General features: G+C 58.4%; 110 protein-coding genes and 2 tRNA genes (1 of these 112 only partly in view). 58 read left to right on the top strand and 54 right to left on the bottom strand.

Annotation, left to right across the window (positions count from 1 at the left end; genetic code table 11):
• From JSY17_RS18695 to JSY17_RS18675, 6 genes are all read right to left on the bottom strand, one after another.
• Positions 1 to 112 carry the 5' end (the start) of an aKG-HExxH-type peptide beta-hydroxylase gene (locus JSY17_RS18695; protein ID WP_206402677.1) on the bottom strand. Its footprint begins 713 nt before the window's first position, so only the first 112 of its 825 coding nucleotides appear in the window; the start codon lies at positions 110 to 112; its stop codon lies off the left edge, out of view.
• On the bottom strand, positions 109 to 690 hold the full coding sequence (yhhC, locus tag JSY17_RS18690) for a cyclophane-containing peptide 2OG-Fe(II) oxygenase YhhC (RefSeq protein ID WP_206402678.1): 582 nt from the start codon (positions 688 to 690) through the stop codon (positions 109 to 111). The genes JSY17_RS18695 and yhhC overlap by 4 nt, the downstream gene beginning before the upstream one ends.
• Positions 687 to 1808, bottom strand: coding sequence for a cyclophane-forming radical SAM/SPASM peptide maturase YhhB (yhhB, locus tag JSY17_RS18685; RefSeq protein ID WP_200979536.1), 1122 nt, complete (start codon positions 1806 to 1808; stop codon positions 687 to 689). The genes yhhC and yhhB overlap by 4 nt, the downstream gene beginning before the upstream one ends.
• Before the next feature lie 16 nt (positions 1809 to 1824).
• Entirely contained in the window at positions 1825 to 2010 is a 186-nt protein-coding gene (gene yhhA, locus JSY17_RS26115) for a YhhA family cyclophane-containing RiPP (protein ID WP_408636102.1), read from the bottom strand.
• Positions 2011 to 2418: 408 nt separating this feature from the next.
• Positions 2419 to 2676, bottom strand: a complete 258-nt coding sequence (locus JSY17_RS18680) for a DUF6124 family protein (RefSeq protein ID WP_206402679.1) — start codon at positions 2674 to 2676, stop codon at positions 2419 to 2421.
• Between the two features lie 419 nt (positions 2677 to 3095).
• A tRNA-Thr gene (locus tag JSY17_RS18675) sits at positions 3096 to 3171 on the bottom strand.
• A gap of 661 nt (positions 3172 to 3832) precedes the next feature.
• Here JSY17_RS18675 and JSY17_RS18670 point away from each other — a divergent pair.
• Positions 3833 to 4843 (top strand): J domain-containing protein, encoded by a 1011-nt coding sequence (locus tag JSY17_RS18670; RefSeq protein ID WP_206402680.1) that lies wholly within the window; start codon positions 3833 to 3835, stop codon positions 4841 to 4843.
• A 15-nt stretch (positions 4844 to 4858) separates the two neighbouring features.
• On the opposite strand, the gene JSY17_RS18665 is transcribed toward JSY17_RS18670, so the two are convergent.
• From JSY17_RS18665 to JSY17_RS18655, 3 genes are all read right to left on the bottom strand, one after another.
• On the bottom strand, positions 4859 to 5662 hold the full coding sequence (locus tag JSY17_RS18665; RefSeq protein ID WP_122370619.1) for a 2OG-Fe(II) oxygenase: 804 nt from the start codon (positions 5660 to 5662) through the stop codon (positions 4859 to 4861).
• A gap of 25 nt (positions 5663 to 5687) precedes the next feature.
• Positions 5688 to 6521 (bottom strand): glycosyltransferase, encoded by an 834-nt coding sequence (locus JSY17_RS18660; RefSeq protein WP_206402681.1) that lies wholly within the window; start codon positions 6519 to 6521, stop codon positions 5688 to 5690.
• Positions 6522 to 6725: 204 nt separating this feature from the next.
• Positions 6726 to 7637 carry a LysR substrate-binding domain-containing protein gene (locus JSY17_RS18655; protein ID WP_122370618.1) on the bottom strand — a complete coding sequence of 304 codons (912 nt, stop codon included), beginning with the start codon at positions 7635 to 7637 and terminating at the stop codon, positions 6726 to 6728.
• Positions 7638 to 7743: 106 nt separating this feature from the next.
• On the opposite strand from JSY17_RS18655, the gene JSY17_RS18650 reads away from it, so the two are divergent.
• The 3 genes from JSY17_RS18650 to JSY17_RS18640 all read left to right on the top strand — a co-directional run bounded on the left by JSY17_RS18650 (position 7744) and on the right by JSY17_RS18640 (position 10875).
• Positions 7744 to 9090 carry an MFS transporter gene (locus JSY17_RS18650; RefSeq protein ID WP_122370625.1) on the top strand — a complete coding sequence of 449 codons (1347 nt, stop codon included), beginning with the start codon at positions 7744 to 7746 and terminating at the stop codon, positions 9088 to 9090.
• Between the two features lie 21 nt (positions 9091 to 9111).
• Positions 9112 to 10386 (top strand): glucarate dehydratase family protein, encoded by a 1275-nt coding sequence (locus JSY17_RS18645; RefSeq protein ID WP_206402682.1) that lies wholly within the window; start codon positions 9112 to 9114, stop codon positions 10384 to 10386.
• Positions 10387 to 10545: 159 nt separating this feature from the next.
• Positions 10546 to 10875 carry a hypothetical protein gene (locus tag JSY17_RS18640; protein ID WP_117167443.1) on the top strand — a complete coding sequence of 110 codons (330 nt, stop codon included), beginning with the start codon at positions 10546 to 10548 and terminating at the stop codon, positions 10873 to 10875.
• Between the two features lie 291 nt (positions 10876 to 11166).
• Here the strand turns inward: JSY17_RS18640 and JSY17_RS18635 are convergent, their stop codons facing one another.
• The 5 genes from JSY17_RS18635 to JSY17_RS18615 all read right to left on the bottom strand — a co-directional run bounded on the left by JSY17_RS18635 (position 11167) and on the right by JSY17_RS18615 (position 15434).
• Positions 11167 to 12384 carry a methyltransferase gene (locus JSY17_RS18635; protein WP_206402683.1) on the bottom strand — a complete coding sequence of 406 codons (1218 nt, stop codon included), beginning with the start codon at positions 12382 to 12384 and terminating at the stop codon, positions 11167 to 11169.
• Positions 12385 to 12434: 50 nt separating this feature from the next.
• On the bottom strand, positions 12435 to 13124 hold the full coding sequence (locus tag JSY17_RS18630) for an ABC transporter permease (protein WP_117167445.1): 690 nt from the start codon (positions 13122 to 13124) through the stop codon (positions 12435 to 12437).
• Positions 13121 to 13816 carry an ABC transporter permease gene (locus tag JSY17_RS18625; RefSeq protein WP_200979520.1) on the bottom strand — a complete coding sequence of 232 codons (696 nt, stop codon included), beginning with the start codon at positions 13814 to 13816 and terminating at the stop codon, positions 13121 to 13123. The genes JSY17_RS18630 and JSY17_RS18625 overlap by 4 nt, the downstream gene beginning before the upstream one ends.
• A gap of 66 nt (positions 13817 to 13882) precedes the next feature.
• Entirely contained in the window at positions 13883 to 14647 is a 765-nt protein-coding gene (locus JSY17_RS18620; protein WP_206402684.1) for an ABC transporter substrate-binding protein, read from the bottom strand.
• A 13-nt stretch (positions 14648 to 14660) separates the two neighbouring features.
• Entirely contained in the window at positions 14661 to 15434 is a 774-nt protein-coding gene (locus JSY17_RS18615) for an ABC transporter ATP-binding protein (protein ID WP_117183126.1), read from the bottom strand.
• A gap of 528 nt (positions 15435 to 15962) precedes the next feature.
• On the opposite strand from JSY17_RS18615, the gene gabP reads away from it, so the two are divergent.
• From gabP to JSY17_RS18600, 3 genes are all read left to right on the top strand, one after another.
• Entirely contained in the window at positions 15963 to 17354 is a 1392-nt protein-coding gene (gene gabP / locus JSY17_RS18610; RefSeq protein ID WP_117186069.1) for a GABA permease, read from the top strand.
• Between the two features lie 179 nt (positions 17355 to 17533).
• Positions 17534 to 17803 carry a type II toxin-antitoxin system Phd/YefM family antitoxin gene (locus JSY17_RS18605; RefSeq protein ID WP_206402686.1) on the top strand — a complete coding sequence of 90 codons (270 nt, stop codon included), beginning with the start codon at positions 17534 to 17536 and terminating at the stop codon, positions 17801 to 17803.
• Positions 17772 to 18110 carry a type II toxin-antitoxin system RelE family toxin gene (locus tag JSY17_RS18600; RefSeq protein WP_206402688.1) on the top strand — a complete coding sequence of 113 codons (339 nt, stop codon included), beginning with the start codon at positions 17772 to 17774 and terminating at the stop codon, positions 18108 to 18110. Before JSY17_RS18605 ends, JSY17_RS18600 begins: the two co-directional genes overlap by 32 nt.
• An 81-nt stretch (positions 18111 to 18191) precedes the next feature.
• Here JSY17_RS18600 and JSY17_RS26210 read toward each other — a convergent pair whose 3' ends face one another.
• The 12 genes from JSY17_RS26210 to JSY17_RS18540 all read right to left on the bottom strand — a co-directional run bounded on the left by JSY17_RS26210 (position 18192) and on the right by JSY17_RS18540 (position 28166).
• Complete coding sequence (locus tag JSY17_RS26210; RefSeq protein ID WP_206402690.1) at positions 18192 to 19817, bottom strand: methyl-accepting chemotaxis protein; 1626 nt, start codon at positions 19815 to 19817, stop codon at positions 18192 to 18194.
• Positions 19818 to 19981: 164 nt separating this feature from the next.
• Positions 19982 to 20467, bottom strand: coding sequence for a hypothetical protein (locus JSY17_RS18590; protein WP_206402692.1), 486 nt, complete (start codon positions 20465 to 20467; stop codon positions 19982 to 19984).
• A gap of 145 nt (positions 20468 to 20612) precedes the next feature.
• Complete coding sequence (locus tag JSY17_RS25865) at positions 20613 to 21941, bottom strand: methyl-accepting chemotaxis protein (protein WP_206402694.1); 1329 nt, start codon at positions 21939 to 21941, stop codon at positions 20613 to 20615.
• A gap of 316 nt (positions 21942 to 22257) precedes the next feature.
• Entirely contained in the window at positions 22258 to 22494 is a 237-nt protein-coding gene (locus tag JSY17_RS18580; protein ID WP_117167456.1) for a hypothetical protein, read from the bottom strand.
• Between the two features lie 27 nt (positions 22495 to 22521).
• Positions 22522 to 22653 carry a YHYH domain-containing protein gene (locus JSY17_RS18575; protein WP_117167457.1) on the bottom strand — a complete coding sequence of 44 codons (132 nt, stop codon included), beginning with the start codon at positions 22651 to 22653 and terminating at the stop codon, positions 22522 to 22524.
• Between the two features lie 164 nt (positions 22654 to 22817).
• Entirely contained in the window at positions 22818 to 23255 is a 438-nt protein-coding gene (locus JSY17_RS18570) for a helix-turn-helix domain-containing protein (protein WP_117183130.1), read from the bottom strand.
• Positions 23252 to 23461, bottom strand: a complete 210-nt coding sequence (locus JSY17_RS18565) for a DUF4258 domain-containing protein (RefSeq protein WP_232849542.1) — start codon at positions 23459 to 23461, stop codon at positions 23252 to 23254. The genes JSY17_RS18570 and JSY17_RS18565 overlap by 4 nt, the downstream gene beginning before the upstream one ends.
• Positions 23462 to 23905: 444 nt before the next feature.
• A tRNA-Phe gene (locus tag JSY17_RS18560) sits at positions 23906 to 23981 on the bottom strand.
• A 102-nt stretch (positions 23982 to 24083) separates the two neighbouring features.
• Complete coding sequence (locus tag JSY17_RS18555; protein ID WP_025262451.1) at positions 24084 to 24356, bottom strand: oxidative damage protection protein; 273 nt, start codon at positions 24354 to 24356, stop codon at positions 24084 to 24086.
• The gene (mutY, locus tag JSY17_RS18550) at positions 24353 to 25420 is read right to left on the bottom strand and encodes an A/G-specific adenine glycosylase (RefSeq protein ID WP_117186065.1); all 1068 of its coding nucleotides are present in this window, start codon (positions 25418 to 25420) and stop codon (positions 24353 to 24355) included. The genes JSY17_RS18555 and mutY overlap by 4 nt, the downstream gene beginning before the upstream one ends.
• A gap of 14 nt (positions 25421 to 25434) precedes the next feature.
• Positions 25435 to 27663: an AsmA family protein gene (locus tag JSY17_RS18545; protein WP_206402698.1), complete on the bottom strand. Its 2229-nt coding sequence runs from the start codon at positions 27661 to 27663 to the stop codon at positions 25435 to 25437.
• Positions 27664 to 27761: 98 nt separating this feature from the next.
• The gene (locus tag JSY17_RS18540) at positions 27762 to 28166 is read right to left on the bottom strand and encodes an acetyl-CoA sensor PanZ family protein (protein WP_117183134.1); all 405 of its coding nucleotides are present in this window, start codon (positions 28164 to 28166) and stop codon (positions 27762 to 27764) included.
• Between the two features lie 258 nt (positions 28167 to 28424).
• Here JSY17_RS18540 and JSY17_RS18535 point away from each other — a divergent pair, with 258 nt between their 5' ends.
• The gene (locus JSY17_RS18535) at positions 28425 to 30086 is read left to right on the top strand and encodes an OFA family MFS transporter (protein ID WP_117167463.1); all 1662 of its coding nucleotides are present in this window, start codon (positions 28425 to 28427) and stop codon (positions 30084 to 30086) included.
• Positions 30087 to 30151: 65 nt separating this feature from the next.
• On the opposite strand, the gene JSY17_RS18530 is transcribed toward JSY17_RS18535, so the two are convergent.
• Positions 30152 to 31537 (bottom strand): amino acid permease, encoded by a 1386-nt coding sequence (locus JSY17_RS18530; RefSeq protein ID WP_200999114.1) that lies wholly within the window; start codon positions 31535 to 31537, stop codon positions 30152 to 30154.
• Between the two features lie 178 nt (positions 31538 to 31715).
• Here JSY17_RS18530 and JSY17_RS18525 point away from each other — a divergent pair, with 178 nt between their 5' ends.
• The 9 genes from JSY17_RS18525 to JSY17_RS18485 all read left to right on the top strand — a co-directional run bounded on the left by JSY17_RS18525 (position 31716) and on the right by JSY17_RS18485 (position 38484).
• On the top strand, positions 31716 to 32180 hold the full coding sequence (locus JSY17_RS18525) for an Lrp/AsnC family transcriptional regulator (RefSeq protein WP_232849536.1): 465 nt from the start codon (positions 31716 to 31718) through the stop codon (positions 32178 to 32180).
• Positions 32181 to 32391: 211 nt separating this feature from the next.
• A complete protein-coding gene (locus tag JSY17_RS18520; RefSeq protein WP_117167466.1) occupies positions 32392 to 33015 on the top strand; it encodes a YitT family protein in 624 nt (207 codons plus the stop codon).
• Between the two features lie 27 nt (positions 33016 to 33042).
• Entirely contained in the window at positions 33043 to 34251 is a 1209-nt protein-coding gene (locus JSY17_RS18515) for an amino acid aminotransferase (RefSeq protein WP_206402700.1), read from the top strand.
• A gap of 175 nt (positions 34252 to 34426) precedes the next feature.
• Complete coding sequence (gene hisB, locus JSY17_RS18510; protein ID WP_025262442.1) at positions 34427 to 35020, top strand: imidazoleglycerol-phosphate dehydratase HisB; 594 nt, start codon at positions 34427 to 34429, stop codon at positions 35018 to 35020.
• Positions 35020 to 35658 carry an imidazole glycerol phosphate synthase subunit HisH gene (hisH, locus tag JSY17_RS18505; protein ID WP_117167468.1) on the top strand — a complete coding sequence of 213 codons (639 nt, stop codon included), beginning with the start codon at positions 35020 to 35022 and terminating at the stop codon, positions 35656 to 35658. Before hisB ends, hisH begins: the two co-directional genes overlap by 1 nt.
• A 5-nt stretch (positions 35659 to 35663) precedes the next feature.
• Entirely contained in the window at positions 35664 to 35927 is a 264-nt protein-coding gene (locus JSY17_RS18500) for a DUF2164 domain-containing protein (RefSeq protein WP_025262440.1), read from the top strand.
• A gap of 84 nt (positions 35928 to 36011) precedes the next feature.
• Positions 36012 to 36755 (top strand): 1-(5-phosphoribosyl)-5-[(5-phosphoribosylamino)methylideneamino]imidazole-4-carboxamide isomerase, encoded by a 744-nt coding sequence (gene hisA / locus JSY17_RS18495; protein ID WP_200979510.1) that lies wholly within the window; start codon positions 36012 to 36014, stop codon positions 36753 to 36755.
• Positions 36756 to 36838: 83 nt separating this feature from the next.
• Positions 36839 to 37609 carry an imidazole glycerol phosphate synthase subunit HisF gene (hisF, locus tag JSY17_RS18490; RefSeq protein WP_025262438.1) on the top strand — a complete coding sequence of 257 codons (771 nt, stop codon included), beginning with the start codon at positions 36839 to 36841 and terminating at the stop codon, positions 37607 to 37609.
• A 119-nt stretch (positions 37610 to 37728) separates the two neighbouring features.
• Positions 37729 to 38484: a substrate-binding periplasmic protein gene (locus JSY17_RS18485; protein WP_122370606.1), complete on the top strand. Its 756-nt coding sequence runs from the start codon at positions 37729 to 37731 to the stop codon at positions 38482 to 38484.
• Positions 38485 to 38488: 4 nt separating this feature from the next.
• Here the strand turns inward: JSY17_RS18485 and JSY17_RS18480 are convergent, their stop codons facing one another.
• From JSY17_RS18480 to gpmI, 5 genes are all read right to left on the bottom strand, one after another.
• Positions 38489 to 39979 carry a trypsin-like peptidase domain-containing protein gene (locus JSY17_RS18480; RefSeq protein ID WP_206402702.1) on the bottom strand — a complete coding sequence of 497 codons (1491 nt, stop codon included), beginning with the start codon at positions 39977 to 39979 and terminating at the stop codon, positions 38489 to 38491.
• 143 nt (positions 39980 to 40122) lie between these two features.
• The gene (locus JSY17_RS18475) at positions 40123 to 40905 is read right to left on the bottom strand and encodes a divergent polysaccharide deacetylase family protein (protein ID WP_200999113.1); all 783 of its coding nucleotides are present in this window, start codon (positions 40903 to 40905) and stop codon (positions 40123 to 40125) included.
• 3 nt (positions 40906 to 40908) lie between these two features.
• Positions 40909 to 42237 carry a S41 family peptidase gene (locus JSY17_RS18470; RefSeq protein ID WP_117183141.1) on the bottom strand — a complete coding sequence of 443 codons (1329 nt, stop codon included), beginning with the start codon at positions 42235 to 42237 and terminating at the stop codon, positions 40909 to 40911.
• 33 nt (positions 42238 to 42270) lie between these two features.
• Positions 42271 to 43566, bottom strand: coding sequence for a murein hydrolase activator EnvC family protein (locus tag JSY17_RS18465; RefSeq protein WP_200999112.1), 1296 nt, complete (start codon positions 43564 to 43566; stop codon positions 42271 to 42273).
• A 153-nt stretch (positions 43567 to 43719) separates the two neighbouring features.
• The gene (gene gpmI, locus JSY17_RS18460; protein WP_206402704.1) at positions 43720 to 45252 is read right to left on the bottom strand and encodes a 2,3-bisphosphoglycerate-independent phosphoglycerate mutase; all 1533 of its coding nucleotides are present in this window, start codon (positions 45250 to 45252) and stop codon (positions 43720 to 43722) included.
• A 146-nt stretch (positions 45253 to 45398) separates the two neighbouring features.
• Between gpmI and JSY17_RS18455 the strand changes: the two genes are divergently transcribed.
• The 3 genes from JSY17_RS18455 to secB are packed head-to-tail and all read left to right on the top strand — an operon-like array spanning position 45399 to position 46591.
• Positions 45399 to 45812, top strand: coding sequence for a rhodanese-like domain-containing protein (locus JSY17_RS18455; RefSeq protein WP_206402705.1), 414 nt, complete (start codon positions 45399 to 45401; stop codon positions 45810 to 45812).
• Position 45813: 1 nt separating this feature from the next.
• Positions 45814 to 46068, top strand: a complete 255-nt coding sequence (gene grxC, locus JSY17_RS18450; RefSeq protein ID WP_117183144.1) for a glutaredoxin 3 — start codon at positions 45814 to 45816, stop codon at positions 46066 to 46068.
• 37 nt (positions 46069 to 46105) lie between these two features.
• Positions 46106 to 46591: a protein-export chaperone SecB gene (secB, locus tag JSY17_RS18445; protein WP_117167479.1), complete on the top strand. Its 486-nt coding sequence runs from the start codon at positions 46106 to 46108 to the stop codon at positions 46589 to 46591.
• 87 nt (positions 46592 to 46678) lie between these two features.
• On the opposite strand, the gene rimK is transcribed toward secB, so the two are convergent.
• From rimK to rimA, 3 genes are read right to left on the bottom strand one after another with little or no spacing between them, the layout of a single operon-like run.
• The gene (rimK, locus tag JSY17_RS18440; RefSeq protein ID WP_025262428.1) at positions 46679 to 47584 is read right to left on the bottom strand and encodes a 30S ribosomal protein S6--L-glutamate ligase; all 906 of its coding nucleotides are present in this window, start codon (positions 47582 to 47584) and stop codon (positions 46679 to 46681) included.
• Entirely contained in the window at positions 47581 to 48057 is a 477-nt protein-coding gene (gene rimB / locus JSY17_RS18435; RefSeq protein ID WP_117167480.1) for a retropepsin-like aspartic endopeptidase RimB, read from the bottom strand. The genes rimK and rimB overlap by 4 nt, the downstream gene beginning before the upstream one ends.
• 15 nt (positions 48058 to 48072) lie before the next feature.
• Positions 48073 to 48855: a S6 modification regulatory phosphodiesterase RimA gene (gene rimA, locus JSY17_RS18430; RefSeq protein WP_122370603.1), complete on the bottom strand. Its 783-nt coding sequence runs from the start codon at positions 48853 to 48855 to the stop codon at positions 48073 to 48075.
• A 175-nt stretch (positions 48856 to 49030) separates the two neighbouring features.
• Between rimA and JSY17_RS18425 the strand changes: the two genes are divergently transcribed.
• The 4 genes from JSY17_RS18425 (at position 49031) to JSY17_RS18410 (ending at position 52974) form a co-directional block, all read left to right on the top strand.
• A complete protein-coding gene (locus JSY17_RS18425; RefSeq protein ID WP_117167482.1) occupies positions 49031 to 49441 on the top strand; it encodes an RNA-binding S4 domain-containing protein in 411 nt (136 codons plus the stop codon).
• A 148-nt stretch (positions 49442 to 49589) separates the two neighbouring features.
• Positions 49590 to 50492 (top strand): Hsp33 family molecular chaperone HslO, encoded by a 903-nt coding sequence (gene hslO / locus JSY17_RS18420; RefSeq protein WP_117167483.1) that lies wholly within the window; start codon positions 49590 to 49592, stop codon positions 50490 to 50492.
• Positions 50493 to 50671: 179 nt separating this feature from the next.
• A complete protein-coding gene (locus JSY17_RS18415; RefSeq protein WP_206402706.1) occupies positions 50672 to 52216 on the top strand; it encodes a phosphoenolpyruvate carboxykinase in 1545 nt (514 codons plus the stop codon).
• A 545-nt stretch (positions 52217 to 52761) separates the two neighbouring features.
• Complete coding sequence (locus tag JSY17_RS18410) at positions 52762 to 52974, top strand: DUF6124 family protein (protein WP_117183147.1); 213 nt, start codon at positions 52762 to 52764, stop codon at positions 52972 to 52974.
• 48 nt (positions 52975 to 53022) lie between these two features.
• Here the strand turns inward: JSY17_RS18410 and JSY17_RS18405 are convergent, their stop codons facing one another.
• On the bottom strand, positions 53023 to 53925 hold the full coding sequence (locus JSY17_RS18405; protein ID WP_206402707.1) for a LysR family transcriptional regulator: 903 nt from the start codon (positions 53923 to 53925) through the stop codon (positions 53023 to 53025).
• A gap of 165 nt (positions 53926 to 54090) precedes the next feature.
• On the opposite strand from JSY17_RS18405, the gene JSY17_RS18400 reads away from it, so the two are divergent.
• Positions 54091 to 55140 carry an alpha/beta fold hydrolase gene (locus JSY17_RS18400; protein ID WP_232849535.1) on the top strand — a complete coding sequence of 350 codons (1050 nt, stop codon included), beginning with the start codon at positions 54091 to 54093 and terminating at the stop codon, positions 55138 to 55140.
• Positions 55141 to 55215: 75 nt separating this feature from the next.
• Here the strand turns inward: JSY17_RS18400 and JSY17_RS18395 are convergent, their stop codons facing one another.
• From JSY17_RS18395 to JSY17_RS18375, 5 genes are all read right to left on the bottom strand, one after another.
• A complete protein-coding gene (locus tag JSY17_RS18395; protein ID WP_206402735.1) occupies positions 55216 to 55818 on the bottom strand; it encodes a hypothetical protein in 603 nt (200 codons plus the stop codon).
• 264 nt (positions 55819 to 56082) lie between these two features.
• Positions 56083 to 56805 (bottom strand): hypothetical protein, encoded by a 723-nt coding sequence (locus JSY17_RS18390; protein WP_117183150.1) that lies wholly within the window; start codon positions 56803 to 56805, stop codon positions 56083 to 56085.
• 124 nt (positions 56806 to 56929) lie between these two features.
• Complete coding sequence (locus JSY17_RS18385; RefSeq protein WP_117183151.1) at positions 56930 to 57379, bottom strand: hypothetical protein; 450 nt, start codon at positions 57377 to 57379, stop codon at positions 56930 to 56932.
• A 524-nt stretch (positions 57380 to 57903) separates the two neighbouring features.
• Entirely contained in the window at positions 57904 to 58617 is a 714-nt protein-coding gene (locus tag JSY17_RS18380) for a cupin domain-containing protein (protein WP_206402708.1), read from the bottom strand.
• 20 nt (positions 58618 to 58637) lie between these two features.
• Positions 58638 to 59495, bottom strand: a complete 858-nt coding sequence (locus tag JSY17_RS18375; RefSeq protein WP_206402709.1) for a GNAT family N-acetyltransferase — start codon at positions 59493 to 59495, stop codon at positions 58638 to 58640.
• A gap of 228 nt (positions 59496 to 59723) precedes the next feature.
• Between JSY17_RS18375 and JSY17_RS18370 the strand changes: the two genes are divergently transcribed.
• From JSY17_RS18370 to JSY17_RS18310, 13 genes are all read left to right on the top strand, one after another.
• Entirely contained in the window at positions 59724 to 61196 is a 1473-nt protein-coding gene (locus JSY17_RS18370) for an aldehyde dehydrogenase family protein (protein ID WP_117167494.1), read from the top strand.
• Between the two features lie 367 nt (positions 61197 to 61563).
• Positions 61564 to 62232, top strand: a complete 669-nt coding sequence (locus JSY17_RS18365) for a haloacid dehalogenase type II (protein WP_117167495.1) — start codon at positions 61564 to 61566, stop codon at positions 62230 to 62232.
• Positions 62233 to 62268: 36 nt separating this feature from the next.
• Positions 62269 to 63543 (top strand): NAD(P)/FAD-dependent oxidoreductase, encoded by a 1275-nt coding sequence (locus JSY17_RS18360; protein WP_206402710.1) that lies wholly within the window; start codon positions 62269 to 62271, stop codon positions 63541 to 63543.
• A 93-nt stretch (positions 63544 to 63636) separates the two neighbouring features.
• On the top strand, positions 63637 to 65274 hold the full coding sequence (locus tag JSY17_RS18355; protein WP_117167497.1) for an ABC transporter substrate-binding protein: 1638 nt from the start codon (positions 63637 to 63639) through the stop codon (positions 65272 to 65274).
• Positions 65275 to 65306: 32 nt separating this feature from the next.
• On the top strand, positions 65307 to 66263 hold the full coding sequence (locus tag JSY17_RS18350) for an ABC transporter permease (protein WP_025262410.1): 957 nt from the start codon (positions 65307 to 65309) through the stop codon (positions 66261 to 66263).
• On the top strand, positions 66260 to 67135 hold the full coding sequence (locus JSY17_RS18345) for an ABC transporter permease (protein ID WP_117183156.1): 876 nt from the start codon (positions 66260 to 66262) through the stop codon (positions 67133 to 67135). The genes JSY17_RS18350 and JSY17_RS18345 overlap by 4 nt, the downstream gene beginning before the upstream one ends.
• A 1-nt stretch (position 67136) precedes the next feature.
• A complete protein-coding gene (locus JSY17_RS18340; RefSeq protein WP_117183157.1) occupies positions 67137 to 68978 on the top strand; it encodes an ABC transporter ATP-binding protein in 1842 nt (613 codons plus the stop codon).
• Positions 68975 to 69283 carry a (2Fe-2S)-binding protein gene (locus JSY17_RS18335; RefSeq protein WP_206402711.1) on the top strand — a complete coding sequence of 103 codons (309 nt, stop codon included), beginning with the start codon at positions 68975 to 68977 and terminating at the stop codon, positions 69281 to 69283. The genes JSY17_RS18340 and JSY17_RS18335 overlap by 4 nt, the downstream gene beginning before the upstream one ends.
• Positions 69265 to 70671, top strand: coding sequence for an FAD/NAD(P)-dependent oxidoreductase (locus tag JSY17_RS18330; RefSeq protein WP_206402712.1), 1407 nt, complete (start codon positions 69265 to 69267; stop codon positions 70669 to 70671). The genes JSY17_RS18335 and JSY17_RS18330 overlap by 19 nt, the downstream gene beginning before the upstream one ends.
• Complete coding sequence (locus JSY17_RS18325; protein WP_206402714.1) at positions 70668 to 71822, top strand: NAD(P)/FAD-dependent oxidoreductase; 1155 nt, start codon at positions 70668 to 70670, stop codon at positions 71820 to 71822. The genes JSY17_RS18330 and JSY17_RS18325 overlap by 4 nt, the downstream gene beginning before the upstream one ends.
• Positions 71819 to 72976 (top strand): acetylornithine deacetylase, encoded by a 1158-nt coding sequence (argE, locus tag JSY17_RS18320; RefSeq protein ID WP_206402716.1) that lies wholly within the window; start codon positions 71819 to 71821, stop codon positions 72974 to 72976. The genes JSY17_RS18325 and argE overlap by 4 nt, the downstream gene beginning before the upstream one ends.
• Before the next feature lie 114 nt (positions 72977 to 73090).
• A complete protein-coding gene (locus JSY17_RS18315; RefSeq protein ID WP_206402718.1) occupies positions 73091 to 74548 on the top strand; it encodes an NAD-dependent succinate-semialdehyde dehydrogenase in 1458 nt (485 codons plus the stop codon).
• Between the two features lie 269 nt (positions 74549 to 74817).
• Complete coding sequence (locus JSY17_RS18310; RefSeq protein ID WP_206402720.1) at positions 74818 to 75984, top strand: AAA family ATPase; 1167 nt, start codon at positions 74818 to 74820, stop codon at positions 75982 to 75984.
• A 63-nt stretch (positions 75985 to 76047) separates the two neighbouring features.
• Here the strand turns inward: JSY17_RS18310 and gshA are convergent, their stop codons facing one another.
• From gshA to JSY17_RS18295, 3 genes are all read right to left on the bottom strand, one after another.
• Positions 76048 to 77637, bottom strand: a complete 1590-nt coding sequence (gshA, locus tag JSY17_RS18305; protein WP_117183164.1) for a glutamate--cysteine ligase — start codon at positions 77635 to 77637, stop codon at positions 76048 to 76050.
• A gap of 237 nt (positions 77638 to 77874) precedes the next feature.
• Entirely contained in the window at positions 77875 to 78258 is a 384-nt protein-coding gene (locus JSY17_RS18300; RefSeq protein ID WP_206402722.1) for a PaaI family thioesterase, read from the bottom strand.
• Positions 78258 to 80579 (bottom strand): Tex family protein, encoded by a 2322-nt coding sequence (locus tag JSY17_RS18295; protein ID WP_206402725.1) that lies wholly within the window; start codon positions 80577 to 80579, stop codon positions 78258 to 78260. Before JSY17_RS18295 ends, JSY17_RS18300 begins: the two co-directional genes overlap by 1 nt.
• Before the next feature lie 301 nt (positions 80580 to 80880).
• Here JSY17_RS18295 and ompR point away from each other — a divergent pair, with 301 nt between their 5' ends.
• Positions 80881 to 81621: an osmolarity response regulator transcription factor OmpR gene (gene ompR, locus JSY17_RS18290; protein WP_117167510.1), complete on the top strand. Its 741-nt coding sequence runs from the start codon at positions 80881 to 80883 to the stop codon at positions 81619 to 81621.
• Between the two features lie 159 nt (positions 81622 to 81780).
• Positions 81781 to 83094, top strand: a complete 1314-nt coding sequence (locus tag JSY17_RS18285) for an ATP-binding protein (RefSeq protein WP_117167511.1) — start codon at positions 81781 to 81783, stop codon at positions 83092 to 83094.
• A 55-nt stretch (positions 83095 to 83149) separates the two neighbouring features.
• Here JSY17_RS18285 and trmL read toward each other — a convergent pair whose 3' ends face one another.
• Positions 83150 to 83605: a tRNA (uridine(34)/cytosine(34)/5-carboxymethylaminomethyluridine(34)-2'-O)-methyltransferase TrmL gene (gene trmL / locus JSY17_RS18280; protein ID WP_117183167.1), complete on the bottom strand. Its 456-nt coding sequence runs from the start codon at positions 83603 to 83605 to the stop codon at positions 83150 to 83152.
• On the opposite strand from trmL, the gene JSY17_RS18275 reads away from it, so the two are divergent.
• Entirely contained in the window at positions 83604 to 84044 is a 441-nt protein-coding gene (locus JSY17_RS18275; protein WP_117167513.1) for a hypothetical protein, read from the top strand. The genes trmL and JSY17_RS18275 overlap by 2 nt on opposite strands.
• Before the next feature lie 259 nt (positions 84045 to 84303).
• On the opposite strand, the gene tauC is transcribed toward JSY17_RS18275, so the two are convergent.
• The 4 genes from tauC to JSY17_RS18255 form a co-directional block, all read right to left on the bottom strand.
• Positions 84304 to 85143, bottom strand: coding sequence for a taurine ABC transporter permease TauC (gene tauC / locus JSY17_RS18270; protein WP_200979479.1), 840 nt, complete (start codon positions 85141 to 85143; stop codon positions 84304 to 84306).
• A complete protein-coding gene (tauB, locus tag JSY17_RS18265; RefSeq protein ID WP_122370587.1) occupies positions 85140 to 85931 on the bottom strand; it encodes a taurine ABC transporter ATP-binding subunit in 792 nt (263 codons plus the stop codon). Before tauB ends, tauC begins: the two co-directional genes overlap by 4 nt.
• Positions 85932 to 85960: 29 nt before the next feature.
• A complete protein-coding gene (gene tauA / locus JSY17_RS18260) occupies positions 85961 to 86938 on the bottom strand; it encodes a taurine ABC transporter substrate-binding protein (protein WP_117183170.1) in 978 nt (325 codons plus the stop codon).
• A gap of 247 nt (positions 86939 to 87185) precedes the next feature.
• Positions 87186 to 88073, bottom strand: coding sequence for an aliphatic sulfonate ABC transporter substrate-binding protein (locus JSY17_RS18255; RefSeq protein WP_404823359.1), 888 nt, complete (start codon positions 88071 to 88073; stop codon positions 87186 to 87188).
• A 466-nt stretch (positions 88074 to 88539) separates the two neighbouring features.
• Between JSY17_RS18255 and JSY17_RS18250 the strand changes: the two genes are divergently transcribed.
• From JSY17_RS18250 to JSY17_RS18225, 6 genes are all read left to right on the top strand, one after another.
• A complete protein-coding gene (locus JSY17_RS18250; RefSeq protein ID WP_117183172.1) occupies positions 88540 to 89922 on the top strand; it encodes an OprD family porin in 1383 nt (460 codons plus the stop codon).
• A gap of 167 nt (positions 89923 to 90089) precedes the next feature.
• Positions 90090 to 90728 (top strand): peroxiredoxin, encoded by a 639-nt coding sequence (locus JSY17_RS18245; RefSeq protein WP_117183173.1) that lies wholly within the window; start codon positions 90090 to 90092, stop codon positions 90726 to 90728.
• A gap of 203 nt (positions 90729 to 90931) precedes the next feature.
• Positions 90932 to 91897 carry a sulfonate ABC transporter substrate-binding protein gene (locus tag JSY17_RS18240; RefSeq protein WP_206402729.1) on the top strand — a complete coding sequence of 322 codons (966 nt, stop codon included), beginning with the start codon at positions 90932 to 90934 and terminating at the stop codon, positions 91895 to 91897.
• Between the two features lie 28 nt (positions 91898 to 91925).
• Complete coding sequence (gene ssuC / locus JSY17_RS18235) at positions 91926 to 92723, top strand: aliphatic sulfonate ABC transporter permease SsuC (RefSeq protein ID WP_117167521.1); 798 nt, start codon at positions 91926 to 91928, stop codon at positions 92721 to 92723.
• Entirely contained in the window at positions 92720 to 93532 is an 813-nt protein-coding gene (gene ssuB / locus JSY17_RS18230; RefSeq protein WP_117167522.1) for an aliphatic sulfonates ABC transporter ATP-binding protein, read from the top strand. Before ssuC ends, ssuB begins: the two co-directional genes overlap by 4 nt.
• Positions 93533 to 93560: 28 nt before the next feature.
• Positions 93561 to 93776 carry a TOBE domain-containing protein gene (locus JSY17_RS18225; protein WP_025262382.1) on the top strand — a complete coding sequence of 72 codons (216 nt, stop codon included), beginning with the start codon at positions 93561 to 93563 and terminating at the stop codon, positions 93774 to 93776.
• A 58-nt stretch (positions 93777 to 93834) separates the two neighbouring features.
• Here JSY17_RS18225 and JSY17_RS18220 read toward each other — a convergent pair whose 3' ends face one another.
• Together JSY17_RS18220 and JSY17_RS18215 are read right to left on the bottom strand one after the other, a co-directional pair.
• Positions 93835 to 94473 (bottom strand): TetR/AcrR family transcriptional regulator, encoded by a 639-nt coding sequence (locus JSY17_RS18220; protein ID WP_117186039.1) that lies wholly within the window; start codon positions 94471 to 94473, stop codon positions 93835 to 93837.
• Positions 94474 to 94651: 178 nt separating this feature from the next.
• Complete coding sequence (locus tag JSY17_RS18215) at positions 94652 to 96028, bottom strand: glutamine synthetase family protein (protein WP_117165729.1); 1377 nt, start codon at positions 96026 to 96028, stop codon at positions 94652 to 94654.
• Positions 96029 to 96096: 68 nt separating this feature from the next.
• Between JSY17_RS18215 and JSY17_RS18210 the strand changes: the two genes are divergently transcribed.
• The 8 genes from JSY17_RS18210 to JSY17_RS18175 all read left to right on the top strand — a co-directional run bounded on the left by JSY17_RS18210 (position 96097) and on the right by JSY17_RS18175 (position 105017).
• The gene (locus JSY17_RS18210; RefSeq protein ID WP_206402730.1) at positions 96097 to 96603 is read left to right on the top strand and encodes a hypothetical protein; all 507 of its coding nucleotides are present in this window, start codon (positions 96097 to 96099) and stop codon (positions 96601 to 96603) included.
• Between the two features lie 60 nt (positions 96604 to 96663).
• Positions 96664 to 98022 (top strand): glutamine synthetase family protein, encoded by a 1359-nt coding sequence (locus tag JSY17_RS18205; RefSeq protein ID WP_117165727.1) that lies wholly within the window; start codon positions 96664 to 96666, stop codon positions 98020 to 98022.
• A gap of 72 nt (positions 98023 to 98094) precedes the next feature.
• Positions 98095 to 99453, top strand: coding sequence for an aspartate aminotransferase family protein (locus JSY17_RS18200; RefSeq protein ID WP_200999092.1), 1359 nt, complete (start codon positions 98095 to 98097; stop codon positions 99451 to 99453).
• A gap of 180 nt (positions 99454 to 99633) precedes the next feature.
• On the top strand, positions 99634 to 100731 hold the full coding sequence (locus tag JSY17_RS18195; RefSeq protein WP_117165725.1) for a polyamine ABC transporter substrate-binding protein: 1098 nt from the start codon (positions 99634 to 99636) through the stop codon (positions 100729 to 100731).
• A 241-nt stretch (positions 100732 to 100972) separates the two neighbouring features.
• Positions 100973 to 102040, top strand: coding sequence for a polyamine ABC transporter substrate-binding protein (locus JSY17_RS18190; protein WP_232849539.1), 1068 nt, complete (start codon positions 100973 to 100975; stop codon positions 102038 to 102040).
• Between the two features lie 57 nt (positions 102041 to 102097).
• A complete protein-coding gene (potA, locus tag JSY17_RS18185) occupies positions 102098 to 103240 on the top strand; it encodes a polyamine ABC transporter ATP-binding protein (protein WP_117165723.1) in 1143 nt (380 codons plus the stop codon).
• The gene (locus JSY17_RS18180; RefSeq protein ID WP_117165722.1) at positions 103237 to 104157 is read left to right on the top strand and encodes an ABC transporter permease subunit; all 921 of its coding nucleotides are present in this window, start codon (positions 103237 to 103239) and stop codon (positions 104155 to 104157) included. Before potA ends, JSY17_RS18180 begins: the two co-directional genes overlap by 4 nt.
• Entirely contained in the window at positions 104154 to 105017 is an 864-nt protein-coding gene (locus JSY17_RS18175) for an ABC transporter permease subunit (protein ID WP_117165721.1), read from the top strand. The genes JSY17_RS18180 and JSY17_RS18175 overlap by 4 nt, the downstream gene beginning before the upstream one ends.
• Positions 105018 to 105229: 212 nt before the next feature.
• Here JSY17_RS18175 and JSY17_RS18170 read toward each other — a convergent pair whose 3' ends face one another.
• The gene (locus tag JSY17_RS18170; protein WP_206402731.1) at positions 105230 to 107617 is read right to left on the bottom strand and encodes a penicillin acylase family protein; all 2388 of its coding nucleotides are present in this window, start codon (positions 107615 to 107617) and stop codon (positions 105230 to 105232) included.
• 292 nt (positions 107618 to 107909) lie between these two features.
• Positions 107910 to 108479 carry a DUF6436 domain-containing protein gene (locus JSY17_RS18165; RefSeq protein ID WP_206402732.1) on the bottom strand — a complete coding sequence of 190 codons (570 nt, stop codon included), beginning with the start codon at positions 108477 to 108479 and terminating at the stop codon, positions 107910 to 107912.
• A 103-nt stretch (positions 108480 to 108582) separates the two neighbouring features.
• Here JSY17_RS18165 and JSY17_RS18160 point away from each other — a divergent pair, with 103 nt between their 5' ends.
• Positions 108583 to 109524 (top strand): phospholipase BipL, encoded by a 942-nt coding sequence (locus JSY17_RS18160; protein ID WP_206402733.1) that lies wholly within the window; start codon positions 108583 to 108585, stop codon positions 109522 to 109524.
• Positions 109525 to 109547: 23 nt separating this feature from the next.
• Here the strand turns inward: JSY17_RS18160 and JSY17_RS18155 are convergent, their stop codons facing one another.
• Complete coding sequence (locus tag JSY17_RS18155) at positions 109548 to 110306, bottom strand: DUF2059 domain-containing protein (protein WP_117183181.1); 759 nt, start codon at positions 110304 to 110306, stop codon at positions 109548 to 109550.
• A 142-nt stretch (positions 110307 to 110448) separates the two neighbouring features.
• Between JSY17_RS18155 and JSY17_RS18150 the strand changes: the two genes are divergently transcribed.
• Positions 110449 to 111084: a 2OG-Fe(II) oxygenase gene (locus JSY17_RS18150; protein WP_162880488.1), complete on the top strand. Its 636-nt coding sequence runs from the start codon at positions 110449 to 110451 to the stop codon at positions 111082 to 111084.
• A gap of 132 nt (positions 111085 to 111216) precedes the next feature.
• Positions 111217 to 111654, top strand: coding sequence for a DUF4399 domain-containing protein (locus tag JSY17_RS18145; RefSeq protein ID WP_117165715.1), 438 nt, complete (start codon positions 111217 to 111219; stop codon positions 111652 to 111654).
• Positions 111655 to 111801 lie beyond the last annotated feature (147 nt).

The following is a 111801-nucleotide window of genomic DNA, read 5'->3' as shown; positions in this document are numbered from 1 at the left end:
GGTAGCTGTAGCGGTCCGAATGAAAAATAATGAATGACGCGAGATTTGGCCACCATATATCAGATTGAGAATTATTCAGATACTTTTGAATATGAGTTTTTAAAGAACTCATTTCTCATCCTTAAAGAACGAAAAAACAATAGTAAATCTTTTTCCAGAATTTATAGCAGATACAGCGTGGAACGATCTAGGTGATATTTCAAATGCAAAGGCAGTATTGTGCAGCGGCAAGAATGCACTCGATAAACTTTCAGGTGTTCTGTCAGAAAAAATCATTAAAATACCCCCATTTTCCTCTGTCCAGCCTCTATTGAGTTGAATTAGAACTCTATGAGTTTCTTGCTTCGGGATGAAGTCGTTATGTATTTTAATTACTTGGCTACCTATTAGTTTGTGCGCTGTTATATCAATTCTTTCAGATAAATTAACTCTAAATATTTTTTCGATATTTTCCCGGAGCCTCCTTATGGCTTCTGTTGACAGAATTCTGTTAATGCGATCTGGTAGCTGTAGTCCATGAAAGCTAAATTCATACTGCTGGTAGAATTCGGCAATTTTTAATTTCCAGGGCGCATCACCTTCAAGCCAGGTAAGAAGCACCTCACTGTCTACGTCTGAAAGCGCGTTCTCTTGTAGCGCGTGAGGGAAAGGGGCCATTCTTGGAGTATTTATAAAGTTAGGAAGCGTCAATGGAGCATTCCTTCTTTATTAAGAATGGAAATAGCCTTACTTATAAGTAGTTTTTGATCGCTGCAGTAGACTGATGGGTTGTTATATGCGTTTTCCCTACTCCAGCGATGAAGTGGCATTCCACCGCCACATATAGTTAGGTATTTGCAAGAGTTACATTCGCTTGACGTTGGGCGCTGCAGCTTATAGTACTCTTCGAAGCTTGATGTATTAAATGCCTCTGATAATCGATCTGTTTTTATTACCCATTTTTCATCAAACTTATCTGCGCCGTCAAAATTACTTTTTAATGTGTCATTTTTGGAGAGGCTTCCATCAGTTTCAATAATGGCGATGCCATAAAAATTATCGCCAAGCCCCTCTTTAACACCAAAACCTCCTAACGCGATACGCAAGATATCATCAAGAAATCTAATTTTAACAGGCTCTTTGTCAGCAATATATATGTCCAGCAGTTTGGCTAGCCACTCTCCATATTCCGTCGAGATTAAACTGTCTTTACCATGGGGGAGGTTAGTGTGATTGCCATCTCGATATAGGAAGTCTATAGATTTTGCTCCAAGCCCCTTTAGGCAGTTATAAACTGCTTCGGGGTCTGAGCTAGGGTCGATAACAGACAATAACCCTGCATAGAGGAATTCGGAATCTGAGTGGTTTTTAAGGAGAGTGATACCGTCAATGACTTTCTGATAAGTTCCTCGTCCTTGTTTGTCTACTCTAAATTTGTCATTGATGGCTTGAGGGCCATCAATGCTGACTGATACGCTAACTTTATACTGTGCGCACAAATCTAAAATTTCGTCCGTGATCAAAATTCCATTTGTTTGTAGACTTATCGGATAGTCAAGGGGCAAAACGCTTCTAAGCTCCGTTAGCAAATACTGGAGGCGCCGCGCTCCCAGCATTAAAGGCTCCCCCCCATGAAGTACGGTAGCAAATTGATTAACTTGGTCTTTGATTAGCTGAGCAAGGGAGCGTGCCAAATCTTTTATTATGGATTTGGATATTAAATTTGGCATGTCACGCCAACCTTCGTCTCCCATGTTATATATATAGCAGTACGTGCAATTAATATTACATCTGCTCGCTACTTTCACCAGAACCGTATCAATTTGCACGTACTACACCTTCTAATTAACGATTATGACGGTTATGAACGCGATCGAACGATCCGTATACCATAGGGTCGTGATTTTTAACTTCTTCCGCCAAGCGCGCGAGTGTGATACTCGAAAGGTTCGTCGGATCAATTTCCACCTTCGAGCCAAACGAACTGGCTTGGTTTGGGGTGGGATCACTTTGGTTTTGGGTGTCTAACATTGCCAATATCCTATCTCTGTGTGGGTGATGGCATTACGATAGCCAAAACATAGAAAACGCGCAACCCGTTAAAAAATCTTTAAAAATCAATTAAATAGATTTTTTTTATATAAATTCTAAAAAATGAAATAATAAAAATCCTATAAAAAACAAACAGATATTTTATTCAAAATAAAAAATAGAGAACTGGCATCAGAAAATCCCGATGATTTCGGTATGCAGTGCCCGAGGCCTCCGTGGTAGCGGGTCTAAAAGGGGGCTGCGGCAGTGATCAAGTTATCCACTGATAAAAATCAGCGGTTTTCTACAGGCAGTTAGGTCCCTCCAAAGAGGACGGATTTGCAGCTCCGCTTGGATGAACCCGTATGGAGAAAGACGACGAGTCCTAATCAACTCGTAATGTTGTGTTCACCCTGCCTTTCGCTTCTCCAACCCCACCACCGAAGCCTCTACCAACGCCAACGCTGCTTCGATCTGATGCACCACGGCCCGAGCCAGCGGTCGATATTCCTTCGTGCTGTTATCCGCCGTTTCATGAGCGGTAGCTACTGCGCAGGTCAGGTATTCGGAGGCGAGTATCAGCGCATCTTCAATGCTTACGCCTGGCTTTACGGTGAACAGGCTGGTGGCGATATCGCGGGGTGGGGTTGGGGTGGTTCCGATCATGGTGACTCCTTGACGTGGTTGAGCCATCACTTCCGCGACTAAACGAAGGTGGCGGCCATGCACGGGTTAGTCGACCGGAACGTCAAGCACCCGGCGCATCCGAAGATGCCCCGTGCACAGCCACCATAAAGCATCACGCCGGTCTCAAGGACGCGGCGCTGAACAGAAGCGCATGTTGGCTTGACGTTGTGCGGGCGACTAAACCCGGTCGCTGGTTTTGCGACAGGGCAGGAAGGTAGTCGTGGCGTCAGGTATCTACAAGCGGTTGTTGGGGGGATCGCTGAAGTTCAGACGATTCCTACGGCGTTAGTGGGCGGAGACCGTCAACCGGGGCCGTCGCGAGCAAGCTCCCTCTCACAAAAGCTTCACCCCAAACAAAAAAGGCCCACCTTTCGGTGAGCCTCTTTTGGTACTTCGTATGGTGCCGGCACCAGGAGTCGAACCCGGGACCTACTGATTACAAGTCAGTTGCTCTACCAACTGAGCTATACCGGCGTAATGGGCTGCGAGTATATAGAGTCTGTTGCGCTTGTAAAGCCTAGCTGTCTGATTCGGTTGAAAAAAACCGAGGAGTGGTGTGGCTTGTGGTCTGAATGCAGGATTGCTATAGGTCGATGCGTAGGGGATTTCTCCGGTTGCTGGGCGATGGGGCTGGAGGGTGGCGTTGAAAGCAGGGCTGCTGGGCGTTGTCTTGGGTGTCTGGAGTTGGGGCCGAGGCTTGCCCGGTATTCGGACTTTTTGAGTGGGCCTTTTGAATCAGGTACTTGGATGGTGATGGCAATCCGCACTGGTTTTTCTCTTGCGGCGGCTATTGGCGATTTGCCCCCATTTGCGGGGCTGCGGGGGCTTGCATAAGCTTGGTTTCAACGGCCCGGACCACTGGCAACACGGAAAGGGTTGTTGGCTTTTCAGTCGACAGGACAAGGATTGTCATGAGTATTCGAGGGATCGAGACCTTGCCACGGTATGCAGTAAATCGCTGGTCGGGGTTGTCTGAAAAGTAGTCATTTTTAATCTGAACTAATGCTTCAAAAAATGCCCGGGTCCAAGGATCCGGGCATTTCAGTCTGTCTGCGGGCTATTTGGACTGATGTAAGCGCACATCTTGCCGATATAGAGCTTGTTAAGTGGCATGTCGCCATGGATTGCAAGACGTATGCAGAGAACACTTACTCATTACGAGCAGCTCAAGGTCGCTCGCGATGCCTCTCCTGAACAGATCAAGAAGGCCTATCGCAAGCTGGCCCAGCAGTTGCACCCGGACAGGAATCCGGCCCCCGACGCTTCAGACCGGATGTGCATTCTCAATGCCTCTCATGATGTGTTGGCTGATGCTGCAAAGCGTGCCGCCTATGACGCCCAGCTTGCGTATGAAGAGCAAAGAGCCAGAGACGCCTATTTGCGCAGCCGACAGCTGCAAACAGCCGGTGCGCGCGCTGCCAGTGCCTACGCGGCGGCTGCGCCTGCCACCCGTCCTGTGCAGCCTCGTGCGGCGCAGCCGAATACGTCTCAGGCCGCTCCATCCTCAAAGGCTGCGCGTCGCAAGCGACGGCGCAGTGTGTTGCGCTGGGCGCTGGTGTTCATGATTTTTTGCGGAGCCGGTGTCTGGATGGGGTATGACCCGAACGCAGGCAAGGCCTATGTGCCGACCGAGGCGTTGCCGGTTGCTCATTCCTGGGTAAAGCCAGCACCAGTGCCCGAGCCAGCAGAAGCTCCGGTGGGAAACCCGATCAAGCTGGTGGATCCGGCCCAGCCCGAGTGCGTGATTCCGGATCTCGACCCCATGGGCGCTCCATGGCCGCAGAAGGCGGGCTATGTGAAGGACATGCCGCTGCGCAAGGACAACGGCTGGTCACAGATCATCATCGACAATACGGGTGGTGAGTCGGCGGTTTACGCCAAGGTCACCGATGCGGTAGGTCGCAATGCCTTTCGGCATGCGTTCATTCCGGCCGGAGCGGTGTTCGCTTTCTCCAAGATGGACGCCGGCCTGTACCTGCTCAAATACAAGATGCTCAACACTGGCTGTGCGTTTGCCTCGAACCGGATTCTGCTCGAGGAAACGCCCATGGGCAGCCAGGTCAAATCCAGTGTCTACAAGCTGACACTGCGCAAGCTGCAGAACCGCAATTCGCAGTTCTCCAATCTGAAAAACGACCAGTTCTGACGGCTGTCAGATCCTTCAGTTTTTCTTTCTGATGAGCTTGTTCAGGTAGTACCTGGGGCTTATGAGGTCTTTGGGCCTTGGCTTGTAGTGGGTCTTGTTTCTTTGCGTGGGGTCGATTGGCCCCTTTGATGCGGTGTAGTAGTAAAGCGCAACCGAGCGGCGAGTGATGTGCTCGGGCGTCGTCAGCGGTTCAGGGTGGCCGTGGTTACTGTCGGCGTCGGTGTTGAAGATCACGCAGCGGTTGTAGATCGGCAGGACTTTTTTCAGACATGTGCGCATGTCCACATCCCAGAGCTCCAGGTTGCCGCCGTATTCCTCTTTCCAGTCCGGGTTGAGGTAAATGATGGCGTTGATGCGGCGGTCGATATTGAGCTTCTTGTTCAGCCTGAAGTCCGAGTGCACGCCCAGGAAGCCGCCTTTCTTGGTTTCATGCAGGCCGCCGCCGGTGAAGTACGGGTCCGGGATCAGGCCTTCGATGCCGGTGAGCTTTTCAAGAAAGTGCAGCATGGGGGCCGAGTTGAAGGCGCTGAAGATCTTCTTCAGATGCGGGTCGCATTCATTGGGGCTGATCTGTCTTTTGTGCTGACCCTTGTAGCCGCGCTCGTAGAGCATTTCGTTGTCGGTCGGCTCGGCGGGGAAGTGTTCGCAGATGCTGGCGATCAGCTCCGGCGGTAGAAAGTCGTCGAGGACGATATGCGCGAATGGTGTGGCCTGGGTGTAGCTATCGGTCAGCGACTGACCCAGCTCGCCCGCGGCTGCCAGGTCGAAATCAAGCTCTGGAGCCAGGGTAATGGGCAGTGTGTGGTGAGTTGCTGTCATTGCCGCTCCAATAGTCATAAATTCATCAGGTGTTCATTGTCGGCGCATTTTGCCTGCGAGCGTTGTTCTTGTTGATGCGCTCCAGGATCTCGTTGTACATCTTGACCCGGCGATGCGTCGTGTCATAGCCACCGGCTGCCGAAACAGTACCTGCCTGGATGTGGTCCAGGTAGCTGAATATCTTGCGTGGCGACAGAAACTCGATGTCATAGCCAAGCTCGACCATGGTGTCCTGCAGGGTATAACCCGGCACACGATCATCCATCTGGAAGTGCAGGTTGTGCTGCTTCATCAGCTTGGTGTTCCACAAGGTGCAGAAGCTTTTCAGGTGGGCTTCGCGATAGGGCTTCGGTTGTTTGGAACGCAGGCCCAGAGCGAGTTTCAGGCGACGGAAGTGATGTTTGAACAGGCGGGAGCTGAAGCGCCAGATGGTTCTGGCAGTGCCACGGTTCAACTGTTCGACACAACCGACGGCTGCAACTTTCGGGTTCCTGATGCACTTCTTCAGCATCATGGAAAACACCTTCTTGTCGAAGATGAATGTATCGGTGTGCAGCAGGAACAGATAATCGGTTTCGGTCCGCTCGAGGATCATGTCGAGAGCCTTGCCGTGGGCGATATGACCGCACTCCGGTCCGGGGCTCTTGCGCTCGATCAGGTTGATCCAGTCCAGTGTGCGCAGGTATTCGGTGCTGTCATCGGCGGAATCGTTGTCCACCACCCAGACCTGATGCGGGGTATTGCCCAGATGCTGTTGCAACAGATCAAGGCATATCTTGGTAATTTCGAGAGTCTTGTAATTGACTATGGCGATGCTGAAGGTAGGTGTTTTAGCAGATACTGAATCAGAATTGCTCATCGTCTTGTACTCATCAATCGCTTGGACGCCGACGCAAAAAGCGCTTTCGCATTTAATTGTTTCTTTATATTTCCTGAAAGACGCCCACGCACGCAGATCATGACTATCTAGATCAATAGCCAAGTAACGAGGGTAATATCCTTATGCAACTAGCAGGAAAAGTAGCGGGGCTTATCCTATAATCCTCCGCCCGATACGTAAACCCTAATGATTGCTGGCACCCCAGCCTTCGCGCACGGCTTTTCTGATCCCTTCCAGCAACATCGCAAACGCCGGATTGTCGTTGTTTTCGGTCCAGATCAGATGCAGTTCGCTCTGCACACCTTCCCCCAGATCGATATCCCGAAACACCACGTTTCTGAACACCACGCTGGTTGCGCAGCGCGGGACCAGTGCCAGCCCCATCCCCGCATTGACCAGCGCCAGTATGGTCAATGACGAACCCAGCCATTGCACATATTCCGGGGCAACCCGTGCCGAGCGGAGCATGCCGGTCAGCAGTTCGTTGAATGGCGGATAGGCCGAGTGGGAATACATCAGGAAGGGCTGCGCATCCAGATCCTTGACCGAGACGGTTTCGCTGCTGGCCAGCCGGTGGCTGGCGGGGACGGCCAGTACGAAGGGTTCGCGCACCAGGCATTCGGTGGCGTAGCCGGGCTCCATCAAGGGCGTGCGCACGATACCGAGATCGATGCGCCGCGCACGCAGGGCTTCGTGCTGCTGGTAGGTGTTCATTTCCGACAGGTTGATTCTGACGTGTGGCTGCTTGAGCCGCGCTTCGGCGATGACCTTGGGCAGAAACTCATACACCGCACTGCCGACGAAGCTGATATTGACCGACCCGATATCGCCTTCGGCGAAGCGTCTGGCCGTGACGGCGGCTTGCTGGGCGCGCTCCAGCAGGTTCTGGGCTTCGATGAAGAAGGCGCGACCGGCGGCTGTCAGGGCCACATTGCGCGTGTTGCGGGTAAACAGATCGACGCCCAAATGATGTTCCAGCAACTGGATCTGACGGCTGAGTGGCGGTTGAGTCATGTTCAACCGTTCTGCGGCGCGGCGGAAATTGAGTTCAGTCGCGACAGTGGTGAAGCAGCGCAGTTGAGTCAGTTCGAACATTGATCTAATCCGGGTATCAATGGAATGCCAAGTTAGACTAGACGGGAACAATCACCGCGTCCATGATCGGCTCGTCCCTACAAAAACAACGAACGGGAGTCGCATCTTGAAGAATCTCCAGAGTCCTTCCGACCCTGCCGTGCTTGCCCGGGCAGCGGCCAAAGTGAAGCGTCATGTATTGCCGCTGTTTGTGGTGATGTTCATCGTCAACTACATCGACCGCGTGAATATCGGTTTTGTGCGCAGCCACCTGGAAACCGATCTGGGTATTGGTGCCGCGGCCTATGGGCTGGGGGCCGGGCTGTTCTTTGTCGGCTATGCGCTGTTCGAAGTGCCGTCCAATATGCTGCTGCAACGTTACGGCGCTCGTGCCTGGCTGACGCGCATCATGTTCACCTGGGGCGCAGCGGCGATGGCCATGGCTTTCGTGCAGGGTGAAACCAGTTTCTATGTGCTGCGTTTCATTCTGGGGGCAGCCGAGGCAGGCTTTTTCCCCGGCATCATTTATTACTTCACCCAATGGCTGCCTTCGTCCGAACGAGGCAAGACCATGGCGGTTTTCCTCAGCGGTTCTGCCATCGCTTCGGTGATTTCCGGGCCGGTTTCCGGTGCGCTGCTGCATATCACGGGGCTTGGGCTGCATGGCTGGCAGTGGATGTTCCTGATCGAAGGCTTCGCATCGGTCCTGCTCTGCGGGTTTGTCTGGTTCTGGCTGCAATCCCATCCCCGTGAAGCGAAATGGCTGAGCGAGGAAGAGAAAAGTGTGCTGATTGCCGCGATTGCCGATGAGCAGCGTGAGCGGGAAGCCAATCAGGTCGCCAGACCATCGATCTTCAAGCTGCTGGCGGACCGGCAGATTGCGCTGTTCTGTTTCATCTACTTCTCCATCGCCCTGACCATCTACGGCGCGACCTTCTGGCTGCCCAGCATGATCAAGAAAATGGGCAATCTGGGTGACTTCCAGGTCGGCCTGTTCAACTCGGTGCCCTGGATCATTTCCATCGTGGCGATGTATGGCTTTGCGGCCATGGCCAGCAAATGGAAGTTTCAGCAGGCCTGGGTTGCGCTGACGCTGGTTATCGCTTCGTTCGGCATGTTCATGTCGACAACCGGCGGCCCGGTCTTCGCCTTCGTGGCCATCTGTTTTGCCGCCATCGGCTTCAAGGCCGCGTCCGCGCTGTTCTGGCCGATCCCGCAAAGCTATCTGGATGCCCGCATCGCTGCGGCGGTGATCGCGCTGATCAACTCCATCGGCAATCTGGGCGGTTTCGTCGCGCCTACCACCTTCGGGATTCTGGAACAGACCACAGGCTCCATCGAAGGTGGTCTGTATGGCTTGGCGGCAACCTCGCTGCTGGCTGCCGTGGTGATCTTCTTTGCCCGCACAACGCCTGCCAATCGACGGGGCAAGCCTGTCGAAGCGGCAGTGCCTGGTCGCGCTGCAACACATTGATATCTGATCGGGAGCATTACCTTGAAAATCAAAAGAGTGATCGTGACCCCCATCGCCTTTCGCGATCCGCCGCTGCTCAATGCCAGTGGCATTCACGAACCCTTCGCGCTGCGCTCGATCATCGAGATCGAGAGCGACAATGGCTACATCGGCCTGGGCGAGAGCTACGGCGACGCTCCGGCACTGGCGATTCAGGAGCGTGTGAAGGATCAACTGATCGGTCTCGACCCGTTCAACCTCAACCAGTTGCGCAGCATCGTGCAAGCCACAGTGGCAGCCAACAAGACCGACAGCCTGGCCGGTGCGGAACTGGCGCCCGGCTCCCATGCCAGTAAGGCGGTGAGCAATGCTTACTCGGCTTTTGAAGTCGCGTTTCTGGACCTTCAGGCCCATTACCTGAACGTGCCGCTGGTGGACCTGCTGGGGGGCGCGATTCGTGAAGAGGTGCCGTTCAGCGCCTATCTGTTCTTCAAGTACGCGCAGCATATCGACTCGCCTTACAAGGCGGATAACTGGGGCGAAGCCCTGAACGAAGAGCAGATCGTGGCCCAGGCCCGGCGCATGATCGAGGCCTATGGTTTCAAGAGCATCAAGCTCAAGGCCGGCGCGCTGGAGCCCGAGCATGAAGTGGCCTGTATCAAGGCCCTGAAAAAGGCATTCCCCGGTTACCCGTTGCGTATTGACCCGAATGCCAACTGGTCGCTGGAAACGTCCATCCGCATGGCCGAATTGCTGGGCGATGACCTGCAATATTACGAAGACCCGACACCGACGCTGGAAGGCATGTCTGAACTGCACAAACGCACCGGGCTGCCGCTGGCGACCAATATGGTGGTGACCGACTTCGATGAGTTCCGCCGTAGCGTTGCGCTGAACAGCGTGCAGATCGTCCTTGCCGACCACCATTACTGGGGCGGCCTGCGTGATACCCAGACGCTGTCGAAAATGTGCCAGACCTTTGGCCTTGGCGTGTCCATGCACTCCAACTCACACCTGGGCATCAGCCTGATGGCCATGGCGCATGTGGCCGCTTCGGTGCCCAATCTGGATTACGCCTGCGACACCCATTACCCCTGGCAGGAGCCGGATGAGGAAGTGATCAAGGGCGGAAAACTGCCCATCGTCGACGGCTGCGTAAAAATCACCCGCGCTCCCGGTCTTGGACTGGAGCTGGATTACGACCAGTTGGGCAAGCTGCACGACCAATACCTGAGCTGCGGCATCCGCCAGCGTGATGACGTGAAGCAGATGCAGCGCTACAAGCCGGACTGGAAAACCGTCAAACCGAGGTTTTGAAGCCTTCGCGAATGAATTCGCTCGGTGGTAGGAGAGAATTCATTCGCGAAACAAGGACACATCCCAAAAACATCCATGAAAAGAAGCACATAGCTGGCCCTTTGATTTCTGTTTCGTTGGCAAACTCGCCTTCCTTTCAGAAGCTTGGGTGCTGACGCTATGCGCAGTTTTGCATTGAACGTTGCGTTTTTTGTCCTGGCCGGCGTTTCGGTCGGGGTTCAGGCCAAGGAGTTGACCAAGAGCACTCGCTCGATATGCACATGGGGTTCGGGCATTGCGGCGGGGGCTCAGGAGTCCAAGCTTGCCGGGATTTCCCTCTACGGCGCACGCAACAAACTGCAGGCCCGCAAGTTTCCCCAGCCCTGGATGCGCATGACTGCCATGGGCATCACCGAACAGACCTACAGAAGTTCTTCCCGCCTCAAGCCCGCCGCCATCAAGCAGACCTACTACGAGCAGTGCATCAAGCATGAGCTGGCACGTAGATAGAGCTGGAACCCATTCCCCAATTGAAGTGTTTGAATGTTGAGTGTTCGCCAATTCATTCGCGAAAAACCTGAGCCTTCGAGTTTTTATGCACAATCACTTCAGAAAAAAAACGCTTTTGGCACATAGATGAGCGGTGATTCACGTTTTGCCTGAAAGTGCCGTTTTTCGAGGCTTCTGACCCGGGTGTCAGGAAAAAACAAGGCGCTTCAGTAACTGGCGCACTAAGGTTTTAGAACGCTTGTCTGAATTTTCATCAACAGAGTTATCCACAGGATGTTCCGTTGATTTGGGTCATTGCTTTTGTGCGAGAACCAGCAGGTTGCGGGGTGTCAGTCGGCTGTCGCAGAAGGTGCCGACGCTGACGCTGTAGCCATGTTCCTGAACGTACATGGCTCTATCCAGGACCAGCCATAATTCCAGCGGTCGACGGAACAGGTTGCGCAGCAGTTCCAGATTTCGCACTTCGGCCAGTCGTTGCCAGCCAGCGGTCTCCAGTTCGGCCCAGTCCTGCTGGCCGGGGGCTGGGAGGTCTTTCAGTTCTGCCAGTTCGCGGCAGTAGTCGCTGTAGGGTTTATCCAGCCAGCTCACGGGCAATGAAGGTGTGGGCAAGTATTCATCGACACCCCGCAGCTGGCGTTGCAGCAGGTCAAAGCCAAGGCGGCGGGCCATTGAGGTGTCGCGTTGACGGCGGACCCGCGCACCCGCAGTGACGGTTTCGCTCAACGGCAGGCCCAGTTCGTCCCGTGACAGCTTCAAGGCGGAGCTGCGGCCTTCGCTGGAAAGGGCCTGATACTCGTCGAACCGCGTGCGGTTGTAACAGCACGGGGCAATGGCCATTTGTATGCAGCCTGTCTGGCTGGCGACCTGCATCAATTGCACATGCAGATCGCCGCAGGCGTGCAGGGCGACGGGTGTGTGTTCGGGTTTGAGATGGCGCCAGGTGTCATCGGCCATGACATCCTGCTGCAGATGCTCGGCATCGATGTGTTGCCGGGCGCTGAGTTTACGACCGGCTTCGACCAGGGCCGGGTCGCGTTCCAGGCAAGTCAGTTTCTGCCCGCTGTGCGTCAGGCGACGTCCCAGATGTCCTTTGCCCGAACACCAGTCGAGCCAGTGGCTGGCGTTGTCACGCCACTGCAGGTGGCTGGCGAAGGCTTCGATCTGTTGCCATTTACGACCCGGCACATCGACGCTCTGGCGTGGCTCCACAGGGGCGAGCGGGTATGCAGGCAGTTCGCCGATATGTCCCAGTTCAAAGGCTTCATCAGCCAGTTGCGCAAAGGGGTAGGGCGCGTCGAGACGTTCGGGGTGGTTGTGTGCCGCTTCGGCCTCATCCAGCGTGCGCGCTCGTAGCCACTGGGCCAGCGTCGGATAGTGTTGCTCCCACGCCATTTGCAGGTGCGTGAAAGGCTTGGGCCGCCACAGCGCCTGATGCGCGAATAGAAAGCTGTCCAGCGCCCGAAAGCGGCTGCGAAGGTGTTCATCCTGCAAGCAAGTATCGGAAGGCATGATGGTGACCGGTGTGAGGGCTGACTCGGTAAAAGCCAGCCCTCTTCATATCAGCGCCCTTGGCTGGCGTCTACGCGTAATATCCGCTCCAGCAATCTGAACCCCTGGACCAGCACATAGGCCATGACCAGATAGAACATGCCAGCCGCGAAGAAAATCTCCACCGGCAGGTAGGTGCGGGCAATGATGGTGCGCGCCATGCCGGTCAGCTCCAGCAGCGTGACCGTGCTGGCCAGGGCGCTGGCCTTGAGCATCAGAATCACTTCGTTGCTGTAGGCAGGCAGGCCGATGCGGGCTGCGCGAGGCAGGACGATGTAAAACAGCGCCTTCCATTTGGACATGCCCAGCGCCCGTGCCGCTTCGACTTCTCCCACCGGCACGGCCTGGATCGCGCCACGCAGGATCTCGGCAATATAGGCGGCGGTATGCAGGGTCATGGTGATGACGGCACACCAGAACGGGTCGCGCAGATAAGGCCACAACGGTCCTTTGCGTACCGCTTCGAATTGCGCCAGGCCGTAATAGACCAGAAACAGCTGCACCAGCAACGGCGTGCCGCGAAAGAAGAAGATGTAGGCATAAGGCAGCGCGCGCACGTACAGATGTTTTGACGAGCGGGCGATACCCAGCGGGATGGCGATGATCAGACCGGCGGTAACCGCAATCGCCACCAGTTCCAGGGTCAGGGTCGCGCCCTGAGCCAGTTTCGGCAGCCACTTGATGATGACTTCCCAGTTCATGACGCGCTCCTCACGAAGCCGCGAGCGGCACGTTTTTCCAGAAAGTGCATGCCGATCATGGCCAGGATCGTCAGACCCAGATACATGAAGGCGGCGACCAGATAGAACACGAAGGCTTCCTTGGTGACGCTGACGGCAATCTGCGAATGTCGCATGATTTCTTCCAGGCCGATGACCGAAACCAGTGCGGTGTCTTTCATCAGAATCATGAACAGGTTGCCCAGGCCCGGCAGGGCGATGCGCCACATCTGTGGCAGGATCAGTTTGAACAGAATGCGTGAGCGCGATATGCCCAGCGCCAGCCCGGCTTCGCGATGGCCTTTGGGGATGGCCAGAATCGCGCCGCGAAAGACCTCGGTTGCATAGGCACCGAAGCACAGCCCCAGGGCAATGACGCCTGCTGCGAAGGCGTTGAGTTCAAGTCCGGGAATACCGAGCATTTCGCCCAGGGCGCGCATGCCGTTGACGGTGCCGAAGTAGATCAGCAACACCCAGAGCAATTCGGGAATACCGCGCACCAGCGTCGAGTAAGTACCGCCCAGCCATTGCAATGGCTTGTAAGGCGAGGTTTTGGCCAGGGCGCCGAGCAACCCCAGTATCAGCCCCAGACACAGGGCCGAGAGGGCAAGCTGAACAGTCATCAGCGCACCAGCCGCAAGGGCCGGGCCGAATCCTTGGAGGTCAATATTCATGGGCAGGCTTTGCTAGGGACGAACCGTCACGCCTTCGCAGAAGACGCAACGGTCACGTCAGGCAGATCAGAGAATGCTGAACGGGAAGTACTTGTCGTTGATCTTCTTGTAGGTGCCGTCAGCGATGATTTCTTTCAGAGCGTCATTCAGCCTTTCGCGCAGCGGGTCGCTCTTGCGCACGGCAATGCCGATCTTGTCGTTCTGCTCGACGGGATCACCCTTGAACTCGAAATTCTTGCCCGCGTCGCTTTTCAGCCACTCGTAGCTGACGTATTTGTCGGCCAGCATCGCGTCGACACGGCCGGAAGCCAGGTCGAGGTAGGCGTTTTCCTGAGTGTCGTAGAGCTTGATGGTCACGCTGTCGCCCAGCTTGTCTTCAAGCCAGGTGCCGGACAGTGTGGCGCGCTGGGCTCCGATGATCTTGCCCTTGAGCGACTCTCTGGCGGCTTCGACGGTCTCGGTGTTGATCTGCGAGTCTTTCGGGGCGATGAACTGCAGTTTGTTGGAGTAATACGGATCGGTGAAGTCCACCGCCTGCTTGCGCTCGTCGGTGATCGACAGCGACGAGATCAGGAAGTCGAACTTGCGGGAGTTGAGGGCCGGAATGATGCCGTCCCAGTCGGAAGTGACGACCGAGCACTCGGCTTTCATCTTGGCGCACAGGGCCTGACCGATTTCGTAGTCGAAACCGACGACCTGTCCGCTGGCGTCCTTGTTGTTGAACGGCGGGTAAGCGGCTTCGATACCCATTTTCAGGGTTTCAGCAAAAGCACTGCTGCTGATTGCCACAGTGGCAGCGGCTGCCAGCAGGAACTTCTTGTACATCTGCATGGGGGTTGCTCCGTTAGCGATTGCTCGACATGAATTGTTTACACCTTACCGACAGCGGATTCTCGAATACTTGCTGTGGTGTGCCCTGTTCTTCGACCTGTCCCTGATGCAAAAAGACGACTTCACTGGAAACCTGTCGCGCAAAACTCATTTCGTGGGTCACCAGCAGCATAGTCCGGCCTTCTTCGGCCAGTGCGCGGATGACGTTGAGCACTTCCTGGACCATTTCCGGGTCCAGCGCGGAGGTCGGCTCGTCGAACAGAATCACTTTAGGCTGCATGGCCAGAGTGCGTGCGATGGCGGCGCGTTGCTGCTGACCACCGGAAAGCTGTGCGGGATAGGCATGGCGCTTGTCGGCGATACCGACCTTGGCCAGCAGCGCTTCAGCCACTTCGATGGCTTCGGCCTTGCTTTGGCCCAGTACGCGGCGTGGAGCTTCGATGATGTTGTCGAGCACGCTCATGTGCGGCCACAGATTGAAGTTCTGGAAAACGAAACCGATCTCGCTGCGCATGCGATTGATCTGTTTGTTGTCTGCCGCGACCAGTTCGCCGTTCTTGTCGGCCTTGAGCTTCAGTTCTTCACCCGCCACCAGGATCTGACCCTGATGAGGGTTTTCCAGCAGGTTGATGCAGCGAAGCAGTGTGGACTTGCCTGAACCGGATGAACCCAGGATCGAGATCACATCACCGTCACGAGCGGTCAGCGAGATGCCTTTGAGCACGTCCAGCTTTCCATAGCGCTTGTGCAGATTGCGGATTTCCAGGGCGGGCGTGGCCTCGGCCATGTGGGGACCTCATATATTTTGTGTGCCCTTCGACCGGGGCGAGCGCCAAGCTAGCACAGGGCTCGAAGGACAACCAACAGCGTCAGGTCCGGCGGGCAGTGTTATGCGATGGGTGTCGCATCATCGCAGCAGACTGTCGCCGCAAGGCAAGCGATGCGTCTGTTTGATGCCTGTTTCCCGGCCGGAATGCGCGAAAAAGGCGCGATGTTGCCAGCTTTGGCCGGGGGTTGGAAGGATCTTTTGCGCTGCGTTGCACCATATTTGGGCTTTATGAGTCTATGGTGTGTGTTTTCGGTGCGCCAAGGTGCTCGGGTCGTGAGGTATTCGGTAACAAAGTCTGCCGATACTGGAAAAAATTCTTTCACTGCCAGTCGTGATTTCCGGGCTGCATCCCTTGTGTTCCAGGCGCGACGTCGTTTTTGAAATATTTTGGCGCACTTTTTGCGTAAATAATAAAGAACAGCACCGTTGCTTTCTTTTTACGAGGAATTTCGGTGTGTATCGCTCGTCTTGCAAAAGGTGGTTTTCATGAGCAGTACCGCTAACTCTTCCGAGCTCGAACAGGGGCTGAAACCTCGGCACATCACGATGCTGTCGATTGCCGGTGTGATCGGCGCAGGTTTGTTCGTAGGCTCAGGCCATGCGATTGCCGAAGCCGGCCCAGCCGTGCTGCTCGCCTATGCCGCAGCCGGTACGCTGGTTGTTCTGGTGATGCGCATGCTGGCCGAAATGGCTGTGGCCTCTCCCGATACCGGTTCGTTTTCCACCTACGCCGATCGTGCCATCGGGCACTGGGCCGGTTTCACCATCGGCTGGTTGTACTGGTGGTTCTGGGTACTGGTGATCCCGCTGGAAGCCAACGCTGCCGCGACCATCCTGCATGCCTGGTTTCCCGATGTGGCGATCTGGGTGTTCACTCTGGTGATTACGCTGCTGCTGACGGCCACCAACCTGTTCAGCGTCAAGAACTACGGCGAGTTCGAGTTCTGGTTCGCATTGATCAAGGTCGTGGCGATCATCGCGTTCGTGGTGCTGGGTGTTGTGGCGATCTTCGGGCTGCTGCCGACCAGCAATGTCAGCGGCGTCAGCCACTTGTTCGATACCCAGGGCTTTATGCCTAACGGCCTGGGCGCGGTATTGGCAGCAATGCTGACCACCATGTTCTCCTTCATGGGCACCGAGATCGTGACCATCGCGGCTGCCGAGTCCAAGAACCCGGGCAAACAGATCACCAAGGCCACCAACTCGGTGATCTGGAGGATTTTCCTGTTCTATCTGGTTTCGATCTTTATCGTCGTATCGCTGGTGCCATGGAACGACAGCCGTCTGGCTGAGGTGGGCTCGTATCAGACAGTGCTGGATGTGATGGGGATTCCCAACGCCAAGCTGATCGTGGATCTGGTGGTTCTGGTTGCGGTGACCAGTTGCCTGAACTCCGCCCTCTACACCGCTTCGCGCATGCTCTTTTCCCTGGGCAAGCGTGGTGATGCTCCCGCCGTATCCACTCGCACCAGCAAGAGCGGCACGCCGCACTGGGCGGTGATGCTGTCGACCGCAGCGGCTTTCCTGACGGTATTCGCCAACTATTTCGCTCCGGCTGCCGTGTTCGATTTCCTGCTCGCCAGCTCGGGCGCAATCGCCTTGCTGGTGTACCTGGTCATCGCCGTTTCCCAACTGCGCATGCGCCAGAAGCGTACCGCCAAGGGCGAGGCCATTGACTTCAAGATGTGGCTGTTCCCATGGCTGACCTGGGCGGTGATTTTCTTCATCGTTGCCGTATTGACGGTGATGCTGGTTCAGCAGGACCACCGCGTGGAAATCATCGCCACCGGCCTGCTCAGCCTGCTGGTAATCGCTGCAGGCCTGCTGGTCTCCCGCCGCCGCAAGGCTTCGCGGGTTGGGGCTGCTGCTTTGAACTGATCTGTGTGGAAGCGAATCGGGCGGCTATCCGCTCATTCGCGAAAAATATTGCATGGCTCTGAACGGTCGTTCTTGATAAATGAGAACGGCCGTTTTTTGTGTATATTTAAATATACTTTTTAAAGTGCTTTTTTGGGCACCATTATGTGACTCGGCCTTGGGTCGACAGGAGAGAAACAATGGCATACGCACTGCTGGCGGAAGTCGCTGCGTCTGTGACTGACCTCAAGAAAGATCCCATGGGGACTTATCGTGAAAGCAATGGCGACCCGATGGTGATCCTTAATCGTAATGAGCCTGCTTTCTACATTCTTTCGCCAGAACGATATGAAGAGCTTCTTGATTTGCTCGATGACGCTGCGCTTGCCCGCAAGATCAAAGAGCGCAGAGGTGGCCGCACTGTGAAGGTAGATATAAATGACTTCATCGCCGAGGCAGAGAAGCGATAAGTCGGTCTCTCATGCCGCAGGAGTTTATACGCTTGAGTTCTTGATAGAGGCCAAAAAAGAATACGACGATCTGGACAAGGCAGTTCAACTTCAGCTCTTGAAAAAACTGCGGTCAAGATTGCTGGAGCCCAAGGTCCAGGCTGACAAGCTGCGGGATATGCCCGGGTGTTACAAGATCAAGCTTCGGGCCAGTGGCATCAGACTGGTTCATGAGGTCATAGATACCAAGCTTGTTGTCATCGTGATTGCGGTTGGTCGACGTGACAATGAGGTCGTCTATCACGCGGCCAGAAAAAGAATCAATTGATGGTATTCAAGGCAGTGCATTTGCGTTGAGTGCGTAGCCTGTTCGCGGATGAGCGGGCGTGATCCGCTCATCCGCAAAAGATCACAACTTGAACTGACGCAAGGTGGTGTTCAGTTCTGTGGCCAGTGTCGCCAGGGCATGGCTTGCGCTGCTGGTCTGATCCGCTCTTACGGCTGATTGCGCCGAAAGGTCGCGGATGCGTACCAGGTTGCGGTCCACTTCCCGTGCGACCTGTGCCTGCTCCTCGGATGCGCTGGCGATTACGGTGTTGCGATCGTCGATCACCATCACCGAGTTGGCGATGATCGCCAATGCTGCGTTTGCGGATTCAGCCTGGCCTTTGGTGCGCTGAGCCTGCTCGGTACTGACCTCCAGCGCCGACACCGTATTCCTGGTGCCTTGCTGGATATGGCCAATCATGGATTCGATTTCCTGGGTCGACTCATTGGTCCTGTGTGCCAGTGCCCGAACCTCGTCGGCGACCACGGCGAAGCCTCGACCTGCATCGCCGGCGCGAGCGGCTTCGATTGCTGCGTTCAGGGCCAGCAGGTTGGTCTGTTCGGATACCGAGCGAATCACTTCCAGAACCTTGCTGATTTCCAGCGTACGACTCGCCAGTTGCTGCGCCTGCTCCGATGCGCTGCTGACATTTCTGGCCAGTTCGGTGATGGAGCTGACGGTCTGCCTGAGCTCTTCCTGCCCTTGCTGTGCCGAACGTGACGATGACTTCGACTCTTCCGAGGTCGACACTGCACTGCGCGCAACCTCGTCAACGGCCTGGCTCATCTCGGTCACGGCAGTGGCTGCCATTTCGATTTCGCTGTTCTGGATGACCAGATCGGCGTTGCTGCTGGCCATCAGGCTGCTCATCTGACTGGTGGCGGACGATAGCTGTTGCGCCGCATCGTCGACCTGATTCAGAGTGGCCTGCAGGTTTTTGCGCATGCGCTCCATGGATTGCAGCAGCAAGGCGACTTCGTCTACACCACGACTGTCCACATCGATCGGACGCAGATCTCCCGAGGCAAAGACTTCCGAAGCCTTGAGGGCCTGGTTGATGGGCGTGGCAAGGCTCTGTGTCAGGCGCCAGGCCAGAGCAACGGTTGCCAGCACCGCCAGAATCATCACCGAAATGGAAATGGTCTTGGCCCTTTCATACACCGCCGTCGCACTGGCGCTGGATTCTGCCTCAGCGTCGTCGTTGACCTTTTCCAGTCTGGAGAGTGCAGAGGCCATGGCTTCGGCGCTTTTTGGCATTTCAACCCTGATGATCTGGCGAGCAGCGTCCGGCTGGTTGTCCCTGATGAGTTTGTAGGCTCGCTCAGCGCCGTCCACATAGACCTTAAAAGCCGATTCGATGCTGGAGATCAGGCTTTGCTCGGCATCGGTATTGATAAGTGGTTTATAGGCTTTGACCGCGTTGTAGAACTTGTCCTCTTCCTTGAGCAGTTCGTTGTAGGCCTGCTCTATCTCGGCCGGGCTTCTCGAGATCATTCTGAGGATCGCGATGCGGGTATTGGCAAATGCCAGGGTGATGTCGTCGCCCAGAGCAATTCCCGGCATCGAGTCGTTTTCGATTTCCAGGCCTTCTGCGCGAATACTGCCCATTTGCTGGATGTTGAAAAGACCGAGCCCTATGACCAGGGCGACCATAAGTGTGAAACAGGCCAGGGTACGCTTGGCAATTTTCATGCTTCTCAAATACATGCCCGCTCCAGATTCATTCGATATGCTGCGTTGAGGGACGCCTGACCAGGCGCGTACGCAGCTATATCGTATTTGCAGGTGGAAGCTGAAGCCTGTCTTAGATGAAACCTGCCGTTTAGAGCAATCTTGTCGCTATTGAAGGGGACATGACGTTTTTGTGCTGTTCAACGCTGCCCTTTCGAGTCCCGTTTGATCAGCAGTTCGGAGGCCTTGTTGTAATCGGCCTGGAACGCCGGGCTGCCGATCCAGTCGACGGCGGTGTCTTCGTCCTCATCGTAGAACAGGGCGCGGTAGGTGATGAGCAGGCCCATCATGAAGTCGGTGGCCTGTTCTTCGTCTTCTTCGCTGATCACCAGGGCCAGAACCGGGTATTGCAGGAAAACCACGCACAGCGCCAACTGGCTGATGGCTTCGGCGGCCTTCATGGCTTCGAACAGGTCTTCGTAGTCGGCCGGGTCGAAACCGTTTTCGACGATGTCCTGGAAGTCGAAGGTGTTCAGGTCGATTTGCACGTCGTCGAACGGTTGATTCACCAGAGCCGAGGCGAACACCGGGTGCACGACATTCTGCGCCGACTTGCCCGAGCGGTTCTGCTTGGCTTTGATCTTGGCGCGCTTGGCACGTTTTTGCTGTTTGTCTGGCGAAGCCATGAACGGGTCCTTTGGCAGGCAATAAGGGCAAGGCGGTCATTGAACCCCAGACGGTCTCAATAACCAAGAGGTGCAGTGGCTTGCCGGGCAATGAAAACCCGCACGAGGCGGGTTTCAAATACAACCTGATGATACCGGTCACGGCTTATGGCTTGCTGGCCCCGTCGAATCGCGTGGCAAACATGCTGACGGCTTCTACGGCCTCGCTGGCTCCATCACGAATCTGGATGATGACCTGGCCAGCCTGATCGGCCAGGGTTACTCCCCGAATGGCGCCTTCCTGAGTGCTGCCCATGCTGGCGACGGCTTCGCGTGTTTCATTCAGGATCTTGCCGATCATGTCGGCGATTTCCGTCGTTGAGCCGCTGGTGCGGCCAGCCAGTTGGCGCACCTCGTCCGCGACCACTGCAAAACCCCGACCCTGATCGCCTGCACGAGCGGCTTCGATCGCCGCGTTGAGGGCCAGCAGGTTGGTCTGGTCCGCAATGCCGCGAATGGTGTTGACGATGGCAGTGATCTGCTCGGAACGAGAGCCCAGTTGTCCCACCAGCTTTGCAGAGGCTCCGATGCTGTCTGCGATCTGGCGCATTTCTCTGGCTGTCTCTTGAATGACCAGAGTGCCTTGCTCGGCCACTTTTTCGGTTTCGGTCGAGATGTGGTAAGCCCGCGAAGCACCGAGCGAGTCGGCCTCCTGTTTTTCCACGTGCTCGGTGATATCACTGGCGAACTTCACGATCTTGAAGAGCTTGCCTTCGGCGTCATAGACCGGGTTGTAAGTCGCTTCCAGCCAGACCACCTTGCCGTGTTTGCCGAGGCGTTTGAACTGCCCGCTGAAGAACTCACCCTGGTTCAGCCTGCGCCAGAAATCGCCATATTCCGAGCTGTTGACCAGGCCCTGCTCGCAAAAGCCACGGTGGTGTTTGCCTTTGATTTCATTCAGGGCATAACCCATGACATTCAGGAAGTTATTGTTGGCAGTGAGCACGTTGCCGTTGAGGTCGAATTCGCACACGGCCATGGCCCTGTCCACGGCGGCCAGCTTGCCGCGAGACTCGCTGTCCTGCATGACCTTCTGGGTAACGTCCAGTGCGTATTTCACCACCTTGAAGGGCTTGCCCTGAGCGTCGAGTACCGGGTTGTAACTGGCTTCAAGCCAGACGCCATGCCCGTTCTTGTCCACGCGCTGAAAAGTGCCCGAGACAAAACGCCCGGCGCGCAGCGAAACCCAGAGTTCACTGTACTGGCTGCTGCGCGAAAGTGCTGGCGAGCAGAACTCGCGGTGATTCTTGCCAGTCAGCTCTTCGGCCCGATAGCCCATGGCGGTCAGAAAGTTATCGTTGGCCCGGATGAGTTTCCCGTCCAGATCGAACTCTGCGACGGCCATTGAACGCTCCAGTGCCCCCATCAATCCCTTGAGTCCATCAACTTCGGCCTTCATGGCTGCCAGTTCAGCTTTGATTTTTGTCCCGAACATAACCTGCCCCAGTGCTGTTTTTAGATGCTGACTCTCACGAAGGTATCGACCCGCAGGAGCGCGGCATTAATAGGCTGCAGGACGATTCGGATCAGTGGGCAGGCGGGTTGTTGGCGTCAATTTTCAGTGGTGGCTTGCGTAGAGTCAGGTGGGGGCAATCATGGGGGTTAGGAGTGAGTGGAAAAGGGCGCGGTCCGGTTCCATCGATATTTAAATAATTGGCTCTGACTGCCTCAATTGCTGCCCAGTCAGTTCGGTGATTGTGGGAGGCAGCTTGCTGGCGACAGTTTGGGACGGCAGCACGATTCGCGTCTGTTCAGGAGCGAGCTCGCACCAGCCTGCCCAGTGACACTTCATTCGTCACGCCTTGCAGCTTCTCTTCGCCGGCCTGCATCACGCTGCATATGCGCAGCACGGCCTGGGCGTCCGGTTCATTGCCTGAAGTGCTCAGCCGCTCCGCAATACGCATCAGTTCAACCGCCGACCATTTCAGATCGGAGGCGATGCCTTGCAGGTCGCGACGCAGGTCCTGATTGGGTTTGTTCAAAGGCATGCCTGTCTCCGTGGCGCGAGGTCGCAGTCAATGACAATGCCGGGTGCCGGCTTTCTTGTCGTTATGACAGCCTTGCTTGTCGGTCCGGCCGCCGTGTGCGATTGCAGAAAGAGAGGTTGCAGCGAGAAGTGCCGCGAGGAGGAGGGTGGTGAGCTTCATGACAGATCCTTCTGCTGATAATCCCTGAGTTCGCATCGCCTGAGCGGGTGGGCTGGCCGTTTGATGCTGCTCGAATATAGCAAAGGCTTGTTTGGGGTGGGCAGGAAATTCGGGAGGGTACGTGTGGGGACACAGGAAAAATTGCGATGGCCGCTTGGTTGTGATCAAGCGGCGACGGCTTCTACCCAGTTCTCCCCGTCCAGAGCGAAGGTAGCGGTTTCGGTTGGTATGCTCGAACGCAGAACCTGATAGGGGCCATATTGAATGTGGCAGTAGGCTGAATACAGACCGCGCATGGCAATATCTGCCGGGCCGGGAATCCCTTCGGGACCACGTTTTTCCCAATTTGCGATGGTCTGGATATCTACCCGTAAAATCCCTGCCAATTCCGCTTGTACCAGATCCTGCTCCTTGCGCAGGAAGCGGAACTGATGGCCTGTCATTGGCGAGTCTTGCTGAACGATATCAGCAGCAATTGCCCTGTGCAGTCCTTCGATATTCTCTATCGATACGCCTTTTCCATAGGCCGTTTCCACGACCCGGTATCCATTTTTCAGGAAGATGCCATTCAGGCCGCTACCTGTGTATTCGTACATTCTCATATCTCCCAGACAGTGATGGTGAATAGCTGACTTGGTTCTGGTTCAGGCCTGAGGGCGACTACGACGCATACGATATCCCGTGGAGGGGGTTCGCTCATCCTGAACTCGATGTTCATGTGGGCGTGACTGTAAGTCGGCCCCCGCACTATGACTCCGCGTCTGAGGCAGCGTATGACCTCTGTGGTGGAAATGCCTCTTTCCACCATGCGTTCAAGGCAATGATCGGTAAATACCACCCTGGAAGACTCCTGTGCCAAGGCGTGTACCAAATCCTCCAGTTGTTTCTTAGCCCATAAAGGCTCGGTTTTCATAGCGACCTATAATATTTATAGGTTGTGCATAGCTAAAGCACAACTCCTTTGAGTTCATTGAAAGTCCGGTCGTGCGACTGGAAGCTTTCTTCTCGAAGGTGGGACTATAGGTCTGTGGGGCAGCAAGGAAACCGGCCAGATTGTCGTGCGAGCGAATAAAGACAGCTCTGAGCCAAGGAAGGGATTTGTGGGCGTTACGAGGAGGCGGTGTCCTACGCGTTTCGTTCCGGCGGTCTGCTCTGCATGACTGAGGCAATGAAAAACCACAGACAACAAAAAACCCGCACTAGGCGGGTTTCTGTTTTTCAGATGGCTTTGACACCACCTGAATCTAATTAGTGGTGCCCAGAGACGGAATCGAACCGCCGACACGGGGATTTTCAATCCCCTGCTCTACCGACTGAGCTATCTGGGCAACGGGGCGCATTAGACGTGTTTTTCAGGAGGTCGTCAAGCGTCATGTTGAAAAAAATTTGAATTATTACCGACGCTTACGACCTTCATTGCTGGAAACGCTTTATTTCTCGGGGGGAACGTAGCCTTCGGCCTTGGCGTATTCCTCGCCGGACAGGAACTTGTCCATCTCGGTCTGGAGGAATTTCCGGTCTTCGGCGTTCATCATGTTCAGGCGACGTTCGTTGATGAGCAGGGTCTGGTGTTTTTGCCAGTCGGCCCAGGCTTTCTGCGAGACGTTGTTGAAAATGTCTTCGCCCTTGGCACCCGGATAAGGGGCGCGCTCCAGGCCGGGCAGTTCTTCTTTGTACTTGCGGCACATTACGGTGCGGGTCATGACGACTCTCCTGCATTCAATACGTCGGCCGCGCGTTTGAGCAGCTTTTTCACCGGGGCGGCGAGGCCCAGGCGCGGCGGGGTGGCGAGGTTATACCAGAGCCAGTCGGCTTCGGCCACGTGATGGGCAGACTCCTGGACCTGTACCAGCCAGGGTTCGATGCTCAGCTGAAAATGGCTGAAGGTGTGGACCAGCCCCGGCAGTTCATGGTGCTGGCCCAGTTCCAGGGAGTGCTGCAGCGCCAGGTCCTTTAGGTCGTTGAAGTCATCCAGCTCCGGCAGGCTCCACAGACCGCCCCACAAACCGCTGGAAGGACGGCGATAAAGCAGGATCGCGCCATCGCGGTTGGCGAGCATCGGCATGAGGGTGCGCTTCTGCGGGACGGTCTTGCGTGGCTTGGGGACCGGATAGCGGGTTTCCAGGCCCAGCAGGTGCGCTTCGCAGCCACGCTCCAGCGGGCAGAGCAGGCAACTGGGTTTGCTGCGAGTGCAGAGTGTCGCGCCCAGATCCATCATCGCCTGGGTGTAGTTGTTCACGCGGCTGTGGGGCGTGAAACGTTCGGCGGTGGCCCATAGCTGTTTGGCGACCCTCGGTTCGCCCGGGTAGCCTTCCTGAGCGGTGTAACGTGCGAGGACGCGCTTGACGTTGCCGTCGAGGATCGGCGCACGAATTCCCATGCTCAGGCTGGCAATGGCACCTGCCGTCGACAGGCCGATGCCGGGCAGCAGGGTGAGTTGTTCCACATCGCGAGGAAACTCGCCGCCGTGATCGGCAACCACTATTTTTGCGGTCTTCTGCAGGTTGCGGGCGCGGGTGTAGTAACCAAGCCCGGTCCACAGATGCAGCACTTCGTCTTCCGGCGCTTCAGCCAGTGCCTGAACGGTGGGCAGTGCTTCCATGAAGCGGTCGAAGTAGTTCAGCACCGTGCTGACCTGAGTCTGTTGCAGCATGATTTCCGACACCCACACCCGGTACGGAGTAATGCCTTGCTGCCATGGCAGATCGTGTCTGCCATGGCGGTCGTACCAGTTCAGTACTGCCTGGGAGAATTGCTCGGGTTGCATTGCAGAATCGGCTCTCATCGTTTGAACAGGTTCTTGAGGGCGTCCTTGAGTTCCGGATTGACCTTGTCACCCAGCTTCTCGTCCAGTTTTTCTTCGAGCTTTTCGCTGATCCTGTCGCCGGCCAATCTGGCTGCTATCTGGCCGATGCCTTCCTTGTCGAGACGGCAGGCCTTGGCACCCAGTTCCAGCGGGCCGCGGCACTGTATCGGCCATTCGATGCCAACATAGCGCGGGTTGACCTCGCAGGCCGGGTCCGGCATCTCGCTCTTGTCGCCTTCGATGATGATGCCCAGGCGATAGTTCATGCCCAGCACGCGCAGGTCGACATCGCCGTTGCCGTTGACGGTCAGACCCGGAATGCGCGCCTTGAGGTCAGGGTTGCTGGCCACGCCATTGCGGATGGTCAGGTTGCCATTGAGCTGCTGGAAGGGCGTGTCCTTGCCGCGAGGTTCGCCGCTGAGCGTCTTGCGGTTGAGGGTCGAGATGCCCTGGCACAGTTGCTGTTCAAGGTTGGCGTTGACCAGCACGCCATTGTTGAGCACAAAACTGGCCGTGCCGTTGAGGCTGTCGATCAGGGCTTTTTCGCTGTTGCCCTTGCCGGTCAGGTCGCTGTTGAGGTTCATCAGGCCTTTGACCGGAGGTGTCTGCCCCTGGCTTTGCAGGAGACGCTCGACCGGAACCTTGTTGGCCTTGGCCTGTACGCTGACAACAGGGATGTCCTGGCGGGCGTCGAGGTTGCCCTTGATGTCGAAGTTGCCGTTATAGAGATCGCCACGCAGGCTTTCGACGCTGATGACGCCGTTCTGTGCCTGGGTGGTGAGCACGGCATTGTCGATAGGCAGTTTGTCGAGGGTCAGTTTGCCGAAGTTCAGGTCGGCCTGGACATCGAGAGTGCGCAGACGCTCGAGAGGCAGCAGCTTGGCTGTGCTCCAGGCGGCCTTGGTAGGCTGGTCCGGCAGTGGCGTGTTACCGGCGAGAGCGGCGGCTTCACCGCTTTGTACTTCGGACTGACGCGCTGCCTTGGCGCCTTTGCTTTCTTCGCTCTCGGCCGGGCGATAGCGGTCGGCATCGAAGATGTCGGCCTTGAGTTGCAGGCGCAGTGCCTGCCTGGCGAAGTCGTCAATGGCGACGCGGCCCGTGAAGGTACTGTCATCGACCTTGAGGTTGAGTTCTTCGAGCGCCAGGCTGTTCGGCGTGCCGTTCAGGCGGGTGACCATTTCGACCTTGCTCAGCGCGCCGTCAGCCATGGCTGGCAGCGGGTGGCCGATATTGTCGAAGAAGGTGCGCACATCGAGCTGGGCGATGGACAGGCCGCCGCTGATCTGCGGGGTCTTGTCCAGATCGCGGGCACGCAGCTCGCCAAGGGCGCGCAACTGGTTGGCGGAAATCTTGAGGCTGTTCCATTCCGCGATGTTGGCGGCGAGGTCGACCAGCAGTTGCCCCTGGGCAGCGAAGGTTACGGTCTTGCCCTGCAAGGGCTCGCCAGCGACTTCGCCCGACAGGCGCATATCTTCGAATTGATAGCGCTTGAGGGCGCGATCAAGACGCACGTCGCCTACCAGTTCGGTCCTGATGCGTACAACCGGCTGGTTGGTGCTGAGGAACGCCGTGAGTTTGACCGGAATGTCCGAGGCTTCCCGGACGGCACCGGTGCTCAATTGAATGCTTTCTGCAGTGAGGGTCCGGCCTTTGCGGACATCGGTGTATTCAACCCGGGCGTTGTTGACCGTCAGGCTGTCGATATCCAGTTTGATGGGGCGCGAAGGTCTTTCCGTCTTGTCCGCTGGCGGGACAGGCGTTGTGCCTGCTGGCTGCTCGGGTGTCGGCGTGGTCGCGGTGACAGGCTTGCCGATGTCTTCCCAGTTGCCATGGCCGTTTTCATCGCGGTTGAGGCGCAGGTTCAGGCCTTCAACCCGCACGTCGCTCATCTGTACTTCGCGGCGCAACAGCGGCAGTACACGAACCGATAACCCGAGCATCTGCAGGTCGGCAAATGGCGTCGTGGGGGCGCTCAGGGTTGCGACGCTGGCGTCATGCAACTCAAGGCCCAGCCAGGGAAACAGGCTCCAGCCGATGTCGCCATTGAGCGTCAGCTCGACGTTTGCCTTGTCGCGTGCCAGTTGGCGAATCTCGTCTTTGTAGTCGTTGGGATCAAACAGATGGGTCAAGGCGAAGCCGAGAGCCACGATGATCAGCAACAACCCGAGAATAAACAGTCCCAGGATTTTGCCGAACGCTTTCATGGGCGAGTCCTTGTTATCGATCGTTCAAAAAATAGCCCACGAGTATACCGCTCTGGCGAGTGTCGGGGGCCTTGGATGCCATGGGCTGCTGCGCGGGGTCAGATTCTTGCGATTTCCAGCGGCACCTTGAGCTTGGCCGCAAGGGCCAGGACTTCAGGAAGCTCGGCGGTTGTCTGCAAGCGTAGTTCGCAACCGGCATGGCGGGCCGATTTCTGTGCATGAGCCACCAGTCGCTCTGCCACACCGCGCCGCCGGGTGAGGGCACGCACGCAAAGATGCGACAGTCGCCAGACATCGCCTGCCTGCTCCAGACGTGCAGCGCCCAGCAGCCGGTCATTGAAGCGTCCCGCCAGAAGTGTTCCGTCACTCAGGGTTGTTTCAATCAATTGCGCCGCATCGCTGAAGGGCGAAAACAGCCACTGCGGTGCGTCGCGATATATCTTTTGCAGATCTTCCTGATCCTGATAAGTGGGGGAATTAATTATCCCAACTAAGACCGGCATTCTATCTGTTTCCTCTGTCTGCAATTGATTGTGTCTATTACTTCATAGATGGCATGGATTGTGGAAATAATAATTGATGTAACAAGATACTTACGGCCCTTGGTAAGTGTTAGTCTCTCGCCATCGCTGGTCAGGTGCGGCCTTTTGCCACGCCTCTGGAACTACCGCCAATAAAACAGTCATGGCCGTATGGCATGGAGACTGTGAGCGGGCCAGCGCATTAGTCCTGCGAGCATTACACATCTGGGGGTAATCACAATGAGCACAAGTACAGCTTTGGGCGGCGCTGCCGCTCAACCCGCGTTCTTGTCCAAGGAACGTATCATCGCCAAGCCCGGTTTCAACCGCTGGCTGGTTCCGCCCGCTGCTTTGGCAATCCACCTTTGCATCGGTATGGCTTATGGCTTCTCGGTATTCTGGTTGCCGCTTTCCAAGGCCATCGGTATTTCGGCACCGGTTGCCTGCACACCTGACATGGGCTTCTTCGCACAGATCTTCTCGTCGACCTGTGACTGGCAGATCTCCATGCTGGGCTGGATCTACACACTGTTCTTCATCTTCCTGGGCTGCTCTGCTGCCATCTGGGGTGGCTGGCTCGAACACGCAGGTCCGCGCAAGGCCGGTGTGGTTTCGGCTCTGTGCTGGTGTGGCGGTCTGCTGATCTCCGCGCTCGGTATCTACACGCACCAGATCTGGCTGATGTGGCTCGGTTCCGGTGTGATCGGCGGTATCGGTCTGGGTCTGGGTTATATCTCCCCCGTTTCAACCCTGATCAAGTGGTTCCCGGACAAGCGCGGCATGGCGACCGGCATGGCGATCATGGGCTTCGGCGGCGGCGCGATGGTCGGTGCTCCTCTGGCAACCGCTCTGATGGGCTACTTCGCTTCCGCTGAAAGCGTTGGCGTATGGCAGAGCTTCGTGGTGATGGCGGTGATTTACTTCATCTTCATGATCGGCGGTGCTCTGGGCTATCGCGTTCCACCGACTGGCTGGAAACCTGAAGGCTGGACTGCTCCTGCCAAGAAGGCCAGCAACGCAATGATCACCAATCGTCACGTGCACGTCAGCGTGGCCTGGAAAACTCCGCAATTCCGTCTGGTATGGTTGGTGCTGTGCCTGAACGTTTCGGCCGGTATCGGTATTCTGGGTATGGCTTCGCCACTGCTGCAGGAAGTGTTCGCCGGTAAACTGCTGGGCAATGATCTGACCTTCAGCCAACTGAATGCCGATCAACTGAAAGCCATTGCTGCCATCGCGGCAGGCTTCACCGGTCTGTTGAGCCTGTTCAATATCGGTGGTCGTTTCTTCTGGGCTTCGTGCTCCGACTACATCGGTCGCAAGGCAACTTACTTCGTGTTCTTTGCCCTGGGCTTCGTGCTGTATGCATCGGTTCCTACCCTGAGCCACATCGGCAGCATCGCGCTGTTCGTGGGTGCCTTCTGTATCGTGCTGTCGATGTACGGCGGTGGTTTCGCGACCGTTCCTGCCTACCTGGCCGACCTGTTCGGTACGCAAATGGTCGGTGCAATCCACGGTCGTCTGCTGACCGCATGGGCTGCTGCCGGTGTACTGGGTCCGGTGCTGGTCAACTACCTGCGTGAATACCAGCTCAGCCACGGCGTTGCCCGCGCTGCAGCCTACGACATCACGCTGTACATCCTCGCTGGCATGCTGGTCCTGGGCTTCATCTGCAACCTGCTGATTCGTCCGGTTGCCGACAAGTACTTCATGACTGATGCCGAACTGGCTGCCGAGCAAGCCATCGGCCATGACAAGAACGCTGTTCCAACCACTTCTCTGGAGTGGAAAGCATCTGAAGGCAGCAAGCCACTGGTCATTCTGGCCTGGCTGGCGGTCGGCGTTCCTCTGGCGTGGGGCGTGTGGGTCACCCTGCAAAAGACAGCCGTACTGTTTCACTAAAACAGTCGGTTAAAAAGAAAGCGCTTGCACAGGACGTGCAAGCGCTTTTTTTATGCCTGTTGCGTTTATCGGGTGGCCGATTCGTCCGCGAAGGCAGCAGGTGTGCTGCGGGACTTGATGGCGTAGGCTACACCCAGCGCGATCAGCCAGACCGGCAGCATGTACACCGAAATGCTGATGCCCGGTGTGAACAGCATGATTGCCAGAATACCGACCAGGAAAGCCAGGCAGATGTAGTTGGTGGCCGGATAGCCCCAGCTCTTGAACAGCGTGGTTTCGTTGGCCTGACGCTTGGCATTGCGGAACTTCAGGTGGGTAATGGTGATGATGACCCAGTTGAGTACCAGAGCCGATACCACCAGTGCCATCAGCAGTTTGAAGGCCTGTTCCGGCATCAGGTAGTTGATCAGTACGCAGGTGCCCGTAGACAGCGCCGAAATCGCCAGGGCATTGACCGGTACGCCGCGGGCATTGATCTTGAGCATCGCCTTGGGCGCATTGCCCTGTCTGGCCAGACCGAACATCATCCGGCTGTTGCTGTAGACGCAACTGTTATAGACCGACAGCGCGGCCGTCAGGACCACGACGTTAAGTACGGTTGCGACCACATTGCTGTCCAGCTCATGGAAGATCATCACGAAAGGACTGCCGCCGGTCACCACTTTCTGCCAGGGGTACAGGCACAGCAGAACCACCAGTGCGCCCACGTAGAACAGCAGAATGCGGTAGATCACCTGATTGGTTGCGCGTGGAATGCTGCGCTGAGGATCCTGCGCTTCGGCTGCAGTGATGCCGATCAGCTCCAGGCCGCCGAACGAAAACATGATAAAGGCCATGGCCATCACCAGTCCGCCGACCCCATTGGGAAAGAACCCGCCGTATTGCCACAGGTTGGCTACGGAGGCGTCAGGGCCGCCATTACCGCTGGCCAGCAGATAGGCGCCGAAGACAATCATGCCGACGATGGCCAGCACTTTGATGATGGAGAACCAGAACTCCATTTCACCGTAGAGCTTTACGCTGCTGAGGTTGATCAGGTTGATGATCACAAAGAACACGGCTGCCGAAACCCAGGTCGGGACGTCCGGCCACCAGTACTGAACGTACATGCCCACCGCAGTAAGTTCGGCCATGCCGACCAGCACATACAGGACCCAGTAGTTCCAGCCGGACATGAAGCCTGCAAAGTTGCCCCAGTATTTGTTGGCGAAGTGACTGAAGGTTCCGGCGACCGGCTCCTCGACCACCATCTCACCCAGTTGGCGCATGATGAAAAATGCGATCAGGCCGGCAATCGCATAACCCAGAATCACCGAAGGGCCAGCCATGCTGACGGTATGAGCAATTCCTAGAAACAACCCCGTACCGATAGCGCCACCCAGCGCGATCAGTTGGATATGCCGATTCTTCAAACCCCGATGCAGTTGATCGGGCGGCGTTGATTGGGTCATTGAAAATCCCTGCAAGTATTGATAACGGATCGGCTGGTATGGCCATCATTGGCTTTACGATTGGCCTCGATTGCAAGACAGGTGCCATCTATCTTGTGCACTTCGGGCGGTCGCTGTTGATGCTTTGAAACTGATAGGCTTCCCGGCCTGAACTCTCTGGTACGAGCGATTGCCCTCAATGAAAATGAATGAAATCGACGACTTCGACCTGAAGATCCTGACTCTGCTTCAGGCCAATGGCCGCCTGACCAATCAGGAGCTGAGCGATCTGGTCGGGCTTTCGGCATCGCAATGCTCGCGTCGCAGAATCAGTCTGGAACAGGATCATCTGATCCTTGGCTACCACGCCCGCATCGCTCCGCAAGCGCTGAGCCGCGAGGTTCTGGCAATGATCGAAGTCCGCCTGGTCAGCCACAACACACAATGCCGGGAGATATTCCAGGCACTGGTTGCCGACCTCAGTTCGATCATCGACGCTTACAAGACGACAGGGGACGCGGATTATACGCTCAAGGTCGCTGTTGCCGACCTCGATAGTCTCAACAAGTTGATGGAGTGTATTACTGCAAGCGACAGTGTTGCGCATATAAAGACGGCTGTTGTTCTGGAGCGTCTTAAGGAAAACAGTGTGGTGACAGTATAAAGCGCTGCACTGTTATGGCACACAAGTGTTATTGGTGTGCGTAAATGATGCATATATATTGTTCTTGTTGTTATTAGTGTGCGTGAAGTTGTATTTGTTGGCTAACATCGGTCGCTTTGTGTAGGATTTGTGCTCATATCGTGAGTAGTCGTGGCGCTGTTGGACCAAGAGCGCTGTCATTCACCTGCATCGATCCTGCCTGAGCGCCCTGATGACAACCCATACCGCCGTGCCCAACCGTCTTGATACCCGTCATTCGGCCCAGGAAGACGTATTTGCCCTGGTCATTGCCACTATCCTGATTTCCTTCAGCGTGCTGATGCTGCGTCAGGCGGGCGTCATGACGGGCGGTACGGCGGGCATTGCCCTGTTTTTTCATTACACTTTTGCCGTGCCTTTCGGCGTTGCGTTCTTCACCCTCAATCTGCCGTTCTATTACCTGTCCTTTCGCCGGATGGGCTGGCTGTTCACGCTCAAGACCTTTTGTGCCGTAGGGCTGGTATCCTTCTTTTCCGATCAGCACGCCTTGTTCATCCATATCGATCAGTTGCAGCCCTTTTATGCTTCGGTGCTGGGCAACCTGATTCTGGGGGTGGGCTTTCTGATCCTGTTCAGGCACCGCGCCAGCCTGGGTGGCGTGAATATTCTTGCGCTGTACCTTCAGGATAAATATGGTTTCAAGGCAGGCTGGCTGCAGATGGGTGTGGATATTTGCGTGCTTGTCGCTTCCCTGACGTTCATCAGCCTGCCGACTCTGGTAGCTTCCATAGTCGGTGCCGTGCTGCTGAATTTCATCATTGCGCAAAACCACCGATCCGATCGCTATTCGGCCTGATTCACTAAACAAGAGGAGTTGTTGCGCATGCTAGCCCACGTAGAGCCCTACGCCGGAGATCCGATCCTGTCGCTGATGGAAACCTTCCAGAAGGACCCGCGTGCGGACAAGGTCAACCTCAGTATCGGTCTGTACTACGACGCCGAAGGGCGCATTCCGCCTCTGGCCGCCGCTCTGCGCGCCCAGCAGCAACTGGTCGAAAGCGAGCAGGCCGCTTCTCTTTATCTGCCGATGGAAGGCCTGGCTCCTTATCGCGAGGCGGTGCAGACCCTGCTGTTCGGTGCCGATCATCCTGCCCTTCTTGAAGGCCGTGTGGCGACCATCCAGACCGTGGGCGGCTCGGGGGCGTTGAAGGTCGGTGCGGATTTCCTGAAATATGCGTTCCCTGAATCCCAGGTCTGGGTCAGCGACCCGACGTGGGAAAACCACCTTGCGCTGTTCGGTGGTGCGGGCTTCAAGGTCCACACTTACCCGTACTTCGATTCCAGCACCGGTGGCGTGAACTTCGAAGCCATGTTCAACAAGCTGCAGACCTTGCCGGCGCGCAGCATCGTGTTGCTGCACCCTTGCTGTCACAACCCCACAGGTGCCGACCTGTCGGTGGAGCAGTGGGACCGCCTGATCGTGCTGATCAAGGACCGTCAGCTCATTCCGTTCCTCGATATCGCCTATCAGGGCTTCGGCAAGGGCATGAATGAAGATGCCTATGCGATCAGGGCAATGGCCGGCGCTGGCATCACCACGGTGATCAGCAACTCGTTCTCGAAAATCTTCTCCCTGTATGGCGAGCGGGTCGGCGGTCTGTCCATCGTCTGCGATGATGCGGCTTCGGCCACCAACGTGCTGGGGCAGCTCAAGGCCACCGTGCGTCGCAACTACTCCAGCCCGCCTGCCCATGGTGCGAATGTGGTCGCCCGTGTGCTCAACACCCCGCAACTTCGCGACGAATGGTTGAGTGAAGTGGAAGGCATGCGCTTGCGCATCATCGACATGCGCCAGAAGCTGGTGAGCGCACTGGAGCAGAAAGTCCCGAGCCGTGATTTCAGCTTCATCCTTCGCCAGAGCGGCATGTTCAGCTACACCGGCCTGAGCCCCGAGCAGGTCGATGAGCTGCGTGAAAAATACGGCGTGTACCTGATCCGCAGTGGCCGGGTATGCATGGCCGGGCTGAACGAGGCCAATATCGGCAAGTTCTGCGATGCGCTGGGCAGCCTGTTTGCCGGAAAACCTGCGTAAAACCCTCCACAAGTGTGTGTCGGTAGATCTGAGGGGTGTGAAATCATCGATTTTGCCCCCTCAACTCCGACAAACGGCCATCATCTTGCCTTCCCCTCGTCTGTTTGCTTCATGCCGGCCGCATCTGGGCCTATAATGGTCACCTTTTTCGCCCAATGATTTTGCGGAGCTGGTGATGGCCGAACGTAAGGCATCCGTCGAGCGCAATACTCTGGAAACCCAGATCAAAGCCTCGATCAACCTGGATGGCACCGGAAAGGCCCGATTCGATATCGGGGTTCCCTTCCTTGAGCACATGCTTGACCAGATCGCCCGGCACGGGCTGATCGATCTTGATATCGAGTGCAAAGGCGACCTGGAAATCGACGACCACCATACCGTGGAAGACGTCGGTATCACCCTGGGCCAGGCGTTCAGCCAGGCTATCGGGGACAAGAAAGGTATCCGTCGCTATGGCCATTCCTATGTGCCGCTCGATGAAGCCTTGTCCCGTGTGGTCATCGACTTCTCCGGTCGTCCTGGCCTGCAGATGCATGTGCCTTACACCCGCGCCGTGGTCGGCGGCTTCGATGTTGACCTGTTCCAGGAATTCTTCCAGGGGTTCGTCAACCACGCCAACGTGACCCTGCACATCGACAACCTGCGCGGCACCAACACTCACCACCAGATCGAAACCGTCTTCAAGGCCTTCGGTCGCGCCCTGCGCATGGCGGTCGAGCTGGACGAGCGCATGGCCGGGCAAATGCCTTCGACCAAGGGTGTGCTCTGATGCAGACGGTTGCTGTCATCGATTACGGCATGGGCAACCTGCACTCGGTCGCCAAGGCGCTTGAGCATGTGGGCGCAGGCCGTGTACTGATCACCAGCGATGCCAAGGTGATCCGCGAAGCCGATCGCATCGTGTTTCCGGGGGTGGGCGCGATTCGCGACTGCATGGCCGAGATCCGCCGCCTGGAGTTCGATGCACTGGTTCGCGAAGTGAGCAAGGATCGTCCTTTCCTGGGCATCTGTGTCGGCATGCAGGCCTTGCTCGATCGCAGCGAAGAGAACGGCGGCGTGGACTGCATCGGCCTGTTCCCAGGCCAGGTGAAGTTCTTCGGCAAGGACCTGCAAGAGCAGGGCGAGCACTTGAAAGTGCCGCACATGGGCTGGAACGAAGTGACCCAGTCGGTGGATCACCCGCTTTGGCACGACATCCCGGACCGGGCGCGCTTCTACTTTGTCCACAGCTTCTATATCCAGGCGGCCAACCCGCGTCAGGTGGTGGGCAGCGGGCATTACGGCGTCGATTTCGCCGCAGCCCTGGCTGACGGCTCGCGTTTTGCCGTGCAGTTCCACCCCGAGAAGAGCCATACCCATGGCCTGCAATTGCTGCAGAACTTCGTGGCCTGGGACGGTCGCTGGTAATCGCCATGAGTAAAGCCAGAACCAAGGCCCCGATTCTCACCCTCACTCCTGAACAGGAGCAGCAGGCCATCGACAAGCTCAAGCGGTTGTTCGCCCAGCGCTTTGAAATGGATCTGGGGTCGTTTGAAGTGGCCGAGGTGCTTGAGTTCTTTACCAGCGAGATTGCCCCGCACTATTACAACCGAGCGGTTTTCGATGCTCAGCAGCTCCTCAAGGAGCGCTTCGAGAGCATCGAAAGCGATCTGTGGTCGCTCGAAAAGAGCAGCTGAAAGCTTCAGGCTTCAGGCTGCAAGAACTGAATTTGATAGACACGCACGCTTGAAGCTTGCCGCTCTTTTGACGAAGGAAAAAGTATGCTGATTATTCCCGCGATCGACCTTAAAGACGGCGCCTGTGTACGCCTGCGCCAGGGCCGCATGGAAGATTCCACGGTGTTTTCCGATGATCCGGTGAGCATGGCTGCCAAATGGGTCGACGGTGGCTGCCGCCGTCTGCATCTGGTCGATCTGAACGGTGCGTTCGAAGGCCAGCCGGTCAATGGCGAAGTCGTCACTGCCATTGCCAAGCGTTATCCACAACTGCCGATCCAGATCGGTGGCGGTATTCGCTCGCTGGAAACCATCGAGCATTACGTCAAGGCGGGTGTGAGCTACGTCATCATCGGCACCAAGGCCGTCAAGGAACCAGAGTTCGTGGCTGAAGCCTGCCGCGCATTCCCTGGCAAAGTGATCGTTGGCCTGGATGCCAAGGATGGTTTTGTCGCCACCGACGGCTGGGCTGAAGTCAGCACTGTGCAGGTCATTGATCTGGCCAGGCGCTTCGAGGCCGATGGTGTTTCGGCCATCGTTTATACCGACATCGCCAAAGACGGCATGATGCAGGGCTGCAACATTCCGTTCACTGCCGCGCTGGCCGCCGCGACCCGCATTCCGGTCATCGCTTCGGGTGGCATCCACAACCTGGGCGATATCAAGGCCCTGCTGGACGCCAAGGCTCCGGGCATCATCGGTGCAATCACCGGCCGCGCGATCTACGAAGGCACGCTGGATGTGGCTGAGGCCCAGGCGCTTTGCGACCTGGAAAGCCGCAAGTCATAAGCTGCAAGCCGCAAGCTGGGCATCTGCTTTGTCTTGCGGCTTGAAACTTGCCGCTCGCAACTGCTGTTATCGGAGATAATCCCATGGCTCTGGCCAAACGCATCATCCCTTGCCTGGACGTCGACAACGGTCGAGTGGTCAAGGGCGTCAAGTTCGAAAACATCCGCGATGCGGGCGACCCGGTGGAAATCGCTCGTCGCTACAACGAGCAGGGCGCGGACGAGATTACCTTTCTGGACATCACCGCCAGCGTCGATGGCCGTGATACCACGCTCCATACCGTCGAGCGCATGGCCAGCCAGGTCTTCATTCCGCTGACTGTCGGTGGTGGCGTGCGTACCGTGCAGGACATTCGCAACCTGTTGAACGCCGGTGCCGACAAGGTCTCGATCAACACGGCGGCGGTGTTCAACCCCGAGTTCGTCGGTGAAGCGGCCTCGCGTTTCGGCTCGCAGTGCATTGTGGTCGCCATCGATGCCAAGAAAGTTTCCCTGCCCGGTGAAACCCCGCGCTGGGAAATCTTCACCCACGGTGGGCGCAAGCCGACCGGTCTGGACGCCGTGCAGTGGGCAAAAAAGATGGAAGACCTGGGTGCCGGTGAAATTCTCCTGACCAGCATGGATCAGGACGGCATGAAGAACGGCTTCGACCTGGGCGTCACCCGGGCCATCAGCGATGCGCTGGGGATTCCGGTGATTGCTTCCGGCGGTGTCGGCAACCTGGAGCATCTGGCGGCGGGTGTCATTGAAGGACATGCGAGCGCTGTTCTGGCTGCCAGCATCTTCCACTTTGGCGAATACACCGTGCCTGAAGCCAAGGCCTACATGGCTCAGCGCGGTATCGTCGTTCGTTGATTTGCAGGCGGGCAGCCCTTGCTCGCCTGTCATGAGCCGTCTGGTTGCAGCGACATCGCTAGACACTGTCATGGTATAGCGGCACTCTGCACGGGGTTGTCATGCTCGAGTGCCGAAATATGTTCAAACGTCTTTTTCTTGCACTACTGGGCGCCAGCGCTCTTCTGAGTTTCAGTGCCCGGGGCAGTGATGCGTCGACGCCTTCGATCGTGCTGCTGACCGAAAACTATCCGCCCTACAACATGGCGGTGGACGGCAAGAACTTCGCTCAGGAAAACAACCTCGACGGCATCGCTGTCGAGATCGTGCGCGAGATGTTCAAGCGTGCCGGTATCAGCTACAACCTGACCCTGCGTTTTCCGTGGGAGCGCATCTACAAGCTGGCGCTGGAAAAGCGCGGCTATGGCGTGTTTTCCACCGTGCGCACGCCCGAGCGGGAAAAACTCTTCAAATGGGTTGGCCCTCTCGGTCCGGTTGACTGGGTCATGCTGGCCCGTGAGGACAGCACCATCACCCTGACCGACCTGGAACAGGCCAAGGTTTATCAGGTTGGCGCCTATAAAGGTGATGCGGTTGCCCAGAGCTTGATCCTCAAGAGCTTCAGCCCGGTGCTGATGCTGCGTGACCAGGACAACGCCCGAAAACTCGCCAATGGCCAGATCGATCTGTGGGCCACTGCCGATCCTGTTGGCCGTTATCTGGCCAGGCAGGAAGGCATTACGGGTTTGAAAACGGTTCTGCGCTTCCATACGGCCGAGCTGTTTCTGGCGCTGAACAAGGACACGCCCGATGACGTTGTCGCACGTCTGCAAAAGCAACTGGATGACATGCGCGCCGAAGGCTGGGTGGACAAGGTTCAGGCGCGTTATCAATAACACTTCATTCGGTCGCCGACACAAGGTCCTCGCGCACACGGGAGCGCTGACCGTTGACATCATGGGCGTAGGTACAGATTTTTACCGGCAGTGATTTCTTGCGCAGCATCAGTTCGCTGCCCAGACGTCTTTTGAAGCCTTGCGGGTCTGTGCAGTTCGTGGTCGCGGGTGGGCCGATCTTCGCGGTGTAGTAATCAATCAAACCTGGCTCAAGTAGCCACGTGACTTGATGAGCGCCGAACCGGTTTTTCTCGATATGCATCTTCGGGGCGCTTGTGGGGCCGGCTGCCTGCAACTCGACCGCCAGTGTCAGGGCGTTGCGCATCATGCCGGGGCCGGGGCGCTCGTCGGTTGACGAGACGCCGACGATACATAACCAGTTGATTCCGAGCCGTGCGTCTATCGGGTCATCGATACGGGCATTGCCGGACGCTATCGTGCCGCTGTAACCCACCGGATTCTCACATTGCAGGGCCGAGTCGACCTTCTTGTATCGATACAAAGGCTTATCCACTGTGAACTGCAGGTCCCATGTGGGATAGACCTCATTGCCCAAGGCATCCAGCCTGACCTTTGCATAGTGTCTGGGCGGTTTTTCAAAGGTGATCGAGTACACAGGAAAAAGTTTGCACTGATCGGGATCGGTATTCAGTACGCCATCAATGAAGCACTCGTTCAGGCTGGTGACCGGGCTGCCAAAGTTAGTGCCAGCAGCCTGGGGCGGAAAACCGGGTGGTAATGTCGTTTCATTCTTTACCGCAGAGCCCTCCGGCGATGGCTGGTTGGTGAGATTCATGACGGCAAACACCTCACCGGTATCACGGATCAGCAAAGGGCTGCCGGATGAGCCTTGGCTGATGTCCTTGCACTGATTGCTGACTGTGTGCCGCCATACCCAAGGTTGATGCAGGATTACTCCTGAAGACTGATGAACACACGCGGCCATGCGCAGATGACCTGTGCCGAGATAAAGCGGGGCACCAATCGACAGGATGTTGCGGCCATCCTCCGGCATCTGCTTGGCGAGTCGAAGTGGCCGGATGCCGGCAGCAATCAGCGATGCCAGTGTCGGCTGCAGCTCGACAATCGCCAGATCCACGCCTTGCAGGCTGCTCCAGTGGACCTGCTTCAAGGGGTAGCTGCGTGGGATGCTGTCGGTGAAAAAGTTGAACTGGACGGTCCCCTCGATTTCAGTGTCGATGATGATCAGCCCGTTGCGTCGAGAGATGCAGTGGCCGCTGGTAAGCAGGTAGGCTGGTGCGTCGTCCGGGCTGTCGGGGCTGCGCGTATCGATCAGGGTTGCGGTGCAATCCAGACCTTTTTTACTTTTTATGCGGCCGATTCCGTTCCAGTGAGCGCTATGGCCATCTGCTTCAAGCAACACTTTTGACGGGGCCAGGGAAACCAGGCCTTCGCCGGGGGCCTGAGCCATGGCCGTGGGCAAGTGCAAAAGGCTGGCGATGCAACAGGTGCCAGCAAAAACGCGCAGATTCATGATTCTTCCTTGATAACAGGTGTAGTGATCAGTCCCTTTAAGCGGGGGCTGATGCTGTTATCAAGGCAGTCATAACGAGGGGCATTCAAAGCAGGCGAAGCCTACAGCCCGAGTGGAAAAATCAAAGCCGGTCAGGCCAGAAATCAGCGGTAAACGCCTTCCTTGCCGTGCCCTGCCATGGCCCTGTTGCCTCTCTCGCTGATCATGTGACGCAACTCGATCCATTCGATGCCCTGCGCCTTGAGCTTGGGCAGTTCACGCTCCAGCACATCGAGGGTCACGGGGTAGGGGTGGCCGATGATGACCACCGATCCCTGTTTGTGGGCCAGTTTGATCGCGATCTGCAATTGCCGGGTAATGGCCTCGGCTGTGCGCTCGTCGTCCAGAAATACATCCCGTGACACGCTGGCCAGGCCGATACGCTGCGCTGCTGCGGCGGCTACGGTCTTGGCGCTGGTGCGGCTGTCGACGAAGAACATGTGGCGGCGCTGCAACTCCTCCATGAGCCAGGCCATGGCCACAGGTTCGCTGGTCATGCGGCTGCCCATGTGGTTATTGATGCCTGCGGCATAAGGCACCTTGAGCAGGGCGGCGTTCAGGCGACTTTCAAGCTCCGGCAAGGGCAGGCCCGGATGCCAGGCATAGGGTCCGGTCGCCGGGTCCATCGGCATATGCAGCATGACCGTCTTGCCGGCAGCGTGGGCTTGCCGGGCGAATTCGGTGGCATGAGGCGTATCGGGCATGATCGCCAGGGTCACGGGGCCGGGCAGGGCGAGGGTACGGCTGTCGCGGGCGGGGTTCTGGCCCAGATCGTCGATGATCAGGCTCAGATAGATGGCGGACGGCCTGGCCTTCTCGCCGTCGGGTGCCGCGTGGGCAGCACCGGTCAGCGAGAGAGCCAGCAACAGGCATGAGAGAAAACGCATGCCTTAGTTGCCGCGGGTGATACTCAAGCCTTTGAGCAGGCTCAGCGCCTGATTGAGCTGGTAGTCTTCATCCTGCGGACGCGCCTTGGCCGCTGCGCCGCCCTTGACGGTCGGCCTGTCGGCACCGCCGTTACCGTTGCCCAGGTGGCCGGAAAGGTCGGCTTCCTTGTAGTTCTCGCCGTCCGCTTCGTTGGTGACCTTGGCGCGGCGCACAACGATGTCCGGGTTGATGCCCTGAGCCTGAATGGAGCGACCGTTAGGCGTGTAATACAGCGCCGTGGTGATCTTCAGGGCGCGGTCGTTGTTCAGCGGCAGGACGGTCTGTACCGAGCCTTTGCCGAAACTGTCCGTACCCATCAGGATGGCGCGTTTCTGGTCTTGCAGGGCACCGGCGACAATTTCCGAGGCCGAGGCGCTGCCGCCGTTGATCAACACCACCAGAGGCACGCCTTCGCTGGCGTCTGCCGGGTCGGCGGAGAAGCGCAGTTCGGAGTTGGCGATGCGGCCCTTGGTGTACACGATCAGACCTTTGGTCAGGAAATGATCCGCCACGGCCACCGCCGATTGCAGCACGCCGCCCGGGTTGTTGCGCAGGTCCAGGATCAGACCGCTCATTTTCTTGCCGTTGTCCTTGCGCAGCTTGGCCAGTGCCTTGCCGACTTCGTCGCCCGTCTTGACCTGGAACTGGGTGATGCGGATGTAGCCGTAGCCGTTCTCCAGCATCTGCGCCTTGACGCTCTTGACCTGAATGGTGGCGCGGGCCAGTGTCACGTCAAATGGCGTGCCGCCATCGCGAACCAGGGTGAGGGTAATCTTTTCGCCGATCTTGCCCCGCATCTTGTCGACCGCTTCCTGCATGGTCTGACCCTGAGTCGGTGCGCCGTTGATCTTGACGATCAGGTCGCCTGCCTCGATGCCGGCCTTGGATGCCGGAGTGTCGTCGATGGGCGAAACCACCTTGACGAAACCGTCTTCGATCCCGACCTCGATGCCCAGGCCGCCAAACTCGCCGCTGGTGCTTTCCTGCAGTTCCTGGAAGTCTTCCGGGCCGAGATAGGCCGAGTGCGGGTCAAGGTTGCTGAGCATGCCCTTGATGGCGTTTTCCAGCAGGGTCTTGTCGTCCACAGGCTCGACATAAGCGGCCTTGACCCGATCCATGACCTCGGCAAAGGTGCGCAGCTCATCGAGCGGCAGCGGTGCCTTGGCGTTGGCGGGCGCGACAGCTGCTGGCGCTGGTGCTGGCGTGGCTTTTTCGGCAGCCAGGGCCAGAGGCGAGCCAATAACGATGGCGATAGCCAGGGTCAGCGAGGTGAGGCGGGACAAATGCAGCATGTCTAACGAACTCCTACAGATATTGGGGCCGACTTATCCTTGAGTGCGGCACCATTGGGCCGGATCGCTGGGGCGACCCTGCTGACGAATAGCAAAATACAACGCTGATGTGTCTTGACCGCCGCTATTGCCTACGGTGGATATTGCCTCACCGGCCTTCACGATGTCGCCTGCCGACTTGAGCAGGCTCTGGTTGTGACCATACAGGCTCAGATATCCGTTGCCATGGTCGAGAATGACCAGAAGACCGGCGCCGCGCAACCAGTCAGCGAAAACCACACGTCCGCCATGCACGGCATGGACCTGGCTTCCGGAGGCCGCGCTGATCATCACGCCATCCCACTTGGTCCGCTCGTCATCTCCACGGGCTTCACCGAAGCGGGCAAGCAATCGACCATCGACAGGCCATGGAAGTTTACCTCTGGCTTCGGCAAACGGGCCGCCATACGACACGCCGGCACTGGAAACCATGGCACCGGGGGCTTTGACTGGGCGCTTTGGCGCGGGTTCATCATTATTTCGGCTGCTGCTGGCTGCACGCTGGCGCTGCTCTTCGGCTTCGCGGGCGGCAACCAGTGCTTTCTGGCGTGCTTCCTCGGCTTCGCGAGCCTGACGGGCCAGGGTTTCCTCGATGGTTCTCAGCACCTTGGCCAGATCGGCCTGATCCTGCTGGCGCGCCTGCAGCTTCTGGTCCCGCGCCTTGTAGTCCTGATTGAGCTTGGCCAGTGCCTGCTGGCGTTCCTGGCGGACCTTGGCCAGTTCTTCGCTCTGGCTATCCAGATTGCTTTTCTGAACCAGCAACTGTGCCTGTTGCAGGTCGATGTCTTTTTCGACACTGGCCAACTGGCGCAGGGTTTCATTGAAATTGTTCAACTGGGTCAGCCGGGCCTGGCTGATGTAGTCGTAATAGGTGAGGGTGCGGGCGAATTTTTCGGGATTCTGCTGGTTGAGCAGCAGTTTGAGGTATTCCTGACGACCGCTCTGATAGGCGGCGCGGGCCTGAATGGCAATCAGGCGTTGCTGTTCAGCGCGAGCGCTGTTGAGTTTTTTTTTCTCACTGTCGAGCCGCTGGAGCTCGGTTTCGGTCTTTTTTAGTTCCTTTTGCAGGACCTCGACCTGCTTTTCCAGCTTACCCATTTCCGTTTCGGTGGCACGAAGGTCCTTCTGGACGCCCGCTTTCTCTTCCTGAAGCTTGCTCAGGACTTTCTGCAGCTCGGCAACATCCTGACGCGCTGCGTCTATCTGTTTTTGGGTTTGCGCACGCTCGTCATCGGCGAACGCCGGATTGAGCAGGCAAAGCAGGACAAGGGCAATCAAGGCGCGGAGCATGAGGGTGGGCGATACCGAGGAATTGTGAGAAAAAATGACAGGCCTAGTATGCCCGCCATACGGCACAAAAAAAACGCCCCGCAGCCACTGCTTTGGGGCCTGATACACAAAAAACCGGCATTTCCTGATGTCGAAATGCCGGTTCAGAGCCGCTTACTCCCCGACCAGAATCGAATGGCCGGTCATCTCTTGCGGCTTTTCCAGATCCATCAGCTTCAGCAGGGTCGGCGCGACATCGGCCAGAACCCCGCCTTCGCGGACTTTCAGCTGACGCTTGCCGAAATAGATGAAAGGCACCGGCTCCGAGGTGTGCGCGGTGTGCGCCTGGCCTGTGGAGTCGTCCGTCATCTGCTCGACGTTGCCGTGGTCGGCGGTAATCAGCGCTTCGCCGCCGACCTTTTCCAGGGCATCGGTGATGCGCCCGACGCACAGGTCCAGGCATTCCACAGCCTTGATCGCCGCCTCCATCACGCCGCTATGGCCAACCATGTCGCCGTTGGCGTAGTTGACGACGATCACGTCATAACGCTGGTTTTCAATGGCATCGACGATCTTGTCGGTCACTTCCGGAGCGCTCATTTCCGGCTGCAGGTCGTAGGTGGCGACCTTGGGCGACGGGATCAGGATGCGTTCTTCGCCCGGGAACGGCTCTTCGCGGCCGCCGGAGAAGAAGAAAGTGACGTGGGCGTATTTTTCGGTCTCGGCGATGCGCAGCTGGGTCTTGCCGTTATCGGCCAGATACTGGCCCAGCACGTTTTTCAGGCTGCCGGCAGCAAAGGCCGATGGCGCGGGAATGCTGGCAGCGTACTGGGTCAGCATCACGTAGTTGACCTTCGGCTGACGAGCGCGCTCGAAATCCTTGAAATCGTCTTCGACGAAGACACGTGTCAGCTCACGGGCACGGTCGGCGCGGAAGTTCATGAAGACCACGGCATCGCCGTCTTCGACCTTGACCGGCTCGCCGATGCGGGTGGCTTTGACGAACTCGTCGTTCTCGTCACGGGCGTAGGCGGCTTCCAGCCCGGCAACGCCGGTTTCGGCCTGGAATTCTGCCGTGCTGTCGACAATCAGGTTGTAGGCGGTGGATACGCGGTCCCAGCGATTGTCGCGGTCCATGGCGAAGTAACGGCCAATAATGGTTGCCGTGCGCCCCTTGCCCAGGCGAGCGAAAGCTTCGTCCATCAGTTCGAGGGAGCCTTTGGCGCTGCGCGGTGGCGTATCGCGGCCATCGAGGAAAGCGTGCAGGTAGATCTTGTCGGCACCACGTTTCACCGCCAGTTCGGCCATGGCCACCAGATGATCCTGGTGACTGTGAACGCCGCCGTCGGACAGCAGGCCCAGGATATGGACGGCCTTGCCCGCTTCGACAGCCTTGTCCACGGCCTTGCAGATGGTCGGGTTCTCGAAGAACTCGCCGTCGCGGATGGCCTTGGTCACCCGAGTGAAGTCCTGATAAACCACACGCCCGGCGCCCAGATTCATATGGCCGACTTCGGAGTTGCCCATCTGCCCGTCCGGCAGGCCCACATCCATGCCCGAACCTGAAATCAGGCCGTGTGGCATGGTTTTGTAGAGGCGATCCATGACTGGCATCTTGGCGGCCAGAATGGCGTTGCCTTCAGGGTTTTCGCTGTGTCCGAAGCCATCCAGGATGATAAGGACCAGAGGTTTTGGGGTGGCAGTCATAGAACCCACTCGAGGCTGGTTAAAGAAAGTACAAAAAAGATCCGCATTTTAGGGGCAAGTTCAAACCACGTCACTGCCGCACGGACTTTGGCGCACCTTGGGTGCTGTGTATACTGGCCGACATTTTAACGCCCTGGAACCTATCGATGGTTGCTCATCTGCTTGAATTCGCTACTAACCACTACCTGATCACCGGTGCTTTCTTCATTCTGCTGGCCCTGCTGATTACCTATGAAATGAGCAAGGGCGGTCGCAGCCTGAGCACGCGCGAGCTGACAGCTCTGGTCAACAGCGACCAGGCTGTGGTCATCGACGTGCGTTCCACCAAGGACTTCGCGACCGGTCATATCGTCGGCTCCCTGAATTTTCCGCAGGACAAAGTGCTGACCCGTACGTCCGAACTGCAAAAACACAAGGACAAGACGTTGATCATAGTCGATGCATTCGGGCAGCATGCAGGCAGTACGGCCCGCGAGCTTCTGAAGTCGGGTTTCAAGGCAGCCAAATTGTCTGGCGGTATTTCCAGCTGGCGCGCCGATAACTTGCCTTTGGTGAAATGAAATGCCTGAAGTCATCGTCTACTCCAGCGACTATTGCCCCTATTGCACACGCGCCAAGCAGTTGCTGCAAAGCAAGAGAGTTGCCTTCAACGAGATAAGAGTCGATGGCAAACCGCAGGTTCGCGCCGAAATGGTTGCGAAGGCCGGTCGTACTTCGGTGCCGCAGATCTGGATCGGTTCCAGGCATGTCGGTGGCTGCGACGATCTCTTTGCCCTTGAGCGCGCAGGCGAGCTGGACCTGTGGCTTGAAAACTGAATTCAAATTCATACCCTCTTTTTCATAAGGATTCGACATGACCGAACAATCGACCAACGGCGTTACCAACGAAGAAAACTCCCCTCAGTTTTCCTTGCAACGTATTTATGTTCGCGACCTGTCGTTCGAAGCACCGAAAAGCCCGGCGATCTTCCGCCAGGAGTGGACTCCAAGCGTAAGCCTGGACCTCAACACCCGTCAGAAGCAGCTCGAAGGCGACTTCTACGAAGTGGTGCTGACCCTGTCCGTGACCGTCAACAACGGTGATGAAGTTGCTTTCATCGTTGAAGTCCAGCAAGCCGGTATCTTCCTGATCAAGGGCCTGGACGACGCTTCCCTGAGCCACACCCTGGGCGCGTTCTGCCCGAACCTGCTGTTCCCGTACGCTCGTGAAGCGATCGACAACCTGGTTGTCCGTGGTTCGTTCCCTGCGCTGATGCTGTCCCCGGTCAACTTCGACGCGCTGTACGCTCAAGAGCTGCAACGCATGCAGGAAGCCGGCGAAACGCCAACCGTGCAGTAAACGAAAAAAGCGCCTCCAGAGGCGCTTTTTTGTTGGGGCGAAGAATTCATTCGCGAGGCTTTTCGCGAATGAATTCGTTCCTGCTGGTCAGCCTTTGCCTTTGGTCCGCGTCATGTGCGGCCCGCTGTTCTTCTCCAGATATTCGATGATCATGCCGGCCACATCCTTGCTGGTGGTCACCTCGATACCTTCCAGCCCTGGCGACGAGTTCACTTCCATCACCAGCGGACCATGGTTGGAGCGCAGGATGTCCACGCCCGCGACACTCAGGCCCATGACCTTGGCGGCACGAAGGGCGGTCATGCGTTCCTGCGGAGTGATCTTGATCAGACTGGCGCTGCCGCCACGGTGCAGATTGGAGCGGAACTCGCCCGGTTTGGCCTGACGCTTCATCGAGGCGATGACCTTGTCGCCGACCACGAAGCAGCGGATATCCGCGCCCCCCGCTTCCTTTATGTACTCCTGAACCATGATGTCCTGCTTGAGGCCCATGAACGCCTCGATCACCGACTCGGCGGCCGTTGCCGTTTCACACAGCACCACACCGATGCCCTGAGTGCCTTCGAGCACCTTGATGACCAGCGGTGCGCCGTTGACCATCTGGATCAGGTCGGGAATATCGTCCGGCGAGTGGGCAAAACCGGTGACCGGCAGGCCGATGCCACGGCGCGACAGCAATTGCAGCGAACGCAGCTTGTCCCGGGAGCGGGCAATGGCCACCGACTCATTGAGCGGGAACACGCCCATCATTTCGAACTGGCGCAACACCGCGCAGCCATAGAAGGTTACCGAAGCGCCGATACGCGGGATGACCGCATCGAAGCCTTCCAGCGGCTTGCCGCGATAGTGGATCTGCGGCTTGTGGCTGGCGATGTTCATATAGGCGCGCAGGGTGTCGATCACCACCATCTCATGGCCACGCTCGATGCCAGCTTCGACCAGACGACGGGTGGAATACAGACGCGGGTTACGCGAAAGCACAGCGATCTTCATGCAGCACCTGAGGAAGTAGAGACCGGGAACACCGGCTTGTCTTGAACGTAAGTAATGCCCGGATTGACCACCAGTTGGCCGTCGATCAAGGCGTTTGAACCCAGTAGCAGTCGATAGCGCATCGACTTGCGGCAGGCCAGGGTGAATTCCACCGGCCAGACGCGATCCCCCAAGGCCAGGGTGGTGCGGATCACATAGCGAACCTGCGCCTGGCCATTGGAGCTTTTGATCGTTTTCATGGCGACCAGCTGGGCCTCGCATCGGCGATGACGCAACTGCACCACGGTGCCCAGATGAGCGTTGAAGCGAACCCATTTCTGGCCGTCGCGTTCAAAAGGTTCGATCTCGGTGGCATGCAGGCTTGAAGTGCTTGCGCCGGTATCGATTTTTGCCCGCAGGCCCGCTACCCCCAGATCGGGTAGCGCCACCCACTCGCGCAGGCCGATAACTGTCAGATGGTCGAATGTCTTCAAGGCGATTCCATTGGTTCAAGACTTCTGCCAGGCACCAGAATCAACCCGGGCCAGGGCTTTGAACGCAGGTTTGGCGAACCAGTAGCCCTGCATCAGGAAAATTCCGCAGTCAGCGAGAAAGTCCCGTTCTTCGGCATGTTCGATGCCTTCGGCAATTACTGTAACGCCCAACTCCGCACACATTGTGACAACACCACGAACGATAGCCTGACGGGCCCGATCGCGGTGGACATTGCGAATCAAATCCATGTCGAGTTTTATCAGATCGGGCTGGAAGTTCGCCAGAAGCGTCAGCCCGGCATGGCCGGCACCGAAATCGTCGATGGCGGTCATGAAACCGAATTCGCGATATTCGCGCAAAATATTGCTCAAATGACCATCATTATTTACATGCTCGGTTTCCAGCGTTTCGAATATGAGGCGATCAAGCGGGAACTTGTGCTGACGGGCGGCTTCCAGGGTGCTGCGGATGCAAAGCTCGGGACGATACACGGCATTGGGCATGAAGTTGATTGACAGCCGTTCGGCCATTCCCAACTGGGCGGCACCTGCAATGGCCTTGGTGCGGCAGCCCTGGTCGAAGCGATAGCGGTTGCTGTCCGTGACCTTATCGAGGACCGAATAGGCACCTTCACCGTTGGGACCTCTGACCAGCGCCTCATGGGCGAATATCGACTGGTCGCGCAGATCCACGATCGGCTGGTAGGCGAACTCGAACGAGAAATCCAGTTCCGGGCTGCCGGTGCAGCCCTCACAGCCCTTTTTACGTGCGGTCAATGAAGCCGGAAAATCTGTCATGTCGCACTTCCTTGTTCAGGTGGGGAAAAATTCGCTCTGACCGGCTTTGACAGGCAAGGATTGATTGCTTCATGTTCGACAGGGCTCAGGGAGTGTACGTAGACCGGTGACGGCATGCAGTCACTTTCTATACTGAACCCGGTAGTTCTGACTGTTTCACGAGTGAGGAATTCACATGGCGAAAAAGACCGAGGAAGACGATGACAAGGTGCGTCTGGACAAATGGCTGTGGGCGGCGCGTTTCTTCAAGACCCGGGCGCTGGCCAAGGCGGCTATAGAAAGCGGCAAGGTGCACTGCCGTGGCGAGCGTTGCAAGCCGGGCAAGGAGCCTCATATCGGTGACGAGATTCTGGTGCGCACAGGTTTCGATGAGCGCACAGTGGTGGTCGAAGCGTTGTCCATCGTGCGGCGTGGCGCGCCCGAGGCGCAAACCCTTTATCGCGAAACGCCCGACAGCATCGCAAGGCGCGAGCAGGCAGCCGCACAACGCAAGGCGGGCAACCTGAGCGTGACCACCGACGGGCGACCGACCAAGAAGCAGCGTCGCCAGCTTTTCGAGTTTCACGGCAGCAATCACGGCGACTGAAACTGTGCGCCAGTAATCAGCACGAATCGCCATTCGGCTTGGAAGAGTGCCCCGCAGCCCATAAAATGCCCTGCAACCTTATGGCAGAGTGCATCCATGGATGCCCGACACTGCCATCAATTGTCATTCCTTCAGATACCTTCTTCTTATGCATGATTTACCGGACATCGACTTCACCCAGCGTTTCATCTTTGACGAAAGCGACGTTCGTGGAGAGCTGGTCGCGCTGGAGCGCAGCTACGCCGAAGTGCTTGCCAAACACCCCTACCCGGAGCCGGTCGCACAACTGCTCGGCGAACTGATGGCCGCCGCGGCCTTGCTGGTGGGTACACTGAAATTCGAAGGCCTGCTGATTCTGCAGGCGCGCTCCAACGGCGCAGTGCCGCTGCTGATGGTCGAGTGCTCCAGCGAGCGTGAATTGCGCGGCATTGCCCGTTATGACGAATCCCTGATCGTTCCGGGTGCCGGTCTGCAAGACCTGATGCCCGAAGGTTCGTTGACCCTGACCGTGGACCCGAACAAGGGCAAGCGCTATCAGGGCATCGTGGCTCTGGATGGGGTCGATCTTTCGGAAAGCCTCTCCAGCTACTTCGTGATGTCCGAGCAGCTTGGCACCCGCTTCTGGCTCAAGGCCGACGGGCATCGCGCCCGTGGTCTATTGTTGCAACAGCTCCCTGTGGCGCAGATCACCGACCCCGAAGAGCGCGACGCCAGCTGGGAACATGTCATCACCCTGGCCAACACCCTTTCGGCCGAAGAACTGCTGGGCCTGGACAACCAGACCATCCTGCATCGCCTGTATCACGAAGACCCGGTTCGCCTGTTCGATATCCAGCCGATCTGCTTCCGCTGCAGTTGCTCGCGCGAGCGCTCGGCCAATGCGCTGGTCAGCCTGGGTCTGGAGGACGCACAGCAACTGGTTCAGGAACATGCCGGCACGATCGAGATCGACTGCCAGTTCTGCAATGAGCGCTATTTGTTCGATGCCGCTGACGTCGCCCAGCTGTTTGCTGGCGGTGGTGTCGATTCTCCATCTGACACGCGCCACTAATCGCTGGCGAAACTGTCTCAGAACATCGTGTGGGCGGTTGTAATGCTGTTCTGACAGGAGGGTCCTACCATTTTTGGGCTTTTCTGGCATAATCCCGCCCACTTTTCCGCTGTAGTAGTGGTTGTTTTTTTACTACAAAACCGTTTGAAGCACTCGGCCACTGGCCGACGGGGACCCTGATGACGCAAGCAAACAACGCTGTGTACACCGATCTGAGCATCGACGAACTGGTCAAGGAAGCCCTTGCCCGTGGTGAAGGCGAGCTTTCCGACACCGGCGCACTGGTTGTGCAAACAGGCCATCGCACTGGCCGCTCGCCAGCCGATCGTTTCATCGTTGAAGAGCCGAGCACTCAGGACGCAATCGCCTGGGGCGCGATCAACCGCAAGTTCCCGGCTGACAAATTCGATGCTCTGTGGGACCGCGTTGCGGCTTACCTGAGCGAGCGCGAGCGTTTCGTTTCCCACGTCCATGTAGGTTCCGATCCTGCGCACTACCTGCCAGTCAAGATGACCACCGAGACTGCATGGCACAACCTGTTTGGCCGTTGCCTGTTCATCAACCCTGAGCAGTACAACCCTGCCGGCAAAGACGAGTGGCAGATCCAGAACGCTCCATGGTTCGTCTGCGAACCAGAGCGCGACGGCACCAACTCCGACGGCACCGTCATCATCAACTTCGCAGCCAAGAAAGTGCTGATCGCTGGCATGCGCTACGCCGGCGAAATGAAGAAAGCCCTGTTCTCGGTCCAGAACTTCCTGCTGCCAGCAGCTGACGTTCTGCCGATGCACTGCGCGGCCAACATGGGCGAAGAGGGCGACGTGACCCTGTTCTTCGGTCTGTCCGGTACTGGCAAGACCACCCTGTCCGCCGACGAAAGCCGTTACCTGATCGGTGACGACGAACACGGCTGGGGCGTGGGCGTTGTGTTCAACATCGAAGGCGGTTGCTATGCCAAGTGCATCGACCTGTCCGAGAAGAACGAGCCTGTCATCTGGAAAGCCATCCAGCACGGCGCCGTACTGGAAAACGTCGTTCTGGACCCGGTTACCAAGAAAGCCGACTACGCCGACGACAGCCTGACCCAGAACAGCCGCGCGGCCTACCCGCGTGAACTGATCGAAAAACGCGCACCGCTGAACCTGGGCGGCGAGCCAAACGCCGTGATCTTCCTGACCTGCGACCTGACCGGCGTACTGCCGCCTGTGTCGATCCTCAGCGAAGAACAGGCTGCCTACCACTTCCTGTCGGGTTACACCGCACTGGTCGGTTCCACCGAAATGGGTTCGGGTGCCGGCATCAAGTCCACCTTCTCGACCTGCTTTGGCGCACCGTTCTTCCCGCGTCCGGCTGGCGAATACGCAGAGCTGCTGATCAAGCGCATCCGCGGCTTCGGCTCCAAGGTCTACCTGGTCAACACCGGCTGGACCGGCGGCGGCTACGGCGTCGGCAAACGCTTCAACATCCCGACCACTCGTGGCGTGATTGCAGCCATCCAGAGCGGCGCGCTGATCGGTGCAGAAACCGAGCACCTGGACACCATCAACCTCGACGTACCGAAGTCGGTACCGGGCGTTGAAACCGGTCTGCTGAACCCACGCAACACCTGGGCTGACAAAGCTGCTTACGACGAAGCAGCCAAAGGCCTGGCTGGTCTGTTCATCGAGAACTTCAAGAAGTTCGATGTGAGCGACGCTATCAAGGCTGCCGGTCCGAAGTTGTAATTCGGGTTAGCTGCACAAAGAACCGCCCTTCGGGGCGGTTTTTTATTTTGGGGCTGCGGCGTTGAAGTGATTGTGGGAGGGAGCTTGCTCGCGATGAGACAATCAAGGTATCCACAGCCCCTCAACCGAATAGGAGTGGCTATAGCCACAAAGCGATTTTTCGGGCGCTGACTTCAATGGCCCCGTCGCCAGCAAGCTGCCTCCCACGAGGTTGGCTCAAGAAATGTGACGATTCTGAAAGACCTATCCGTATCTTCTGAACGAAACTTCCCTGACAATCCAACCCGCTTGTGCCTGCCAGATCCGGGAACTAGGCTGCGTCCCGTCGCTGCAAAATCAGCGACACGGGTGTGAGAACCCGTCTGTTTGGGTAATGAGCAGTCAATTGTTCGTCGTCTTTCGGCGTGCTCTATGGCGGCTGTGTACGGGCAGACTTCGGTCTGGCCGGGTACCCTACACCGGTTTCTCACCCTGTACACAGCTGCCACCCTTTGTCGTGTGAGAACGACAAAAGCTGGCTCCCGTTCAGCGTAGGGAGAAAGACCATGTTAAAAGTTACCCCCGATCCACCCATCAAACTCGAAGAAACCCTTCTGCGGGTTTCCGATCTCTTGCGCAGTGCCTCGGCTGCGGCCTATGAAACCGGTGACCAGCTCAGCGGCCAGAAGCGTGATCTGGCATTTTCGGTGATCTATCTGGTGGAAATGGCGCATGCGTTGGTCGAGCGCTCGCTGGAAAAAATCGAGGTTGTGACCTGACCTGTTCGCTAATGAATTCGCTCCTGCAGCGGGCGTGCAGGAGCGGATTTATCCGCGAAACTGCAGATCCTGTCTCAGCGTCTCTACGCAGAAATCGACAAAAGTCCGCACCTTGGAGGCGCCACGGCGTCCTTGTGGATAAACCACATGCACCGGCTCCGGGGCGATCTCGAAAGCTTCCAGTACGTATTCGAGGTTGCCGTCATCCAGATATTCGTTGACCTGATAGGACGGCACCTGGGTCAATCCCCAATCCTGCTTTGCTGCTTGGATGGCGGCATTGAAGGAGCTCAGGTGCAGTCTTGATTCGACGTCGACCGAATACTCCTGGCCGTCGACCCGGAAGGGCCATTTGGGCGCTCGCTCGGAAGCGGAGGTGGAAATGGTCGAGTGCAGGCGCAGGTCGTCCGGGTGGCGCGGAGAGCCATGTTCGGCCAGATAGGCTGGCGATGCGCAGACCATGCGCCGCACGCTGCCGACGGGAATTGCCGTCAGCGATGAGTCGGGCAGGGTGCCGATGCGTACGGCGACATCGATCCCTTCGTCCAGGATCGAGACAACCCGATCCACCAGAATGGCGCGGGCTTCCACGGCCGGGTGCTGGCTGAGGAAGCGGGTCAGGACCGGTGTGACATGCAGTGCGCCAAACATCTGTGGTGCCGTCACTGTCAGCAGGCCGCTTGGCGTGGCATGGACACCGGCTGCGGTGCTTTCGGCTTCATGCAGGTCGGCAAGCAACCGGCGGCAGTCCATGGCAAAGCGTTGCCCGGCCTCTGTAAGCCGCAGGCTGCGCGTGGTGCGCACGACCAGCAGAATGCCCACCCGGCTTTCCAGTTGTGCGATTGCCCGCGTGACCGTCGCACTGGAAAGACCGAAATGGCGCGCCACACTGGCGAAGCTGGCCTGCTCGGCCACGGCGACGAAAAGGGTCATTTCCTGAATGCGATCCATATCTTTCCTGACGTTGGCGGTCGTGGCGGGTTATCCGCAAGCCTGTCTCGAAGCCTCGGACAGCATTGCAATAACCGCAAGAGTGAATTGACGGGCGTGGTGATTCTCGGCACAAGCCGCAATGCCTAGTATGAACCTCACTCCCTTCCTGTTCGAGATCTCACCATGAACCATTCCGATCCGCTGTCGGCAGCCACTGGCGATGCCGCATTCGAAGTCAGTCGGCGTAAAGTGCTGTTGGCCTCTGCCATCGGTGCCGCTTCTGCGCTGGTCGCGTCGTCAGCCAGCGCAACCAGTTCTTCCAGCAGCGCTTCGCTCGCCAGGGGCAAGGCGGTGCAGACGGACGATGCCTTGCGCGTCAGGTTCAACACGCAAAAGGTGGGGGATGTCGAGGTGTTCTACCGCGAGGCTGGCCACAAGGATGCGCCGGTGTTGCTGCTGTTGCACGGCTTCCCGACCTCCAGCCACATGTTCCGCGACCTGATGCCGTTGCTGGCCAGCCAGTACCGTCTGATCGCGCCCGACCTGCCGGGTTTTGGCAACACCAAGGCGCCGCCACGCGGGCAGTTCGATTACAGCTTTGAAAATCTCTACAAGGTGATCGAAGGTTTTACCGAGGCGCTGAAGCTGGATAAATACAGCCTTTACGTCTTCGACTACGGTGCCCCTACAGGCTTGCGTCTGGCTGTTGCCAACCCGCAAAAGGTCACGGCCATCATCAGTCAGAATGGCAATGCCTACCTGGAAGGTTTCAGTGACCAATGGGGGCCCTGGCAAGCCTACTGGCGTGAACCGACTGCGGCCAACCGCGAAGCCTGCCGAGCCTCGTTGTCGCCGGAAACGATTCGTGACTGGCAATACGGCACGGGGGCCGATCCGAAGAAACTGTCGCCTGACGGGTACAACCTGGACATCTTTTACATGGCCCGACCGGGCGCAGAAGAAATCCAGCTCGACCTGATTCTCGACTACCGCAGCAACGTGGCGGCTTATCCCGCGTTCCAGCAGTATTTCCGTGAATACCAACCGCCACTGCTGGCGGTCTGGGGCAAGCATGATCCGGCCTTCATCCCGCCGGGTGCCGAGGCGTATCGCAAGGATATTCCGGCTGCCGAGGTGCATTTTCTGGATGCCGGGCACTTCGCGCTGGAAACCCATGCGCCTGAGGTTGCCGGGTACATTGGCGATTTTCTTGGGCGAAAGCTGAAACGTTGAGAGTTCAGGTAATGCAGGTTCGCGGATGGAATCCCCATTGAGGAGGCTTGTCCGCGACGGGGCAAGACGGTGGCCTCAGCCGAGCGGGTTGAACCCTTCACCTGCGCTGCAATAACGCTGTTGCGCAGCCTTGCTCGAACTGGCGCGGCTTCTGTCCCACTGCCTGCTCCAGCTTTTGCATTGCTCTCTGAAATACACCTTTGCGCCTTTTCGGCATTCGCGGTATTCGATCGAGCCCTTGGGCCAGTTGGTGCATACGCTGCTGCCGTCGATGCGGTTGTCGGTGATGCTCCACACTGCCCGGTAGGTGCGTTTCCGGTCCCATTGGTTCACGGTCGCCCATTCAACGCTTTCCACGCTTTCGTCCCCTGGCTGTAGCTTTTGCTGGTCGGCCTTGTATTGCGCCATGAACCTGTCGGACACCATGCCCTGTACCTCATGGTTCTGGGTCGCCTTGGGGAACTGGCCGAAGCGGCAGGTTACAACGGCTTCATCTATGACATTATCCGGGCCAATGCAATCGGCCAGCGGCCTGGGGCGTTGGGAAACCTGATTGGAGGCGGGCAGGGTAGCGGGTTGCGTGATCTTGTGGATATGCGGTTGGGGAGAGGCGGAGTTGTTCGCAATCAGCGTGAAGACACCGCTGTAATACAGTACGCCATAGCCGCTCAGGCACATGAAGATCAGCAGAGCCAACAGGTTGCGGTAGAAATTCGAAGAGGTCGATGGGTGGCGTCGCACGTAATGCGTCGCGTCTTCCTCATCGGCACTGAAGTGCTCGTATGAGCTGCGTTTGTCTTGCATGGCATCCATTCACTGAGTTGCGCGTCCTGTGCGCTGAACCGAGAGCGTAAACGGGATAGATGCCGTTTGCCAGTGGTGGCGAAAGTCCATTGCATGAAAACAGGGACATGCAATGTGCTCGATTGCGTTATTGCCTGTTTATGCCTCTTTACTGCCCGACAGGCTGGCTGCAGTGTTCTTGCCGCTATTGAAGATATCCAGAGCCGAACTGTCGCCCGCTGTCAGATTGGCCACATAGTTACTTGGGTATTGTGCCTTCTCTATTGGCGGCAGATCGTTGTAATGCGCGAGCATTTCGACCAGTGTATTGGTGCTCTTGCCGGTTTCGTTGTATTCATCCACGTATTTCTTTGCCATTGCCTTGTTCCATACTTCCTCGCGGTCGTAGTTTTCGGAAAAAGCGGCACTTCGTTCGTTGATGGTGTAATCACCACTTTCGTCGTAGATGATTAATCTCAACTGGTCCTGGGACAAACTGGCGAAAGGGTTTGCGCCTGTACCATTTTTGAATTGGGTTGCCTGTCTGGCTCTTTCCAGCAGTTCGGGATCATCGGTATCCGGAACTTCGGCATCGTGAACCTTTCGATTCTCGTCGTATTCAGTACCTGCGATTTTATAAATGATGCTGGTGCCCAGTTTTCCCAGCTCTTTGCTGCTCAGTGTCGAGTCGCGAGATTCGGCGCGAGCGGCACTGTCATTCAACTGTTTGGCCAGGCTTGAAAGTGTGGCTGTGTCCGAGTTATCCGTTTTTGCAGACAGCTCTTTCGAGTCGACACTGACGGTGGCCACGGAAGCCGTTTTGGCAACGGTCTTGATCGTGTTGCTGGCAAGAAAAGCCGAGATGGAGTTGGTATCGATCATGGGTGCTTCCTCGCAGCGGTTGCCATGTCCATGGCGCTAGTCACACTGTATCGGCGTGACCGGTCCTGACTTTAGCTTTTCCGCAGAAGGCGTGCGCATCACGGGGGATGCGCACGCGCATGGCTTACTTCATGGTGAATTCGGCAGACCAGGCGTAGGTAGAGAAGTTGGTCACGCTCGAAGTGGCGGTACAGACAGCGCCGCCGCTAGGGGTTGCGGAACGGGTCCACTGCGGCACCTTGACGCCGCCAGCACCGAACGTGTTAACGAAGGTGGTGGAGAATACGCAGACTTTTGAGCCGATGGCGTAACGGACGACGGCGAAGTTTCCGTCTGGCGAAATGTTGCTTTGCACCACGTAGGTGTTGGATTCACCTGCTGGTACCACCGGTGCGATAGGGGTTTTGGCATTCAGCTTGGTCGAGGACTCGTTAGTGGAAACAACCTTGTATTCCGCCGCAGCCGTGCCCAGATTCTTGAATGTCACAGTAACCGGTGGACCCGCCTGTGCAGTTGCAGCGACAGCCATTGTGGCCAGTGCAAGGGAAGGCAACAGCAGTTTTGAAAGTTTCATAGCAGTAAAGCTCCTTGATGAAAAGTGTCAACTTCTTGTTGTTTTTTGCGTATGAAAAACAAAGCGATGGCCCGCTGTCATGCCGGGTTTTCATATTGTTTCAGGTATGGATTCAGAGGCGGGAGAAATGCGAGAGGTGCATCAGCGGGCAATGAAACATGCACTTTTCCCTGTGCCGATACTGATATGAATATTCAGTATCACTTTATCCATGGCGGAGTTTGTATCACGGTTAATACAAAAGCGGTAGCCAACAAAAAGCTTTTTCTGCAGAAATAAAATAATAAGAATTTTTTGTTGCATGGCTGTTGCGGCGCCCTCCGCTAGGCTCTGTACGAAATGTTTTCGAGCGAAGGTGAGGCAAGGCAAAAACAGGCGAGGAACGGTCGGAGTCGCGCCCGACTTTACTGCTGTAAATGAGCATTCCGATCGGACTCGCGCACGAGCCTGTTTTTAACGCAGCATCATCGAGCGCAGATACATTTCGTACAAAGCCTAGAGTGAAGGGCACCTGTTTTTCGATATCAGGTCACTGCATAGAACTTGCGTACATACACCGTGCTGGTCCATTTGCAGGGGGCGCCCTGAGCGACGAATACGGTATCGCCCGGCTTTACGCTCAGGGTCGGACCGTTGTCCAGTTGCAGGTCCACGCTACCCTCGATCAGGTGCATCAGTTCGTGGATCTTGTGCGGGCGTGCGAAGCGTTCGTAAGGGGTCGAGTCCCAGACGCCGATGCGCAGGGTACTGGCGGTATCTTCAAAGATGTTGTTGCTGCGACATTGCGGGGCCGTGCCGATCAGGATGCCGGCTTCCGGTGGCGACGATGGCGTGAGCGGGGCGTAGCGTTCGATCAGGGTGATGCCTGGTTTTTCCGGGCCACTGGCCTGGGTTGCGGCGCAAAAGGCCCAGATGCTGTGTGGCTGAGCCTCAATGTGCAGGTCGGTGCCGCGCCCGATCACGGCGCTTTCCCCGGGGCTGACGGTGATACGGGTTTCCCCCGAGCGCAAAGTGATTGCGCCACGGTGCACCACCAGCATTTCGGTGTAGGGGTAATTCTCCACACTCAAGCATGCATTGAGGTTTACCAGACCGGCAGCAATGCCCTGGTCATCGATAAAGGCGATGCGGCGCTGACTGGCGAACGGGTCGCCTGGGCTCAACGGGGCGGATGTGAATTCGGTGTCTACAGAGCTGTTGTCGGCGTGGGCCAGCAACAAGGCGGTCGGTTGTGACATGTGCGCTGAATCTCCGGAAGCTAGCCGATGGCCTGAGTGATAAGGGCAAATTGACGAACACCTTGTGACGGCTGCGGCACGGCACCCATGCTCATGCAGGTCACGCTGTCCACGCGCTTGAGGCCGGCTTCTTCTAGCCATTGCGGCAGACCGCTGTCCACCGGGATATCGATGCGTACAAAGGCGTAGGGCACCTTGGCCAGCAGTTGTTCGATGAGGTGTCTGGCCTGCTCGACGTTTTCGGCGATCAGCGGGCCGATGCACAGACCGCGACCAAAAGGCCGCATGATTGCGAAGGCTTGAATCTGGCCGTCACGCTCGATGCCCACGGCATGTTCCACATTGTTCAGCACATCGCCCAGTGTGACGGTGCGATCCAGGCCGCTGCCGGCATTGGCCAGTTCCAGCACGCGAGGCTTGTCTGCATCGTTCAACGGGCGGTAGTGTTCGCCTGCTTTCAATGCGGTCGCGGACGGTACTTGCGCCTGCCCCTGACGCTGCTCGACCTCGCCAAAACTGACAAAGCCCATCTTGGCGTACAGCGGCGCGCCAGCCAGCGTCGCGTTGAGGATGGCGGTGCGTGGCGCAACGCTGCCCACGGCCATTTCCATCAGCTTGCGACCCACGCCCTGGCCTTGATAGTCGTCGCTGACAATCACCAGCCCGATGGTGGAATAGTCGCCCTGGTGGCAGGCAAAGGCGCTGCCGATCAGCCTGCCGTCATGGATCGCCACAAAGCCCTGAGCGACACGTTGCAGCATGGCCCAGTCTTCCAGCCGATGCGGCCATTTCAGGTCAAGGGACAGGCTGTGGGCATGACCGACATCGTCGGCGGTCATGGGGCGATATTCATAGTCGATGCGTTGTTGAGCGAGCATGAGGTATCTCCATTGAAAGGGATGCACAAGCGATAAAAGTCTGCGGCAGGCTTGCTGTATCCCACCTGCAGGCAAGGGTGACAAGAGGGGCGCAAGCATTCGGCAGATTCAATAATCGCAGGCGCTCAAGACCGCAGTTACTTCTTAAACGGGGTAAAAGGTCGGCAGCAAATGCTTGCGGTTTTTTTCTAGCATGGAGACCTCGCTTGTCATTGGCTGGAGTCCTTCATGGATAGCTTCGATCCTCGTGTGATTGCTGTGCGCAGCGCTCATTTCATTGCCGGCCAATACCGCGATGCGCAATCGGGTATGGCGGTGTCCCGTCCTTCCGATGGCCAGGTCTATGCGGAGCTGCCGATTGCCGACGCCACGCTGGTGGATGAGGCCGTGAGCAATGCCTGGCAGGCGTTCAAGCGCAGCGACTGGGCCAGTCGTCCACCTCGCGAGCGTGCCCGGGTCATGCGCCGCTGGGCCGATCTGATCGAAGCCGATGGCGCAGTATTGGGGCCTCTGGAAGCGGTGGGTTCTACACGTCCGCACAAGGATGTATTGGCCTGGGACATTCCTTATGTGGCCGAAGGCATTCGTTTCTTCGCCGAGCTGGCGGACAAGCACGGCGGGGAAGTCGCAGCCACCCAGACGGATCGTCTGGGCATGCAGATTGCCGAACCCTACGGGGTGATCGCGGCCATCGCACCGTGGAATTTCCCGCTGAGCATGGCTTCATGGAAAGTCGCACCTGCTCTGGCAGCAGGCAATGCCGTGGTGCTCAAGCCTTCGGAACTGACACCGTTTTCGGCCTTGCGTTATGCCGAGCTGGCGGTGAAGGCCGGGATTCCTGCCGGCATCTTCAACGTGGTGCAGGGTGACGGCCGCACCACCGGCGATGGCTTGTGCCGGCATCCGCTGGTCTCGAAAGTGACCTTCACCGGATCGACGGCGACCGGCTCGAGCATCATGTCCACTTGCGCGCTGGTCGGCCCAAAGCCGGTGACACTGGAACTGGGCGGCAAAAGCCCGCAACTGGTGTTTGCGGATATTCCCGATATCGCCAGGACCGCCCGCACCGTAGCCATGGCCATTACCGGCAACGCCGGGCAGATCTGCGTGTCGGGTTCGCGACTGATTATCGAGCGCTCGATCATGGCGCCTTTCGTCGAGCATCTGCAGGCGTATTTCAAGGAGCTGCGCCCTGGCCCGACCTGGTCGCCAGACAGCACACTGACACCGATCATTTCTCGCCAGCAGGCCATGCGCATCGACAACATCGTGCAACGCTCCCGCGAGGCGGGTGCCGAGGTGTTGACCGGTGGCGGGCTGTTCGAGGGCATGGGCGGCGCCTATTACCAGCCCACTCTGCTGACCGGACTGGATAACCGCAACCCGGCGGTGTGTGAAGAAGTGTTCGGCCCGGTGCTGACCATTCAGGCTTTCGATGACGAAGAGCAGGCCTTGAGTCTGGCCGAGCATGACACCTATGGACTGGCAGCCGGGCTGCACACTGCGGATCTGAACCGTGCCCTGCGCCTGATTCGTCGCCTGGAAGCCGGGACGGTGTGGGTGAACCGTTATGGCCGCAGCAACGATTACATTCTGCCGACCGGCGGCTACAAGCGTTCCGGGATCGGCAAGGATCTGGGCAAGGAAGCGTTCGAGGCCAACCTGCGCTTCAAGAGTGTGCTGATCGATATCGCTGGCTGATCATTTCAGGGTTTGCAGAGCGGGCGCTTGCTGAAAGGGAAGCGCCCGTTTCTGTTTGGGTTTCTCGCCAATTCATTCGCGAACGCAGTTTCTGCGGCGCAAACCCCCGTGTTTGAGCGACAGCGCCCCGAAAAGGGTCATAAAAGCGCCTGAAACCGGGGTTTGCCCAAGGCTGGAGCGCCCCGCAAAGTCTGCTGAGCACGCACCTCAAAACGGTGCTTTCTATCAACCAGCCAGCGCTTTTAACGCCATCTGCTGATTTCACGGTGTTGTAATGAAGCTGTGCTTCAGCGTGCATCAACGATCGTTTCGACCGGGTTGATTGCGCGTCTTGCCATGACCTCAACGAACTTCAGGACCGCACAAAATGAGCTTTCTTCGACCAAAATTCATTACGTTCGATTGCTACGGCACCTTGACCAACTTCCACATGGGCACCATGACCCGCGAGCTGTTCGCCGACCGTGTACCTGTCGAGCAGATGGACCAGTTCGTGAAAGATTTTTCGGCCTATCGCCTGGATCAGGTCATGGGTGAGTGGATGCCGTATGACGAAATCCTGAAGGTCGCTCTGGCACGTACCTGCAAGCGCTGGAACGTTGAATACCGTGGCGAAGGCCAGCTCTATTACGACGCCGTCCCGACCTGGGGCCCGCATGCCGATGTGCCGGCCGGCCTGTCGAAAATTGCCGACAAGATCCCGTTGGTGATTTTCTCCAACGCCAGCGACAGCCAGATCATGTCCAACGTCGACAAGCTTGGCGCGCCTTTCTACAAGGTTTTCACCGCCGAACAGGCTCAGGTCTACAAACCGCGTCTGGCCGCTTTCGAATACATGCTCGACAACCTCGGCTGTGGCCCGGAAGACATCTTGCATGTGTCTTCGAGCTTCCGTTACGACCTGTTCTCGGCCCATGACATGAAGATAAGGAACAAGGCATTTGTGGCCCGAGGCCACGAACAGCCGGCCAACAGTTTCTATGAGTATCACCAGATCCCGGACATTGGCGGCCTGGCCGGACTGGTCGGTCTGTAAGAGCGGTGCTTTCCATCAAGCGACGAGGAGAACGAGATGCACAGTGAGTCCTACTGGCTCGATACTGCTCCGGCCTTTACCGGTGCCTGCGATGGCGCGGTGGAAGGGCAGGCAGATGTGGTGATTGTCGGTGGCGGTTTTACCGGACTTGCGGCAGCTCGTGCCTTGGCCTTGAAAGGCGCCAGCGTGGTGGTTCTGGAGGCGGGCCGGGTGATCGGCGAAGCCTCCGGACGCAATGGCGGGCAGTGCAATACCGGCGTTGCCCAGGACTATGCTTCGTTGAGCCAGAGCCTGGGTGCCGATCAGGCCCGCGAGTATTACAAGGCTTATGAAAGCGCAGTGCAGAGCGTGGTCGATGTGATCGAGCAGGAGAACATCGCCTGCGACATCAAGCGTAACGGCAAGCTCAAGCTGGCCGCCAAACCCGGTCATTACGAAGGGCTGGCACGCACCTGCGAGCTGATTCGGCGTGAAGTGGATGCCGATGTGGAGCTGCTCTCGGCTCAGGATGTGCGCGCCGAGATCGATTCTGACGAGTTTCACGGCGGCCTGTTGCAGCGCAACGGCGTGCAGATTCATGTCGGGCGTTTTGGCGTGGGGCTGGCCGATGCGGCGGTGCGCCATGGTGCCCGGGTCTATCAGGACGCTCTGGTCAAGGACTGGAAAGCCCGCGGCAACGGCTTTGTGGTCAACACCTCCAAAGGCTCGATCCAGGCCGGGCAAGTATTGCTGGCCACTGGCGCTTGCCAGCATGGCGGTCTGGGCTGGTATCGCCGCCGCATCGTCCCGGTCGGCAGTTTCGTGATTGCCACCGAGGTACTGCCTCAGGAGCTGATCGATCGTCTGTTCCCGAACCGGCGCGCCTACGTCACCAGCCGTCTGATCGGCAACTATTTCCGTCTTACCCCCGATAACCGTTTGCTGTTTGGCGGCCGTGCGCGCTTTGCAATGTCCAACAGCAGTTCCGACGCCAAGAGCGGCAAGGTGCTGCAGGCGGCCATGGTGCAGATGTTCCCGCAACTGGCCCATGTGAAGATCGATTACTGCTGGGGCGGGCTGGTGGATATGACTTCCGACCGCCTGCCGCGTGCCGGCGAACACGACGGGGTTTTCTACTCGATGGGCTACAGCGGCCATGGCGTGCAGATGTCGGTGCACATGGGCCAGGTCATGGCGCAAGTCATGGACGGCAAGGCTCAGGCCAACCCCTGGCGCGACCTGAGCTGGCCGGCGATTCCCGGCCACTTTGGCAAACCGTGGTTTCTGCCGCTGGTGGGGGCGTATTACCGCTATCAGGACAGTCGCTACTGAGTTTTTGTTTCACCGTCGTCGTGTGTGCTTAAAGGACGCTCCGGTCAACCGTGAGCAACTCGGACATTCCCTTTTTCGACAGGTAGAACTGATATGGCTGACAAGAAAAATGATTCCCCGTTGATTTCCGGCCAGGACAGCCTGCGGGTTTTCGAGGGACTCAATCGCGGTCTGTCGCGTCGCGATGCATTGCGCATGCTGGGCGTTGCAGGTGTCATGGCGGCAGGCTCCACCAGCCTGTTCGGTGCGGCGGGGAAAGTGTTTGCCGATGACGATGCGGCCCCGGTGAAAGGCAAGCCGGGCGGACGCATTCGTGTGGCAGGTATGTCCAGCTCCACGGCCGATACCCTCGACCCGGCCAAGGGCGCGTTGTCCACCGACTATGTTCGCCATTTCATGTTCTACAACGGCCTGACCCGTTTCGACAGCCATCTGGTGCCGCATCCGGAACTGGCCGAGAAGATCGAAAACAGCAACGCAACGGTGTGGACCATCACCTTGCGCAAGGACGTCACTTTCCATAACGGCAAGCCGCTGAGCGCCGCCGATGTGGTGTTCTCCCTGTCGCGCCACAAGGACCCGGTGACCGGCTCGAAAGTCATGCCGCTGATGGCGCAGTTCTCCGAGATCAAGGCGACCGGTCCGCTGGAAGTCCAGATCACCCTGAGTTCTCCCAACGCCGAACTGCCGTCGATCCTGGCGGTGTCGCACCTGCTGATCGTGCCCGAAGGTACCACCGACTTCAGCAAGGGCATCGGCACCGGCCCGTTCACGGTCAAGGAGTTCACGCCGGGCGTGCGTTCCGTCAGCGCCCGCAACCCGAACTACTGGAAACCCGGCCTGCCGTATCTGGACGAGATCGAATTCATTGCCATCGGCGACGAGCCATCGCGGGTCAATGCGTTGCTGTCCGGCGACGTGCACATGATCAACGAGGTCAACCCGCGCTCCACCACCCGCATTGCCGCCAGTGCCGGTCACCGGGTCGTGGATGCGCCGTCTGGCAACTACACCGACCTGATCATTCGTCAGGACCAGATGCCCGGCAAGAGCCCCGAATTTACCGAGGCCATGAAGTACCTGCTGGATCGCGAACAGGTCAAGTCTGCGGTATTCCGTGGTTACGCCCGGGTAGGTAACGACCACCCGATTGCGCCTGGTTCGCGCTACTTCAATGCCGACCTGCCGCAGCGTCAGTACGACCCGGAAAAAGCAAAATTCCTGCTCAAGAAAGCCGGGCTGGAAAAGATCACCATGCCGGTGGCGGCATCGCCTGCTGCAACAGGTTCGGTGGATATTGCCGTGCTGCTGCAACAGTCGGCCAAACAGGCCGGGCTGACCCTTAACGTCAACCGTCTGCCCAGCGATGGCTACTGGTCCAATCACTGGATGAAGCATCCGCTGAGCTTCGGCAACATCAACCCGCGCCCGAATGCCGACGTGATTTTCTCGCAGTTCTTCCAGTCCTCCGCGCCGTGGAACGAGTCGGCCTGGAAGAACGATCAGTTCGACCAGTTGCTGATGCTGGCCCGTGGCGAAACCGACGATGAAAAGCGCGGCAAGATGTATGGCGACATGCAGGCGCTGGTCAGTCAGCACTGCGGCATCGGCATCCCGGTGTTCATCAGCAATATCGACGGCGTGGACAAACGTATCCAGGGTTACTCCAGCAACCCGCTGGGCGGCTTCATGGGCTACATGTTCAGCGAGCAGGTGTGGCTGGACGCGTGACAACGGCTGTGGACTGATGCGGGAGCAGGCAGATGAATAGCAACACATTCTGGCTGATCGTCCAGCGCCTGGGCGCTGCGATCGTGACCTTGTTGATTGTTTCCGTGGTGGTGTTCGCCATTACGGCAGTGTTGCCCGGCGACGCGGCGCAAGCCGCCCTCGGGCAGTTCGCGACCCCTGAACAGGTTGCGGCCCTGCGCATCAAGCTGGGTCTGGATCAGCCGGGTGTGGTGCGTTACCTGCAATGGCTGATGAACCTGCTGGGCGGCAACATGGGGGAGTCGGTCTCCAATGCCATGCCGGTGACCGACCTGATCGCCGGGCGTTTTCCCAACACCCTGATGCTGGCGGCTACCACCGCGCTGGTGTCGGTGCCGGTTGCCCTGGCGCTGGGAATCGGCTCGGCCATGGGGCGTGGCGGTCGTCTGGACAGCGCCCTGAGTTTCATCACCCTGGCGCTGGTGGCGGTGCCCGAGTTTCTGGTGGCGACCCTGGCGGTGCTGATCTTTGCCGTGAACCTGGGCTGGCTGTCGGCGTTGTCCTATGCCAGTGATGTCAGCTCGCCGCTGCAGTTCATCCGCACTTATGCCTTGCCGGTGATGACCCTGTGCTGCGTCATCGTCGCCCAGATGGCGCGCATGACCCGCGCTGCCGTCATTGACCAGCTCGACAGCCCATATGTCGAGATGGCCCGGCTCAAGGGCGTCAGCCCCACGCGCATCGTGCTGCAACATGCCTTGCCCAACGCCATCGGGCCGATTGCCAATGCCGTGGCATTGAGCCTGTCCTACCTGCTGGGCGGCGTGGTGATCGTCGAAACCATCTTCAATTATCCCGGCATTGCCAGCCTGATGGTCGATGCCGTGACCAACCGGGACATGGCGCTGGTGCAAGCCTGCACCATGCTGTTCTGCTCGGCTTATCTGGGGTTGGTGCTGCTCGCCGACCTGTGTGCAATCCTTTCCAATCCGAGGCTGAGAACCCAATGAGAGATGTCATTGTGAAGTCGACGCCAGCCGCGCCGGACCTGGCGCTGGGCAAGATATCCCACGGACCCTCCTGGCTGGGCCTGACCGGCGCGGCGATGTGTTTCATATGGCTGCTGGTCGCGGTTTTCGGCCCATGGCTGGCACCTTATTCGGTGGGCGAAGTGGTGTCCGACAACGTGTTCGATGCCATCAGCACCACGCACCTGTTCGGCACCGATTATCTGGGGCGCGACATGCTCAGCCGGGTGCTGGTCGGTGCGCGTTTCACCATCGGCCTCGCCCTGGTTGCCGCAGTTCTTGCCAGCGGTATCGGCACGCTCTTCGCGCTGCTGTCAGTGGTTGCGCCCAAATGGCTGGACGAAATCATCAGTCGGCTCATGGACGCCTTTATCTCGATCCCCAGCAAGATGCTGGCGTTGATCATGGTGTCGGCCTTCGGCTCGTCCATCACTCTGCTGATCTGCACGGCGGTGCTGAGCTTCATGCCCGGTGCCTTTCGCATTGCGCGCAGTCTGGCGGTGAATATCGAGGCGCTGGAGTATGTGCAAGTGGCCCGTACCCGTGGAGAAAGCCGCATTTACATTGCCTGTCACGAAATCCTGCCCAACATGCTCAACCCGGTGATGACCGACCTGGGTCTGCGTTTCGGTTTCATCGTGCTTTTGCTCAGCGGCATGAGCTTTCTGGGGCTGGGCGTACAGCCTCCGGATGCCGATCTGGGTTCGCTGGTGCGTGAGAACATCGGCGGACTCAATCAGGGCGCTCCTGCCATCGTGATTCCGGCACTGGCCATTGGCACGCTGACCATCGGCGTCAATCTCTTCATCGACCGGCTGTCATCAGGCCGCAGTCGCCGCGCAGGAGGTCGATGAGATGAGTGAATTGATCAGTGTGCAAGACCTGCGTGTGGTTGCCAGCGGCGAGCATGGGGAAACCGAGATCGTCAAAGGCGTGAGTTTCGCGCTGGAAAAAGGCGAAGTGCTGGCGCTGATCGGTGAGTCCGGCTCCGGCAAGACCACCATCGCCCTGGCACTGCTGGGTTATGCGCGACGTGGCTGTCGTCTGGCCGGTGGCGTGGTGCAGGTTGGCGAGCACGACATGCTCAGCCTGCCGGAAAGCCAATTGCAGGGTTTGCGTGGCAATCGGGTGTCTTACATCGCGCAAAGCGCTGCCGCCGCTTTCAATCCGGCCAAGCGACTGATCGATCAGGTGATCGAAGGCGCGCTGATTCATGGCCTGGGCAACCGGATGGCGCTGGAAGCCAAGGCCGTCGAGCTGTTCCGTGATCTGGCACTGCCCAACCCGGAGCAGATCGGCCAGCGTTATCCGCATCAGGTGTCGGGTGGTCAGTTGCAGCGGGTCATGGCGGCCATGGCGCTGATCAGCGACCCGTTGCTGGTGATTCTCGACGAGCCCACCACGGCGCTGGACGTGACCACTCAGATCGACGTGCTGCGTGCGTTCAAGCGGGTAGTGCGCGAGCGGGGCGCGACGGCGGTGTATGTCTCCCATGATCTGGCGGTCGTGGCGCAGATGGCGGACCAGATCGTTGTGCTCAACGGCGGGCAGATCATCGAAAAAAGCAGCACTTCGGCGCTGCTCAAAGGCCCTGAAGAAGCCTATACCCGTAGCCTGCTGGCCGCCGCCCGCCCAGATGCAACCTTGAGCCCGCCCAGCGATGTGGCCAGGGACAGTGTGCTGCTGACCATCAAGGGCATGACAGCCGGTTACGGCAAGAAGAACCTGCAAGGCCTGCCGATGATTCGTGTGCTCGAAGACATCGACCTGACCATTCGCCGTGGCCAGGCCATTGGCGTGATCGGGGAGTCCGGTTCGGGCAAGTCGACCCTGGCGCGTGTGGTTGCCGGCTTGCTGGATCCGGCACGCGGCAGCCTGGTATTCGATGGTGCCGAATTGTCCGGGACCCTTGCCGGGCGTACGCCAGAGCAGTTTCGTCGTATCCAGATGGTGTTCCAGAATGCCGATACGGCACTCAATCCGATGCACAGCGTCAGTACCATCCTGGCCCGGCCCCTGAAAATGTACTTCGGCCTCAAGGGCCAGGCCTTGCGCCAGCGTATCGATGAGTTGATGGATCTGGTGCGTCTGCCGCGCGAGTTGGCCGAGCGCCGCCCCAACGAACTGTCCGGCGGGCAGAAACAGCGTATCAACCTGGCCCGCGCCCTGGCGGCCAAGCCGGATCTGATCCTCTGCGATGAGGTGACTTCGGCGCTGGATACCGTGGTCGGCGCAGCGATTCTTGAACTCCTGGGCGACCTGCGGCGCGAACTGGGGGTTTCCTACCTGTTCATCAGCCATGACATCTCCACTGTGCGCGCCCTGTGCGACGACATTGTGGTGATGTACAGCGGCCACAAGGTCGAGGAGGGTAGTTGCGAATCCTTCAGCAAGGCGCCTTTCCATCCTTACACGGACTTGCTGGTGAGTTCGGTACCGGAGCTGCGTCAGGGCTGGCTGGAAGGTTGTTCTTCCCATTGCGGCAAGCTGCCGCCGACCAGTGCCGCCGCCCGTGATACGGACCTGTGCACCTTCCTCAATCGCTGCCCTGTGCGTGTCGAGGGCTTGTGCAACAAGGTTGCGCCGGGGCGTCGCCAGATCGGTGGAGGCAGCGAAATCCTGTGTCATCGTGAAAGCGCCGAACTGCAGGGCGCACAAGAGAACCTGAACATCGTGACCGTGGGAGCCTATGCATGAAAGGGCGTTTCGTAAGGTTGGGCGAGCGTGATCGGCCCACTGTCAGCCTCAAAGTCGATGGCCTGTCCGTCGAAGCCTTGCAGGGTGACACCCTGATGGTCGCCGTGCTGACTCAGGGCGCAGCCTTGCGCCAGTCCGAGTTCGATCCGGGACGTCGTGCCGGCTTCTGTCTGATGGGTGCCTGTCAGGATTGTTGGGTATGGACCCGCAGCGGCGAGCGCCTGCGCGCCTGCTCCAATGAAGTCCGCGAGGGGCTGGATATCGTCACTACACAACCGGAGGCATCATGGCCACTTCACGGTTAGGCGTTGCAGACCCCAAGGCTGCCAGAGTCGTCATCATCGGTGCCGGGCCTGCGGGTACCCGGTGTGCCGAGACGCTGCTGGCGGCGGGTCTCAAGCCGATTCTGATCGATGAAAACCGCCGTGATGGCGGGCAGATCTACCGACGTCAGCCCGAGGGTTTCAAGCGCGACTATGCGGCGCTGTATGGCACCGAAGCGCCCAAGGCCCGCGCGCTGCATGAGAGTTTCGACCGCCTGCGTGCGCAGATCGACTACCGGCCCGACACCCTGGCCTGGAACCTGACGCCTGGCCAGTTGTGCTGTGTCAGCCAGGGTCTGCATACCGTTCAGGATTTCGATGCACTGATTCTGTGTACCGGTGCCACTGACCGGTTGATGCCCATCAAGGGCTGGCAACTGGCGGGAACCTACAGCCTGGGCGGCGCGCAGATTGCCCTCAAGGCACAGTCGGTATCCATTGGCAGCCGGGTCGTGTTCATGGGCAGCGGTCCGTTGCTGTATCTGGTCGCCAGCCAGTACGTGAAGGCGGGGGCCGAGGTGGCGGCAGTGCTCGATACTTCGCCCTTCGGCAAGCGAATCGGCGCACTGCCCAAACTGATGGCGCGTCCGGGGGTGATGTTCAATGGCATGAAACTGCTGGCCCGGCTTTATAGCGCCAAGGTGCCGGTGCATATGGGCGTTCAGCCTGAGCAGATCCTGGGGGATGAGCAGCAAGGCGTCAGCGGCGTGAGGGTGCGCCTGGCCAATGGTTCGTCCCTGACGGTCGACTGCGATGCCCTGGCCCTCGGGTATCACCTGCGTCCTGAAACTCAACTGGCCGATCTGGCAGGTTGCCAGTTGCGTTTCGATCAGGATTCCGGGCAATGGCTGCTGGCCGTCGATGAAGAGGGCCGGACTTCGGTCAAAGGCGTCTACGCCGCAGGCGATGGGGCGAAGATCCGCGGTGCCGATGCAGCCGAGCAGGCTGGGCGTCTGGCGGCCCTGGCCGTGCTGCAGGATCTGGATATACCGGTGGATCCGGGGCGTCAGGCCCAGGTGCGCAAGGATCTGGAAGTCATGGATCGTTTCCGTGTCGGGCTGACCGAAGCCTTTCCATGGCCTGCCGCTCAGGCCCGGGCCTTGCCTGACGATGCGATTGTCTGCCGTTGCGAAATGATCAGCGCGGGTGAACTTCGGGGCGTCGTGCGCCAGAAGGGCGCCTGTGAGGTCAACCGGGCCAAGGCCTTCAGCCGGGTTGGGATGGGGCGCTGCCAAGGGCGTTATTGCTCCCAAGCGGGCGCTGAAGTGATTGCTGCCGCTGCGGGTGTGCCGGTCGAACAGGTCGGACGGCAGCGCGGGCAGGCGCCGGTCAAACCCTTGTCCATGCTCACAGATGAGGTGGTGTCATGAAGCAGCCGAAAGTCGATGTGCTGATCATTGGTGGCGGGATCATGGGGTCGTCTTCGGCCTTCTTCCTGCGCCAGCGCGGCCAGTCGGTGACCTTGCTGGAGCGCGACATGATTGGCCAGTACGCCAGTGGCGTTAACTTTGGCAACGTCCGTCGTCAGGGCCGTTTTCTCGGTCAGCTGGAACTGGCCAACCGCTCCTGGGGGCTGTGGAAGCGCTTGCCGGAACTGATCGACGACGATCTGGAGTTCATTCCTTCGGGGCATATGCGGGTCTGTTACCGCGAAGATGAAATCCCGGAACTGGAAGCCTATGCCGCCGCGCCCGAAGCCCGGGAGCTGGATCTGCGAATCTACAGTGGCAAGGAGCTGCATGAGCGTTTCCCGTTCCTGGGGCCTGACGTGAAAGGTGGCTCCTACGCGCCGCACGACGGTCACGCCAACCCGCGTCTTGCCGCACCGGCCTTTGCCCGTGCCGCGGTTCGGGCCGGGGCGCGGATCGAGGAGCGTACCGAGGTCGCCCATGTGCAAAAGGTCGGTGGCGAGTTTGAGGTCAGCACCACCGATGGCCGGATCTTTACTGCCGACAATCTGCTGATCACCGCGGGCGCCTGGGGGCAGAAACTGTCCGAACAGTTCGGCGAGCCGGTTCCGCTAGAGACCAATGGCCCGCAAATGGCAGTGACCGAACCTGTGCCTTACGCGCTGCCGACAGTGATCGGCGTCTACACAAAGATTGCCCATGAGGTGATCTATTTCCGGCAGATCCCTCGGGGCAACATCATTATCGGCGGTGGCTTTCGCAGCAAACCGGACATGATCAACCGGCGCGCCTACGTCGAGCCGCGCAGCATCATCAATCAGGTGCAACAGATGCGCCGGTTGCTGCCGGGCGTGGGTAATCTGAACATCATTCGGGTGTGGAGCGGCATCGAAGGCTATACGCCGGATTCGCTGCCGGTCATGGGCCGTAGCGGCGCGGTGGACGGTCTGTTCTATGCCTTCGGCTTCTGCGGTCACGGCTTCCAGCTCGGTCCGGGCGTGGGTGACGTGATGGCCGAGCTGATCAGCACCGGGAGCACCACCACGTCCATTGGCTCTTTCGATATTCGTCGTTTCGCCCTGGCCGACCAGCAAGCGAGTAAAGCCTCATGACGCCCCGTGCACTGGAAATTCTCAAGCGCCTGATTGCCTTCGATACGGTGTCGTCGGAGTCGAACATGGCGCTGATCGAATACGTTCGCGACCTGCTGGCGGGCAAGGGCATCGAGTCGTTGATCGTCAAGGACGAAACCGGCAAGAAGGCCAACCTGTTTGCCAGTACCGGCCCACGGCAACAGCCGGGCGTGCTGCTGTCCGGCCATACCGACGTGGTGCCCGCTGTCGGTCAGGCCTGGACCGTGCCGCCGTTTGAAGCGACGGTACGCGACGGACGCATTTATGGCCGTGGCACCTGCGACATGAAGGGCTTCATTGCCCTGGCCATCGACGCCATGCTCGATGCGGCGGACATGACCCTCAGTCGACCGCTGCAACTGGCGCTGTCCCACGATGAAGAGATTGGCTGCGTCGGCGTGCGGCGCTTGCTGGATGTGCTGCATCTGGCCCCGTTACGGCCCTTTCTGTGCGTGGTCGGTGAGCCGACCCTGATGCAGTTCGCCATCGGCCATAAGGGCAAAAGCTCCTATCGCACCTACTGCCGTGGACAGGAAGCGCATTCCTCGCTGGCTCCGCGCGCGGTCAACGCGATTCATCTGGCCAGCGATTTCATTGCCGAACTGCGCAAGAGCCAGACACTGGTCGAGCAACAAGGCGCGCGGGACGAAGGCTATGACATTCCTTACAGCACCGTGCATATCGGCCGTATCGACGGCGGCAAGGCGCTGAATATCGTGCCGAACCTCTGCACCCTGGAGTTCGAGTACCGCAACCTGCCGGGGGATGACCCCGATCTGCTGCTGGCGCAATTGCGGGAGCGTGCCGAAGTGCTGGTGCGCGAGGCCCGGCAACTGTCCGGCGTGGCGGACATCGAAATTGAAATCATGAACGAGTACCCGGCGCTGGAAACGCACCCCAGTGTCGAGGCCGTGCGCCTGCTGCACTCCTTCGCCGAGCCTGGAACGCAGCACATCAAGGTTTCCTATGGCACCGAAGGTGGCCTGTTCGCCGGACGACTCAATGTGCCGGTGGTGGTCTGCGGGCCGGGTTCCATCGAGCAGGCCCACAAGCCCGACGAGTTTATCGAGGTCAGCCAGATGACCGCTGGCGAACGTTTCCTGCAGAGTCTGCTGGGTTCGTTGCGGCAGTAGAGGCTGCCGTGGGGCGGCGAATTTCAGCATCCGACACTGCTGGTTCGCCGCTTTCAGCATCCTGGACTGTGGCGGCTGCTTAGACTGGCAGTCATCCCGGAACAGGACTCGATCATGCTCAAGAATCAGTTGAAAGACCCCAGCCTGCTGGTGGAACGCGCCTACGTCGACGGGCAGTGGATTACCGCCGATGACGGTGCAACCCTGACCGTGACTGACCCGGCAACGGGTGAAAGCCTGGCGCAGGTTCCGGCCCTTTCGGGCGCAGAAACTCGTCGCGCCATCGAGGCTGCCGAACGGGCCTGGCCGGCCTGGCGCGCACGTCCTGCTGCCGAGCGTGCGCTGCTGCTGGAGCGCTGGTGTCAGGCCATGCTCGACAACCTTGAAGACCTGGCGCTGATCATGACCCTTGAGCAGGGCAAGCCGCTCAACGAGTCCCGAGGTGAAATCCGTTACGGGGCCAGCTTCGTCAAATGGTTCGCCGAAGAAGCCCGCCGCTCTTATGGCGAAACCATCCCGACGCCCAGCGCCGACCGCCGTTTGATGACCCTCAAGCAACCGGTGGGTGTCTGCGCGGCGATCACACCCTGGAACTTCCCCAATGCGATGATCACCCGCAAATGCGCCCCGGCACTGGCGGCGGGTTGCCCGATTATCGTCAAACCGTCGGACCTGACGCCGCTGTCGGCCCTGGCGCTGGCGGTGCTGGCCGAGCGGGTGGGGATTGCGGCGGGTGTGTTCAACGTCATTACCGGTTTGCCCACCGGGATTGGCGAAGAACTGACCGGCAACCCGGTGGTGCGCAAGATTTCCTTTACCGGCTCGACGCCGGTAGGCCGTTTGCTGATGCGCCAGAGTGCCGAGCACATCAAGCGCCTGAGTCTGGAGCTGGGTGGCAACGCGCCGTTTATCGTGTTCGATGATGCCGATCTGGAGCAGGCCGTGGCCGGCATCATGCTCAGCAAATTCCGTAACGCCGGGCAGACCTGCGTCTGCGCAAACCGCATTCTGGTACAGGACGGTATCTATGACCGTTTTGCCCAGCGGCTGGTGGAAGAGGTCGCGAAACTCAAGGTCGGCAACGGTCTGGAGGAAGGTGTCACCATTGGTCCGCTGATCAATTCGGCGGCAGTCAACAAGGTTGCCCGGCACATCGATGACGCCCTGAGCCAGGGTGCGAAGCTGCTGTTCGGTGGTCTGCCGGATGGCGATAACCAGTTCGTGCAACCGACGGTCCTGGGCGATACCCATGCCGGAATGCTGCTCGCCAACGAAGAAACCTTCGGCCCGGTCGCCCCGCTGATGCGCTTCAGTGACGAAGCCGAAGCCCTGGCCCTGGCCAACGCGACGCCTTACGGACTGGGTGCTTATTACTTCACCCAGGACCTGCGCCGTTCATGGCGCTTTGGCGAGGCGCTGGAGTTCGGCATGGTCGGGCTCAACACCGGAATCATCTCCATGGAAGTCGCGCCCTTCGGCGGGATCAAACAGTCAGGCCTGGGCCGCGAAGGTTCGAGCTACGGACTGGACGAATATCTGGAAGTGAAGGCGTTTCATGTGGGTGGGCTGTAGGTCTGGTTCCGATCAGTGGGGCATGGCTGTCACTTGCGGGAGGGGCCTTGGCCGCGACGTTTGCTGAAGGCAACACATTTTCAGCGCCGCGTGAAAGTTGCCAGCAAGCTGCCTCCCACAAGGTGAGTTGATCGGCATCAGGTTGTAGGCCGTTTTACCGCTCGATGCAGGACGGCGATTGTTTTCTCCTGCCGGGCAGAACACCGGTTGCAGTGCTTCAGAGCGGTGGGCGATAGTTCGGCTCCATGGATTCAGGAGCCATCACACCCATGTTGAAAACTCTGGCCGTTGCCAATTACCGCTCGATCAATAGCCTGATTGTGCCTTTGGAGCGGCTCAATCTGGTTACGGGCGATAACGGGAGCGGCAAGTCCAATCTCTACAAGGCTTTGCGGCTGCTGGCGGAGACGGCTCAGGGCGGTGTGGTTGAAGCCCTGGCCCATGAGGGCGGACTCGATTCGACCTGGTGGGCCGGTCCTGAAGTCATAAGCTCGCGCATGAAAAGAGGTGAGGTGCCGCTGGAGGCGTCCGTGCGACGGGAGTCGAAACGCCTGCGCCTGGGGTTTGCCACCGAGGACTTCGGTTTTGCCATTTCCCTGGGGCTGCCTGAACCACTTCCATACCCGACCGCGTTCATGCTGGACCCGGAGATCAAGCGGGAATGCATCTGGGCCGGGCCTCTATACCGACCGGCTTCATTGCTGGTGGATCGCAAGGGGCCGATGATCCGGGCGCGTCAGGGCCGTGACTGGGAAATCCTGCAACAACATGGACAACCCTTCGACAGCCTGTTTGCGCAACTGGGCAGCCCGAGAAACTTTGCCGAAATCGCCGAAATGCGGGCGCTTATAACGGGCTGGCGCTTCTATGACCATTTCCGTATCGACCGGGACGCTCCGGTTCGCCAGCCGCAACTGGGCACCCGCACGCCGGTGCTGAACCATGATGGACGAAACCTGGCAGCGGCTTTGCAGACCATCATTGAAGTGGGCGAAGTGGAGGATCTGCAGCAGGCGCTTGAGGATGCATTTCCCGGCACCCGGCTGGAAATCGATGCAACGCCTGGAGGGTTGTTCAGCCTGCTCTTTCATCAGCACGGGCTGCTTCGCCCCCTGACGGCGGCCGAGCTTTCGGACGGGACACTGCGTTATCTGCTGCTCATGGCCGCACTGCTGACGCCTCGACCACCGTCGATGATGGTCTTGAACGAGCCGGAAACCAGTCTGCATGTCGATCTGCTGCCAGCACTGGCGCGGCTGATCATCCGTGCTTCGCAGCGCTGTCAGGTCTGGGTGGTGTCTCACTCGAGCATCCTGATCAGGGAGCTGAGCCGCCATGAAGACTGCCAGAAGATCGTCCTGCAAAAGACTTTGGGTCAGACAGAAGTACAAGGCCAGGGGCCGCTGGATGCGCCCGCCTGGCATTGGCATGATTGAAACAGGCAGGAGCGCGCTTGCCCTGGGCGGCACGCTCCTGCATGACGTGCGTATGAGTGCCGATCAGTTACTGATCGACAGAATGCTCGCCTGATACGCACCCACGAAGATGTCGAAATCCACGACTTCTTCGGTTTCTTCCAGTTCAGCCTGTTCCGCAATTGAGGTCTTTGCCAGTTCTTCGAACTGTGCCTGATCTTCTGCGCTCAGCGGGTGATTGCGGAAGTATTCGGCATGCTTCTGACTCTGACGGAACGAGAAGGCGGTGAAGCCTTCTTCATTCTCCCGCATGCTGGCCAGCACTTGTGCCGAAGGCGTCAGTGACGGGTCATCGATCTTCGCCTGCTGGGCTGCAATCGACCGGATGTGCTCGTCGCTGTTCTGGGCCTTGTCCAGCAACCGGGCCAATGGCGTGATTCTCTCCAGAAGCTCGGTTGCCCAGGTTTTCAGCTCGATACTCGAATGATCGCGCTGCAATGTCAGGCCCGGACGACGACCTTCCTTGACCACGGACAGGAAGTTGGAGCCCGCGTTGGAGCATTCGTGGCTTGCCAGTTGCGGGCTTTCTTCAAGGGCACAGAACAGGATGAAGGCATCGATGAAGCGGGCCTGTTCCAGATTGATACCGGTTGGCAGGAACGGGTTGATGTCCAGGCAGCGGACCTCGACGTACTGCACTCCACGGGCCATCAGCGCCTGGATCGGACGTTCGCCCGAATAGGTCACGCGCTTGGGGCGAATGTTGGAGTAATACTCGTTTTCGATCTGCAACACGTTGGTGTTGAGCTGTATCCACTCGCCATTGCTGTCGTGGGTGCCGGTTTCCACATACGGCGCGTAAGGCGTTGCCACCGCTCTGCGCAGGCTGTCGGTGTAACTCACCAGATCGTTGTAGCACGGCGTCAGGTCGGCCTGCGCCTTGCTCTGATAACCCAGATCGCTCATGCGCAGGCTGGTGGCGTAGGGCAGATACAGCGTATCGGCGTCGAAATGCTCCAGCTGATGGGCGCGGCCACGCAGGAAACCGGCGTCCAGTGCCGGCGAAGCGCCGAACAGGTACATCAGCAGCCAGCTATAGCGTCGGAAGTTACGGATCAGTGCGATGTAGGAATGCGACTGGTAATCCCGGGAGTCGCCGTCGAAGTCTTCGGTCTGCTTGAGCAGTGACCAGACGTCCTCCGGCAGCGAGAAGTTGTAATGAATCCCTGCAATGCACTGCATGGTCTTGCCATAACGCAGCGCCAGACCCTTGCGGTACACGTACTTGAGCTTGCCGATGTTCGAGGTGCCGTAATAGGCAATCGGAATATCTTCTTCGGCCGGCAACGGGCACGGCATCGAAGGGCTCCAGAGAAACTCATCGTTCAGCTTGCTGTAGGCGAAGCGATGAATCCTGTCCAGGCTGTCGAGGGTCTGTGCGGGATCTGTCAGGGCCGGAGTGATGAACTCCAGCAGCGATTCGGAATAATCGGTGGTGATCAGTCCATTGGTCAGTGCTGCACCCAGAGATTGCGGGTGGGGCGTCTGTGCCAGACGTGCCTGGTCGGTAACGCGCAGGCATTCTCGCTCGATACCGTGCAGGCACTGCTCCAGCAGAGAGAGGTTGTTACGCTCGCCAAGAAGAGCCAGGCGGCGGTTGAGAAATTCGCTCAAGGTGGATTCCTTCACGCATCGGTCGCCCCAATATGGGGGTGGACAGAACGGTCTACAAGGGTGAAGAAAGGAACTGGCGTTGTCGCCTGGTCGGGTCTTTAACGCCTGCTCACGATCACGGCTCTTTGTCGTATGACCAAAAAATGGGTTCGACACCACGCTAATGGTGCCGAAATTACCCCAAATCGGTTCTATAGAGCTAGCAAGTGATTGCTTCCATCACACTTTCGTAAAAGTTTAGATGACAGCGAAGGTGCCTTGCGCCTTGGCGACCAGTTTATCGTCCTGGACCACTTCGGCTTCGACGACCAGTGTGCGGCGTCCGGCGTGAAGTACCTTGGCGATGCATGAAACCTCGCCTTCGGACACGCCGCGTACATAGTTGATCTTGCATTCGATGGTGACGCTGCGCTGGTCGAAACCATGGGAGCTGGAACAGGCCAGCCCCATGGCGATATCCACCAGACTGAAGATCGCCCCGCCGTGCATCGCGTTGCCCCGGTTGCGCAGATGCGCCTCCAGGGGTAACGCGACTTCGGCGACGCCTTTACCAAGACGCCGCAGCTGGCAGCCGAGCATCTTGAAGTAGGCGCTGTGGGTCAGGTCTTGCGGAATATCCATCAACGCTTCTTCAACTGTTTGGCATTGGCGAACAGCGAAGCCATGGCGTTATTGGCCGGAGCTGCGGCGGTGGTTTCCTTGCGAGGCGCACTGCCTTGCTGGCGCGGGGCGGAACCCGGACGCGGACCACGGGCACCGTCGATCTTCTCGCCCGGGGTGTCGCTCATGCGCATCGACAGACCGACGCGCTTGCGCGGGATGTCGACTTCCATGACCTTGACCTTCACCACGTCGCCGGCCTTGACCGCTTCACGCGGGTCCTTGATGAACTTCTCGGACAGCGCCGAGATATGCACCAGACCGTCCTGATGCACGCCGATATCGACGAAGGCACCGAAGTTGGTGACGTTGGTGACCACACCTTCGAGGATCATGCCCAGTTGCAGGTCCTTGAGGTCTTCGACGCCATCCTGGAACTCGGCGGTCTTGAACTCCGGACGCGGGTCGCGACCCGGTTTTTCCAGCTCTTGCAGGATGTCGGTGACGGTGGGCAGACCGAAGGTTTCGTCGGTGAACTTCTTCGGGTCCAGACGCTTGAGGAAGCTGGCGTCGCCGATCAGGGAGCGAATGTCGCGGTCGGTTTCAGCCGCGATGCGTTGTACCAGCGGGTAGGCTTCCGGGTGAACGGCAGACGAGTCCAGCGGGTTTTCGCCATTCATGACGCGCAGGAAGCCGGCAGCCTGCTCAAAGGTCTTTTCACCCAGACGGCTGACTTTTTTCAGCGCGGCGCGGGTCTTGAAGGCACCGTTGGCATCGCGGTGGGCAACGATGTTCTGCGCCAACGTGGTATTGAGGCCGGAAATACGCGCCAGCAGGGCCACCGAAGCCGTGTTCACGTCGACGCCGACGGCGTTCACGCAGTCTTCGACCACCGCATCCAGGCCGCGGGCCAGCTTCAGTTGCGAGACGTCGTGCTGGTACTGGCCGACACCGATGGATTTCGGATCGATCTTCACCAGTTCGGCCAGCGGGTCCTGCAGGCGACGGGCAATGGAGACGGCACCACGGATCGACACGTCCAGGTCCGGGAATTCCTTGGCGGCCAGCTCGGAAGCCGAGTACACCGAAGCGCCCGCCTCGGACACCATGACCTTGGTCATTTTCAGGCCTGGATATTTCTTGATCAGTTCGGCGGCCAGCTTGTCGGTTTCGCGGCTGGCGGTGCCGTTGCCGATGGCGATCAGGTCCACCGAATGCTTGGCGCAGAGTGCAGCCAGTACGGCGATGGTCTGATCCCACTGGTTTTTAGGGACGTGCGGGTAGACGGTGGCGTGGTCGAGCAGCTTGCCGGTGGCATCGACCACCGCGACCTTGCAGCCTGTGCGCAGGCCGGGGTCCAGGCCCAGAGTGGCACGCGGACCGGCCGGAGCGGCCAGCAGCAGGTCGTGCAGGTTGTGGGCGAATACGTTGATCGCTTCGGTTTCCGCCTTGTCGCGCAGTTCGCCCAGCAGATCGGTTTCCAGATGGCTGTAGAGCTTGACCTTCCAGGTCCAGCGCACGACTTCGGCCAGCCACTTGTCGGCCGGACGGTTCTGGTTCGGCAGGCCGAAGCGCTCGCCGATCATCAGTTCGCACGGGTGCAGGGTGCCCGGCAGTTCTTCGCCGACTTTCAGTGCCGAGCTGAGGAAGCCTTCGTTACGGCCACGGAAAATCGCCAGGGCGCGGTGCGACGGCATGCTCTTGAGCGGTTCGTCGTGCTCGAAATAGTCGCGGAACTTGGCGCCTTCTTCTTCCTTGCCCGGTACTACGCGGGCGCTGATCACGGCTTCCTGCATCAGGAAGCTGCGCAGTTTGTCCAGCAGGGTGGCGTCTTCGGCGAAGCGCTCCATGAGGATGTACTTGGCGCCTTCCAGCGCAGCCTTTACGTCGGCCACGCCTTTTTCGGCATCGACGAAGCGTGCGGCTTCGGTTTCCGGGGTCAGGGACGGATCGTTGAACAGACCGTCCGCCAGTTCGCCCAGGCCCGCTTCAAGTGCGATCTGGCCTTTGGTGCGGCGCTTCTGCTTATAAGGCAGGTACAAGTCTTCGAGGCGGGTCTTGGTGTCGGCAAGGTTGATGTCACGGGCCAGTTCCGGGGTCAGCTTGCCTTGCTCTTCGATGCTGGCAAGGATGCTGACGCGGCGCTCGTCGAGCTCGCGCAGGTAGCGCAGGCGCTCTTCCAGATGGCGCAGTTGCGTGTCATCGAGGCTGCCGGTCACTTCCTTGCGATAGCGGGCAATGAAGGGAACGGTCGAACCTTCATCCAATAGTTCCACGGCCGCTGCGACCTGTTGAGGGCGCACGCCCAGTTCTTCGGCGATGCGGCTGTTGATGCTGTCCATAAGACCACCTGGAGTTGTGAGCAAAAAACTGGATTCTGTACAAAAAACTGTCTTGCCTGCCCGTCGCTCGCCAGCCTTGTCACAATGCCGGCGAACCGCCATAGTCAGGCACTGCCCGACTTTGAGGGCCGCGCAGTATACCCGGCCAGGTCCAATTATGGGATTGGCCGGATAATGCGAGCAGTTTGGATGCTGTAGAAGCACTCATTTATGTAGGCTCCAGTAAAATCTGCTAACAATGCACACGGTGCGCATCACCGCAGCTACGCCATAATGCGCCCCGAGATCAAAGGAGCATCCGATGAGCAGCACTGCACCAAATGCTGAAGGCGAAAAAATCCTGATCGTCGATGACGATCCGGGGTTGAGCAGCCTGTTAGAGCGTTTTTTCACCAGCAAGGGCTATCGTGCCCGCGCGGTGGCAAACGTCGAACAAATGGACCGTTTACTGTCCCGTGAGGTTTTCAACCTCGTGGTTCTGGACTTGATGTTGCCCGGAGAAGACGGCCTGTCTGCTTGCCGTCGTTTGCGTGCAGCCAACAATCAGGTGCCGATCATCATGCTCACTGCCAAGGGCGATGAGCAGAGCCGTATCAAGGGGCTGGAGCTGGGTGCAGACGATTATCTGGCCAAGCCTTTCAACCCGGACGAGCTGATGGCCCGCGTCAAGGCGGTCCTGCGTCGTCAGGCCGCGCCGGTGCCCGGTGCGCCTGGCAGCGAAGACGAGTCGGTCAGCTTCGGTGACTACGTATTGTCCCTGGCGACCCGCGAACTCAAGCGCGGCGATGAAGTGCACATGCTCACCACCGGTGAGTTTGCGGTACTCAAGGCGCTGGTCATGCATGCTCGCGAGCCGCTGACCCGCGACAAGCTGATGAATCTGGCCCGTGGCCGCGAGTGGGATGCTCTGGAGCGCTCCATCGACGTGCAGATTTCCCGTCTGCGCCGCCTTATCGAGCCCGATCCGTCCAAGCCGCGCTATATCCAGACAGTCTGGGGCGTGGGTTATGTGTTCGTTCCGGATGGAACCGGAAACCGCTGACAGGTCGCTTGCCAGCGCAGAGCACCGAAGTCCTTGCCACATGCGTCGATAGCCTGAACGGGTTATCGACGTTTTGGTTTTCACGTTCGTACCATGGACTGGGCCACGATCGGCAAATTTGCGAGCCTGGCTCGCCCTGCAAAGTGTATAGCTGCAGTTATGAAGACTCCGCTCTGGTTTCCGCAAAGCTTTTTCTCCCGCACCCTCTGGCTGGTGCTCATTGTCGTGCTGTTTTCCAAGGCGCTGACGCTCGTCTATCTGTTGATGAACGAAGACGTACTGGTCGACAGGCAGTACAGCCATGGTGTCGCCCTGACTCTGCGTGCCTACTGGGCTGCGAACGAGAACGATCGTGAAGCGATTGCCGAAGCTGCCGGCCTGATTCGTGTGGTGGGCGGCGGCGTGCCGGAGGGCGAGCAGCACTGGCCTTACAGCGAAATCTATCAGCGCCAGATGCAGGCCGAACTGGGTGCCGATACCGAAGTGCGGCTGCGCGTCCATGCGCCTCCGGCCCTCTGGGTTCGTGCACCGAGCCTGGGGGATGGCTGGCTGAAAGTGCCGCTGTATCCGCATCCGCTTCGCGGCCAGAAGATCTGGAACGTGCTGGGCTGGTTCCTGGCCATCGGTCTGTTATCCACCGCATCGGCGTGGATTTTCGTGCGTCAGCTCAACCAGCCCCTCAAGCGTCTGGTGTTTGCCGCTCGCCAGTTGGGGCAGGGGCGCAGTGTGAGGTTGCCGGTCAGCGATACGCCCAGTGAAATGACCGAGGTTTACCGCGCTTTCAACCAGATGGCCGAGGACGTCGAGCAGGCCGGGCAGGAGCGGGAATTGATGCTGGCAGGTGTTTCCCATGACCTGCGCACCCCCCTGACCCGTTTGCGTCTGTCGCTGGAACTGATGAGCGACGAGAACGAGTTCACCGAAGGCATGGTCCGGGATATCGAGGATATGGACGCCATTCTCGACCAGTTCCTGGCTTTTATTCGCGACGGTCGCGACGAGGAAATCGAAGAAGTCGACCTCAGTGATCTGGTGCGTGAAGTGGTCGCGCCGTTCAATCACCCGGATGAGCATATCCGCCTGTGTCTTGAGCCGATTCCGCCTTTCCCGCTGCGCCGGGTTTCCATGAAGCGCCTGCTGACCAACCTGATCGGCAATGCCATGCACCACGCCGGCAACGGCATCGAGGTCGCGGCCTATGTGTCCGGCGATACCAACGCGCCTTATGTCGTGCTGAGCGTGCTGGACCGTGGGGCCGGTATCGATCCTTCCGAGCTGGACATCATCTTCAACCCGTTCATCCGGGGCGACCGTGCCCGCAGCGGCAAAGGCACCGGCCTGGGGCTGGCCATCGTCAAGCGGATCGCCGCCATGCATGGCGGCAATGTCGAGTTGAGAAACCGTTCAGGTGGCGGGCTGGAAGCCAGGGTGCGCTTGCCGCTGGGCTTGATGCTGCCAAGGGATGCAGTCTGATCTGCGCAGGAGCGAATTCATTCGCGAATGAATTCACTCCTGCCTGTAAGGGCTTTCAGGCAAAGTCGTGCTGACGCCAGGCCTCATAAACGGCGACGGCCACGGTGTTGGACAGGTTCAGGCTGCGGCAGCCTTCGCGCATGGGGAGGCGCAGTCTCTGTTCGCTGGTCAGCGAGTCGAGAATATCGGCTGGCAGGCCACGACTTTCGGGGCCGAACAGGAAGGCATCGCCCTTCTCGAAGCTGACGTCGTGGAACGGGCGCGAGCCTTTGGTCGTAAAGGCGAACAGCCGCGGGTTACCGATCTTTTCCAGACACGTGGGCAGGTCGGCATGGGTTTGCAGCGTGGCATACTCGTGATAATCGAGGCCGGCCCTGCGCAGGCGCTTGTCGTCCAGCTCAAAGCCCAGGGGCTCGATCAAATGCAGGGTGCAGCCACTGTTGGCGCATAGCCTGATCACATTGCCGGTATTCGGCGGAATTTCTGGTTGAAAAAGGATGACGTGAAACATGCACGGCTCCGAACGAAGGGACGGGATGCATTCTACCCCCGAAGAGGACCCCAGGCCGAAGCTATGGCCAAGAGTTCTTGGTTCGATGGCGATTGTCGGCTTTACCATCGGGATGATCATTGGCCGTCTGCAGCAACCTGCACCTCTGGAACTGGAGCAGATCGAGGAATTGCCTACGGGGCTGGCGCTCTGGTTCAACGAGCAGCCGCAGATTCAGGGCGATCATGTCGACGGAACAGTCGTCCTGCGTTTCGAGTCGTGGGGGCGGCCATGGAATGGTCAGTTGCGCATCGACAACAAGGTTGCGCGCTGGAAGCTTGAGCGAAACGGGAAGGATCTGGTGCTGACCCTGCTGGCGGCCCGTCCTCTGCATGGCGACTGGAGCGCTGCAGAAGTGGACGGGCGCTGGAGACTGGAGGTCAGTCTCCGGGAGCAATAAAAGAGGGGAATCCCCGGCCTGCCTGTACCAAGGTCCCCAAAACTGGTGATGTATAACCTAATGCAGGGCGCGTGCCAGTTTTGAGGATTTTTGTGTCTTGCCCTTGTTTCCTGTCTCAAACCCTTGTGTGAAAGGGCTTTTGAGGAAGAGTAGAACGCTTTTCGATTCAGGCGAAGTGACTTTCTCGGCAATGCTCCGGCTTCAATAAAGCACCAGAATGGTGCGCTTCATGAAGGTTGTGCGCTAATTGCGGCGTTCGTCAGTGATTCTGACCGTGCCACGGCACCAGTTTGCGTTGCAGCGCCCGCAAGCCCAGCTCCATGGCGAAGGCGATCACGGCAATTACCAGAATCCCCAGGATCACAATATCCGTGACCAGGAACTGCGCGGCTGACTGAACCATGAAGCCCAAGCCACTGGTGGCCGCGATCAGCTCGGCTGCCACCAGGGTCGACCAGCCGACCCCCAGCCCGATCCTTATGCCCGTGAGAATGTCCGGCAAGGCGCTGGGCAGGATTACATGGCGGATCAGTTGCCTGCGGGTAGCGCCCAGCGATTGCGCGGCTCGCAGTCTGGCTGGGTCCACGGTGCGTACACCGGTTGCCGTGGCAATGGCGATGGGCGCGAAAATGGCCAGATAGATCAGCAAAACCTTGGAAAACTCACCGATTCCGCACCAGATGACAATCAGCGGCAGATAAGCCAGCGGTGGAATGGGCCGGTAGAACTCGATCAGCGGGTCGAAGATGCCGCGGGCGATACGGTTGTGGCCAATGGCGATACCTACCGGAATGGCGCTGAGAATCGCCGCTCCCAAGGCCAGGCCGATACGTTGCAGGCTGGCACCCAGATGCTGCCAGAGATTCGAGTCCATATAGCCTGTGGTCAGCAGCAGCCAGCCTTTCTGCAGAACGTCGGAAGGCGGCGGCAGGAACAGCGGCTCGATCCACTGGGCAGCGGTCACTGCCCACCACAGGCCCAGCAGGACCGATAGCGTCAGGATGCTGATGGCGCGGGTGCTCAGCTTCAATTGCAGCGCAGCACGGGTTGTTTTTCCTGTGCCTGTCTTGGCCGGGCTCTCCAGTTCGTAGCTGCTCATGCGCGCTGCTCCCGTGCGAGGTTGCGTTGGGAAAAGACACTGGCCAGGACATGTTCGCGGGTTTCGATAAAGCGCGGGTCTGATTTGATTGCCCGTGCCGACTCTCCGGCACTGTAGCGTTGCCCGAAGTCCAGTTGCAGGCGTTCGGCAATATGACCGGGATCGGGAGCCAGCAGGATCAGGTCGGTGGCCAGGAATACCGCCTCTTCGATATCGTGGGTAATCAGGAACACCGGTTTGGCGGTGCGTCTCCAGACTTGCAGCAACAGCTCCTGCATCTGCTCGCGGGTGAAGGCGTCCAACGCACCGAAAGGCTCGTCCATCAATAACACCCGTGGATCGGCTGCCAGTGCGCGGGCCAGGCCGACGCGCTGTTTCTGTCCGCCCGACAATTGCCAGATGCGGCGCTGCTCGAAGCCGGCCAGATCCACCAGTGCCAGCATCTCCCGGGCTTTCGCTTCGCGCTCCGGGCGCGGGACCCCGGCCAGTTCCAGGCCAAAGGCCACATTGGCCAGCACGTCCTGCCAGGGCAACAGCGCATCGTCCTGAAACACCACGCCGCGATCTGCGCCCGGACCTTCTACAGCAATGCCGTCGAGGGTGATGCGGCCGGCGCTGGGCCGGACGAAGCCTGCAATCAGATTGAGCAATGAGGTTTTGCCACTGCCGGACGGGCCAAGGGCGACCAGCAGTTGCTGCGGCCCCAGGCTCAGGTTGATGTCCGCCAGTACGGGCTTTGCCGCACCGGGGTACTGTGCGCTTATGCGCTCCAGCTGCAATAGAGCCATGGGGTTTGCCTCATTCTCTGTCTGATGGGTTATTGAGGAATGAAACTGGCACTGGTGTAGGCCGAGTAATCCGGCAGCACCGCATCGACCTTGCCCTGTTCTTTCAGAAAGGCAGCGGTCTTGGTGATGGCTTCGATGGTCGGTGCGCCCAGCAATGTTTTCTGGTCGGCCGCCAAGGGGTAAACGTTGCCTTGCAGCAGCGCCGGAATGTCAGTGGTCTTGGCGCCGGACAGCTTGCTCAGCTTGTCGATATTGCTGCTATTGGCGATCCAGGCAGCGGGGTCCTGGCGGTAGCTGGCGTAGGCATCCAGGGTCACCTTGGCGAAGGCGCTGACCAGTTGCGGGTTCTTGGCCGCGAAGTCTTTGCGCACGATCCAGGCATCGAAGGTCGGTGCGCCGACCTTGGCCAGTTCGCCGGAGGTGATCAGCACCTTGCCGGTTTCCTTGGCAACGCCCAGTGCCGGGTCCCAGACGTAGGTGGCATCGATATCGCCGCGCTTCCAGGCTGCAGCAATGGCGGGCGGTGCCAGATTCACGATGGTGACCTTGGCCGGATCGATGTTCCAGTGCTTGAGCGCGGCCAGCAGGCTGTAATGGCCTGTGGAAACGAAGGGCACGGCGACTTTCTTGCCGACCAGATCCTGTGGCTTCTCAATGCCCGAGCCATTGCGGGCCACCAGCGCTTCCGCGGCCCCGATCTGGGTCGCGATCAGAAAGGTTTCCACTGGCAGCTTGCGAGTGGCTGCGGCAGTCAGCGGGCTGGAACCGAGATAACCGATCTGCACATCGCCGGACGCGATGGCGGTGATGACGTCTGCGCCGTTCTCGAACTTGCGCCATTCGATTTTCGAGTGGGTGGCGTTCTCATAGGCGTTGTCGGCCTGGGCAACCTTGGCGGGATCGACGGTGGTCTGGTAAGCGACAGTGAAGTCGGCGGCCTGGGTCAGGAAAGATGCGCCTGTCAGCGACAAGGCCGCCAGAAGGCGCAGGGAGAAGTGCAGTTTCATGGTGATGCTCCGTATCAGGCGGGCCGGGGACTGGCTGGCTACGGAGCGTAAATGATCTAAGAATTCAGAAATAAATAACTTTTTTGAATTAGCTTATGAGCTGAAAACGAGACTTTTCCTGACTGTAGTAGGAGCGCGCTTGCCCGCGATCGAGTGCGAAGCGCTCGCAAAATCTACGACTGCTGCGCAGCCGATCGTCGGAGTGCCGCCCAGGGCAAGCGCGCTCCTACACCGGCGCATTACGACTTCAAGGCTTCCAGACCTGCACATCCTTGGCATCCACGGCCTTGGGCAATAACCCCGCTGCCAGGAACGCATCGGCAATGCTCTGTTGCTCGTCGAGCTGGCTGGCTTGAACGGCTTGCACCGCATAGCTGCGACGCTCATTGGCTGCCTCTACGGTGGCGACGTCCAGGTTGCCCCACAGCGGGCTCAGGATTCTTGCCGCTTCGTTCGGATGAGCCTTGACCCATTCGCCGGTCTTTTTGAGCTCGGCGAATACCACCTTGAGCACTTCCGGGTGACTGTTGGCGTAAGGCGTGGTGGTCAGGTAATAGCGTTTGTAGCTGGCCAGACCGCTGCCATCGGCCAGGGTACGAGTAGGCAACTGGCGCTGGACGCTGCTGAGGAAGGGTTCCCAGGTCACCCAGGCATCCACCTTGCCGTTCTCGAACGCGGCGCGGCCATCGGCGGGTGTGAGGTAGGCGGGTTCGATGTCGGTGAACTTCAAACCGGCCTTGTTCAGGGCGGCAATCAACAAGTAATGGCTGCCAGCGGCCTTGGTGACTGCGATTTTCCTGCCCTTGAGGTCGGCGAGGGTTTTGAACGCCGAATCGCTGCGCACGACAATCGCCTGGGCAGAGGGAGAGGAGGCTTCCTGAGCGAAGTAGGTGAGCCGCGCACCTGCCGCCTGAGCAAAAACCGGAACCGTATCGGCGACATCGGCGCTCAGGTCGACATTGCCCACGTTGAGGGATTCGAGCAAAGGCAGGCCGCTGGGAAACTCATGCCACGACACCGAAATGCCTTTTTTGTTCAGCTCACGCTCCAGCGTACCCTGGCTTTTGAGCACCGAAATGAGCGTTGAGGACTTCTGAAAGCCGATTCGCAAAGTTTCTTTTGCGTCCGCTGGCATGGAAAGTGTCAAGGTGGTGGCAATTGTCACAATTGCTGCTAATAGATGATTAAGTGTTTGTTTTTTAATATTTTTTGTCGTCATTTTTTGGGCTTTCCGGTTGGGATTTCGTGACTGGAGAGTCGAGATCCGGTGGTCCGGTAGCTGAAAACTAAACGATCTGACGAATGGTCGAAAAATATTTTTTGGGAATTAGCTTATTTGATGGATACACTCCTTGGCGTCGCGGTTGACATGTGTTGTGACATATATCAAATCGGTCTAAAGGGGTTGTGAATAACTGCTTTTGGATTTATCGGATTTTCACTACCTTGCACCAGTGACACACGCGGTCTAGTCATTTGAGTCTCGAAGCGCGCAGTAACCATTGACCTCTGGTCGGGTCTGGCGTTTAACGCGAATACATGGGTCAGAGCCTTGCTCGGCACCATGGATTAAAAAAATTAGATTCACGAGGAGCGTAGCAATGAAGAAGTCCACCCTGGCCCTGGCCGTAACATTTGGTGTATTGGCCCAGCAGGCCGGCGCAGCAGGTTTCATTGAAGACAGCAAGGCGACCATCAGTTCCCGTACCATGTACTTCAACAACGACCTGCGTGAAGGCCGTAACGTTACCGACCAGCGTGAAACCGCTACCGGTCTGAAATTCGACTACATCTCGGGTTTCACCGAAGGCACTGTTGGCTTCGGTCTGGATGTTCAGGCTCTGGTGGGTGTCCATCTGGGCGGTGGTATCAAGAACAAGACCGCTACTACTCAAAACACCTTCTTCCCGATGGATACTGACGGTGATTCGGTCAGTTCCTGGAGCCGCGGTGGTGCCAACGCCAAGGTGCGTATCTCGAAAACCGAACTGAAAGTCGGTAACGCTTTGTCGCCAAACCTGCCAATCCTGGTTTCCAACGACGGTCGTTTGCTGCCTCAGGTCTTTGAAGGCGGCATGATTACTTCCAAAGATCTGGACAACTTCACCCTGACTGGCGGCCAACTGACCGGTTCTGCTGGTCGTGCTTCCAGCAACTTCACCGGCCTGTCCGTTAACGGCGCTACTCGCGACAGCAATGAATTCCGTTTCGCCGGTGGCGACTGGAAAGTCACCAAAGACCTGACTCTGCAGTACTACTTCGCTAACCTGGAAGATTTCTACAAGCAGAACTTCCTGGGTCTGGTACACGTTTATCAAATCGCTCCTGACCAGTCCTTCAAGACTGACTTGCGCTATTTCGACAGCAGTGCTGATGGCAACAACGGCAAGAACGTAGCGGGTTACAGTTTCAACAACAACAACGGCTATGCCAAAAATGCTGGCGAAGTCGACAACAAGACCTGGTCTGCCATGTTCACCTACACCTTGGGTGGTCATGCATTCCTGGCCGGATACCAGGAAGTCGGTGGCGACGGTGGTTTTGTCAACCTGAACCAGGGTAACGTTGTCGATGGCCGTGGCCGTCCAGAAGGTAACGGTGGCTCCAGCTTCTACCTGTTCACTGACTCGATGATCAACCAGTTCAACCGTGCTGGTGAAAAAACCACTTTCGGTCAGTACTCGTATGATTTCGCCAAGGTCGGTGTTCCAGGTCTGAAGGCTGCGATTGCCTATCTGCGTGGTGATGACATCAAAGGCGCTGCCTTTACCACTGGCGGCGTCGTCAACCGTAACTCTGTTGGTCATGAGTACTCCGAGTGGGAACGCGACATGCGTATCGACTACGTAGTCCAGAGCGGCCCGTTGAAAGGTTTCGGTACTACTCTGCGTCACGGTACCTACCGTGCGGATGAAGGTCTGAACCAGGCCAGCAACGCCGACCAGACTCGTCTGATCTTCAACTACACCTACGCTTTCAAATAAGCCCGGTCAGTTGAAAAGGAACCCCGCTTCGGCGGGGTTCTTTTTGCCCGGAATTTGATATTCCTTTCAGGCCTAACCAAATCGATATCCATTCTTTTTAATTTTTTAGCGGGCGGTGCACAGTAGATCTATACCTCAACGAATACCCGATCGAAAGGAGCAACACCATGACACTGCGACTTGGCGATATCGCCCCTGACTTTGAACAGGACTCCAGTGAGGGCCGTATCCGCTTCCATGAATGGCTGGGCAATAGCTGGGGTGTGTTGTTTTCCCACCCGGCGGATTTCACGCCAGTCTGCACCACCGAGTTGGGGTTCACTGCCAAATTGAAAGACGAGTTCGCCAAGCGCGGCGTCAAGGCGATTGCGCTGTCGGTGGACCCGGTCGATTCCCATGTCAAATGGATCGACGACATCAACACCACCCAAAACACCCGGGTCAATTTCCCGATCCTGGCCGATGCCGATCGCAAGGTGTCCGACCTGTACGACCTGATCCACCCCAATGCCAGCGATACCCTGACCGTGCGCTCTCTGTTCGTGATCGATCCGAACAAGAAAGTACGCCTGACCATCACTTACCCAGCCAGCACCGGGCGCAACTTCAACGAGATCCTGCGGGTCATCGACTCTCTGCAATTGACCGACAACTACAAGGTCGCCACGCCAGCCAACTGGGTGGATGGCGATGATGTGGTGATCGTGCCGTCGATCAAGGACGAAGCCGAGATCAAGGAGCGTTTCCCGAAAGGCTACAAGGCCGTCACGCCTTACCTGCGTCTGACGCCACAGCCGAACCGTTGATTTACAGCTTCATCGAGTGGGGTTATTCGGGCCGATTTATCGGCCCTTTTTTATGGGCGGGAAAGTCATAAATTCTTATATTCATTTAAGGAATAACCAAATGAATAAATAAGATTTATGGATATAAAAAACTGCTGTTAATGTCACTCCATCGCGGCGGTTTTCGCCTCATGACTACTCAATACCCAGCAAAGGAGCGCCCCATGCGCACTCTCATCTTGCGTCGAGGCCTGGCCGCTCTGTTTAGCGCAGCAGTCGCTCTGGGAGCCATTACCCAGGCTCAGGCTGAAGACCTTCGGATCGGTTATCAGAAGTACGGCACCCTGGTGGTGCTGAAAGCCAAAGGCTCCCTCGAGAAGCGTCTGGCCGAGCAAGGTGTGAAAGTGCAGTGGACCGAATTCCCGGGCGGCCCTCAACTGCTGGAAGGCCTGAATGTCGGCTCCATCGATTTTGGCGTGACGGGCGAGACGCCTCCGGTCTTCGCTCAGGCTGCCGGTGCCGATCTGCTTTACGTGGCCTATGAGCCGCCAGCGCCTACCAGTGAAGCGATTCTGGTACCCAAGGATTCACCGATCACGTCGGTCAAGGAACTCAAGGGCAAGAAGGTCGCCCTCAACAAGGGTTCCAACGTTCACTACCTGCTGGTGCGCGCGCTGGAAGATGCCGGGTTGAAATACACCGATATCCAGACCGTGTTCCTGCCACCGGCCGATGCGCGTGCCGCTTTCGAGCGTGGCAGTGTCGATGCCTGGGTCATCTGGGACCCTTATCAGGCTGCCGCCGAGCAGCAATTGCAGGCGCGGACCCTGAGGGACGGCTCCGGCATCGCGGATAACCATCAGTTCTATCTGGCGACCAAGCCTTACGCCCAGAAGAATCCGAAAGTGATCGAGGCCCTTGTCGAAGAGATTCGTGCCGTGGGCGAGTGGTCCAAGGCTCACCCCGAGGAAGTGACCAAACAGGTTGCACCGCTGCTGGGCCTGCCTGCCGACATTACCCTGACGTCGCTGAAACGTCAGGGCTACGGCGCACTGTTCATCACACCTCAGGTCGTCGATGCCCAGCAGAAAATCGCTGACACCTTCTATCAGCTCAAGCTGATTCCCAAGCCACTGCGCATTGCCGACGTGATCTGGACACCTCCCGCTGCTGTAGCGAAAGCACAGTGATTGGCAGGCCTTTCGAGGAGACAACTCCATGAGCCTTAGTGCTTCGCAACGAACCATCCACAGACTGGCGCCCTGGGCACTTCCAGTCTTGCTGTTGGCGGTCTGGCAACTGTCGGTCAGCGCCGGCTGGCTGTCGACACGCATCCTGCCGGCACCCAGCGCTGTCATCGAAGCTGGTTACAGTCTGGTGGCCAGCGGTGAAATCTGGACCCACCTGGCAATCAGCGGCTGGCGTGCCGGTATCGGTTTCGCCATTGGTGGCGGTATCGGACTGATACTGGGTTTCATTACCGGCCTCACCAAATGGGGCGAGCGTCTGCTGGACAGTTCGGTGCAGATGATTCGTAACGTGCCGCACCTGGCGCTGATCCCGCTGGTCATCCTGTGGTTCGGCATCGATGAGACCGCGAAGATATTCCTGGTCGCGCTGGGCACTCTGTTCCCGATCTATCTGAACACGTATCACGGTATTCGCAACATCGACCCGGCGCTGGTGGAAATGTCCCGCAGCTATGGTCTGTCGGGCTTCAGCCTGTTCCGCCATGTGATCCTGCCGGGGGCCATGCCTTCGATTCTGGTGGGTGTGCGTTTTGCTCTGGGTTTCATGTGGCTGACCCTGATCGTGGCCGAAACCATCTCGGCCAGCTCCGGCATCGGCTATCTGGCCATGAATGCCCGTGAATTCCTGCAAACCGACGTCGTGGTGCTGGCCATCGTGCTGTATGCCGTGCTCGGCAAGCTGGCCGATCTGGCAGCGCGTGCCCTGGAGCGAGTGTGCCTGCGCTGGCACCCGGCCTATCAAGTCAGCAAAGGCGGTGCAGCATGACGAGTCTCAAACAACAACCTCCGCATCTGCTGCGGGGTATTCCGCTGGCGATTCAGGATCTGAAGAAAGCCTTCGGCTCCCGTGTCGTGCTCAAGGACATCGATCTGCACATTCCAGCCGGCCAGTTCGTGGCGGTTGTGGGGCGAAGCGGTTGCGGCAAGAGCACCCTGTTGCGCCTGCTGGCCGGTCTGGACAAGCCAACCGAGGGCCAGTTGCTGGCCGGTTCCGCTTCTCTGGCCGATGCTCGCGAAGACACTCGTCTGATGTTTCAGGAAGCGCGTCTGCTGCCCTGGAAGAAGATCATCGACAACGTGGGCCTTGGCCTGAGCGGTGACTGGCGTGCGCAAGCGCTTGAAGCGCTGGAAGCCGTCGGTCTGGCCGAGCGTGCCGATGAGTGGCCGGCGGCGTTGTCCGGTGGCCAGAAGCAGCGCGTTGCCCTGGCGCGGGCGTTGATCCACAAACCGCGTCTGCTGTTGCTCGATGAGCCGCTGGGCGCGCTGGATGCCCTGACCCGTATCGAAATGCAGCAACTGATCGAAAGCCTGTGGCGCAAGCATGGCTTCACGGTCCTGCTGGTGACTCACGATGTCAGCGAGGCCGTGGCCATTGCCGATCGGGTGATCCTGATCGAGGAAGGCAGTATCGGGCTCGACCTTGTGGTCGACCTGCCGCGCCCTCGTGCGCGTGGCTCGCATCGTCTGGCTGCGCTGGAAACCGAAGTGCTTAACCGCGTGCTGTCCCTGCCCGGATCGCCGCCTGAACCCGAACCCTCTTCACCGTTGCCCACGCAATTGCGCTGGGCCAATTAACCCCGATCCCACAAAAGGAAGGCATACCATGACTATCAAAGCGATTAACGTGCGCAACCAGTTCAAAGGCACCATCAAGGAAATCGTCCAGGGTGACGTGCTGTCCGAAATCGACGTGCAGACCGCTTCCGGTATCGTGACGTCGGTCATCACCACCCGCTCGGTCAAGGAGCTGGAACTGGCCGTGGGCAGCGAAGTGATTGCCTTCGTGAAGTCCACCGAGGTGTCGATCGCCAAGCTGTGATCTTCAGCGACACCCGACCCCGGACGGTGCAGGCCCTCCGGGGTTTTTTACATCCGTGTCACAGAGGCTGCGGGCGTTTTGGCAGGGAAGGCGGCAGGTACAGCCCCAGATAGGCGTCGAATACCCGCATGCCTTCTTCGGCCATGCGCGGAGTGATCTGGTCGTGCAGTTGCACCGAGCGAGCGTAGACCCGGTCGCCCAGTTCCATTGCCAGGGCGAAGACGTCCACATCGTCCGGCAGTGTCGGTACCGGGAAATGGCGGTTGAACACTTCAAGCATCAGGTGACCCAGCTCGATGTCATGCTGGCGGTCGGCCTGATTGATTTCGGTCAGGCCGTGCTGGGCAAGGATCAACTGGCGAGCGGCAGCATCGGCGTTGTAGATGTTCAGCATGCGCAGTTCCACCAGACGTGACAGGTCGCGCCAGTCCCTGAGCTGCTCATGATCGATAGGGCTCTGCAGCGATGTGCGGAAGGCTTCGTGGACATCTGCCGTCAGGGCTTCAAGCAGTGCCGGAACGCTGGCGAAGAAGTGATAGACCGACGAAGGCGGTATTTCCGCGCGCTCGGCCACGCTGTAGATCGACAGGCTGGCCACTCCTTCGGTTGCGAGCAGAGTACGTGCAGCATCGAGAATCGAATCGATTCGGGCCTGGCTGCGTGCTCGGGGTTTGCGAGGAGGGGGAGTGCGCGTCATGGGTTGATCTCAGGGGGGCGGCGGGGCAGCGGCATTGTACAGTGGGGCCTGTTTCAAGGTCTTCGCGAATAAATACGCGCCTACAGTGAAAACCCCTGTGGGAACTGACTTATTCGCGAGGAAAAACAAAAGCGCCGCACGACCCGAAGGCCTGCGGCGCTTTGTGCAGCGGTCCGGCTCAGACCGTATGCAGGTACCAGTTGTACTCGAGGTCGGAGATGGAGTGTTCGAACTCCTCCAGCTCGCTCTCTTTACAGGCCACAAAGATATCGATGTATTTCGGGTCGATGTATTTGGCCATGACTTCGCTGTCGTCCAGCTCGCGCAGTGCATCGCGCAGGTTGTTCGGCAGGCTTTGCTCGTGCTGCTCGTAGGAGTTGCCTTCCACTGGAGCGCCCGGTTCGATCTTGTTGGTCAGACCGTGGTGCACGCCTGCCAGTACCGAAGCCATCAACAGATACGGGTTGGCATCGGCACCGGCCACGCGGTGTTCGATACGCACGGCATCGGGCGAACCGGTTGGCACGCGCAGCGCAACGGTACGGTTGTCCAGGCCCCAGGTCGGAGAGTTGGGTACGTAGAACTGGGCACCGAACCGGCGGTACGAGTTGACGTTCGGGCAAAGGAACGCCATCTGTGCCGGCAGGGTCTCGAGCACACCGCCGATCGCATGACGTAATGCGGCGTTCTGCTCGGGATCCTCGCTGGTGAAGATGTTCTTGCCATCGCGATCCAGGATCGAGATGTGGACATGCAGACCATTACCCGCCTGACCCGGATAGGGCTTGGCCATGAAGGTCGTGTCCATTTCGTGGTCGTAGGCGATGTTCTTGATCAGGCGCTTGAGCAGAACCGCGTAATCGCAGGCCCTGATCGGATCGGCCACGTGATGCAGGTTTACCTCGAACTGGGCCGGGGCGCTTTCCTTGACGATGGCGTCGGCCGGGATGCCTTGCTCTTTCGCACCTTCGAGAATGTCCTGGAGGCAGTCGACATATTCGTCGAGATCGTCGATCAGGTAGACCTGTGTCGAGTGCGGGCGCTTGCCCGAGATCGGCGAGCGTGGCGGTTGCGGGCGGCCATTCACGTTCTCCTGGTCGATCAGATAGAACTCCAGCTCGAACGCCGCGCAGATGGTCAGGCCCAGTTCGTCGAACTTGGTCACTACCTGGCGCAGCACTTCACGCGGGTCGGCGAAGAAGGGTTCACCTTCCAGTTCGTGCATGGTCATCAGCAGTTGTGCCGTAGGGCGCTTCTGCCATGGTTCGTTGCACAGGGTATCGGGGATTGGATAACAGATGCGGTCGGCATCGCCGATGTCCAGGCCCAGACCGGTGCTTTCCACCGTGGAGCCATTGATATCCAGAGCAAATAAAGAGGCAGGCAGGTTGATGCCCTTCTCGTAAACCTTGTGGAGGCTGGTGCGTTCTATGCGCTTGCCACGCACCACACCATTCATATCTGCAATCAGAAGGTCAACGTACAGAACCTCAGGATGTTCCTTAAGGAACGCGTTCGCTTCGTTGAGCTGAACGGCACGCGGGGGTACCGACATGATGCAACACCTTTGTTGTTAAAAATATCAATCATCGAGCATTACGGGTTTCAGTCAATCCGAAAGCCATGATGAAGTCAATAGAGCCTTTTGTTGCCCTAAAACTGCGCCTTATAGCCTTTTTTGCTGCCATTTGGGGCGCGTATTCCTTGTTTCGAGCAGAGCAGAGCCTGATCAGGGAAAGCTCGTATTCTATTTTTATCGGGGCGTTGTATAAAAAAATGAACAAGGCTAAGCTCGATTGCAGCCCACAGAGCAATAAAACCGGGGTTTCAATGCCTTGCCTTCCCTTGATCGACTCCACTCCCGGTACAGGACAGAGCGGTCATCATGCCCGCCATATCAATGTCTTCAACGGCCTGCCGTCGAATCCTGCAAGACACTGTGTGCGACCCGACAGCAGTGCCATGAGTTCCAGCCATACTGGACATCAGCTCTGCGCTACAGCAACTTTTCATATCGAACAGTATCACTATAGCGGCATGAACGGCGTTACAGATGCTGCTCATCCTGCAAACAGGCAGATGCCACCTTACCGCTTATTCGTGCCTGCCGAAACGAGTTGTACAACGTGACGCCGATGCGTCGGAAAAACGCCTGATCGCGATCAGGACACGACAACCCCTGAGGTATTTATGAGTACCAACCTCGACCAGCTCACCGATTGGTTGAAAGAACACAAGATCACCGAAGTCGAATGCATGATGTCCGACCTTACCGGGATCACCCGCGGCAAGATCTCGCCGACCAACAAGTTCATTGCCGAAAAAGGCATGCGTCTGCCTGAAAGCGTGTTGCTGCAGACGGTGACCGGCGACTATGTAGAAGACGATATCTACTACGAACTGCTGGACCCGGCCGACATCGACATGATCTGCCGCCCCGACCAGAACGCGGTGTATCTGGTGCCCTGGGCCATCGAGCCCACTGCGCAGGTCATTCACGACACTTACGACAAGCAGGGCAATCCCATCGAGCTGTCGCCGCGCAATGTCCTGAAGAAAGTCCTCAAGCTCTATGCCGATCAAGGCTGGCAGCCGATCGTTGCGCCGGAGATGGAGTTCTATCTGACCAAGCGCAGCGATGACCCGGATTATCCGTTGCAGCCGCCTGTCGGGCGCTCCGGGCGTCCTGAAACCGGGCGTCAGTCGTTCTCCATCGAAGCCGCCAACGAATTCGACCCGCTGTTTGAAGATGTCTACGACTGGTGCGAGCTGCAGAACCTGGACCTGGACACTCTGATCCATGAAGACGGCACGGCACAGATGGAAATCAATTTCCGTCATGGCGATGCCCTGTCCCTGGCCGACCAGATTCTGGTGTTCAAGCGCACCATGCGCGAAGCCGCGCTCAAGCATGATGTGGCCGCGACCTTCATGGCCAAGCCGATGACCGGCGAGCCGGGCAGTGCGATGCACCTGCACCAGAGCATCATCGATATCGAGACCGGCAAAAACATCTTTTCCAATGATGACGGGACCATGAGCCAGCTGTTTCTGAACCACGTCGGTGGTCTGCAGAAGCTTATCCCCGAGCTGTTGCCGCTGTTTGCGCCCAACGTCAATTCGTTCCGCCGCTTCCTGCCGGATACTTCTGCACCGGTCAACGTCGAGTGGGGCGAAGAGAACCGCACCGTCGGCCTGCGTGTGCCGGATGCCGTACCGCAGAACCGCCGCGTGGAAAACCGTCTGCCCGGTGCCGATGCCAACCCTTATCTGGCGATTGCCGCGAGCCTGTTGTGCGGCTTCATCGGTATGGTCGAAGGGCTCAATCCGAGTGCACCGGTGGTGGGGCGCGGCTACGAGCGTCGCAACCTGCGCCTGCCGCTGACCATCGAGGATGCGCTGGAGCGGATGGAAAACAGCAAGACCATCGAGAAATACCTGGGCAAGAAGTTCATTGTCGGCTATGTGGCGGTCAAGCGTGCCGAGCACGAGAACTTCAAGCGTGTGATCAGTTCGTGGGAGCGGGAATTTCTGCTCTTCGCCGTTTGAGTCATGCAGGCACCGCCGCAGGTCATGCGCGCGGTGCCTTGCCAACCGAATCCCGATAACAGGAAGCGCTGCATGAGTGCCAACAACCCTCAAACCCTCGAATGGCAAGCCTTGAGCAGCGAGCACCACCTGGCACCGTTCAGCGATTACAGGCAATTGAAGGATAAAGGCCCGCGCATCATCACCCGCGCCGAAGGCATTTATCTGTGGGACAGCGAAGGCAACAGGATTCTGGACGGCATGTCCGGCCTGTGGTGCGTCGCCATCGGCTATGGCCGTGAAGAGCTGGTAGAAGCGGCCAGCAAACAGATGCGTGAGCTGCCTTATTACAACCTGTTCTTCCAGACCGCTCATCCTCCGGCGTTGGAGCTGGCGAAAGCCATTTCCGAAATCACCCCCGAAGGCATGAATCATGTGTTCTTTACCGGCTCAGGCTCCGAAGGCAACGACACCATGTTGCGTATGGTCCGCCATTACTGGGCGATCAAGGGCCAGCCGAACAAGAAAACCATCATCAGCCGGGTCAATGGCTATCACGGCTCCACCGTTGCCGGGGCCAGCCTGGGCGGCATGACCTATATGCACGAGCAGGGCGATCTGCCGATCCCCGGTGTGGTGCATATTCCCCAGCCCTACTGGTTTGGTGAAGGCGGCGACATGACGCCTGACGAGTTCGGTGTCTGGGCCGCCGAGCAACTGGAACGCAAGATTCTCGAGCTGGGCGTGGAAAACGTCGGTGCATTCATTGCCGAGCCGATCCAGGGTGCCGGCGGGGTCATCGTGCCGCCCGATACCTACTGGCCGAAGATCAAGGAAATCCTGGCCAGATACGACATTCTGTTCGTCGCCGATGAGGTGATTTGTGGCTTCGGGCGTACCAGTGAGTGGTTCGGTAGCGATTTCTACGGCCTCAAGCCAGACATGATGACCATCGCCAAGGGCCTGACCTCCGGTTATGTGCCCATGGGCGGCCTTGTGGTGCGCGATGAAATAGTCGCAGTGCTCAACGAGGGCGGCGATTTCAACCATGGTTTCACCTATTCCGGGCATCCCGTGGCGGCTGCGGTCGCGCTGGAAAACATTCGTATCCTGCGCGAAGAAAAGATCGTCGAAAGGGTTCAGGCGCAAACGGCACCATATTTGCAAAAGCGTCTGCGCGAACTGAGCGATCATCCGCTGGTGGGAGAGGTACGCGGTGTCGGCCTGCTGGGTGCAATCGAGCTGGTGAAAGACAAGACCACTCGTGAGCGTCATGTCGGCAAGGGCGCAGGGATGATTTGTCGAACCTTCTGCTTCGATAATGGCCTGATCATGCGGGCCGTAGGCGATACCATGATCATTGCGCCACCGCTGGTCATCAGTTTTGCGCAAATCGATGAGTTGGTCGAAAAGGCGCGCAAGTGCCTGGACCTGACTCTGGCAGCACTGTAGGAGCGTATTTATCCGCGAGGCCAATGCAGTTTTCTTCGGATGTATCGGCCTTTGGGGAATGAATGCGTTCCTGCGGGAATTCCTTGTTTGATAGCTTGAAAGCGCCAACCGGAACTTGCCAGACTAATGGCTAGAAGCCGCTAATCTAACGGTCAGTGATAAAACATTGGAGCTGTACGCATGAAAAAATTTGGCAAGACCCTTCTCGCCTTGTCCCTGATGGGCGTTGTGGCCTCCGCTGCGCAGGCCGATGACAAAGTGCTGCACGTCTATAACTGGTCCGATTACATCGCACCGGATACCGTTGCCAAGTTTGAGAAAGAGTCTGGCATCAAGGTCGTCTACGACGTTTTCGACAGCAACGAAACACTGGAAGCCAAGCTGCTGGCGGGCAAATCCGGGTATGACATCGTTGTGCCGTCCAACAACTTCCTGGCCAAGCAGATCAAGGCTGGCGTCTATCAGGAATTGGACAAGTCCAAGCTGCCCAACTACGGCAACCTGAACAAGGACCTGCTCAAGGCCGTTTCGGTCAGCGACCCGGGCAACAAGCATGCTTTCCCGTACATGTGGGGCTCGATCGGTATCGGCTTCAACCCCGAGAAGGTCAAGGCCGCTCTGGGTGCCGATGCGCCGGTCAACTCCTGGGACCTGCTGTTCAAGCCTGAAAACGCAGCCAAGCTGAAGTCCTGCGGTATCAGCTTCCTCGATTCGCCGACCGAAATGCTGCCAATCGCGCTGCATTACCTGGGCTACCCGACCGACTCTCAGGACAAGAAGCAACTCGCCGAGGCCGAGGCGCTGTTCCTGAAGATTCGTCCTTCGATTGCCTACTTCCACTCCTCGAAGTACATCTCCGACCTGGCCAACGGCAACATCTGCGTAGCAGTGGGCTACTCGGGTGATATCTATCAGGCCAAGTCTCGTGCCGAAGAGGCCGGTGGCAAGGTCAAGGTCAGCTACAACATTCCGAAAGAAGGTGCTGGCAGCTTCTTTGACATGGTCGCCATTCCAAAGGATGCCGAGAACGTCGAAGGTGCCTACAAGTTCATGACCTTCCTGATGAAGCCGGAAATCATGGCCGAGATCACTGACGAAGTACGTTTCCCGAACGGTAACGCGGCAGCGACTCCTCTGGTCAACAAGGAAATCACCAGCGACCCGGGCGTTTATCCGCCAGCCGATGTACAGGCCAAGCTCTATGCAATCGCTGACTTGCCTGCTGCGACCCAGCGGATCCTGACCCGCAGCTGGACCAAGATCAAATCGGGCAAGTAAACGCCTGACTCAAGGCGCGCTTGCCCGCGATGACACAGGCAAAGACGACACAAATCTGTCGTCGGGAATGTCCTCATCGCGGGCAAGCGCGCTCCTGGCGGGCGATGTCATATAAAGTTCTTTGCGATTCGCAGCCATCAACGGTAAGTTGCCGACCCGTTTTTCAGCTCACCGATACGGGCACCAGACCCCCATACTGAAAAGGATTGTTTACGTGTCTATTTCTTTATTGGCCAGATCGATGCTCGCCGTTGCAGCGCTGACCACTGTTGCCAGTGTTCAGGCCGAGTCCACCGTACACATCTATAACTGGTCCGATTACATCGGCAAGACCACCCTGGCGGATTTTGAAACCAAGACCGGCATCAAGCCGTTATACGACGTATTCGATTCCAACGAGACCCTGGAAGCCAAGCTGCTGGCCGGGCGTACCGGTTACGACGTGGTAGTACCGTCCAACCATTTCCTGGGCAAGCAGATCAAGGCCGGCGCTTTCCAGAAGCTCGACAAGTCGCTGCTGCCCAACTACAAGAACCTCGACCCGGCGCTGCTCAAGCGTCTGGAGAAGAACGATCCGGGTAACCAGTACGCCGTGCCTTATCTGTGGGGCACCAATGGCATCGGTTATAACGTCGAGAAGGTGAAGGCTGTTCTGGGTGTGGACAGGATCGACTCCTGGTCGGTGCTGTTCGAGCCCGAAAACATCAAGAAGCTCTCCAGTTGCGGCGTGGCGTTTCTCGATTCGGCCGATGAAATGATCCCGGCCATGCTCAATTATCTGGGCCTGGACCCCAACAGCACCAAGGAAGCCGACTACAAGAAGGCTGAGGCCAAGCTGCTGGCGGTACGTCCTTATGTGACCTATTTCCACTCCTCCAAATACATTACCGATCTGGCCAACGGCGACATCTGCGTTGCCGCCGGCTTTTCGGGCGATGTGTTCCAGGCCCGTGACCGCGCAGAAGAAGCGGACAAGGGCGTGAAGATTGCCTATTCCATTCCCAAGGAAGGCGGCAACCTCTGGTTCGACATGCTGGCTATCCCGGCTGACTCCAAAAACGTCAAGCAAGCCAGCGCCTTCATCAACTATCTGCTTGATCCAGCGGTGATCGCCAAAGTCAGTGATGAAGTCGGTTATGCCAACCCCACCCCGGCGTCCGGTGATCTCATGGATCAGGACATCCGCACCGATGAGGCGGTCTACCCGCCTCAGGAAGTACTGGACAGATTGTTCGTGAATAGTGAGTTGCCACCCAAGGTGCAACGTCTGATGACCCGCAGCTGGACCAAGGTCAAGTCGGGGAAATAAAAAATCCAGCGCCCGGCCCAATGGGGTCGGGCTGCCTATTGTTGGGGAGTTTCACCCATGCCAGTTGCCTCCGGCGCCTACAAGAAAGCCATCGAAGGCGGTCAGCAACCCAAAGAGGTTCTGGTCAGGATCGATCGGGTCACGAAAAAATTCGACGAGACGGTTGCCGTGGACGATGTGTCCCTGCAGATCAACAAGGGCGAAATCTTCGCCCTGCTCGGCGGTTCCGGGTCCGGCAAGTCCACATTGCTGCGCATGCTTGCCGGCTTCGAACGCCCGACCGAGGGTCGCATCTTTCTGGACGGCGTCGACATCACCGACATGCCGCCCTACGAGCGCCCGATCAACATGATGTTCCAGTCCTATGCGCTGTTCCCGCACATGACCGTGGCCGACAACATCGCCTTCGGCCTCAAGCAGGACAAGCTGCCCAAGGATGAAATCGAAGCCCGTGTGGCCGAGATGCTCAAGCTGGTGCACATGACCCAGTATGCCAAGCGCAAGCCGCATCAGTTGTCCGGCGGCCAGCGTCAGCGCGTGGCTCTGGCCCGCTCCCTGGCCAAGAAGCCCAAACTGCTGTTGCTCGACGAGCCCATGGGCGCGCTGGACAAGAAACTGCGTTCGCAAATGCAACTGGAACTGGTGGAAATTATCGAGCGCGTGGGTGTGACCTGCGTGATGGTAACCCACGACCAGGAAGAGGCCATGACCATGGCCGCGCGCATCGCGATCATGCACCTGGGTTGGATCGCCCAGATCGGCAGCCCCATCGATATCTATGAAACGCCTACCAGCCGACTGGTCTGCGAGTTCATCGGCAGCGTCAACCTGTTCGAGGGCGAGGTGATCGAGGACATGGAAGGCTATGCGCTGATCAATAGTCCCGATCTTGAGCGTCATATCTATGTCGGACACGGCGTGACCACCTCGGTGGAAGACAAGCACATCACTTACGCACTGCGCCCGGAAAAGCTCCTGATCACTACAGAGCAGCCGACCTTCGAGCACAACTGGTCCCGGGGCAAGGTGCATGACATTGCCTATCTGGGCGGCCATTCGGTGTTTTATGTCCAGTTGCCCGGCGGCAAGGTGGTGCAGTCCTTCGTCGCCAACGCCGAGCGCCAGGGCACCCGGCCTACCTGGGGCGATGAAGTCTACGTATGGTGGGAAGACGACAGCGGCGTGGTACTGCGCTCATGAAAATCCGCAAGATCAAACGCGCACTCCTGCGAATAACGCCCAATGGCCGGCAACTGGTCATTGGCGCGCCGTTTCTCTGGCTGTTCCTGTTCTTCGCCTTGCCGTTCCTGATCGTTCTCAAGATCAGTTTCGCCGAGGCGGACGTGGCGATCCCGCCCTATACCGAAATTTTCAGCTACGCCGAAGACAAGCTGCAGCTGGTCCTGAATCTGGCCAACTACACGCTGTTGAGCGGTGACGAGTTATACATCTCGGCCTATCTGGGCTCGCTGAAGATGGCGTTTTTCAGCACCTTGCTGTGCCTGCTGATCGGCTATCCCATGGCCTACGCCATCGCCAATGCCCGCAAGGATTTGCAGACCGTGCTGTTGCTGCTGATCATGATGCCGACCTGGACGGCGATCCTGATCCGCGTCTATGCCTGGATGGGCATTCTCAGCAACAACGGGCTGCTCAATGCCTTCCTGATGTGGCTGGGCCTGATCGACGAGCCGCTGCAGATCCTCAATACCAACCTGGCGGTCTACATCGGCGTGGTCTATTCCTATCTGCCGTTCATGATCCTGCCGCTGTACGCCAATCTGGTGAAACACGACCAGAGCCTGCTGGAAGCTGCATCGGATCTTGGTTCGAGCACCTTCAACAGCTTCTGGAAAATCACCGTGCCGCTTTCCAAGAACGGCGTGATTGCCGGCTGCATGCTGGTATTTATCCCGGTGGTGGGCGAGTTCGTGATCCCCGAGCTGCTGGGTGGCCCGGAAACCCTGATGATCGGTCGCGTCCTGTGGCAAGAGTTCTTCAACAACCGTGACTGGCCGGTTGCCTCGGCGCTGGCGGTCATCATGCTGCTGGTATTGATCGTGCCCATCATTCTGTTCAACCGCAGCCAGGCCAAAGAACTGGAGGGCAAGGTATGAACCGCTTCCGTTTCTCGAACCTGGTATTGGTCCTGGGCCTGCTGTTCATCTATGCGCCGATGGTCATTCTGGTCATTTACTCGTTCAACGACTCCAAGCTGGTAACTGTCTGGGGTGGCTGGTCGGTCAAATGGTATGTCGGCCTGCTGGACAATGCCCAACTGATGGGCTCGGTGTGGCGTTCGCTGGAAATCGCCTTCTACACGGCGATTGCGGCTGTTGCTCTGGGCACCATGGCGGCTTTCGTCCTGACCCGCATCTCGCGCTTCAAGGGCCGCACCTTCTTCGGCGGGCTGGTCACGGCACCACTGGTGATGCCGGAAGTGATTACCGGTCTGTCGCTGTTGCTGCTGTTCGTGGCCATGGCGCAGTTGATCGGCTGGCCGCAGGAGCGTGGCATCGTCACCATCTGGATCGCCCACACCACGTTCTGCGCGGCCTATGTCGCGGTAGTGGTGTCGTCGCGTCTGCGTGAGCTGGATCTGTCCATCGAAGAGGCGGCAATGGACCTGGGTGCCCGGCCGTGGAAGGTGTTTTTCCTCATCACCATCCCGATGATCGCACCATCGCTGGCTGCGGGCGGCATGATGTCCTTCGCCCTGTCGCTGGACGACCTGGTACTGGCCAGCTTCGTGTCCGGGCCGGGCTCCACGACATTGCCGATGGAAGTGTTCTCTGCCGTGCGTCTGGGCGTGAAGCCCGAGATCAACGCGGTGGCCAGCCTGATCCTGCTGGCGGTTTCGCTGGTGACCTTCCTGGTCTGGTACTTCACCCGCCGTGCCGAAGAGCGCCGCAAACGCGCCATTCAGCAGGCGATCGAAGAAAGCGCTGCCGATACCTACAAGCCCAAACCGGTGTAATACACTCACTCTGTGGGGGAATGCCGATCAGTTAAGGTCATGAATCACTTTGTGGGAGGCAGCTTGCTGGCGACTTGATCGTACAGACGCAGAATATCTGTCGGTTTTCAGGTCTTTTTCGCCAGCAAGCTGCCTCCTACAAGTTGTGTATGCCTTAACTGCATTACTCTGTGGGGGCGGATTCATTCGCGGATAAATCCGCTCCCACACCGTTATTGAGCTGGCACCAGCCTCAGCAACCCTTCCGTATGCTCGTCCACATCCTTCTCGCTGAAGCGCTGCGGCACATACTCGCCATTGATGAACGCCTTGGCCTGATCCGAATAATGCCGGTCGAAGGGTACGCCGCTTTGCCCGACCGGGTTGATGCCCAGGCTGTGGGCCGGATCGGCGAAGTCGATCAGGCGACGGGTCGATGGGCCGTAGTTGACCGGCCATGGTGCCGGGCGCAGGCGTGAGGACAGGTTGTTGGGCACTTCATGACTGCCCGGGGCGGCGAAAGGGCCGACATTCAGCACGCGGTCCAGCGGCTTCTGCGAGCCCAGCGGGTGGCCATGGGTCAGGGTGTGCACCTTGCCCCACTTCCAGCCATCGGGGTTGTTGCCGTACATGGATTTCAGATGGGAAACACTGGCGCGCCAGGCGACCTTGACGGTGTCGGCGCGGCTTTCCACATGGGGTGAGTGGCGGTTGTCCCACCAGGGCGAATCCGCATCGGCCGCCAGACGGGGCAGGGCGGCATCCAGCACGCGGGAGGTGGTCAGGGTTTCAAAGAAACCGTCACCCAGTTCGTCATGAAAGGTTTCTTCCGTCAGGTCGAACAGGAACTGACTGAACAGGGTTGCGCCTACCGAATCCAGCGGATAGTCGCCTTTCCATTGCGCCAGACGCTCCACCAGCGCCAGTTCATCCGGGTCGGTGATCACGCTGCGCAGTACCGGAATCAGCGGTGTCAGGATGTTCCGGGCGTAGTCGGTAAGGGTGCCCAGTTGCAGCGCTTTGCTGTTGTCCATATCCCACTTGATTGCCGGGTCGCTCAGTTGCCTGTTCAGGTATTGCCCACGGTCGGCCGGGTTGTAATAGCCCGGAATCTGCATGCCGGTCGGGGACAGCGGCTGGAAGTTGGCCGAGATGATATAGCCGCGAGCCGGGTTTTCTTCCTGCGGGTTGGCGCTGAACGGGTAGAAGCCCAGCTTGTCGGCCTGTGCCGTACTGCCATCCAGAATGTAGGCGGGGTTGACCCCTTCAGGGCGGATCGGCAATTGCGCGGCAGCCCACCAGCCGATATCGCCCTGATGGTTGGCCCAGACGATGTTCAGGCCCGGCGACTGGATCTTCTCGGCGGCATTGCGCATCTTTTCCAGGGTATTGGCGCGGTTGGCTTCGTAGAAACCATCGAGCACCGGGTTTTCCGACACCAGGAACGACCACCACATGGCAATCGGAGCCTTGCCACCGTTCTTGCCCACCACATCGTTGACGATGGGGCCGTGTGGCGACTGGCGCAGCGTCAGGGTCACATCGGGCTGGCCCTTGACCTTGATCCGTTGCTCGCTGCTGGTCATGTCCACCCATTTGCCCTGATACCAGACCTGGTTCGGGTTATCGGGGTTGGTCTTCTCGGCGATCAGGTCCACATCGTCGTTCTGGAACATGGTCAGGCTCCAGCCGAAATCCATGTTGTGGCCCAGGAAGGCAAACGGGTTGAGGGCCTGATAATGGCCGTACAGCTCGAAGCCCGGTGCGCTGAGTTGTGCTTCGTACCATACCGACGGCACGGAAAAGCTGATGTGCGGGTCGCCCGCCAGCAAGGGTTTGCCGCTTTTGGTCCGGCTGCCGGATACGGCCCAGGCATTGCTGCCTTCAAACTGCGGCAGGCCTGCGGCGGCAACGGCTTCGTGGCTCAGTTGCGCCAGGGTGTTGAGGTCTTTCCAGTCGGCGCTGGCCAGGGCGGGTTTCTGGTCGAGCATGCCTTGAGGATGCCAGTCCAGATCGAAGACTTTCAGGTATTGCGGGCCAAGCTGATCGCGCACATAGGTCAGCAGCGGCTCGGTGCGAAAGGCTGCGGCAAAGCTGTAGGCCAGATAACCGCCGATACTCAAGGTGTCCTCAGCCGTGAAAGGCCGCTTCGGGATGCCCAGTACATCGAACTCCATCGGCCTTGCGTGGGTGTCCTGATACTGATTGATGCCATCCAGATAGGCCTGCAGCGCTTTCCAGGTCGGGGTGTCCGGGTTCTGGCGAGTGACGTAGGCGTCGGCGTGTTCGCGGATGCGCAGGCTGCGGAACAGCTTGTCGGTCCCGACCAGATTCGGCCCGAGAATTTCAGCCAGCTCGCCTCGCGCCAGGCGACGCAGCATTTCCATCTGGAACAGGCGGTCCTGGGCATGCACGTAACCGAGTGCGCGGTACATGTCCGCTTCGTTCCCGGCCCGGATATGCGGCACGCCGCGCTCGTCGTAGCGCACACTGACCGGTGCCTGCAGATTCGACATGACGATCTCGCCGTCGCGCACGGGCTGTTTGCTATGGATGTACCAGCCAGCGCCTGCGGCAAGCAGTGCGATGAGGATGGCGAGAATGGCAAGGATGCGTTTCATTGAACTTCCCTATGAAAGGCTCGGGCAGGGGGTATGCAGGCTACAGGAGTGGACGGCTTTGGCGAATGAATTCGCTCTGTCCTCGTTAAGTGTTGCAAGTCAGTCAGAGGAGTGTGGGAGGCAGCTTGCTGGCGACAGGGTTCCAGTCGCCAGCAAGCTGCCTCCCACAGTTTTTCAGCGCTGTGACAGATACACCACAAAACTTAATGCAGACAGAGCGAATTCATTCGCGAACAGGCCACCGCAACAGGGCAAAACGGTCTCTACAGGAACGGATAAGCGCCCGGGATATTTATTGCCAGACGCAGTAACAACCCACCGCCATGGTGTGTGTGGTGCTCACGCTGCGGCCGTCGAGCAGGGCATTGAGGATCGGTTCGATAAAACTGTTGCTCGAGTTGCAGGTCAGGCCTTCGCTGTAAGGCCCGAAATACGCGAGCCTGCCGTCGCGATCCCAGATGGCGACAGCCGGGCTGGCGCTGATCTTTTCGGCACCTGGAAGCGTATCCAGGGTTTTGATCGTATCGGGCGCTGGTGACGAATGATCGGTCGTGCCGGGCTTCTGCACGACATAGAAGTCGATACCTTTGTCACCGCCGAAGCGCTCGACCAGTTCGGCCAGATGCTGCTGATTGCCGACATTGCACGGGCAGGCCGGGTCCTTGAAATGCACCAGACGAATCCTGCCCGGGCCGGCCAGTCCGGCTGGCAGGCGCAGTTCATCGCCGCTGAACAGGGCGGTCTGATCGCTGAACGGGCGCAGGTAGCGGTGTTGAAACCAGTCATAGACTACCCACAATCCAGCCGCACAGATCAGCACGAACAGGCAGGCAAACAGATTGCGGCGGTGTGGGGCTTTCATGACAGACGTTTCTATTTAAGGTGGCGTAGCTTGCCACGCCCGAACAGACAGATGAATATCGCTACACTGTCTTTTCAAGGCCATGTCGGAATCTGGAAGCCTTATGTCTGCAACGTTTGACCCTGATCAATTACGCGCCACGCTGTCACCGCTGCGCGAGATCGAATCGCTCTCTCTGGATGGGCAGATCTATCAGCGTTTCTATGGCCTTGGCGGGTTGGGTGGCGAGAATGTCATCCGTAGCTGGCTCGGGCGCCTGGATGTGGGTGGCTACGAAATTGTCGGTCAGGTCTGGCTGCCCGAGCAGCCGGTGGCCACCCTGTTTCTGTTCCATGGTTTCTATGACCACATGGGCCTGTATCGCTACGTGATCGAGTGGGCGCTGGCTCAGGGATTTGCAGTGATTTCCTGCGACCTGCCGGGGCACGGGCTGTCCAGCGGCAGCCGGGCGAGCATCAATGACTTCTCCGAGTATCAGGCCGTGTTGCAGCGTCTGCTGCTGGAGGCCGAGGCCCTGAACCTGCCGCATCCCTGGCACCTGTGCGGGCAAAGCACCGGTGGTGCCATCGTGATCGATCATCTGCTTCATCAGGGCAACGATAGCCCGGTGCAAGGCAAGGCCATTCTCCTGTCGCCGCTGGTCCGGCCGCGTGCCTGGGGCTGGTCCAAACTCAGTTATTACATGCTCAAGCCGTTTGTGGATGGCATCGCGCGGCGCTTTTCCGAGAACACCAACGCTCCGGCTTTCCTGCCGTTTCTGCTGGCCGATCCGTTGCAGCCGCGTCGCTTGCCGACTACCTGGGTCGGCGCTTTATCGCGCTGGATCGTGCAGATTGAACGTGCGCCACGCAGTACCCGCAGCCCGCTGATCATTCAGGGCGATGCGGATATGACGGTTGACTGGGACCACAACCTGACCGTACTCAGGAGCAAGTTCAGCGAGCCGCAAATCCTCATGCTCGGCAAGGCACGGCATCATCTGGCCAACGAGGTGCCGGAATTCCGGGCGCGGTATTTCGAGTTTCTGAAAGGGCACATGAGCTGACCCGCCTTGAGCGAGGCGGGTTGTTACAGGCCCTGGGAAAGGCTGGAAGTGCTTTGTCCGACGGCAAGCCCGGCGCGGATCGCGGCAAGGGCTGCCTGATAGTAGGCCTTGCCTTCAGGTGATTCGGCGAAGCTCGAGAATTCTTCCAGCTCAGGGTCGGACAGATCGCGGTAGACATACAGCAGCGTGTTGTTCAGGTCCGCGCTGATCTGCGCCATCAGACGCTCGCGCTGGCCTTCGAGCATGCCCTGGGCCTGGCCGCCGCCCAGAAGACCGGGAATCATCTGGCTCAGGCTGTCGGCTGCCACACCGGCAATGGCGAGGCTGACTTCTGCGCCGGCCTGCTTGGCGGGCAGGGCCTGTGCCAGATGACCGATCAGCAACTGGCGGGTGGCGTCGGCTTCCATCTGCGGCAGTCCCTGGGCGTGCTTGGCCAACTGGTCGGAGCGGGTTGCCGTCAGCTCGGCCTTGACGATCTTGCGGCCCAGCGGGGACTGGAAGAATTTCAGTGCAGGTGCCGGGTCCTTGAGGCTTTCACGCAGGCGCTTTGCGGCACGCTGGTCCATGGCCTGCGGTGCGAAACGCTGGTTGCTGTTGGTGACCAGGGCCTGAAAGACCGCGGGCGGAAGGTTGTCGCGGTAGCGTTGCTGGGCAGCCTTGAGTGCATCGTTGAAATGCGCGCGCTGTTCTGTCCAGCCGGCAGCCTTGTACAACTGATCATAACCGTCTGCCCAGACAGGCAAGGCGCAGAACATCAACAGCAAAACAAACAAACGACGCATTCGGGACTCCTGTCGGCAGGTCGCTATTCTCGGGGTGTTGACGGGGATTTGTCGAGTTATGACTGCCCTTGCTGCATGAAAACACCCGCACATGACCGTGCTGTATACACACCTCTGTCGAATTCGAGGGCTTATGGATACTATGCACGCCATGCGCATATCTCCCGATCACCCACTCCTGCTTCGAATCGTCGACGACCTGGCCGCCAATGGCTGGTCGCAGCAGAATATTTTCCTGCCCGAAGGTCTGACCCGCGAACTGGCACAAGAGTGCCATCGACGTGCCGCCGAGGGTGAGCTTGAGCCTGCCGGTGTCGGGCGCGGACTTGCGCAGGAAGTGCGCGAGGGCATTCGCGGCGACCATATCCAGTGGCTGGAGCCCGGTCAGGCCGAGTGCAGCGACCGTTATCTGGAATTGATGGACAGCTTACGCCTGGCCCTCAATCGCGGCCTGTTCCTGGGGCTGGAAGATTATGAAAGCCACTTCGCCCTTTATCCGCCAGGGGCGTTTTACCTCAAGCATGTGGATCGCTTTCGCGATGACGACAAGCGCATGGTTTCGGCCGTGCTCTATCTGAATCAGGCCTGGCTGCCCGAGCATGGCGGGCAGCTGCGCATGTACCTGAAGGACGATGTGACCTATGACATCCAGCCCACGGGCGGTTGTCTGGTGGTGTTCCTGTCCGGCGATATTCCCCACGAAGTGCTGCCTGCCACTCGTGACCGGCTTTCCCTGACCGGCTGGTTCAGGCGCCGGGGCAACGAGCTGTTGCTGTAAGGCCGACCGGTTTCATGAAATCTGTGTCATGAACCCCGTTGCGCGGGGGAGAGGGCTATCGTAAAGAACTGTGCTGAACCGAAGGCATGGGTTCAGGTCCGATAGGTAGTCTCACAAACGTGCGGAGAGATCATGACATCCCTATTTTCCAGAACTGCCCTTGCAGGTCTGTTGCTGGCAACCTCGACCCTGATCCATGCGGCCGATATCCCGCGTACCGCTTCGCCCGACGGCGCAGAGGCGTACATCATCTCGCCCAAGGACGGAGAAACCGTGACGTCGCCGTTCAAGGTGCAGTTTGGTCTCAAGGGGATGGGTGTTGCACCGGCGGGAGTCGATATCCCCGAAACCGGCCATCATCATTTGCTGATCGATGTGAAGGATGAGCCCGCAGCGAATGCTCCGCTGCCGATGACCGACAATATCCGCCACTATGGCAAGGGGCAGACCGAAACCATGCTGAGCCTGCCACCGGGCAGCCATACCCTCCAGTTGCTGGTGGGCGACAAATCGCATATCCCGCTGAATCCGACGGTCGAGTCGAAGAAGATCACGATCAATGTGAAGTAAGGGGCGTTCACAAAACCGTGGGAGTTCTCCCGCCGCCCCGGCATCGTGCTGTCGCGCAGCAAACAGGTGCGGTGTGGTTGCCGATCAAGGGTTCGGCTTGAGGCCGCCTTGCGCCTTTACGGCGCGTCACTTTGGTTTCGGCCAAAG

This window comes from Pseudomonas capsici, assembly GCF_017165765.1.
Classification (GTDB): Bacteria; Pseudomonadota; Gammaproteobacteria; order Pseudomonadales; family Pseudomonadaceae; genus Aquipseudomonas; species Aquipseudomonas capsici.
Note: the sequence above shows the minus strand (reverse complement) of the source record. Positions and strands in the feature narration are given on the sequence as shown.

Excerpts from the sequence above, each read along its gene's own strand:
- yhhA (WP_408636102.1), bottom strand. The coding sequence starts at position 2,010 with ATGTTAGACACCCAAAACCAAAGTGATCCCACCCCAAACCAAGCCAGT.
- JSY17_RS18680 (WP_206402679.1), bottom strand. The coding sequence starts at position 2,676 with ATGATCGGAACCACCCCAACCCCACCCCGCGATATCGCCACCAGCCTG.
- JSY17_RS18670 (WP_206402680.1), top strand. The coding sequence starts at position 3,833 with ATGCAGAGAACACTTACTCATTACGAGCAGCTCAAGGTCGCTCGCGAT.
- JSY17_RS18665 (WP_122370619.1), bottom strand. The coding sequence starts at position 5,662 with ATGACAGCAACTCACCACACACTGCCCATTACCCTGGCTCCAGAGCTT.
- JSY17_RS18660 (WP_206402681.1), bottom strand. The coding sequence starts at position 6,521 with ATGAGCAATTCTGATTCAGTATCTGCTAAAACACCTACCTTCAGCATC.
- JSY17_RS18655 (WP_122370618.1), bottom strand. The coding sequence starts at position 7,637 with ATGTTCGAACTGACTCAACTGCGCTGCTTCACCACTGTCGCGACTGAA.
- JSY17_RS18640 (WP_117167443.1), top strand. The coding sequence starts at position 10,546 with ATGCGCAGTTTTGCATTGAACGTTGCGTTTTTTGTCCTGGCCGGCGTT.
- JSY17_RS18635 (WP_206402683.1), bottom strand. The coding sequence starts at position 12,384 with ATGCCTTCCGATACTTGCTTGCAGGATGAACACCTTCGCAGCCGCTTT.
- JSY17_RS18630 (WP_117167445.1), bottom strand. The coding sequence starts at position 13,124 with ATGAACTGGGAAGTCATCATCAAGTGGCTGCCGAAACTGGCTCAGGGC.
- JSY17_RS18625 (WP_200979520.1), bottom strand. The coding sequence starts at position 13,816 with ATGAATATTGACCTCCAAGGATTCGGCCCGGCCCTTGCGGCTGGTGCG.
- JSY17_RS18620 (WP_206402684.1), bottom strand. The coding sequence starts at position 14,647 with ATGCAGATGTACAAGAAGTTCCTGCTGGCAGCCGCTGCCACTGTGGCA.
- JSY17_RS18615 (WP_117183126.1), bottom strand. The coding sequence starts at position 15,434 with ATGGCCGAGGCCACGCCCGCCCTGGAAATCCGCAATCTGCACAAGCGC.
- gabP (WP_117186069.1), top strand. The coding sequence starts at position 15,963 with ATGAGCAGTACCGCTAACTCTTCCGAGCTCGAACAGGGGCTGAAACCT.
- JSY17_RS18605 (WP_206402686.1), top strand. The coding sequence starts at position 17,534 with ATGGCATACGCACTGCTGGCGGAAGTCGCTGCGTCTGTGACTGACCTC.
- JSY17_RS18600 (WP_206402688.1), top strand. The coding sequence starts at position 17,772 with ATGACTTCATCGCCGAGGCAGAGAAGCGATAAGTCGGTCTCTCATGCC.
- JSY17_RS26210 (WP_206402690.1), bottom strand. The coding sequence starts at position 19,817 with ATGTATTTGAGAAGCATGAAAATTGCCAAGCGTACCCTGGCCTGTTTC.
- JSY17_RS18590 (WP_206402692.1), bottom strand. The coding sequence starts at position 20,467 with ATGGCTTCGCCAGACAAACAGCAAAAACGTGCCAAGCGCGCCAAGATC.
- JSY17_RS25865 (WP_206402694.1), bottom strand. The coding sequence starts at position 21,941 with ATGTTCGGGACAAAAATCAAAGCTGAACTGGCAGCCATGAAGGCCGAA.
- JSY17_RS18580 (WP_117167456.1), bottom strand. The coding sequence starts at position 22,494 with ATGCCTTTGAACAAACCCAATCAGGACCTGCGTCGCGACCTGCAAGGC.
- JSY17_RS18575 (WP_117167457.1), bottom strand. The coding sequence starts at position 22,653 with ATGAAGCTCACCACCCTCCTCCTCGCGGCACTTCTCGCTGCAACCTCT.
- JSY17_RS18570 (WP_117183130.1), bottom strand. The coding sequence starts at position 23,255 with ATGAGAATGTACGAATACACAGGTAGCGGCCTGAATGGCATCTTCCTG.
- JSY17_RS18565 (WP_232849542.1), bottom strand. The coding sequence starts at position 23,461 with ATGGTGGAAAGAGGCATTTCCACCACAGAGGTCATACGCTGCCTCAGA.
- JSY17_RS18555 (WP_025262451.1), bottom strand. The coding sequence starts at position 24,356 with ATGACCCGCACCGTAATGTGCCGCAAGTACAAAGAAGAACTGCCCGGC.
- mutY (WP_117186065.1), bottom strand. The coding sequence starts at position 25,420 with ATGCAACCCGAGCAATTCTCCCAGGCAGTACTGAACTGGTACGACCGC.
- JSY17_RS18545 (WP_206402698.1), bottom strand. The coding sequence starts at position 27,663 with ATGAAAGCGTTCGGCAAAATCCTGGGACTGTTTATTCTCGGGTTGTTG.
- JSY17_RS18540 (WP_117183134.1), bottom strand. The coding sequence starts at position 28,166 with ATGCCGGTCTTAGTTGGGATAATTAATTCCCCCACTTATCAGGATCAG.
- JSY17_RS18535 (WP_117167463.1), top strand. The coding sequence starts at position 28,425 with ATGAGCACAAGTACAGCTTTGGGCGGCGCTGCCGCTCAACCCGCGTTC.
- JSY17_RS18530 (WP_200999114.1), bottom strand. The coding sequence starts at position 31,537 with ATGACCCAATCAACGCCGCCCGATCAACTGCATCGGGGTTTGAAGAAT.
- JSY17_RS18525 (WP_232849536.1), top strand. The coding sequence starts at position 31,716 with ATGAAAATGAATGAAATCGACGACTTCGACCTGAAGATCCTGACTCTG.
- JSY17_RS18520 (WP_117167466.1), top strand. The coding sequence starts at position 32,392 with ATGACAACCCATACCGCCGTGCCCAACCGTCTTGATACCCGTCATTCG.
- JSY17_RS18515 (WP_206402700.1), top strand. The coding sequence starts at position 33,043 with ATGCTAGCCCACGTAGAGCCCTACGCCGGAGATCCGATCCTGTCGCTG.
- hisB (WP_025262442.1), top strand. The coding sequence starts at position 34,427 with ATGGCCGAACGTAAGGCATCCGTCGAGCGCAATACTCTGGAAACCCAG.
- hisH (WP_117167468.1), top strand. The coding sequence starts at position 35,020 with ATGCAGACGGTTGCTGTCATCGATTACGGCATGGGCAACCTGCACTCG.
- JSY17_RS18500 (WP_025262440.1), top strand. The coding sequence starts at position 35,664 with ATGAGTAAAGCCAGAACCAAGGCCCCGATTCTCACCCTCACTCCTGAA.
- hisA (WP_200979510.1), top strand. The coding sequence starts at position 36,012 with ATGCTGATTATTCCCGCGATCGACCTTAAAGACGGCGCCTGTGTACGC.
- hisF (WP_025262438.1), top strand. The coding sequence starts at position 36,839 with ATGGCTCTGGCCAAACGCATCATCCCTTGCCTGGACGTCGACAACGGT.
- JSY17_RS18485 (WP_122370606.1), top strand. The coding sequence starts at position 37,729 with ATGTTCAAACGTCTTTTTCTTGCACTACTGGGCGCCAGCGCTCTTCTG.
- JSY17_RS18480 (WP_206402702.1), bottom strand. The coding sequence starts at position 39,979 with ATGAATCTGCGCGTTTTTGCTGGCACCTGTTGCATCGCCAGCCTTTTG.
- JSY17_RS18475 (WP_200999113.1), bottom strand. The coding sequence starts at position 40,905 with ATGCGTTTTCTCTCATGCCTGTTGCTGGCTCTCTCGCTGACCGGTGCT.
- JSY17_RS18470 (WP_117183141.1), bottom strand. The coding sequence starts at position 42,237 with ATGCTGCATTTGTCCCGCCTCACCTCGCTGACCCTGGCTATCGCCATC.
- JSY17_RS18465 (WP_200999112.1), bottom strand. The coding sequence starts at position 43,566 with ATGCTCCGCGCCTTGATTGCCCTTGTCCTGCTTTGCCTGCTCAATCCG.
- gpmI (WP_206402704.1), bottom strand. The coding sequence starts at position 45,252 with ATGACTGCCACCCCAAAACCTCTGGTCCTTATCATCCTGGATGGCTTC.
- JSY17_RS18455 (WP_206402705.1), top strand. The coding sequence starts at position 45,399 with ATGGTTGCTCATCTGCTTGAATTCGCTACTAACCACTACCTGATCACC.
- grxC (WP_117183144.1), top strand. The coding sequence starts at position 45,814 with ATGCCTGAAGTCATCGTCTACTCCAGCGACTATTGCCCCTATTGCACA.
- secB (WP_117167479.1), top strand. The coding sequence starts at position 46,106 with ATGACCGAACAATCGACCAACGGCGTTACCAACGAAGAAAACTCCCCT.
- rimK (WP_025262428.1), bottom strand. The coding sequence starts at position 47,584 with ATGAAGATCGCTGTGCTTTCGCGTAACCCGCGTCTGTATTCCACCCGT.
- rimA (WP_122370603.1), bottom strand. The coding sequence starts at position 48,855 with ATGACAGATTTTCCGGCTTCATTGACCGCACGTAAAAAGGGCTGTGAG.
- JSY17_RS18425 (WP_117167482.1), top strand. The coding sequence starts at position 49,031 with ATGGCGAAAAAGACCGAGGAAGACGATGACAAGGTGCGTCTGGACAAA.
- hslO (WP_117167483.1), top strand. The coding sequence starts at position 49,590 with ATGCATGATTTACCGGACATCGACTTCACCCAGCGTTTCATCTTTGAC.
- JSY17_RS18415 (WP_206402706.1), top strand. The coding sequence starts at position 50,672 with ATGACGCAAGCAAACAACGCTGTGTACACCGATCTGAGCATCGACGAA.
- JSY17_RS18410 (WP_117183147.1), top strand. The coding sequence starts at position 52,762 with ATGTTAAAAGTTACCCCCGATCCACCCATCAAACTCGAAGAAACCCTT.
- JSY17_RS18405 (WP_206402707.1), bottom strand. The coding sequence starts at position 53,925 with ATGGATCGCATTCAGGAAATGACCCTTTTCGTCGCCGTGGCCGAGCAG.
- JSY17_RS18400 (WP_232849535.1), top strand. The coding sequence starts at position 54,091 with ATGAACCATTCCGATCCGCTGTCGGCAGCCACTGGCGATGCCGCATTC.
- JSY17_RS18395 (WP_206402735.1), bottom strand. The coding sequence starts at position 55,818 with ATGTGCCTGAGCGGCTATGGCGTACTGTATTACAGCGGTGTCTTCACG.
- JSY17_RS18390 (WP_117183150.1), bottom strand. The coding sequence starts at position 56,805 with ATGATCGATACCAACTCCATCTCGGCTTTTCTTGCCAGCAACACGATC.
- JSY17_RS18385 (WP_117183151.1), bottom strand. The coding sequence starts at position 57,379 with ATGAAACTTTCAAAACTGCTGTTGCCTTCCCTTGCACTGGCCACAATG.
- JSY17_RS18380 (WP_206402708.1), bottom strand. The coding sequence starts at position 58,617 with ATGTCACAACCGACCGCCTTGTTGCTGGCCCACGCCGACAACAGCTCT.
- JSY17_RS18375 (WP_206402709.1), bottom strand. The coding sequence starts at position 59,495 with ATGCTCGCTCAACAACGCATCGACTATGAATATCGCCCCATGACCGCC.
- JSY17_RS18370 (WP_117167494.1), top strand. The coding sequence starts at position 59,724 with ATGGATAGCTTCGATCCTCGTGTGATTGCTGTGCGCAGCGCTCATTTC.
- JSY17_RS18365 (WP_117167495.1), top strand. The coding sequence starts at position 61,564 with ATGAGCTTTCTTCGACCAAAATTCATTACGTTCGATTGCTACGGCACC.
- JSY17_RS18360 (WP_206402710.1), top strand. The coding sequence starts at position 62,269 with ATGCACAGTGAGTCCTACTGGCTCGATACTGCTCCGGCCTTTACCGGT.
- JSY17_RS18355 (WP_117167497.1), top strand. The coding sequence starts at position 63,637 with ATGGCTGACAAGAAAAATGATTCCCCGTTGATTTCCGGCCAGGACAGC.
- JSY17_RS18350 (WP_025262410.1), top strand. The coding sequence starts at position 65,307 with ATGAATAGCAACACATTCTGGCTGATCGTCCAGCGCCTGGGCGCTGCG.
- JSY17_RS18345 (WP_117183156.1), top strand. The coding sequence starts at position 66,260 with ATGAGAGATGTCATTGTGAAGTCGACGCCAGCCGCGCCGGACCTGGCG.
- JSY17_RS18340 (WP_117183157.1), top strand. The coding sequence starts at position 67,137 with ATGAGTGAATTGATCAGTGTGCAAGACCTGCGTGTGGTTGCCAGCGGC.
- JSY17_RS18335 (WP_206402711.1), top strand. The coding sequence starts at position 68,975 with ATGAAAGGGCGTTTCGTAAGGTTGGGCGAGCGTGATCGGCCCACTGTC.
- JSY17_RS18330 (WP_206402712.1), top strand. The coding sequence starts at position 69,265 with ATGGCCACTTCACGGTTAGGCGTTGCAGACCCCAAGGCTGCCAGAGTC.
- JSY17_RS18325 (WP_206402714.1), top strand. The coding sequence starts at position 70,668 with ATGAAGCAGCCGAAAGTCGATGTGCTGATCATTGGTGGCGGGATCATG.
- argE (WP_206402716.1), top strand. The coding sequence starts at position 71,819 with ATGACGCCCCGTGCACTGGAAATTCTCAAGCGCCTGATTGCCTTCGAT.
- JSY17_RS18315 (WP_206402718.1), top strand. The coding sequence starts at position 73,091 with ATGCTCAAGAATCAGTTGAAAGACCCCAGCCTGCTGGTGGAACGCGCC.
- JSY17_RS18310 (WP_206402720.1), top strand. The coding sequence starts at position 74,818 with ATGTTGAAAACTCTGGCCGTTGCCAATTACCGCTCGATCAATAGCCTG.
- JSY17_RS18300 (WP_206402722.1), bottom strand. The coding sequence starts at position 78,258 with ATGGATATTCCGCAAGACCTGACCCACAGCGCCTACTTCAAGATGCTC.
- JSY17_RS18295 (WP_206402725.1), bottom strand. The coding sequence starts at position 80,579 with ATGGACAGCATCAACAGCCGCATCGCCGAAGAACTGGGCGTGCGCCCT.
- ompR (WP_117167510.1), top strand. The coding sequence starts at position 80,881 with ATGAGCAGCACTGCACCAAATGCTGAAGGCGAAAAAATCCTGATCGTC.
- JSY17_RS18285 (WP_117167511.1), top strand. The coding sequence starts at position 81,781 with ATGAAGACTCCGCTCTGGTTTCCGCAAAGCTTTTTCTCCCGCACCCTC.
- JSY17_RS18275 (WP_117167513.1), top strand. The coding sequence starts at position 83,604 with ATGCACGGCTCCGAACGAAGGGACGGGATGCATTCTACCCCCGAAGAG.
- trmL (WP_117183167.1), bottom strand. The coding sequence starts at position 83,605 with ATGTTTCACGTCATCCTTTTTCAACCAGAAATTCCGCCGAATACCGGC.
- tauC (WP_200979479.1), bottom strand. The coding sequence starts at position 85,143 with ATGAGCAGCTACGAACTGGAGAGCCCGGCCAAGACAGGCACAGGAAAA.
- tauB (WP_122370587.1), bottom strand. The coding sequence starts at position 85,931 with ATGGCTCTATTGCAGCTGGAGCGCATAAGCGCACAGTACCCCGGTGCG.
- tauA (WP_117183170.1), bottom strand. The coding sequence starts at position 86,938 with ATGAAACTGCACTTCTCCCTGCGCCTTCTGGCGGCCTTGTCGCTGACA.
- JSY17_RS18255 (WP_404823359.1), bottom strand. The coding sequence starts at position 88,073 with ATGCCAGCGGACGCAAAAGAAACTTTGCGAATCGGCTTTCAGAAGTCC.
- JSY17_RS18250 (WP_117183172.1), top strand. The coding sequence starts at position 88,540 with ATGAAGAAGTCCACCCTGGCCCTGGCCGTAACATTTGGTGTATTGGCC.
- JSY17_RS18245 (WP_117183173.1), top strand. The coding sequence starts at position 90,090 with ATGACACTGCGACTTGGCGATATCGCCCCTGACTTTGAACAGGACTCC.
- JSY17_RS18240 (WP_206402729.1), top strand. The coding sequence starts at position 90,932 with ATGCGCACTCTCATCTTGCGTCGAGGCCTGGCCGCTCTGTTTAGCGCA.
- ssuC (WP_117167521.1), top strand. The coding sequence starts at position 91,926 with ATGAGCCTTAGTGCTTCGCAACGAACCATCCACAGACTGGCGCCCTGG.
- ssuB (WP_117167522.1), top strand. The coding sequence starts at position 92,720 with ATGACGAGTCTCAAACAACAACCTCCGCATCTGCTGCGGGGTATTCCG.
- JSY17_RS18225 (WP_025262382.1), top strand. The coding sequence starts at position 93,561 with ATGACTATCAAAGCGATTAACGTGCGCAACCAGTTCAAAGGCACCATC.
- JSY17_RS18220 (WP_117186039.1), bottom strand. The coding sequence starts at position 94,473 with ATGACGCGCACTCCCCCTCCTCGCAAACCCCGAGCACGCAGCCAGGCC.
- JSY17_RS18215 (WP_117165729.1), bottom strand. The coding sequence starts at position 96,028 with ATGTCGGTACCCCCGCGTGCCGTTCAGCTCAACGAAGCGAACGCGTTC.
- JSY17_RS18210 (WP_206402730.1), top strand. The coding sequence starts at position 96,097 with ATGATGAAGTCAATAGAGCCTTTTGTTGCCCTAAAACTGCGCCTTATA.
- JSY17_RS18205 (WP_117165727.1), top strand. The coding sequence starts at position 96,664 with ATGAGTACCAACCTCGACCAGCTCACCGATTGGTTGAAAGAACACAAG.
- JSY17_RS18200 (WP_200999092.1), top strand. The coding sequence starts at position 98,095 with ATGAGTGCCAACAACCCTCAAACCCTCGAATGGCAAGCCTTGAGCAGC.
- JSY17_RS18195 (WP_117165725.1), top strand. The coding sequence starts at position 99,634 with ATGAAAAAATTTGGCAAGACCCTTCTCGCCTTGTCCCTGATGGGCGTT.
- JSY17_RS18190 (WP_232849539.1), top strand. The coding sequence starts at position 100,973 with ATGCTCGCCGTTGCAGCGCTGACCACTGTTGCCAGTGTTCAGGCCGAG.
- potA (WP_117165723.1), top strand. The coding sequence starts at position 102,098 with ATGCCAGTTGCCTCCGGCGCCTACAAGAAAGCCATCGAAGGCGGTCAG.
- JSY17_RS18180 (WP_117165722.1), top strand. The coding sequence starts at position 103,237 with ATGAAAATCCGCAAGATCAAACGCGCACTCCTGCGAATAACGCCCAAT.
- JSY17_RS18175 (WP_117165721.1), top strand. The coding sequence starts at position 104,154 with ATGAACCGCTTCCGTTTCTCGAACCTGGTATTGGTCCTGGGCCTGCTG.
- JSY17_RS18170 (WP_206402731.1), bottom strand. The coding sequence starts at position 107,617 with ATGAAACGCATCCTTGCCATTCTCGCCATCCTCATCGCACTGCTTGCC.
- JSY17_RS18165 (WP_206402732.1), bottom strand. The coding sequence starts at position 108,479 with ATGAAAGCCCCACACCGCCGCAATCTGTTTGCCTGCCTGTTCGTGCTG.
- JSY17_RS18160 (WP_206402733.1), top strand. The coding sequence starts at position 108,583 with ATGTCTGCAACGTTTGACCCTGATCAATTACGCGCCACGCTGTCACCG.
- JSY17_RS18155 (WP_117183181.1), bottom strand. The coding sequence starts at position 110,306 with ATGCGTCGTTTGTTTGTTTTGCTGTTGATGTTCTGCGCCTTGCCTGTC.
- JSY17_RS18150 (WP_162880488.1), top strand. The coding sequence starts at position 110,449 with ATGCACGCCATGCGCATATCTCCCGATCACCCACTCCTGCTTCGAATC.
- JSY17_RS18145 (WP_117165715.1), top strand. The coding sequence starts at position 111,217 with ATGACATCCCTATTTTCCAGAACTGCCCTTGCAGGTCTGTTGCTGGCA.